At 59.7% G+C, this 112468-nt stretch carries 113 protein-coding genes, 1 pseudogene and 2 CRISPR repeat arrays (2 of these 116 only partly in view); of the genes and pseudogenes, 58 read left to right on the top strand and 56 right to left on the bottom strand.

The genetic code is table 11. The features are described from left to right. The 4 genes from ACR2TX_RS14760 to ACR2TX_RS14745 form a co-directional block, all read right to left on the bottom strand. On the bottom strand, window positions 1–844 hold the 5' portion of the coding sequence (locus ACR2TX_RS14760; RefSeq protein WP_077729251.1) for a dicarboxylate/amino acid:cation symporter. The gene continues 386 nt to the left of window position 1, outside the view; the window shows 844 of its 1230 coding nt (coding positions 1–844); it begins with the start codon at window positions 842–844; its stop codon lies beyond the left edge, outside the window. 762 nt (window positions 845–1606) lie between these two features. Next, complete coding sequence (locus ACR2TX_RS14755; RefSeq protein WP_434112143.1) at window positions 1607–4774, bottom strand: discoidin domain-containing protein; 3168 nt, start codon at window positions 4772–4774, stop codon at window positions 1607–1609. A 42-nt stretch (window positions 4775–4816) separates the two neighbouring features. Next, the gene (locus ACR2TX_RS14750) at window positions 4817–6532 is read right to left on the bottom strand and encodes an ABC transporter ATP-binding protein/permease (protein WP_077729254.1); all 1716 of its coding nucleotides are present in this window, start codon (window positions 6530–6532) and stop codon (window positions 4817–4819) included. A 412-nt stretch (window positions 6533–6944) separates the two neighbouring features. Further along, window positions 6945–7406 carry a hypothetical protein gene (locus ACR2TX_RS14745; RefSeq protein ID WP_077729255.1) on the bottom strand — a complete coding sequence of 154 codons (462 nt, stop codon included), beginning with the start codon at window positions 7404–7406 and terminating at the stop codon, window positions 6945–6947. A gap of 543 nt (window positions 7407–7949) precedes the next feature. On the opposite strand from ACR2TX_RS14745, the gene rpoD reads away from it, so the two are divergent. Beyond that, the gene (gene rpoD, locus ACR2TX_RS14740) at window positions 7950–9752 is read left to right on the top strand and encodes an RNA polymerase sigma factor RpoD (RefSeq protein ID WP_280858449.1); all 1803 of its coding nucleotides are present in this window, start codon (window positions 7950–7952) and stop codon (window positions 9750–9752) included. Between the two features lie 301 nt (window positions 9753–10053). Here the strand turns inward: rpoD and ACR2TX_RS14735 are convergent, their stop codons facing one another. Next, on the bottom strand, window positions 10054–10761 hold the full coding sequence (locus tag ACR2TX_RS14735) for a hypothetical protein (RefSeq protein WP_434129939.1): 708 nt from the start codon (window positions 10759–10761) through the stop codon (window positions 10054–10056). A gap of 76 nt (window positions 10762–10837) precedes the next feature. On the opposite strand from ACR2TX_RS14735, the gene ACR2TX_RS14730 reads away from it, so the two are divergent. The 21 genes and pseudogenes from ACR2TX_RS14730 to cas2 (ACR2TX_RS14630) all read left to right on the top strand — a co-directional run bounded on the left by ACR2TX_RS14730 (window position 10838) and on the right by cas2 (ACR2TX_RS14630) (window position 36416). After that, entirely contained in the window at window positions 10838–11293 is a 456-nt protein-coding gene (locus ACR2TX_RS14730) for an archease (RefSeq protein ID WP_156879349.1), read from the top strand. A 25-nt stretch (window positions 11294–11318) separates the two neighbouring features. Then, on the top strand, window positions 11319–12749 hold the full coding sequence (locus ACR2TX_RS14725) for an RtcB family protein (protein ID WP_434129938.1): 1431 nt from the start codon (window positions 11319–11321) through the stop codon (window positions 12747–12749). A gap of 445 nt (window positions 12750–13194) precedes the next feature. Then, window positions 13195–16020: an aconitate hydratase AcnA gene (acnA, locus tag ACR2TX_RS14720; RefSeq protein WP_434129936.1), complete on the top strand. Its 2826-nt coding sequence runs from the start codon at window positions 13195–13197 to the stop codon at window positions 16018–16020. Between the two features lie 380 nt (window positions 16021–16400). After that, window positions 16401–17363 (top strand): CRISPR system precrRNA processing endoribonuclease RAMP protein Cas6, encoded by a 963-nt coding sequence (gene cas6, locus ACR2TX_RS14715; RefSeq protein WP_434129934.1) that lies wholly within the window; start codon window positions 16401–16403, stop codon window positions 17361–17363. A 74-nt stretch (window positions 17364–17437) separates the two neighbouring features. Then, window positions 17438–18547 (top strand): CRISPR-associated ring nuclease Csm6, encoded by a 1110-nt coding sequence (gene csm6 / locus ACR2TX_RS14710; RefSeq protein ID WP_434129932.1) that lies wholly within the window; start codon window positions 17438–17440, stop codon window positions 18545–18547. A gap of 16 nt (window positions 18548–18563) precedes the next feature. Next, entirely contained in the window at window positions 18564–21227 is a 2664-nt protein-coding gene (cas10, locus tag ACR2TX_RS14705; RefSeq protein ID WP_347258502.1) for a type III-A CRISPR-associated protein Cas10/Csm1, read from the top strand. Window positions 21228–21239: 12 nt separating this feature from the next. Beyond that, the gene (csm2, locus tag ACR2TX_RS14700; RefSeq protein WP_077732660.1) at window positions 21240–21734 is read left to right on the top strand and encodes a type III-A CRISPR-associated protein Csm2; all 495 of its coding nucleotides are present in this window, start codon (window positions 21240–21242) and stop codon (window positions 21732–21734) included. A gap of 15 nt (window positions 21735–21749) precedes the next feature. Next, window positions 21750–22466: a type III-A CRISPR-associated RAMP protein Csm3 gene (csm3, locus tag ACR2TX_RS14695; RefSeq protein ID WP_077732661.1), complete on the top strand. Its 717-nt coding sequence runs from the start codon at window positions 21750–21752 to the stop codon at window positions 22464–22466. 16 nt (window positions 22467–22482) lie between these two features. Beyond that, entirely contained in the window at window positions 22483–22716 is a 234-nt protein-coding gene (locus tag ACR2TX_RS14690; protein ID WP_139841161.1) for a hypothetical protein, read from the top strand. Next, a complete protein-coding gene (locus ACR2TX_RS14685) occupies window positions 22716–23114 on the top strand; it encodes a type II toxin-antitoxin system VapC family toxin (protein WP_077732663.1) in 399 nt (132 codons plus the stop codon). The genes ACR2TX_RS14690 and ACR2TX_RS14685 overlap by 1 nt, the downstream gene beginning before the upstream one ends. Before the next feature lies 1 nt (window position 23115). Then, window positions 23116–24087 (top strand): type III-A CRISPR-associated RAMP protein Csm4, encoded by a 972-nt coding sequence (gene csm4, locus ACR2TX_RS14680; protein ID WP_168183899.1) that lies wholly within the window; start codon window positions 23116–23118, stop codon window positions 24085–24087. After that, the gene (gene csm5, locus ACR2TX_RS14675; protein ID WP_347258504.1) at window positions 24084–25715 is read left to right on the top strand and encodes a type III-A CRISPR-associated RAMP protein Csm5; all 1632 of its coding nucleotides are present in this window, start codon (window positions 24084–24086) and stop codon (window positions 25713–25715) included. The genes csm4 and csm5 overlap by 4 nt, the downstream gene beginning before the upstream one ends. Window positions 25716–25768: 53 nt before the next feature. Next, window positions 25769–26251 (top strand): Uma2 family endonuclease, encoded by a 483-nt coding sequence (locus ACR2TX_RS14670; protein WP_347258505.1) that lies wholly within the window; start codon window positions 25769–25771, stop codon window positions 26249–26251. Window positions 26252–26355: 104 nt separating this feature from the next. Further along, window positions 26356–27361: direct repeats of the CRISPR family, unit length 36 nt; unit sequence GTTTGAATCGAGACCTTATGAAGAAGGGATTAAGAC. Between the two features lie 65 nt (window positions 27362–27426). Beyond that, window positions 27427–27732, top strand: a complete 306-nt coding sequence (gene csx16, locus ACR2TX_RS14665; RefSeq protein ID WP_077732666.1) for a CRISPR-associated protein Csx16 — start codon at window positions 27427–27429, stop codon at window positions 27730–27732. Next, on the top strand, window positions 27729–28313 hold the full coding sequence (locus ACR2TX_RS14660; RefSeq protein WP_077732667.1) for a hypothetical protein: 585 nt from the start codon (window positions 27729–27731) through the stop codon (window positions 28311–28313). The genes csx16 and ACR2TX_RS14660 overlap by 4 nt, the downstream gene beginning before the upstream one ends. Then, complete coding sequence (locus ACR2TX_RS14655; RefSeq protein ID WP_434129927.1) at window positions 28310–30466, top strand: CRISPR-associated ring nuclease; 2157 nt, start codon at window positions 28310–28312, stop codon at window positions 30464–30466. Before ACR2TX_RS14660 ends, ACR2TX_RS14655 begins: the two co-directional genes overlap by 4 nt. Then, complete coding sequence (locus ACR2TX_RS14650; protein ID WP_077732669.1) at window positions 30463–31614, top strand: Card1-like endonuclease domain-containing protein; 1152 nt, start codon at window positions 30463–30465, stop codon at window positions 31612–31614. Before ACR2TX_RS14655 ends, ACR2TX_RS14650 begins: the two co-directional genes overlap by 4 nt. 95 nt (window positions 31615–31709) lie before the next feature. After that, a CRISPR array of direct repeats spans window positions 31710–33214; the repeat unit is 36 nt; unit sequence GTTTGAATCGAGACCTTATGAAGAAGGGATTAAGAC. Between the two features lie 890 nt (window positions 33215–34104). Beyond that, complete coding sequence (gene cas2, locus ACR2TX_RS14645; protein ID WP_156879344.1) at window positions 34105–34389, top strand: CRISPR-associated endonuclease Cas2; 285 nt, start codon at window positions 34105–34107, stop codon at window positions 34387–34389. Window positions 34390–34396: 7 nt separating this feature from the next. After that, a pseudogene (cas1, locus tag ACR2TX_RS14640) lies at window positions 34397–35248 on the top strand (CRISPR-associated endonuclease Cas1); the annotation flags it as partial. An 86-nt stretch (window positions 35249–35334) separates the two neighbouring features. Next, on the top strand, window positions 35335–36102 hold the full coding sequence (locus tag ACR2TX_RS14635; RefSeq protein ID WP_086135395.1) for a CRISPR-associated endonuclease Cas1: 768 nt from the start codon (window positions 35335–35337) through the stop codon (window positions 36100–36102). Beyond that, window positions 36102–36416: a CRISPR-associated endonuclease Cas2 gene (gene cas2 / locus ACR2TX_RS14630; protein WP_077732673.1), complete on the top strand. Its 315-nt coding sequence runs from the start codon at window positions 36102–36104 to the stop codon at window positions 36414–36416. The genes ACR2TX_RS14635 and cas2 (ACR2TX_RS14630) overlap by 1 nt, the downstream gene beginning before the upstream one ends. 802 nt (window positions 36417–37218) lie before the next feature. On the opposite strand, the gene ACR2TX_RS14625 is transcribed toward cas2 (ACR2TX_RS14630), so the two are convergent. Beyond that, the gene (locus ACR2TX_RS14625) at window positions 37219–37377 is read right to left on the bottom strand and encodes a hypothetical protein (RefSeq protein WP_156879342.1); all 159 of its coding nucleotides are present in this window, start codon (window positions 37375–37377) and stop codon (window positions 37219–37221) included. Window positions 37378–37856: 479 nt separating this feature from the next. Between ACR2TX_RS14625 and nifL the strand changes: the two genes are divergently transcribed. Further along, window positions 37857–39452 carry a nitrogen fixation negative regulator NifL gene (gene nifL / locus ACR2TX_RS14620; RefSeq protein WP_240502432.1) on the top strand — a complete coding sequence of 532 codons (1596 nt, stop codon included), beginning with the start codon at window positions 37857–37859 and terminating at the stop codon, window positions 39450–39452. Then, on the top strand, window positions 39445–40977 hold the full coding sequence (gene nifA, locus ACR2TX_RS14615; protein ID WP_077729108.1) for a nif-specific transcriptional activator NifA: 1533 nt from the start codon (window positions 39445–39447) through the stop codon (window positions 40975–40977). The genes nifL and nifA overlap by 8 nt, the downstream gene beginning before the upstream one ends. Window positions 40978–41214: 237 nt before the next feature. Here nifA and ACR2TX_RS14610 read toward each other — a convergent pair whose 3' ends face one another. The 6 genes from ACR2TX_RS14610 to ACR2TX_RS14585 all read right to left on the bottom strand — a co-directional run bounded on the left by ACR2TX_RS14610 (window position 41215) and on the right by ACR2TX_RS14585 (window position 49149). Continuing rightward, window positions 41215–41745, bottom strand: a complete 531-nt coding sequence (locus tag ACR2TX_RS14610) for a hypothetical protein (RefSeq protein WP_347258913.1) — start codon at window positions 41743–41745, stop codon at window positions 41215–41217. Window positions 41746–42269: 524 nt separating this feature from the next. Then, window positions 42270–43235, bottom strand: coding sequence for a DUF364 domain-containing protein (locus tag ACR2TX_RS14605; protein ID WP_156879341.1), 966 nt, complete (start codon window positions 43233–43235; stop codon window positions 42270–42272). A gap of 354 nt (window positions 43236–43589) precedes the next feature. After that, the gene (locus ACR2TX_RS14600; protein WP_077729105.1) at window positions 43590–43967 is read right to left on the bottom strand and encodes a hypothetical protein; all 378 of its coding nucleotides are present in this window, start codon (window positions 43965–43967) and stop codon (window positions 43590–43592) included. 322 nt (window positions 43968–44289) lie between these two features. Continuing rightward, the gene (locus ACR2TX_RS14595) at window positions 44290–44493 is read right to left on the bottom strand and encodes a hypothetical protein (protein ID WP_077729104.1); all 204 of its coding nucleotides are present in this window, start codon (window positions 44491–44493) and stop codon (window positions 44290–44292) included. A 618-nt stretch (window positions 44494–45111) separates the two neighbouring features. Then, complete coding sequence (locus ACR2TX_RS14590) at window positions 45112–45360, bottom strand: (2Fe-2S)-binding protein (protein WP_133716884.1); 249 nt, start codon at window positions 45358–45360, stop codon at window positions 45112–45114. A gap of 24 nt (window positions 45361–45384) precedes the next feature. Next, the gene (locus ACR2TX_RS14585; protein WP_077729102.1) at window positions 45385–49149 is read right to left on the bottom strand and encodes an FAD-dependent oxidoreductase; all 3765 of its coding nucleotides are present in this window, start codon (window positions 49147–49149) and stop codon (window positions 45385–45387) included. 535 nt (window positions 49150–49684) lie between these two features. On the opposite strand from ACR2TX_RS14585, the gene ACR2TX_RS14580 reads away from it, so the two are divergent. The 19 genes from ACR2TX_RS14580 to ACR2TX_RS14490 all read left to right on the top strand — a co-directional run bounded on the left by ACR2TX_RS14580 (window position 49685) and on the right by ACR2TX_RS14490 (window position 62298). Next, entirely contained in the window at window positions 49685–50896 is a 1212-nt protein-coding gene (locus ACR2TX_RS14580) for an IscS subfamily cysteine desulfurase (protein WP_434114304.1), read from the top strand. A 37-nt stretch (window positions 50897–50933) separates the two neighbouring features. Then, entirely contained in the window at window positions 50934–51353 is a 420-nt protein-coding gene (gene iscU / locus ACR2TX_RS14575; protein WP_077729100.1) for a Fe-S cluster assembly scaffold IscU, read from the top strand. A 15-nt stretch (window positions 51354–51368) separates the two neighbouring features. Next, entirely contained in the window at window positions 51369–51761 is a 393-nt protein-coding gene (gene erpA / locus ACR2TX_RS14570; RefSeq protein ID WP_077729099.1) for an iron-sulfur cluster insertion protein ErpA, read from the top strand. A 29-nt stretch (window positions 51762–51790) separates the two neighbouring features. Further along, window positions 51791–52114, top strand: coding sequence for an iron-sulfur cluster assembly protein IscA (gene iscA / locus ACR2TX_RS14565; RefSeq protein ID WP_077729098.1), 324 nt, complete (start codon window positions 51791–51793; stop codon window positions 52112–52114). Between the two features lie 13 nt (window positions 52115–52127). Beyond that, on the top strand, window positions 52128–52661 hold the full coding sequence (gene hscB, locus ACR2TX_RS14560) for a Fe-S protein assembly co-chaperone HscB (RefSeq protein WP_077729097.1): 534 nt from the start codon (window positions 52128–52130) through the stop codon (window positions 52659–52661). Next, on the top strand, window positions 52658–54520 hold the full coding sequence (gene hscA / locus ACR2TX_RS14555; protein ID WP_168175360.1) for a Fe-S protein assembly chaperone HscA: 1863 nt from the start codon (window positions 52658–52660) through the stop codon (window positions 54518–54520). Before hscB ends, hscA begins: the two co-directional genes overlap by 4 nt. A 278-nt stretch (window positions 54521–54798) precedes the next feature. Beyond that, window positions 54799–55140 (top strand): ISC system 2Fe-2S type ferredoxin, encoded by a 342-nt coding sequence (fdx, locus tag ACR2TX_RS14550; RefSeq protein WP_077729126.1) that lies wholly within the window; start codon window positions 54799–54801, stop codon window positions 55138–55140. A 2-nt stretch (window positions 55141–55142) separates the two neighbouring features. Then, window positions 55143–56327, top strand: coding sequence for a homocitrate synthase (gene nifV, locus ACR2TX_RS14545; RefSeq protein ID WP_077729095.1), 1185 nt, complete (start codon window positions 55143–55145; stop codon window positions 56325–56327). A 12-nt stretch (window positions 56328–56339) separates the two neighbouring features. Beyond that, the gene (nifW, locus tag ACR2TX_RS14540; protein WP_077729094.1) at window positions 56340–56702 is read left to right on the top strand and encodes a nitrogenase-stabilizing/protective protein NifW; all 363 of its coding nucleotides are present in this window, start codon (window positions 56340–56342) and stop codon (window positions 56700–56702) included. Window positions 56703–56739: 37 nt separating this feature from the next. After that, the gene (locus tag ACR2TX_RS14535; RefSeq protein WP_077729093.1) at window positions 56740–57066 is read left to right on the top strand and encodes a (2Fe-2S) ferredoxin domain-containing protein; all 327 of its coding nucleotides are present in this window, start codon (window positions 56740–56742) and stop codon (window positions 57064–57066) included. Between the two features lie 30 nt (window positions 57067–57096). Next, entirely contained in the window at window positions 57097–57561 is a 465-nt protein-coding gene (locus tag ACR2TX_RS14530) for a hypothetical protein (RefSeq protein ID WP_077729092.1), read from the top strand. Window positions 57562–57642: 81 nt separating this feature from the next. Then, a complete protein-coding gene (locus tag ACR2TX_RS14525; protein ID WP_077729091.1) occupies window positions 57643–57951 on the top strand; it encodes a 2Fe-2S iron-sulfur cluster-binding protein in 309 nt (102 codons plus the stop codon). A gap of 233 nt (window positions 57952–58184) precedes the next feature. Further along, on the top strand, window positions 58185–58529 hold the full coding sequence (grxD, locus tag ACR2TX_RS14520; protein WP_077729090.1) for a Grx4 family monothiol glutaredoxin: 345 nt from the start codon (window positions 58185–58187) through the stop codon (window positions 58527–58529). Between the two features lie 5 nt (window positions 58530–58534). After that, entirely contained in the window at window positions 58535–58816 is a 282-nt protein-coding gene (locus ACR2TX_RS14515) for a BolA/IbaG family iron-sulfur metabolism protein (protein WP_133716889.1), read from the top strand. 42 nt (window positions 58817–58858) lie between these two features. Continuing rightward, window positions 58859–59095, top strand: a complete 237-nt coding sequence (locus ACR2TX_RS14510; RefSeq protein ID WP_077729088.1) for an FmdB family zinc ribbon protein — start codon at window positions 58859–58861, stop codon at window positions 59093–59095. 47 nt (window positions 59096–59142) lie between these two features. Then, window positions 59143–59451 (top strand): hypothetical protein, encoded by a 309-nt coding sequence (locus ACR2TX_RS14505; RefSeq protein ID WP_077729087.1) that lies wholly within the window; start codon window positions 59143–59145, stop codon window positions 59449–59451. Window positions 59452–60081: 630 nt separating this feature from the next. Beyond that, window positions 60082–60540 carry a hypothetical protein gene (locus ACR2TX_RS14500; protein ID WP_434129923.1) on the top strand — a complete coding sequence of 153 codons (459 nt, stop codon included), beginning with the start codon at window positions 60082–60084 and terminating at the stop codon, window positions 60538–60540. Between the two features lie 66 nt (window positions 60541–60606). Then, window positions 60607–60807 carry a hypothetical protein gene (locus tag ACR2TX_RS14495; protein WP_434129921.1) on the top strand — a complete coding sequence of 67 codons (201 nt, stop codon included), beginning with the start codon at window positions 60607–60609 and terminating at the stop codon, window positions 60805–60807. Window positions 60808–60984: 177 nt separating this feature from the next. Continuing rightward, a complete protein-coding gene (locus ACR2TX_RS14490; RefSeq protein ID WP_133719256.1) occupies window positions 60985–62298 on the top strand; it encodes an IS1380 family transposase in 1314 nt (437 codons plus the stop codon). Between the two features lie 707 nt (window positions 62299–63005). Here ACR2TX_RS14490 and ACR2TX_RS14485 read toward each other — a convergent pair. The 27 genes from ACR2TX_RS14485 to nifH form a co-directional block, all read right to left on the bottom strand. Further along, on the bottom strand, window positions 63006–63173 hold the full coding sequence (locus ACR2TX_RS14485; protein WP_434129920.1) for a hypothetical protein: 168 nt from the start codon (window positions 63171–63173) through the stop codon (window positions 63006–63008). Window positions 63174–63443: 270 nt separating this feature from the next. Then, window positions 63444–63935, bottom strand: coding sequence for a cytochrome P460 family protein (locus tag ACR2TX_RS14480; RefSeq protein WP_143735089.1), 492 nt, complete (start codon window positions 63933–63935; stop codon window positions 63444–63446). Window positions 63936–64520: 585 nt separating this feature from the next. Continuing rightward, window positions 64521–66056: a choice-of-anchor Q domain-containing protein gene (locus tag ACR2TX_RS14475; protein ID WP_434129917.1), complete on the bottom strand. Its 1536-nt coding sequence runs from the start codon at window positions 66054–66056 to the stop codon at window positions 64521–64523. Between the two features lie 327 nt (window positions 66057–66383). Then, window positions 66384–66827 carry a CopD family protein gene (locus tag ACR2TX_RS14470; RefSeq protein ID WP_077729083.1) on the bottom strand — a complete coding sequence of 148 codons (444 nt, stop codon included), beginning with the start codon at window positions 66825–66827 and terminating at the stop codon, window positions 66384–66386. 107 nt (window positions 66828–66934) lie between these two features. Then, entirely contained in the window at window positions 66935–67816 is an 882-nt protein-coding gene (locus ACR2TX_RS14465) for a S1 family peptidase (RefSeq protein ID WP_077729082.1), read from the bottom strand. Between the two features lie 295 nt (window positions 67817–68111). Beyond that, window positions 68112–68420, bottom strand: coding sequence for a hypothetical protein (locus ACR2TX_RS14460; RefSeq protein ID WP_086135384.1), 309 nt, complete (start codon window positions 68418–68420; stop codon window positions 68112–68114). A 222-nt stretch (window positions 68421–68642) separates the two neighbouring features. Beyond that, window positions 68643–69041 carry a nuclear transport factor 2 family protein gene (locus ACR2TX_RS14455; protein ID WP_168175359.1) on the bottom strand — a complete coding sequence of 133 codons (399 nt, stop codon included), beginning with the start codon at window positions 69039–69041 and terminating at the stop codon, window positions 68643–68645. A 20-nt stretch (window positions 69042–69061) separates the two neighbouring features. Continuing rightward, window positions 69062–69226, bottom strand: a complete 165-nt coding sequence (locus ACR2TX_RS14450; RefSeq protein ID WP_166642633.1) for a hypothetical protein — start codon at window positions 69224–69226, stop codon at window positions 69062–69064. Further along, entirely contained in the window at window positions 69223–69705 is a 483-nt protein-coding gene (locus ACR2TX_RS14445; RefSeq protein ID WP_086135382.1) for a hypothetical protein, read from the bottom strand. Before ACR2TX_RS14445 ends, ACR2TX_RS14450 begins: the two co-directional genes overlap by 4 nt. 76 nt (window positions 69706–69781) lie before the next feature. Continuing rightward, window positions 69782–71347, bottom strand: coding sequence for a flavin monoamine oxidase family protein (locus tag ACR2TX_RS14440; protein WP_347259152.1), 1566 nt, complete (start codon window positions 71345–71347; stop codon window positions 69782–69784). 161 nt (window positions 71348–71508) lie between these two features. Continuing rightward, complete coding sequence (locus ACR2TX_RS14435; protein WP_434129913.1) at window positions 71509–72045, bottom strand: flavodoxin; 537 nt, start codon at window positions 72043–72045, stop codon at window positions 71509–71511. Between the two features lie 358 nt (window positions 72046–72403). Continuing rightward, on the bottom strand, window positions 72404–74830 hold the full coding sequence (gene lon, locus ACR2TX_RS14430) for an endopeptidase La (protein WP_434129911.1): 2427 nt from the start codon (window positions 74828–74830) through the stop codon (window positions 72404–72406). 144 nt (window positions 74831–74974) lie between these two features. Next, window positions 74975–76249: an ATP-dependent Clp protease ATP-binding subunit ClpX gene (gene clpX / locus ACR2TX_RS14425; RefSeq protein WP_156879333.1), complete on the bottom strand. Its 1275-nt coding sequence runs from the start codon at window positions 76247–76249 to the stop codon at window positions 74975–74977. A 69-nt stretch (window positions 76250–76318) separates the two neighbouring features. After that, complete coding sequence (clpP, locus tag ACR2TX_RS14420; RefSeq protein ID WP_077729074.1) at window positions 76319–76969, bottom strand: ATP-dependent Clp endopeptidase proteolytic subunit ClpP; 651 nt, start codon at window positions 76967–76969, stop codon at window positions 76319–76321. Between the two features lie 19 nt (window positions 76970–76988). Beyond that, complete coding sequence (apaG, locus tag ACR2TX_RS14415; RefSeq protein ID WP_077729073.1) at window positions 76989–77369, bottom strand: Co2+/Mg2+ efflux protein ApaG; 381 nt, start codon at window positions 77367–77369, stop codon at window positions 76989–76991. Window positions 77370–77611: 242 nt separating this feature from the next. After that, the gene (locus tag ACR2TX_RS14410; RefSeq protein WP_434129909.1) at window positions 77612–78712 is read right to left on the bottom strand and encodes a YgfZ/GcvT domain-containing protein; all 1101 of its coding nucleotides are present in this window, start codon (window positions 78710–78712) and stop codon (window positions 77612–77614) included. Next, window positions 78691–79341 (bottom strand): nitrogen fixation protein NifQ, encoded by a 651-nt coding sequence (locus ACR2TX_RS14405; protein ID WP_434129907.1) that lies wholly within the window; start codon window positions 79339–79341, stop codon window positions 78691–78693. The genes ACR2TX_RS14410 and ACR2TX_RS14405 overlap by 22 nt, the downstream gene beginning before the upstream one ends. Then, entirely contained in the window at window positions 79341–79646 is a 306-nt protein-coding gene (gene fdxB / locus ACR2TX_RS14400; RefSeq protein ID WP_077729070.1) for a ferredoxin III, nif-specific, read from the bottom strand. Before fdxB ends, ACR2TX_RS14405 begins: the two co-directional genes overlap by 1 nt. Window positions 79647–79655: 9 nt before the next feature. Next, a complete protein-coding gene (locus tag ACR2TX_RS14395) occupies window positions 79656–79844 on the bottom strand; it encodes a CCE_0567 family metalloprotein (RefSeq protein WP_077729069.1) in 189 nt (62 codons plus the stop codon). A gap of 115 nt (window positions 79845–79959) precedes the next feature. Further along, window positions 79960–80439 (bottom strand): NifX-associated nitrogen fixation protein, encoded by a 480-nt coding sequence (locus ACR2TX_RS14390; RefSeq protein ID WP_077729068.1) that lies wholly within the window; start codon window positions 80437–80439, stop codon window positions 79960–79962. After that, window positions 80432–80854, bottom strand: coding sequence for a nitrogen fixation protein NifX (gene nifX, locus ACR2TX_RS14385; RefSeq protein WP_077729124.1), 423 nt, complete (start codon window positions 80852–80854; stop codon window positions 80432–80434). The genes ACR2TX_RS14390 and nifX overlap by 8 nt, the downstream gene beginning before the upstream one ends. 43 nt (window positions 80855–80897) lie before the next feature. Then, window positions 80898–82271, bottom strand: a complete 1374-nt coding sequence (gene nifN, locus ACR2TX_RS14380) for a nitrogenase iron-molybdenum cofactor biosynthesis protein NifN (protein WP_077729067.1) — start codon at window positions 82269–82271, stop codon at window positions 80898–80900. 9 nt (window positions 82272–82280) lie between these two features. Beyond that, on the bottom strand, window positions 82281–83969 hold the full coding sequence (gene nifE / locus ACR2TX_RS14375; RefSeq protein WP_077729066.1) for a nitrogenase iron-molybdenum cofactor biosynthesis protein NifE: 1689 nt from the start codon (window positions 83967–83969) through the stop codon (window positions 82281–82283). Between the two features lie 288 nt (window positions 83970–84257). Beyond that, on the bottom strand, window positions 84258–84605 hold the full coding sequence (locus ACR2TX_RS14370) for a 2Fe-2S iron-sulfur cluster-binding protein (protein ID WP_077729065.1): 348 nt from the start codon (window positions 84603–84605) through the stop codon (window positions 84258–84260). Window positions 84606–84749: 144 nt separating this feature from the next. Continuing rightward, window positions 84750–86309, bottom strand: coding sequence for a nitrogenase molybdenum-iron protein subunit beta (nifK, locus tag ACR2TX_RS14365; RefSeq protein ID WP_077729064.1), 1560 nt, complete (start codon window positions 86307–86309; stop codon window positions 84750–84752). 93 nt (window positions 86310–86402) lie between these two features. Next, on the bottom strand, window positions 86403–87872 hold the full coding sequence (gene nifD, locus ACR2TX_RS14360; protein WP_077729063.1) for a nitrogenase molybdenum-iron protein alpha chain: 1470 nt from the start codon (window positions 87870–87872) through the stop codon (window positions 86403–86405). A gap of 99 nt (window positions 87873–87971) precedes the next feature. Beyond that, entirely contained in the window at window positions 87972–88853 is an 882-nt protein-coding gene (gene nifH, locus ACR2TX_RS14355; RefSeq protein ID WP_077729123.1) for a nitrogenase iron protein, read from the bottom strand. Window positions 88854–89387: 534 nt separating this feature from the next. Between nifH and ACR2TX_RS14350 the strand changes: the two genes are divergently transcribed. The 11 genes from ACR2TX_RS14350 (at window position 89388) to ACR2TX_RS14300 (ending at window position 96852) form a co-directional block, all read left to right on the top strand. Then, entirely contained in the window at window positions 89388–89813 is a 426-nt protein-coding gene (locus tag ACR2TX_RS14350) for a response regulator (RefSeq protein ID WP_077729062.1), read from the top strand. Further along, a complete protein-coding gene (locus tag ACR2TX_RS14345) occupies window positions 89810–90244 on the top strand; it encodes a group II truncated hemoglobin (protein WP_434129904.1) in 435 nt (144 codons plus the stop codon). Before ACR2TX_RS14350 ends, ACR2TX_RS14345 begins: the two co-directional genes overlap by 4 nt. Before the next feature lie 9 nt (window positions 90245–90253). Beyond that, window positions 90254–90838 carry a hypothetical protein gene (locus tag ACR2TX_RS14340; RefSeq protein ID WP_347258238.1) on the top strand — a complete coding sequence of 195 codons (585 nt, stop codon included), beginning with the start codon at window positions 90254–90256 and terminating at the stop codon, window positions 90836–90838. Window positions 90839–90860: 22 nt separating this feature from the next. Then, window positions 90861–91676 (top strand): NAD(+)--dinitrogen-reductase ADP-D-ribosyltransferase, encoded by an 816-nt coding sequence (locus ACR2TX_RS14335; protein WP_077729059.1) that lies wholly within the window; start codon window positions 90861–90863, stop codon window positions 91674–91676. Further along, on the top strand, window positions 91676–92596 hold the full coding sequence (draG, locus tag ACR2TX_RS14330) for an ADP-ribosyl-[dinitrogen reductase] hydrolase (protein ID WP_434112087.1): 921 nt from the start codon (window positions 91676–91678) through the stop codon (window positions 92594–92596). The genes ACR2TX_RS14335 and draG overlap by 1 nt, the downstream gene beginning before the upstream one ends. A gap of 19 nt (window positions 92597–92615) precedes the next feature. Further along, the gene (locus ACR2TX_RS14325; protein WP_077729057.1) at window positions 92616–93023 is read left to right on the top strand and encodes a GIY-YIG nuclease family protein; all 408 of its coding nucleotides are present in this window, start codon (window positions 92616–92618) and stop codon (window positions 93021–93023) included. Between the two features lie 11 nt (window positions 93024–93034). Next, complete coding sequence (locus ACR2TX_RS14320) at window positions 93035–93364, top strand: Rieske 2Fe-2S domain-containing protein (protein ID WP_077729056.1); 330 nt, start codon at window positions 93035–93037, stop codon at window positions 93362–93364. Window positions 93365–93499: 135 nt separating this feature from the next. After that, complete coding sequence (locus ACR2TX_RS14315; RefSeq protein ID WP_434129902.1) at window positions 93500–93934, top strand: ArsC/Spx/MgsR family protein; 435 nt, start codon at window positions 93500–93502, stop codon at window positions 93932–93934. 118 nt (window positions 93935–94052) lie between these two features. After that, complete coding sequence (locus tag ACR2TX_RS14310) at window positions 94053–95663, top strand: nitroreductase family protein (protein ID WP_077729054.1); 1611 nt, start codon at window positions 94053–94055, stop codon at window positions 95661–95663. Window positions 95664–95779: 116 nt separating this feature from the next. Then, window positions 95780–96043: a hypothetical protein gene (locus ACR2TX_RS14305; RefSeq protein WP_077729053.1), complete on the top strand. Its 264-nt coding sequence runs from the start codon at window positions 95780–95782 to the stop codon at window positions 96041–96043. 38 nt (window positions 96044–96081) lie between these two features. Beyond that, window positions 96082–96852 (top strand): ankyrin repeat domain-containing protein, encoded by a 771-nt coding sequence (locus ACR2TX_RS14300; protein WP_077729122.1) that lies wholly within the window; start codon window positions 96082–96084, stop codon window positions 96850–96852. Window positions 96853–96888: 36 nt separating this feature from the next. Here ACR2TX_RS14300 and ACR2TX_RS14295 read toward each other — a convergent pair whose 3' ends face one another. Next, window positions 96889–97200: a hypothetical protein gene (locus ACR2TX_RS14295; RefSeq protein WP_077729052.1), complete on the bottom strand. Its 312-nt coding sequence runs from the start codon at window positions 97198–97200 to the stop codon at window positions 96889–96891. Window positions 97201–97412: 212 nt separating this feature from the next. Between ACR2TX_RS14295 and ACR2TX_RS14290 the strand changes: the two genes are divergently transcribed. Genes ACR2TX_RS14290 through ACR2TX_RS14280 form a run of 3 tightly spaced genes read left to right on the top strand, consistent with a single transcriptional unit; the run spans window position 97413 to window position 99065 of the window. Further along, entirely contained in the window at window positions 97413–98099 is a 687-nt protein-coding gene (locus tag ACR2TX_RS14290) for a fumarylacetoacetate hydrolase family protein (RefSeq protein WP_077729051.1), read from the top strand. Beyond that, window positions 98096–98713, top strand: coding sequence for a glutathione S-transferase family protein (locus tag ACR2TX_RS14285; protein WP_077729050.1), 618 nt, complete (start codon window positions 98096–98098; stop codon window positions 98711–98713). Before ACR2TX_RS14290 ends, ACR2TX_RS14285 begins: the two co-directional genes overlap by 4 nt. A gap of 52 nt (window positions 98714–98765) precedes the next feature. After that, the gene (locus tag ACR2TX_RS14280; RefSeq protein ID WP_077729049.1) at window positions 98766–99065 is read left to right on the top strand and encodes a DUF6156 family protein; all 300 of its coding nucleotides are present in this window, start codon (window positions 98766–98768) and stop codon (window positions 99063–99065) included. Between the two features lie 459 nt (window positions 99066–99524). Here ACR2TX_RS14280 and ACR2TX_RS14275 read toward each other — a convergent pair whose 3' ends face one another. The 5 genes from ACR2TX_RS14275 to ACR2TX_RS14255 all read right to left on the bottom strand — a co-directional run bounded on the left by ACR2TX_RS14275 (window position 99525) and on the right by ACR2TX_RS14255 (window position 104169). Beyond that, window positions 99525–100070, bottom strand: coding sequence for a phage tail protein (locus ACR2TX_RS14275; protein WP_077729048.1), 546 nt, complete (start codon window positions 100068–100070; stop codon window positions 99525–99527). A 340-nt stretch (window positions 100071–100410) separates the two neighbouring features. After that, the gene (gene iscX, locus ACR2TX_RS14270) at window positions 100411–100605 is read right to left on the bottom strand and encodes a Fe-S cluster assembly protein IscX (protein WP_077729047.1); all 195 of its coding nucleotides are present in this window, start codon (window positions 100603–100605) and stop codon (window positions 100411–100413) included. 198 nt (window positions 100606–100803) lie between these two features. Beyond that, the gene (locus tag ACR2TX_RS14265; RefSeq protein ID WP_077729046.1) at window positions 100804–101679 is read right to left on the bottom strand and encodes a tRNA nucleotidyltransferase; all 876 of its coding nucleotides are present in this window, start codon (window positions 101677–101679) and stop codon (window positions 100804–100806) included. Next, on the bottom strand, window positions 101676–103283 hold the full coding sequence (locus ACR2TX_RS14260; protein WP_434129897.1) for a protein adenylyltransferase SelO: 1608 nt from the start codon (window positions 103281–103283) through the stop codon (window positions 101676–101678). The genes ACR2TX_RS14265 and ACR2TX_RS14260 overlap by 4 nt, the downstream gene beginning before the upstream one ends. Further along, window positions 103276–104169: an NRDE family protein gene (locus tag ACR2TX_RS14255; RefSeq protein ID WP_077729044.1), complete on the bottom strand. Its 894-nt coding sequence runs from the start codon at window positions 104167–104169 to the stop codon at window positions 103276–103278. Before ACR2TX_RS14255 ends, ACR2TX_RS14260 begins: the two co-directional genes overlap by 8 nt. A gap of 135 nt (window positions 104170–104304) precedes the next feature. Here ACR2TX_RS14255 and ACR2TX_RS14250 point away from each other — a divergent pair, with 135 nt between their 5' ends. Then, a complete protein-coding gene (locus ACR2TX_RS14250) occupies window positions 104305–105060 on the top strand; it encodes a YkgJ family cysteine cluster protein (protein ID WP_205780684.1) in 756 nt (251 codons plus the stop codon). Window positions 105061–105119: 59 nt separating this feature from the next. Here ACR2TX_RS14250 and ACR2TX_RS14245 read toward each other — a convergent pair whose 3' ends face one another. The 11 genes from ACR2TX_RS14245 to ACR2TX_RS14195 form a co-directional block, all read right to left on the bottom strand. Next, window positions 105120–106817, bottom strand: a complete 1698-nt coding sequence (locus ACR2TX_RS14245) for an AAA family ATPase (protein ID WP_077729043.1) — start codon at window positions 106815–106817, stop codon at window positions 105120–105122. Between the two features lie 39 nt (window positions 106818–106856). Next, on the bottom strand, window positions 106857–107129 hold the full coding sequence (locus ACR2TX_RS14240) for a BolA family protein (protein WP_077729042.1): 273 nt from the start codon (window positions 107127–107129) through the stop codon (window positions 106857–106859). A gap of 185 nt (window positions 107130–107314) precedes the next feature. After that, the gene (locus ACR2TX_RS14235) at window positions 107315–108169 is read right to left on the bottom strand and encodes an SIR2 family NAD-dependent protein deacylase (RefSeq protein WP_077729041.1); all 855 of its coding nucleotides are present in this window, start codon (window positions 108167–108169) and stop codon (window positions 107315–107317) included. After that, a complete protein-coding gene (locus ACR2TX_RS14230; protein ID WP_240502429.1) occupies window positions 108166–108471 on the bottom strand; it encodes a hypothetical protein in 306 nt (101 codons plus the stop codon). Before ACR2TX_RS14230 ends, ACR2TX_RS14235 begins: the two co-directional genes overlap by 4 nt. A 16-nt stretch (window positions 108472–108487) precedes the next feature. Then, window positions 108488–108823, bottom strand: a complete 336-nt coding sequence (locus tag ACR2TX_RS14225; RefSeq protein ID WP_077729040.1) for a 2Fe-2S iron-sulfur cluster-binding protein — start codon at window positions 108821–108823, stop codon at window positions 108488–108490. A 15-nt stretch (window positions 108824–108838) separates the two neighbouring features. Further along, window positions 108839–109993 carry a DegT/DnrJ/EryC1/StrS family aminotransferase gene (locus tag ACR2TX_RS14220; RefSeq protein ID WP_077729039.1) on the bottom strand — a complete coding sequence of 385 codons (1155 nt, stop codon included), beginning with the start codon at window positions 109991–109993 and terminating at the stop codon, window positions 108839–108841. Between the two features lie 9 nt (window positions 109994–110002). Further along, window positions 110003–110266, bottom strand: coding sequence for a hypothetical protein (locus ACR2TX_RS14215; RefSeq protein ID WP_077729038.1), 264 nt, complete (start codon window positions 110264–110266; stop codon window positions 110003–110005). 2 nt (window positions 110267–110268) lie between these two features. Further along, window positions 110269–110481 carry a putative nitrogen fixation protein NifT gene (gene nifT, locus ACR2TX_RS14210; protein ID WP_077729037.1) on the bottom strand — a complete coding sequence of 71 codons (213 nt, stop codon included), beginning with the start codon at window positions 110479–110481 and terminating at the stop codon, window positions 110269–110271. A gap of 241 nt (window positions 110482–110722) precedes the next feature. Further along, window positions 110723–111871 carry a cysteine desulfurase family protein gene (locus ACR2TX_RS14205; RefSeq protein ID WP_434129895.1) on the bottom strand — a complete coding sequence of 383 codons (1149 nt, stop codon included), beginning with the start codon at window positions 111869–111871 and terminating at the stop codon, window positions 110723–110725. Beyond that, on the bottom strand, window positions 111868–112227 hold the full coding sequence (locus ACR2TX_RS14200; protein ID WP_077729035.1) for a DUF3024 domain-containing protein: 360 nt from the start codon (window positions 112225–112227) through the stop codon (window positions 111868–111870). Before ACR2TX_RS14200 ends, ACR2TX_RS14205 begins: the two co-directional genes overlap by 4 nt. A 154-nt stretch (window positions 112228–112381) precedes the next feature. Beyond that, a protein-coding gene (locus ACR2TX_RS14195) for a nitrogen fixation protein NifZ (RefSeq protein ID WP_077729034.1) crosses the window boundary here: on the bottom strand, window positions 112382–112468 show its 3' end. Its footprint extends 183 nt past the window's final position; only the last 87 of its 270 coding nucleotides appear in the window; its start codon lies beyond the right edge, outside the window; the stop codon is at window positions 112382–112384.

The raw sequence follows: 112468 nt of genomic DNA, 5'->3' as shown, positions 1-112468 counted from the left end.
CCTGCAGCGTCTTCGGAAATGCGGCCTCGCTGCTGGCCGTACTGAAAGCCAGCAAGAACGGTCCGCCAAGCCGCGAAAGCAAGTTTTTTATCCGCGTCCCAATCACCAGAAATCCCACGCAAATCAGCATTCCCCAGAGCAGTACCAGCGCCAGATAGAACTCGATCATCAGCGTACCGTAGGTTGAGATAATACCTGTTCCCTTCTGGGCAATAATCCCCGCGGCCGCCCCGAACACGGCTAATGGCGCCAACAGCATGACGTAGCCGGTCACCCGCAGCATCACGTGCCCCAGGGCATCCAGCGCGGCGATAATGGGTTCGCCCCGATCTCCAGTTGTTGCCGCCGCCACCCCAAAAAACGATGCGAACACGACGATTTGCAAGATCTCGTTGTTCCCCATGGCTTCCACTACATTTTGCGGAATCACGTGGTGGAGGAGCGTCTTCAGGTCAAAGTGGTTTGCAGGCAGAGCAGCATGTACGGCGTCCTGAGAGACAGGCAGATGGAGCTGAACGCCCGGTTGTGCCAGATTGACCAGGACCATGCCGAGCGAGAGCGAAGCGAGGCTCGCAACGAAGAAATAGAACAGGGCTTTTCCGCCCAGTCGACCGATCGCCTTGACATCGCCCAGCTTGGCGATTCCGACCACCAGAGTCGAGAACACGAGCGGGGCGATGATCGCTTTGATGAGGCGCATGAAAACCTCGGTCAAGAGCGAAACATTACTGACGAACGTTTTGATTTCGTCCGGATCGGGAACGAAACGGCGGACCAGTTCTCCGCAGGCCACACCCAGCACGAGAGCGGCAAGAATGGAGATCGTCAGAATATTTTTTGGCATCTCGCTGAATCAAGCAATGTTCCGGCAAAGCCCGATGGCCGATCCATCTGGCCGAAAAGCATGTCAACCGGCGTTGAAAGTGGAAGAGGACGACGTTAAATGCTGATGTAAGGATCAGCCGCCTTCATTTTCATGGTATCGGCCGATCGATGAATATGAAAGGCGCCGCCCAATTCGGCTCGCCTTATTCGATGATGCGCTTAATTAGGCACCGTATCGGAACTTAGTATAACTATCAGCCGAGGTCCGAGGCTACTTGCAAACACTTCAAGTAGTAAATCGCGGCCATACCTGAACATGAGCGTGGCCGGAAGCAGAAATGCGAGGGGGGGTGCGCGCCTCAACCGGACAGGCTGGGGAAGAGCAGTCAACCGCTAACGGTTGCGTTCGGAATTATCCGACAACGGCACGCCAGCAGGATTTTCGAGCCTTACCATATTGCCAATCACTTACCAAGGAAAAAGCGGTCCGCGTAGGGTGGCGCTTCGCACTTCCTCGGGTACCAGAATGAACACTACGAAGGCAACGGTGGCCAGCAAAGACGTGGCGGATACCGCAAGGCCCACAAAGAAGAATCTGGCAAAGCAACTGATCTGTTGTTTAGACTCTAGAAGAAACATGCAAAAGACTCTTTTGTCAGTTACGTCGATGGTGATCATAGACCCGCTAGAGCACAAGAGTCGTCAGGAAACGGTCAGTTCTCGGTTACGATTCACCCGCAGTTCTTATCGGTGCAAGCGGCTCGCCGTGGAAAATCTCGGGTCAATAGCGGAAAACCACCTCGGCCGGAAGATCCCGAAGTAAGAATCGGCCATTGGTCAACGTCTGCGCCTTGCCGTTCACTTCGATCCGGCGCGGCGCCTGCGGCAGGGGCAGATCGATGATGATGTTTTCCGGCGGGATCGTCAGACCCTCATCGATCCGGATCCGGGTTTCGCCGGGGGCAGGCACTTCGGCATGATAACTCAGTATTCCATAGGACGTTTTCAGCCCCGCGACTCCCACGCCCCCCGCCGCTTCCACCCAATGGCGCGGCAAACCGGCACCGATCACCAGGCGCCGATCGGTCTCTTCGTAAGCAAACAGGGTCAGGAAAGCCTGGATGAATTCCGCCCCGATCCACGAATGAGGCATATCGCCGATGAAACGCGGCGCGAGGGGATCGCGCCAGACGATCTCGGCCCACTGATTCCACGCAGCCGGGCGTCTTCCTTGGAAAAGAAACTGTAGCGTCCTGAACGCCGCATCCCGTTTTCCGAGCCGAACCAGGGCGCCGACATTGCGGAATTCGTAAGGCGCATAGGCCTGCTCATCGAGCTCGCGTCTTATCCGGGCCTCGACATCGCCGGCATAACGACCGAAAGTCCGCTGAAAAACCGGAGCCAGGGGTCCCGTTGCCTCGCCGCCGATCGAAAGGGCGATCGCCGTGGAGGTCGGATCGTAGTCGCCGAGCTCCGCGGAACCGGGAACAAAGTCGATGCCGAACTTGCGTCGAGTCAAGCCGATCGAGCTGTGGACATCGGCGCGCAGAGCATCCCGCAATTCGGCATAGCGGGCCGCTCGTTCGCGATCGCCGACGGCGGCGGCCAATTGAGCGGCATCGTCGATGCCCCGGATTGCCCAGAAATCATCCCAGTAAGAATGGACCGGACGGGCCACATAGCCTTCGTGACTGGCCGATTCCGGTATGAGGCCGAAGAAACGAAAAGCTTCGCCTTTGGTGTAATCCTCGGTCAAACGCTGCCGCCGCAGGGCGGCTAGGTAGTCGATGGTCCGCGTTATGCGGGACCACAAGCTCTTCAGGAACTCGAGGTCGCCGGTATAGCGGTAGTAATTGGCGATTGTGTAAACGAATTGACCGGCACTGTCATGCTCGATCATGGCGTCCGGACCCCACGGGTCCAGGCAGCAGGGAATCGCTCCGTCCGCCGTCTGATAGCCAGCGTACCAGCGGATAAACTCGCGCACCTCCGCCGCATGGCCGAAGGCCAGAAGCGTAGCGGAGGTAATCGCCCCATCCCGAATCCAGGTGCGGCCGTAGCGTCGCGAACCGGGCCGCAAGGCCTGTCCGTCGCGATGAATCAGGATGTAGGCGAGATTGCTCTTCACGGTGCGGACGAAATCCTCCTCGGCCGGCGGCACCCGAAACGCGACCTGCCCCAGTTCCCTCTCCCACTTTCGAACGATCTCGGCGTATTGCCTTTCCCAGAATTGGCCGGCATCCGCGCCATGTAGAAGTCTTTTCGGGCTACCCGGATCGCCTTTTGCGGGAAGCGCAAGATAAACATCCCGCGTTTCGTCAGGCGCGAGAACGAGCGGATAACGAAGCACGCCGCTGGCCAATCCGTTCGCATCGGTTACGGCTTTCGCGGGCGGAACGGCGTCTCGAGCCAGATCCAGAGTGATCGGATAACCATCTAAGCTCGTGACGCCGGCTTGGGCGGCCGGCGTCAGCGGCACGACGAGACGGTCGTCGCCCCGGAGAACGGCATTTTCGCATCCAAGCCTGTAGATACGCGAAACGCCGCCCATGGTATGCAGGGATTGCCACGGCGGATTCGCCAGGAACGGGCGCACGGCGAGAAAAAGACTTGCTTTCACGGCCGCTCCAGTGTGGTTCTCGACTCGATAACGGGCAAGGATCGAACCTTTCGGATCATCGCTCGCCAGCGCGGTGACCGTGAGATAGAGCGGCCCTCGTTCCAAGCGCACCGAAGGAATCGGCAGATAGCCGCGTTCGAGAGAGGGCTTAGCGGTTCCGTCGGCCCAGCCATGGAGCCGTCCATCGACATAAAGAAAAGGCTCCACGGAAAACGCACCCTCGTCGACCTCGAGCATGCCGTCTTCGTTCAGAAGGGCTTCGCGTTCCGCACCTCGGCGTTCGGTTCCGGAACTGCCTATCACCGTCCAGTAGGTTTGCTCGCCTAAAAAATAACGGGGGTAAGCCCCCCTTTCGGAATCGCGGGCGATGCGTTCGAACATTCGGTTGGACGAAGAACTGAAGTCGATCGGCGCGACCTCGACGCGGCGAATTCCGAAACCCTTCCCGCGCCGGCTTTGCGCCAGGGAAAGCCGCACGAAACGGGACTCCGACTCAGGCATAGGAATGTAGTCGCGCCGGCCGTTGCCTTGGGTTACCGCATAAGCCCTGTGCCAATTTCGGCCGTCGTCGGAACGTTCGACCGAATACGCCGTGGCATAGTCCTCTGGGTGCCAATCGATGATCAATCCGCCGTACTCCCGGCGCTCGCGGAAGTCCAGAAGCAGCCACTGAGGTTCGCGGTTGCTCGCGCTATGCCATGCCGCTTCGGGGTGCTGATCCAGCAACCGCGCCGGTTCCAGCCCCGGAAGCGAACTCGACGCCGTCAAGAACGGCGATCCGGAATAAGCGCGCTGCGGCGGAAGCGGTTCGAGTCGCAGATCGTCGATCCAGAGCGTGCCGCGGCCTCCGGTTCCGCGCGCGATCACGAACTCGATAAGCCCTAGTTCCGCCAATTCTTTTTCGCCCGCCGGCCCCCAGGCAAACTCGAACCGGCGACGCTTGACGCGCAGCGTCTGCCAGGTTTTGGGGAAACGAAATTCGGGATCTCGGAAGCGCCAGACATTTTTGCCCGACCGGTCGACCAATCGGATCTCGAGAACGTTGGGCGGCGCGGTGCCGCGTAGGGCTAAAGTAACGGCGTAATTATCGGGCAGCGCAATCGGAAACGGCTTGTGGACGATGACTTCGCCGCCGCCCTTCCGGAAATCGAAGTCGATGCGTAAGGCCGATCCCTCCCGGCCCCGGTCCGGCGCCAATGATACTCGGGCTCCCTGCCCTGCGACGGTGCTCCAGCCCTCCCCCCGTCCGAACCTGTCCAACACCTGTGCGGAATCGGCCGGCGCGGTTCCGGCTGCCGCGACAAGCATCAGAAATGCAATGAGTGCCAATCCGAGTCGGAACATAGCCGCCGAGGACAAATCGCTTCCATATTATTCTTCATCCTGAATCAACCGCCATTTCCATCCACCGTCTCCGGCGAGTTCGAGGACGGCATCGTAGTTCTCCAGCTTCTCATCGGTGCCCCTTCGTCCAGTCGTCCATCGACTGAACGTGACATAAGTGATTTCGCTTTTCGAGAGCATCCTCAACAGCTGGCCGGCCTCGTCGGCCCGCATGGAAGTACTGATGCGATCCAGAAAGGCGAAACGCGGGGCGGCCAGCATGAGACGGGCAAAAGCCAATCGCTGTTGCTCCCGGAGCGAAAGCATGTGGTCCCAATCCCGCTCGACATCGAGCCCGCCGATACGCGCCAATATAGGCTCGAGATCCAAAGCGCGCAGCACGCCCAGTATTCGGTTTTCCGCGATCGATTCCTCTGTCCCGCTGCGAACGAGCAATTCCCGCAGCGTGCCCGGTGGAAGGTAGGGCCGTTCCGGAAGAAAGTAAATCTGATTGGACTCGGGTCGAACGATACGCCCCGTTCCGCTATCCCAGATACCGGCAGTGGCTCGGAACAATGCCACTTTGGCCTCCTCGCTCGGCCCGATGACCAAAACCCTGATTCCGGGCGAAATCGAGACGGTCAAATCCTTGATCAAGGGACGGCCATCGCTCGGCGACAGCACGTTCAGCCCCACATAAGCCACGTGCTCGCCTTCGCTAGTCTCGATGGCCGATCTTTCGGGCGCTCGAGCCCCGCTGATGGCCTCGGCCAACGAACCGAGCCGCGCGATCACCGCAGCGAACGAAGAAATCGATTGGAACTGCGTGACGATCAGCGAGAAGGCGCCCACCAAATGGGCGAAGGCTATCGCCGACTGAGTGATCACGCCGAACTCGACGCGCCCTTGAATGAAAAAAGGCGCCACGACGAGGGCGGGGATGATTTGGATCAGGTAGTTATAGCCCGTGGTAAAGAAATTAAGGTTCCGGTTCACCGTGATGATCCGCCGAAAATTTCCCGTCAAATCGTCAAGATGACGCAAGAGCCGGGCGCCAAGCCGCCGTTCGCGGTGCAGCAGCGCCACCGACGCGGCATTCTCCCGGACATGGATGAGATCGGCCCGGAAATTGGCTTCCTTATCGAGCTGGGCATAGTTCAATTCGACCAGCGTTCGGCCCAACACAATGGTCAGGTATGAACCGCCGGCGGCATACGCGATGGTAACGGCGAACAGGATCGGACTGATCGACCACATGACCCCTGAAAATGCCAATACGGTGAACGTGGCATTGAGGAGCATGAGTACGAAGGACAGCGTGGTTGCGGTAAATACCCTTATATCCTCGGCGATACGCTGGTCCGGATTGGTAATCTTCCCGGTTTCATCCAGACGGAAATAGGCCCTGCGCTCGAGGTAGTGGACGACCGCCAATCGCGTCAGCCACTCTCGCCACAGCAAACCGAGCCTTTCTTCGGTAAACCGGAAAATCGCCGCCACCGCCGAGGCCGCGACAAACACGCCGATCCAGAGAAGGGCCTGGCCAGTGAACGCGGACACGTTACGGTGTTCGATCGCCGTCATGAAATCCCGGCCGACGTAGCTGCTGACCACATTCAGGCCATTGACCGCGAACAGCAGGAGAATGAGCCCCGCGAACAGCCGCTTGGCCCGCCCGCCGACCTCGGAACCGGCGAAACTCTTGACCGAGCGGATAAATTGATCCCAAGTCTGCCGGTTGATCAGTACTTGTCGTCCATCCATCCGTTACGCTACCTGCTGGGGTTGGCCGCTGCCCCGGCGGCTCGAGCCGTGGGTGCCTAGTGGTTGCCGTTGAGTCGCCATGGTCATCCTTCCTTTGGTTCCGTTCGGTCCGAATCCATCCTGTCCAGGCCGGGTACCGCGACTGGCTTATCTATTAATCAGGCCCGTAAATACCCTCCTGGTCTTTCGGGCCGCCGCCCAGGCCGGTACACGCCCGGCCTGGGCTCACGCGGCTTGTCGCCGCGCCGGGGCATCCCTGCCCCGGATTAACCCGGCCTATATTTATAGGCCGGGTTAATAACGCCAGTGTGGAGCAAGGCCTTTTCCGTGGCAAGTTCGGACAAACGTGCTCCATGTTCTAGCACCGGGACCAAACGGGCGAAGATGGGGTATTCGACGATGCGCCCGCTATTCAATACGCCCAAGCTTCGATCTTGCCGTGTTTCGTGTAGACGGAGCCGGGCGACATCAGCCAGCCGGCGTGGTAAACGTGTCGGATTTCTTCCTCGGCCCCGTCTACCGTATTCTCACTCATCGGCATGCCCCATGAGGCATAAAGAGCGCATCGGCTCATGCCCTTTTGGATTCGCTTCTGCTCCACCAGTACCCATTCTTCCGGAGTAACCAAGTTTCGCCGCTCGATTTCATGCCTGTATTGATCTGCCCGGGAATTGGAAATGAACCAGGTAGCGTAAACCGCGTACCCGCGACAAACATCGAGATCGCTGAGACCGTTCAGACGGGCCGGATCGATCGCGCAACCGGAGACACCTATCATGGCCAGCACCAACGGGAGCCAACGAATGCCTATCGCATCGATCGGCCGGGCGCTCACTAGGGGCTCGCCTTCCGAGCTGAACGGTAAGGTAAGCATCTGGACGAATCTACGAGCATGGGTGCCTCGCCCGGAAAACTGAGGAAATTAAAACGACTGGCACTATTGTCTCCCCGATCGCGTCAAAGTTTATGTGTAGCCTTGTCGACGAGTCGCTATACCCGGCCACTGAACGCCCGATGAATTAGACCTTGTTTCAAATCCTCGGTTGCTGCGCGGCACTCGCGCCCCGCTCCGAACTCGCCCAATAGATACGGAACTTAAGCGCCCATGGGTAAGTCTATTGCATTGAAAAACCGACAGAACTTCTATAAAGACGGTCCTCTCCCACGGTACCGCGTTCATTCCGAAAGACTTCCCGGTCTATTGGAAAAGCAAGATCTAGCCTTATTTAAGGCCTAGCCGACCGAGCGAAGACGCTCACCCGTCGAGATAATCCGGAACGTCGGCAAGCGTGGAACCCGAATTCAATCCAACGGAACCTGTTTACAGATAGTGATCGATATTCGTCGGTTTTCTCAACGATTTCCATAAATAGACAAGTTTGAATTTTTTAGCAACATAGCTAGTACGACTACTCAGTTGATGAATCAAGAACAGCAGCAATTTCAGCTCGAAGAGCTCATCGCCAAGGGCAAAATCCAGGGCTATCTGACCTACACGGAGATCACCGACCATCTGCCCGACGACATGGCCGATCCGGATCAAATCGAAGATATCGTCGGCCTGATCGAGGATATCGGGATCGACGTGTACGAAGAGGCGCCTGACGCCGATCTGATTTCCGTGCCGGCGGTTGTCACCGAGGAGGATGAAGAGGAAACCGCAGCCGTCGCCGCAGTGCTGACCTCGGCGATCGATGCCGAACAAAAACGCACGTCCGATCCGGTACGCATATACATGCGTGAGATGGGGGCCGTGGATTTGCTCACCCGGAATGAGGAGTTGAGCATCGCCAAGCGGATCGAAGAGGGCCTGAACCAGGCGGCGCAGGAATTGGCGCGTTTTTTACCCGCCATGGACCATTTTCTCAAGGCTTTCGAAACCATCGAGCGGGGCGGCGTACGTCTGTCCGATCTGATTTCGGGTTTCGTCAGTCAGGTACCGCAGTCCGAAGAAGTTTCGCTCGACGCGGAATCGGACGCCGAGTTACCCGAGGAAACCGAAAGCAGTCCGGATTCCGTGCAAGTAAAGGAAAGACTGGCGGAATTCGCCAAGCGTTACGACACCGCGCTCAGCATGCTTCAAGAATTCGGCTACCGCCACGAGCACACGGAAAAAGCCTTCCAGGCTTTGACCGAGAGCTTCCTGGAATTCAAGAAAACGCCACAGTTTCTTAAGGAACTGACGGGAGTTTTACATAGCACCGTCGCCAAGATTCGCGAGCAGGAAAGATCGATCCAGGATATCTGCGTACACCAGGCAAAAATGCCTCGCGCGGAGTTTATCGATTCTTTCGTCGGAAACGAGACTTCTCCGGATTGGCTGCCGGAACAGTTGAAAAAGGACGCGCCTTTTGCCGAGCCGCTGGCGGCATTCGCCGACAGAATCGAACGAGCTCAAAACGAACTGGCCCGAATCGAACAAGCGACCGGACTTTCGATGGGTGACATCAAGGAGATGAACAGACGTGTCTCGATCGCTGAGAATCAGGCACAGCAAGCGAAAAAGGAGATGGTCGAGGCGAATCTGCGGCTGGTGATCTCCATTGCCAGGAAGTACACCAACCGGGGCCTACAATTTCCCGACCTGATCCAGGAAGGCAATATCGGCTTGATGAGAGCGGTGGACAAATTCGAATACCGACGCGGTTACAAGTTCTCCACTTATGCCACGTGGTGGATTCGCCAAGCGATCACGCGGGCCATCGCCGACCAGGCGCGTACCATTCGCATCCCGGTCCATATGATCGAAACGATCAACAAGCTGAACCGGATCTCGCGCCAAATGTTGCAAGAGCTGGGCCGCGACCCAACGGTGGAGGAACTGGCGGAGCGCATGGACCTGTCCGAGGACAAAGTGCGGGCGATACTCAAGATCACCCGAGAGCCCGTTTCGATGGCAACCCCCATCGGCGACGACGGGGACACCCATCTGAGCGATCTGATCGAAGACCCTTATGCCACGTCGCCGGTCGAGTCGGCGACGACTTCGGGCTTACGCGAAACAACCCGGAAAGCCCTGGCCGGTCTGCCCGAGCGGGAAGCCGAAGTCCTGCGCATGCGTTTCGGCATCGATATGAGCACCGACCATACCCTCGAGGAAGTCGGGAGACAGTTCGACATCACCCGCGAGCGCATCCGCCAGATCGAGGTGAAAGCACTGCGCAAGCTACGTCAATCCTCGGGTTCCGAACCGCTACGCAGCTTCCTCGATTTGGGCTGATAAGGATAGTTGTCGGCAAGGGACTGCCGCCCTGCCATCGCCCCTTTCATCGGCGAGCGGTGGATTTTATCCTCGTAGCGCCGGGTGCCGGTTACGGGGATCTCCTTACTTGACAGCGTCTCGGGGCTGGCGCATTTTCTATTTTTGCCGATAGAACTTACGCAAATCCGCTGCTTGTCTCCTCTCCTTCCGAGAGAGGGTTAAAGTGAGGGAGTTGAAAATCAGGGAAGGTTTTCTTTTTTCGATTCCGCCATGCTCGCCTTCTCTGAACGTCCCTCTTCTTCCAATCGCAAACGTCGCTTCAGTAGCGACTTTTCCCAAAGGGCGAAAGGTTCAAAGGTTCCGTTCTTCTTACGGAAGAAAGAGGCAGGAATCGAAAATGACGAGAGCGATCAAACTGCACAAGCTCTGATCGAAACGCTTTGGATTTTCCAATCTCCAGAGAAGGAGGTATACGATGGCCACTTATGTATTGCTGACCACCTTGACGTCCGAAGGCCGGCAAACCCTGCACAAGAATCCCGACCGGATAGTGGAAGTGAACAAAGAAATCGAGCAATTCGGGTGCAAAGTTCTTACCCAATATGCCCTCCTTGGGGCTCACGATTTCTTGACCATCATAGAGGCGCCAGACAATGAGACTGCCGCTCATCTTGCGGTCGATTTGGGTTCGCGCGGCTCGGTCATTCCCATGACCTTGCCAGCCATGCACATCGACGATTTCATCAAGAAGCTCAAAGGGCCGAAGCAAATGGGGCATGGTTAAGAGCCCACTGAGCAATTCGGACGGCCTGCGCACGTCGATCGGCCCCGCCGCGCCGCCGAAACCCGTTTTGAAGGAAGGACTTCCGAGTTGTCGTGGCGGCGGAGAACCGAATTTTTTCGGCGCCACGATCAACCGAAGATTTCCGGATATTTCCATCGTTCCTAAGGGTCCCAATATAAGTTGGGCACTGTGCAGATCGATCGGCCAATCAAGAACCAGCGAAACAGGCCATTCCGCGTTCATCCGCTTTCGCAAGGCCGATGAACCTACCGGAAAGCATTCAGGCGCGACGATTCCAAATCCCGTCAAGAGGCAAGTCATGAGCACCGAAACCGGCCAATTGCAACCCGCAACCGATGCGCCCAGTTGGGAGCATTTTCCGCACATGGCCGACATGGGCGTGCGCGGCCGAGGCGCTACGATCGAAAAAGCTTTCGCTCACGCCGCTGAAGCGCTGAACGCCGTCATCTGCGATCCCGTCCAGGTCGGAACCACGACGCCGGTCGAAATCCGTTGCGAGGCGCCCGACATAGAATCGCTGCTGGTGGACTGGCTGAATGCACTCGTTTATGAAATGGCGGTGCGCCAGATGGTATTCGGCCGCTTCGACGTCAGTATCGACGGTTCCGCCTTGCACGCCACCGCCTGGGGCGAACCCGTCGAACGGGAACGCCACCACCCCGCGGTTGAGGTCAAGGGCGCCACGTACACCGAGCTCAAAGTCTATCGGGATGAAAACGGCGTTTGGATAGCGCAATGTGTCGTAGACGTGTAAAGCATCAGTCAAGAGAGGGTCGACGATGGATATCAATCGCCTGACGCGGCTATCCGAATTCGCCTGGCGCATCGAGCCGGTGAACGGTATGCGGGTGCCGGTCATCATTTATGCCGATGAAACCTTGATCGGCGACATGGATGAAAAAGTCAGGGAGCAGGCTGTGAACGTTACCATGCTGCCGGGTATCGTCGGCGCGTGCTACGCCATGCCGGACGCCCATTGGGGTTACGGCTTTCCGATCGGCGGCGTGGCCGCGTTCGATGCCGAGCAGGGTGGCGTCGTCTCGGCCGGAGGCGTGGGTTTCGACATCTCATGCGGGGTTAGAACCCTGCATACCGGTCTTAAACGCGAACAAGTGGACCCGCTCAAAAAGGAACTCGTCGATGCTCTGTACGCCACCGTACCGGTCGGCGTCGGCAGCCGCGGCCATATCCGCCTCGATCACGCTCAAATGGACGAAATGCTGTCCGGCGGCGCCGAGTGGGCGGTTCGGCAAGGCTATGGCCGCCCCGAAGATCTGGAGAGGATCGAAGAGCGCGGCCGGATGGCGGGCGCCAAGCCGGACGCCGTGTCCGTTCACGCCAAGGAGCGACAGCGAGCGGAGATGGGGACGCTGGGTTCGGGCAACCACTATCTCGAAGTGCAGGAGGTCAGCGAGATTTACGATCCGGCCATCGCCGCATCGTTCGGCCTGGCGACAGGCGACGTGGTGGTCACCATCCACTGCGGTTCCAGAGGCTTGGGCCACCAGATCGGCACCGACTTTCTCAAACGCATGCAGACGGCCGCGGTGCAATACGGCATCGCCCTGCCCGACCGGGAATTGGCCTGCGCCCCGATCGAATCGCCGGTCGGGCAAGAATACCTCGGCGCGATGCGCGCCGCGATCAATTGCGCGCTGGCGAACCGGCAGATCATCACGCATCTGACCCGCAAGGTGTTTGCGGAAATCCTGCCGGAAGCCCGGCTCGATTTGCTTTACGACGTTTCGCACAACACCTGCAAAGTAGAAGAGCACCTGATACAAGGCCGGAAAAAGCGAGTCTACGTGCATCGCAAGGGCGCAACGCGGGCTTTCGGTCCGGGCCATCCGGATTTGCCGAAAGTGTTTCGCGAGACCGGACAGCCGGTTTTGATCGGCGGTTCGATGGGAACGGCGTCCTACATCCTGTCGGGCACTGCGAGCGGCGAAACCTTGTCGTTCGCCTCCGCCTGCCACGGCGCAGGGCGAGCCATGAGCCGCCACCAGGCCGTGCGCACCTGGGGCGGCCGAGAGGTGGTCGACGAACTGGCCGCGCGCGGCATCATCGTGCGCAGCCCCTCGTGGCGCGGAGTCGCCGAAGAAGCGCCGGGCGCCTACAAAGACGTGCATGACGTCGTGATAGCCGCGGATAGAGCCGGGCTCGCGCGCCTGGTGGCCAAGGTCACGCCGATGGCTTGCATCAAGGGGTAACCGGCGCTTCCCTTTTTGCAGCTGGACTAAGAGCCTATCTCAGTAGGCTCTTAGCGCGTTTTTCATCCCGGTGTACGGCTTCGTGTCGGGTGGGAGGAACGTAGGTCGGCAATCCCTTGCCGACTTATCGGCTCGGCAAAGGATTTTGTTGGAAGGGGCGTCCTGGCGCTCCCAGAACGGCCGTTTTGCGATTGGAAGGGTCGCGACTGAAGCGACCGTTTGCGATTGGAAGGGTCGCAACTGAAGCGACCGTTTGCGATTGGAAGGGTCATTCGGGCGCTCCAATCGCAAACGACCTGGCCGGGAGCGCCGGCCAGCCCCTTCCCCGGATGACCGTTTGCGATTGGGAAGGGATTGCCGACCTACCTATCGGGCCCTCTGACACCGAATCGGAAAATGCTCTAAGGCTCCACGGCTGGTAACGGCTTGAAAACGGGAGACTCGAATGAAAAACAGCTTCAGCGCCCGCTCGACGCTTCGTATCGGCGGCCGCGAATACGCGATATACCGGCTGGACGCCGCGGGCGACGTGAACCGCCTGCCGTACAGCCTCCGCATTCTGCTGGAAAACCTGCTGCGCAACGAGGACGGTGTGACCGTCACCCGCGAGGATATCGAAGCCCTAGCGGGGTGGAATCCCAAGAATCCGCCGGACCGCGAGATCGCCTTCTCGCCGGCGCGAGCCCTCCTCCAGGACTTCACCGGCGTGCCGGCCCTCGTGGACCTGGCCGCCATGCGCGACGCCATGGCCGAACTGGGCGGCGACCCGGCCAGGATCAATCCGCTCATCCCGGTCGAACTAGTCATCGACCACTCGGTCCAGGTGGACGCCTTCGGCACACCCGAGGCGTTCGAGAAAAACGTCGAGCTCGATTACCGCCGCAACGCCGAGCGCTACGCCTTTCTGCGCTGGGGCCAGCAGGCCTTCGACAACTTCAAGGTGGTACCGCCCAATACCGGCATTTGCCATCAGGTGAACCTCGAATATCTGGCGCGCGTCGTTTTCTCCACCGACGAGAATCCCGAACTCCCTCGCAACGGCGGACTCCCCCTGGCCTATCCCGACACCTGCGTCGGCACCGACTCCCACACGCCCATGGTTAACGGTTTGAGCGTGCTGGCCTGGGGCGTGGGCGGCATCGAAGCCGAGGCCGTCATGCTGGGGCAGCCCGTTTCCATGCTCATTCCCGAAGTGATCGGCTTTCGATTGGAGGGTGAGCTGCCGGCAGGCGTTACCGCGACCGACCTGGTGCTGACCATCGCCGAAATGCTCCGAAAGAAAGGCGTGGTCGGCAAATTCGTCGAATTCTACGGCCCCGGCGTCGCCTCCTTGAAACTGGAAGACCGCGCCACCATCGGCAACATGACGCCGGAGTACGGGGCGACCTGCGCCATTTTCCCGCCCGACGACCAAACCCTTCGCTATCTGCGCTTCACCGGCCGCCCCGAGGAGCGGATCGCGCTGGTGGAGGCCTACCTGAAAGAACAAGGGCTCTTCCATAACCCCGACGCGCCCGAACCCGTCTTCACCGATACCCTGGCGCTGGATCTCGGGAAGGTGCGGCCCAGCGTCGCGGGCCCCAAGCGTCCGCAGGACCGCATCGGCCTCCCCGACCTGAAGCGGGTCTTCCACGAAACCCTCCCTTCCCTGCTTCCTGCCGGAGCCAAATCCGCGGAGTCGCAGCCGAAGGCGCATGAACCCCGCATCGATCACGGCTCGGTGGTGATCGCCGCCATCACCAGTTGCACCAACACGTCCAATCCTTCGGTCATGATCGCTGCGGGGCTTCTGGCCAAAAAAGCCCGCGAGCATGGACTCGCGCAGAAACCCTGGGTGAAAACCTCGCTGGCTCCGGGCTCCAAGGTCGTGACTGAATATTTCCGCCAGGCCGGACTGGCGCAGTATCTGGACGAACTGGGCTTTCAGACCGTCGCCTACGGCTGCACCACCTGCATCGGCAATTCGGGGCCGCTGCCGCCGGAGATCTCGGAGCAGATCCGGGAGCGCGGGCTGGTGGCTTGTTCGGTGCTCTCGGGGAACCGCAACTTCGAGGGGCGCATCAACCCCGAAGTGCGCGCCAATTTCCTGATGTCGCCTCCGCTGGTCGTAGCGTTCGCGATCGCCGGCCGGATCGACTGGAACCCGGACCAGGAGCCCATCGGCACGGGCAAGGACGGCAACCCCGTGTTTCTCAAGGACATCTGGCCCACCGAGGAAGAGATCGAAAGTACCATCCGCACGGCCATCCGGTCCGACATGTACCGCGCCAGCTACGGTCAAGTCTATGAAGGCGACCGGCGCTGGACATCCATGCCCATTCCTTCGGCGGACCGCTTCGCCTGGGACGAGAACTCCACCTACGTCCGCCAGCCGCCGTACTTCCTTGGGATGCGGGCAGAGGCACCGAAGCGCGTGGAGGATATCCGCGGCGCGAGGGCAATAGCCCTGCTCGGCGATTCGATCACGACCGACCATATCTCGCCGGCCGGGAGCATCCAGAAGGAGTCGCCGGCCGGAAAGTACCTGATCGGGCACGGCGTGGAGCCGCAAGACTTCAACTCCTACGGCTCGCGGCGAGGCAACCACGAAGTCATGGTGCGCGGCACCTTCGCCAATGTCCGCATCAAGAACCGTCTCGCGCCGGGAACCGAGGGCGGCTACGCCACCTATTTCCCGGAAAATGCGGTCATGCCCCTCTACGACGCGGCGATGCGCTACCAGCATGACGGCACGCCGCTCTGCATCCTGGCGGGAAAGGAATACGGCTCGGGCTCCTCCCGCGACTGGGCGGCCAAGGGCCCCTATCTACAAGGGATTCGGTTCGTTCTCGCCGAGAGCTACGAGCGCATCCACCGATCCAATTTGGTCGGAATGGGCGTCCTTCCGCTCCAATTCCGGGACGGCGAAAACGTCGAATCGCTGGGCTTGAGCGGCCGCGAGACCTTCGCCGTGCTCGGGCTCGGAGAGGCCATAGCCACCCGCTTCGCCAACGGTCGCGACGTGACCGTAGAGGCCACGGACGAAAACGGACGGACTCGGGAGTTCCGCGCGACGATACGCATCGACACCCCACAGGAGGTGCTGTACTACCTGAACGGCGGCATCCTCCAGTATGTTCTCCGCCAACTCCTGGCCGGGAAAAAGGCCGAGTCCATCTTCGATGCGATGACCACCGCCCCCCGGCCGGCGCCGCAAACGCCGCGATCCGAGGGTATGGTCGACCAAGGTTCCAGAGACTCCTTCCCGGCCAGCGACCCGCCCGCTTATTGAACCGAATCCGCAGGATGTGGTGAGCGAAGCGAATCGCATCGTTCGAGGACGCGATTGGTGCGGCTCATGCCGGACCATCCTGGTCCGGCACCCTACGGGCGCCGTGCAAACCGGCTCTCCTGCCGGTTTGTCGTCCCTCACCGCACCCTACGATTGTAGGATGCGGTGACCGCAGGGAACCGCATCATTCGCGGCACATCGGTGCGGTTCGTGCTTCACCGCACCCTACACGTCGTAGGATGTGGTGAACGAAGCGAACCGCATCGTTCGAGAACGCGACCGGCGCGGTTCGTTCGGGAACTTCGCAAGCTTGCCGAATCTTTCCTAAACTAGGTGCTTGATATGTACTGAACGCCCCGCAACAAGAACAAGAAAACTTCATGTCCTCCGCCCGCCAACTCCCTTCGCTGCCCCTGGCGGTGTTCCGCTGCCATTTCGAAACCACCGAACCGCTCCGCCTCCCCGCCTACGCCGGGTCCGCCTGGCGCGGCGCACTCGGCCACGCGCTCAAGCGCACCGTGTGCGTGGTGCGGGGCACGGAATGTCCGTCCTGTCTTTTGTACCGAAGCTGCGTCTTCCCCTACGTGTTCGAAACCCCACCGCCGCCCGACAGCGAAAAAATGCGGCGCTACACCACCGCGCCCCATCCCTTCGCGCTGCGTATCGACCCGCGGCAAAACGGCTTGCTCTACCGCCTCGGGCTGACCCTGTTCGGACGCGCCGACCGCCATCTCCCCTACTTCATCCATGCCCTGGACCAAGCCGGCAAAACAGGCCTCGGCCGCGCATCGCAAACCTTCGAACTGATCAAGGTGGAACAGGCCGACGCACCGGAAAATCCGATCGTCTACGAGCCCGGCCAGCCCCTGCGGATGACATCCGCCCAGACGCCGGCCATACCCGCCCTCCCCGAGCGCTTCGAAATCCGCCTCGAAACCCCGATGCGACTGAAACGAGAGGACCACCTGGTCACGCCCGCGCAGTTCGGTTTCGGCGACCTGTTCGGCCATCTGCTGCGGCGGCTGTCCATGCTGAGCTACTTTCACACCGATACGCCGCTGGACGCCGATTTCGCCGCCCTTACCCAAGCGTCACGAAACGTGCCAGTGCATGAGCCCAAGCTTCACTGGCACGACTGGACGCGCTACTCCTCGCGCCAGCAAACCGCCATGCAAATGGGCGGACTGCTCGGCCGCTTCGAACTGCGCGGCGAGGAGATCGAGGCCTTCTGGCCCTACCTTTGGCTGGGCCAATGGACCCACGTGGGCAAGGGGGCCACCATGGGACTGGGCCGCTACCGGATTTGCGCCGCAAGCTTGCCGGAACCCCTGACAGACGACTAACGAAGGCACACTGTAGACCGAAGGACAGGAACGCCAGGGACGGCGGCTCAACCGTTCACCCAACCGAAACCCGAATGACCCACTCCCGCCGAATATTGCTCGTCATCACCGGCTTGACGCCCCAAGTCGTGACCGAAACCCTGTTTGCCCTATGGCAGGAAGCTCCCGAGTCGCTTCCGACCGAAATCCATGTGCTCTCCACTGCCGAAGGCGTGGAGCGGGCGCGCCTGACGCTGTTCAGCGATGAGCCGGGCTGGTTTCATCGATTGTGCAAGGACTACCGGCTGCCGCCGATCCGGTTCGGCGCGGATAGCTTGCACATCTTGACCGACGGCGACGGACATCCCCTGACCGATATCCGCAGCGGCGCGGACAACACCGCAGCCGCGGACGGCATCACCGAATGGGTGCGCCGCCTCACCGAGGACGACGACACCCAGTTGCACGTGTCGCTCGCCGGCGGCCGGAAAACCCTCGGGTTCTTCGCGGGCTATGCCCTCTCGCTGTACGGACGCCCGCAGGATCGTCTCTCCCACGTCCTGGTCGACGCGCCGTTCGAGTCGCACCCCGGCTTTTTCTATCCCACGCCGTATTCCCACGTGATCTATGCCTCGCCGCCCGACCAGAAGCCGCTCGACACCCAAAACGCCGCCGTCACCCTGGCCGACATCCCCTTCGTGCGTCTCCGCCACGGCCTGCCCGAGGCGCTGCTCAAAGGCCGCAGCAGCTTCTCGGCGACGGTGCGCGCCGCCCAAACCGCCCTGGGACCCGCGCGCCTCGACATCGATCTCTCGGCACGCACCGTAACCGCCGGCGGCATCGCCATCCCCTTTCCGCCCGCCGAACTAGCCTTCTATGCCTGGCTCGCCCGGCGCGCGCAGCGGGAACTGCCGCCCCTCCCCTGCCCGCCCGACGGCGCGCCGGACCGCGACTACGCCGAAGGTTTCCTGGCCGAATACCGCGCCATCATCGGCGAACTCGGCGACGCCGACCGCGTGGTGGAGGGACTCAAGTACGGGATGGAAAAGAACTACTTCGAGCGGCGCAAGAGCCGGGGCAACCGGATGCTGCGGGACGCCCTGGGGGCGGGTGCCACCGCTTATCAGATCAAAGGTTTCGGCCGACGCCCCAGAACGGCGTATGGCCTGAGCCTGTCGGCCCATCAGATCGGATTTTGTGATTGATTCAGAGGAGACCCGGATGAATTCCGAACGATTGGAAGCCTCGGCCCGCGTGGCCCTGGCAGCGTTTCTGCATGATTTGGGGAAGTTCGCGGAGCGTGCGTCACCGGATGTCGATGGCACCGTGCTGGAAACCCACCTGCAACTCTATTGCCCGCGTCACGAAAGGCCGGGCGGAGGATTCTGGTACAGCCACAAACATGCGGCCTATACCGCCCTCGCGGTCGACTGGCTGGAGAATGAAGGCTTGCCGCCGCTCAAGGGGTGGGCCATGGCGCCGTTCGCCGACTGGAAATCCCGCGACGTCGACGACTCGCTGGTCAACGCCGCCGCAAAGCATCACCAGCCGCAAACCTTCCTGCAATGGATCATCGCCACCGCCGACCGGGTGGCCTCGGGATTCGAGCGGGAGCAATTCGAGAACTACAACCGCGCCGAGGAAAAGACCTCCACCGGCAAGAACCATTACCAGGCGCGCCTGCTGAGCTTGTTCGAGCAGATCCGGCTGGAATCGGACTCCCCCGACCGATTCGCCTATCGCTATCCGTTGCGCCCCCTCAGTCCCGAAAGCCTGTTTCCGGAAAAGCGCGAGACTAGCGAACCGGACAACGATACCGCGGCGCAACGGGAATATGCCGCTCTCTGGGACGGCTTCAGGAAAAGTCTTGACGCCATACCCGAATCGCACCGCCATAGCCTGCCCTTGTGGCTGGATCATTTCGACACCCTTTGGCAGACCTACACCCACGCGATCCCGTCGGCCACGGCTTTCAACGTCAAGCCGGAAGTGCCGCTGTACGATCACTCCAAGACCACGGCAGCCCTGGCCGTGGCGCTATGGCGCTATCACGCCGATCAAGGCCACCCCCCCGCCGAACGCCTGGCGCGGCTGCGCGGCCGGGACGATTGGGACGAACCGAAATTCCTGCTGGTGCAGGGCGATTTCTTCGGCATCCAGAAATTCATCTTTGCCGGCGGCGGCGAGACCAAGAAGAACGCCGCCAAGTTGCTGCGCGGCCGTTCGTTCTATGTCTCGCTGATTACCGAATGCGCGGCGCTCAAGGTGCTGGACGAGTTGCAATTGCCCTCCACCAGCCAGATAACCAACGCTGCCGGAAAGTTCCTCATCGTCGCGCCCAATACCGATGAAACCAGAACCCGTCTCGCCGAAGTCCAGAAAACTTTCGACACGTGGTTCTTGAAACACAGCTACGGAGAAGCCGGACTCGGCCTGGCTTTCGAACCGGCCTGCTGCAACGACTTTCTCGGCGGGAAGGAAGGCGAAAGCCGCTTTACCGCGCTCATGAAGAAGCTGCATCGAAATCTGGAGCGGACGAAATACGAGCATTTCGGTTTATGCGGCGGGAACGCTCCGAAACCCGTGTTCGAAGACTATCTAGACGATTTCGATAACGAGCTTGGCGCTTGCGCCGTCAACGACCGCGCGCCGGCGAAAGTCGAGAGGAACGACGTTCCTCTTAGCCGGCTCGCGGCGGACCAGATCCGGGCCGGCGAATTGCTGGTGAAGTGCGAAAGGCTGATTCTCAGCATCGCGAAGCTGCAGGACAACCGCACGCTGGACCTGCCGATCTTCGGCTATTACGTACACTTCACCGGCAACGAGGAAGCGTCCGGGCGCTTTGGCGCGGAAGTCAAGAACGGCAATATCCGGCGACTGTTCGATTTTTCGCTGCCCGATCCGAACCCCGCCCGGCCGCTTTGGAACGGCTACGCGCGGCGCAACATTCGCGGCTACGTGCCGGTATTCGAAGACCTGGAATGGAAAGATCCGCGGTACGACCGGATTCAAAGCAACTTGAAAGACGAGGACGAGCCCGCCGCCGAGGATCTGAAAACCCTGCACCACATCGCCTGCGAAGACCTGGACGAACGCCGGGAATTTCGCGGCGTGACGGCTCTGCATACCCTAAAAGGCGACATCGACGACCTCGGCGCCATTTTCCAGCGAGGATTGAGGCAGCCGACCTTCGCCAAGATGGCGGCACTGTCGCGGCAGGTGAACAATTTCTTCGCCGTCTATCTGCCCTGGCTATGCCGGACGGAATACCGGAACAGCTATACAGTGTTCGCCGGCGGCGACGATTTCTTCCTGATCGGTCCTTGGAAAAGCCAGGTGGAGCTGGCCCATCGGATGCGCCGGGAATTCGGGCGCTACGTCGCGGAAAACCCGGAACTCCATTTCTCGGCCGGCCTCGCCATGACCAAGCCGGCGGTGCCTATCCATTACCTTGCCGAAGGCAGCGAGGATGCATTGGAAGACGCCAAGAAGCACCACCGCGGCGACGAAGAAATACCGGGCAAGAACGCCCTCACCTGCTTCGGACAAACCGTCGGATGGGACGAGATGGACGCTCTGTGGGCATGTTATGAACGGCTGGCCGGGTTGGCGGGGGAATACCGGCTTTCCACCGCCTATCTCTATGGCTTGCTCGGGCTAGCGGATATGGCCGAAGGCATGGCGACGGACCCGTCCAAAACCCGGTGGCGCTCTTATCTGTATTACCGGACGTGGCGCATGGTGAAAAGCGAAAGAAAGCAGAGTGTGGAAGAGCAAACGGCCGTGCACAACCGAATCGTCGCCGAAATCGAATCCGGCATTCGTCACTACGGGGCGGCTTACAAGATCGCCCTGCATTTGTATCTGTATCAACAACGTGACTAAAGGGGGGAACCCATGAACTATTACGACAGAAGCAGGCCGCAGCAAGGCGGCGGCAGACAAAATCAGGATACGGGGCCGTCAAGGGAACTGGAAGAAATCCTGAAGCAGATCGACGTCGCGAACCCGAGCGGAGACTTGTTCGACGCGATCGCCGAACGCGCGGCCGAGGAAATCGCGAAATCGGCAAAAGCGGGCAAGAGAGACAAGAACAAATCCACCCAGCTCCGCCGCTTCTACGACGAGATTGTCATGTGGGACCAGCGGATACGCCAGCTGAAGGAGGACGAGCGAACCAGGATTTACGGCACCCAATACCTTCCACTCATCAAGATGCTCAACGCCAAGGCGGCCTATGCGGAGTCCCGCGAACTGATAGACCAGAATTTTCTGACGCTACTGCGGCATGGCCTGCGTCAGCTCGAACCGGATAAGCCCGAAGCATTCAAGAACTTCAAATTGTTCATGGAAGCCTTCATGGGTTTCTACAAGCTATACGGTCCGAAATAACCAGGGGAAACGCTCATGCAACTCAAAGCCATCAACCAGATCAGCGGCGAAATCAAACTCCTGACCGGCCTACGCATCGGCGCCGGCAACGAAGAAATGCACATCGGCGGGATGGACAACCCCGTCATCAAGCATCCCTATACCCAGGAACCCTACATTCCCGGCTCCAGCCTCAAGGGCAAGATGCGCAGCCTGCTGGAATGGCGCGCGGGTATCGTCGCGCTTTGCAAGGACAAGAAAGGCAATCCGGGCAAGCCGGTTTCCGTGGAACATTTGAAGGACATGAACGAGCGTCAGCGCCGAGATGCCGAAGCCATCATCCGTCTTTTCGGCATTTCCGGCGACGCCGGAGACGCGGCGGAAAAATACGGCCCGACCCGCATGGCGTTCTGGGACTGCAATCTGACCGAGGAACATCGGCAATTCGTTCGTGACAATAACTATCTCTACACCGAAGCCAAGAGCGAAAACAGCATCAACCGCATCACCGGCGTGGCCGATAATCCCCGCCAAACGGAGCGTGTTCCGGCGGGAGCGAAATTCACCTTCAGGCTTAACCTGAAGGTGCTGGACGAAAACGATACCGACCTGCTGGACCTGGTGAAAATCGGCCTCAAAATGCTGACGCTCGACGGCATCGGCGGGTCCGGTTCGCGCGGATATGGCAAGATTGAGTTCGACGGTCTAACGCTTAACGGGCAGGCATTCGATTTGCCCGAAACGCTGTTTTGAATTGGAGGCGATCCGAATGAACACCGTACGCCAAATCATCGACGATGCACCGGAAACCGTCCCCGTGCCACCGGAATTTCGGCACAAGCGCGTAGAAATCACTTTTCGTCCATTGGAAGAAGGCCCTGTGGAAAAGGACACCCACGGCTGGCCCGTCGGCTTCTTCGAAGCCACGGCCGGAGCATGGGAAGGCGAACCGTTGACGCGCGAGCCCCAGGGAGAATATGAGAAGCGCCTGGAGTTGGACTAATGTGGCTGCCCGACACCAACGTTTGGATACGCTATCTCAATCCGGCGCCGTCCCCGGTCAAGCAGCGCTTCATCGAGCACCTGCCTCAGTCCATCGTGCTCTGCGATGTCGTCAAGGCGGAACTCTATTTCGGGGCCTACAAGAGTCAAAGGCGGGAAGCCAATTTGAGCCTGCTCGAAACGCTGTTCGTCCAGTTCGTTTCGCTGCCGTTCGACGGCAACGCCGCCCGTCTTTGCGGCGAACTCCGCGCCGATCTCGCCCGAAAAGGCAAGCCTATCGGTCCCTACGACCTGCAGATTGCCGCCGTCGCCCTGGCCAACGATTTGACACTGGTCACTCACAATACCGTCGAATTCGGCCGCATCGACGGTCTTCGACTCGAAGACTGGGAGACTTGACGTGAAGCTTTACCGCATTCTGATACATCCCGGAACCGCCTTCGCCACGCCGCTCAAGGGCGACACCCTGTTCGGCCAGTGCTGCTGGGCGATCCGTAATCTTTGGGGCGAAGCCAGGCTGATCGAACTCCTGCAAGGCTACACCGATAACCAACCGTTTCTGGTGATTTCGGACCCCGTGCCGGAGGGTTTCCTAGCTCGCCCCGCCGCGCCTCCGCATCTGCTTGGTCTCGATACGGAAAACCCCAGGGAACGCAAGCAGATCAAGGCTCGGCGCTGGCTGCCGGAGGACGTGTTGACGAAGCCGGTCGGCGCCTGGGGGCAGGAAGCACTGAGCGAAGCCGACATGATGGACCGGCTGCAACTGAAGGGGCCGTTTCTCCGCCACGAAAACCGCACTCACAACAGCCTGAACCGACTGACCGGCACCACCGGGGCCGGTGAAACCGGGTTCGCGCCGTACGATCGGGCGCTGACCTGGTATCACCCCGAGGTGCGTCTGTCGGTTTACGCGGCGCTGGATGACGACCGCTACTTCACGCTGAAGGACCTGAGCGAAGCTCTCGTGGCCATAGGCCAGCAGGGCTACGGCAAGGAAGCCTCCAGCGGACTCGGCAAGTTCGAGGTTCTGGACGCGGCGCCTTATGATGACCCGCCGCGTCCTGCCGCCCCGAACGCCTGGCTGACCCTGGCGCCCAGCGCTCCCCAAGGGCAGCAATGGAAAGCCGAGCGTTGTTACTACGAAACCTTCACCCGCTTCGGCCGCCACGGCGACCGCGCCGTGCTCGGCGGGAAGCCATTCAAGAACCCGGTGTTGATGGCCGACAGTTTCGCCATCCTCACACCCGCGATCTTCGAGCCCTCCGCCCGTATCACGGGACGGGGCATCGGCGGCGTTTCCAAAGCGATCGGCACCGCGGTTCATCAAGGCTACGCCCCAGTCTTCGGCGTGCAATGGGAGGAAGCACAGTGAGTTCTTTCTTAAACACCCAAACCGTTTACATCTCGACGCTCACCCCGGTGCATATCGGTAGCGGCGAAGATTATTACCCCACCAATTACGTCATCGACGAGGGTTACCTGCACTATTTCGGGGAGTTGCAGTTGCTGGAAGCCCTGGCGCCGGCGGAACTGCAAAAGCTTGCGGGTATTGCCGAGAAGGAGCGGGGCCAAGAGAGTCTGCGGCAGATTCAGGCTTTCATCCACCAAAAACGGGAACAGCTCTCCGTCTGGGCTCAGCATCGCGTGCCGGTGGCGGAAGGCGTGGCGCGTCTTTACCGGGACCGTATCGGCCAAACCGCGCAACACGAACGGGACGGACGCCGGATTTCCAACCAACTGATCATCCAGCGGAACAGCTTCAATCCGCACGGCGGGACCCCCTATATCCCCGGCAGCAGCTTCAAGGGGGCGATCAGAACCGCCTTGCTCGACGCGCTGAACAAAGGCGATTCACTCCCGCTGGTGACCGACCACAGCGGAAGAGAGCGGCGCGAGAATAACCAGGAACTCCAGCAGCGATTGCTGGCTTACGATTTCCGTCATCTCGAAAACGATCCTTTGCGCCTGCTCAAGATCGGCGACGCATCCTACCGCCACCCCGAGGGCTTAAACGGCTTAGAGATCCGCTTCGCCGTCAATCGCAAGCGCAAGCGTTCCGACAAGCCGAGCCGCGCCGACCAAGGTCCGCCGATTCTGCTCGAATGTCTGGCCGCCAACCGCAGCCGGAGCTTTACCGCGACTCTCGCCTTGCAAGACGATCCAATACTGCGCCAAGTGCGAAACAAACTGCCGTTCCGCGATTTCCGCGAACTGGCGGCGCGGGTCAATCGTTATGCGCTGCCGCAATTCAAGGCCGAACTGAAACGGCTGGAAGAACTCGGCTATGCGGATCAGCATTGGCTGGCGGATATGAGGGCATTGCTGCGGGACGAGCTGGAGCAGGCATTCCTGGCAAATCAAGCTTTCCTGCTCAGGCTCGGACGATATGGCGGCGCCGAAAGCAAGACCCTCGATGGGGTGCGCAGCATCAAGATCATGCAAGGACCGGGAAAGCCCCCGAAGTATCAGCACGAATCCACCACCGTCTGGCTGGCCGCCGACGATCGGACTCAGCAGGGAGGCATGTTGCCCTTCGGCTGGATACTGGTCGAACTCGACGATGCCGGCCTGCGCGAAACGCACGCCTTCCTCCGACGTAACGCGCAAGCGGCCTACGATCGACTGGAACAGGAACAAAAGCGGAAATCCGAGGCCGAGCGACTGCGGGCCGAACGATGCCGAGCCGAAGCCGACGCGCGGCGGCAAGCCGCCGAAGAGACCGCAAGAGCGGAAGCCCAAGCCGCCCGTTTCGCGGCCATGTCGGAAAACCAGCAGCGGACCGAAGCCCTGCGTGGCGAAATGACTGCGGCCAATAAGGGCAAAGGTCCCGGCAGCCAGTTGTACGACCGCTTACGGAATCTGATCCAGGAGGCGGCGAGTTGGGACGAATCCGACCGCCAGGCCCTGCACCCCGTAGCCGTCGAGATATTCGACTGGCTCGGCATCCGCAAGGACGACGGCAAGCGCAAGAAACTGTTGCGCAGTCTCATGGCGCCATGATGAGCTTGCACTGAATCCGTCTATCGGTTTCTTCCGTCAGCGGAGAACACGTTATGAACTGGCAAGACATCTGCGATAACCCGTTATTCAAGGACCTTCCCTTCAAATTCGAAACCGACCGCTGGGGGCATATCGTCATGAGTCCGGCCACCGACAAACGCTCCCGGCTCCAAGGCGAGATTTTGAACCTGCTGAGGCAACATCTTCCCCACGGACGGGTATTGTCCGAGTGCAGCGTACAAACCTCCGAGGGCGTGAAAGTGGCCGACGCGGTTTGGGCCAGCGCGGAGTTTTTCGCCCACCGCGGTTTGGCCAATCCTTCCCCGGAAGCCCCTGAAATCGTGGTCGAAGTGCTTTCGCCGTCAAACGGCCGGGCCGAAACGGAGGAAAAGAAGGAACTTTATTTCGCCCGTGGCGTGCGCGAATTCTGGGTGTGCCGGGAAGACGGCGAAATGCTGTTCTACAACAACCACGCCCGGCTCGAACACAGCACCCTGGCGCCCGAATTTCCGACCCGTGTCGAGTTGCCCGCATGACGCTCCGAAAATCGCCATCACTCGACGCTAACTTTTCGGTAAGCCGATTTTTCTGCAAACCCCTTTGTAAACCGTTGACTATGGAGGTGTTTTAGACACGAGCCGTTTGAATCGAGACCTTATGAAGAAGGGATTAAGACACAGCGCGAAGCAAAGGCATGATGAACCCTCAGGTTTGAATCGAGACCTTATGAAGAAGGGATTAAGACTAAACCTTGATAGGCTTTGTCTTCTTTTGATCCTGTTTGAATCGAGACCTTATGAAGAAGGGATTAAGACTACTCTCTTTAGTTAGTGTTGGTGAAGATATAAGTTTGAATCGAGACCTTATGAAGAAGGGATTAAGACGCGGTTAGCCTTACGGACTTTCGATAGACTCTATGTTTGAATCGAGACCTTATGAAGAAGGGATTAAGACGATCCTTGACTCGGCGAGTCAAGGTGTCGATCAGGTTTGAATCGAGACCTTATGAAGAAGGGATTAAGACATAAATAAAATAATGGTCTTAAGATCAACTATAGGTTTGAATCGAGACCTTATGAAGAAGGGATTAAGACGAAATTCTTCCAGCACGTAACAGAACGCTGCTAGTGTTTGAATCGAGACCTTATGAAGAAGGGATTAAGACGGTTATGTAGTCTCTGAATCCGTTCCAGAATGCGGTTTGAATCGAGACCTTATGAAGAAGGGATTAAGACTCCTTCTCCCTGTCGGCCTTAACCTTATTGGTCAAGTTTGAATCGAGACCTTATGAAGAAGGGATTAAGACAGTCCGACAAGTCCGCTTTCGGTGCGGTTGCGGTGTTTGAATCGAGACCTTATGAAGAAGGGATTAAGACAGCTGTTCTCAAACTGCCCAGCTAAACCCGCCCGCGTTTGAATCGAGACCTTATGAAGAAGGGATTAAGACCTACGTTCTTCCATGATGTCTCTTAACAGGCTTAAGTTTGAATCGAGACCTTATGAAGAAGGGATTAAGACGGGGTGTCCTTAGGGACATGTCGTTTGAATCGAGACCTTATGAAGAAGGGATTAAGACTCCGGATCCAGTCCGGCCTGCGTGAAAATGTCCCGTTTGAATCGAGACCTTATGAAGAAGGGATATATGCAAACGATTAAAACCACGATTAAAAGAGCAATCATAAGGTCTTTCCAATAACCATTCTTTTTAACCATGACAACTTACTTCGTTACCCGCCATGCGGGCGCCATCGAATGGGCGCGCGAAAGCGGCATCGCGGTGGATCGGCAATTGGCGCACATGGACATGGCCGTGGTGAAAGCCGGGGATCGGGTCATCGGCACCCTGCCCGTCCATTTGGCCGCGGAGGTATGTGCCCGAGGCGCCCGCTATCTTCATCTGGCGCTCGAAATACCCCCGGATTGGCGGGGACGCGAGTTGTCGGCTCAGGATCTTAGGCGTTTCGGCGCCCGCATCGTGGAATACCGCGTCATCGCGGCTGAAGGCGAAAACCCATGAGCGCACGTGTCCTGGTCATCCCGCGAGCCGAGTGTCCATCTTTACCGGAGGCTGATGCCTGGGCGCGAACCACCTGGACGTGGCCCCGGAACTGGTCATGGCGGCGTCGCTCGGAGGCCGAGGGCGACGAGCGGTTGTTGCAGATCATTCCTTACGCGCTGCTCCGGAACGCTCGCGGCGAGATCTGGTGTTATGCCCGGAACGGCGGCGATTCGCGGCTGCGGGACCGGCTGAGCGCCGGCGTCGGCGGGCATATCGAGGACATCGACGCGGCGGAATCGATCGAGCGGATGGCTGATCGCGCGCTTCGCCGCGAATTACGGGAAGAGCTGCTTTGGCAGCCGGACACGGCTATCCCGGAACCGGTCGCCTGGATCTACGAGGGTCTTTCGGCAATCGGCCGCGTGCACATCGGCTTGCTGTATCTCCTTTCCTGGCCGGAAGACGCGCCGCCAAAACCGGCCGAGGGCCAAGGCCTGAGCGGTATCGGCTTTATTCCGGCGGGGCGGATCGCGGATGACGCGCGCTTCGAATTGTGGAGCCGTCTCGCCGCCGGATTTTCGATCCGGAATTCCGTATGAAAGCGAATATTCTGCTATGTACGCTCGGCGCCTCCTGGGCAGTAATTCCGGAGGTTTACGGTTTTCTCGCGCCGGACCGTTTGCCGCTCTACCGTTATCATCCACGATGCGCTGATTTCACGCGGCAACGCGAGGACTATCGACTGGAGGCGCCCGACGAAATCTGGGTCTGTACCACGCTGGGAGACCTGCCGCGGCAAGGACTTGCGTATCTCCGCGATTGGCATGCGCGGCTGGAGCATCCGCCGATCCTCCGGATCTGGCAGGCGGCAGGAACCGACCAGCTCGCCAGCCAGCCCGAGTGCGACCGATTCCGCGAACTCCTGCTGCGCGCCTGCCTCCTGGCGCACGAGCGCGCCGGGGACGGTCAGGTGGTTCTGTCGCTGGCCGGCGGGCGGAAAACCATGAGCGCCGATCTCCAATGGGCGGGCTCCGTGCTCGGCTGTGACGCGCTGATCCATGTGGTCGGGCAAGACCCCCTGCCGGAGCTTTTGAAAACGGGAACAGCCGAGTTCTTCACCCGCGAATTGCCCGCCGAGGTTGCATCCGCGATCGTGCCGCTCATTGCGGGAGCGGGCCGGCGCAGCGAACTCCTGGATGTCGAGCTCGATGGACGGCGCGCCGTCGCCAGCCGCGATTTTCCGCTTCCCCTGGCCTCACACGGAGCCTCGTTGACATGGACGCCGGCCGCCGGCCACGGGCTTTGCGAGGAGATCCGGTCGCGCGAAAAGGCCGGGAGCCAACTGCTGGGAAATTACCTGAGAGCGCTCGGCGAGACGGAACACCACGAGAACTGGCGCAGCCTTTACCGCCTGCCGCCGCGCGTCATCGAGATTCTGCGGAAACAGCCGTTGCCCCCCGGATTGGCCGACTGGTTGCAAGGGCTGCCCAAGGCCGATTTGCACCGGCACATCGGCGGCTGTCTCGATCTCGATGCCCAGCGCGAGGTCGGCCGCTCGGTTTGGGAGGCATTGGGCCCTCCCGAGCGCGAGCGCGCCCTCGGCCATATTGCGCCGCTCCTGCGGCAAGCCATCTGGCCCTGGGATTGGCCGGACCGACTGAAGACCTCGGCCATTCCGAGGCCGCATTGGACCGCGGCGCTGCTCGTACACGCCGACGCCCCCCAATTGACCGGCAACCTGTTCGACGCCACCGAGCCGAGATTCGATCTGAAATCGGGACCCCGTGGCTTCAAGGCCTATGAACGGCCCGGCGAACTGTCCGGCTCGGCGATCCTGTCGCATCCCGCCGCCATTCAACCCTATGCGGCTCATCTCGTAGGCCAGGCGCACGACGAAGGACTGGCCTATGTCGAGCTGCGCGGCAGCCCGCACAAATACGGCGACGGGCTGGCCTTTCTTCATCGGCTGGCCGACGCCCTGCAAACCGCTGCGGCAAGCTTGCCGGCCGATTCGCGGGCCTTGTTCCGATTCATACTCATTGCCGACCGGCGCCAGCCCGAACGTCTTGCGGAGGTAATTGATCTGGCGGTACGAGCGAAGGAGCAATTGCCAAATTTCGTAGTTGGGCTCGACATGGCGGGCGATGAGACGCAACCGATTTCGGCGGATGTCGCACAGGCTTTTGCCCGTGCTTTCGAAATCTGCCTGCCGCTGACGATTCATGCCGGCGAGGGGGAGACCGCGGAAAAGATTTGGACCGCGGCCTATCACCTTCACGCCGACCGGATCGGGCATGGCCTGACGATCGGCGATCATCCGAAACTCGCCCAGCGCTTCCGCGACCGCGGCATCTGTATCGAGCTTTGTCCCAGCTCCAACCGGGAAGTCGTCGGCTATCGCGACGCCGCTTTCCCTGAAACGGCGCACTGCCCCGATTACCCGCTGTGGCGACTCTGGCAAGCCGGGCTCCCTTTGACGCTCTGCACGGATAATCCGGGCATTAGCCGCACCACCATGACCGGCGAATATTTGACCGCCGCGCGCATGGTCGGCGATTGCTTCAGCTGCTGGGATGCCTTGGCCATGATCAAGCAGGCATTCGTCCATGCGTTTCTGCCGAGCCAGGAAAAAGAAGCGTTGCTGAAACGGATGGATGCTTTGGTTTACCGGCACGTCCTTGCCCAATTTTCGCCTCGAGAAGGTTTCAACCCGCGCCATCTCAGTTTTTCGGAAGACCCGCTAACGCCATGAAGATACAAACCCATGTAATCCTAGTCTCCGGACAGCCGACGCCCAACATCACGCCGGCGCTCGATCCCGAGATCAAACCCAAGCACATCATCATGTTGGTAAGCCCCGACATGGCCCGGCGGGCCGACTGGCTCCGGGCCGTTCTGCAGCCGGCCGGCGTCACGGTGAGCCAGATCAGGATCGAGAATGCCTACGATATCGAGGCCATTCGGGAGCAGCTGCTGGCTTTGGTGTCGGAACACGAGCACGATAAGCTCGCCCTGAACGCCACCGGAGGCACCAAGCCCATGGCCATCGCCGCCTACGAGGTGTTCCGCGCGGCCGGTCAACCGATCTTCTACGTCCATCCCGAACAGGACCGGCTGATATGGATGCATCCCGCCGGCCGGCCGCCGAGGGAGCTCGCCAACCGCATCAAGCTCAAGGGATTCTTTCAGGCCCACGGGGCTCAATTGAGCGAACGGCCGGCGAACTTCGGCATGCCCGAGCGCTTGCGGACATTGGCCGAAGGGCTGGTCCGGCACATCGACAAATATCAGAACGCTCTCCGAATTTTGAACTGGGCGGCAATGTCTGCGGAACAGAACGAATCGCTGGTCTCCGACCAACTCAGACCGGGCCAGATCGAGCGCGAAGACTTCGAGGCCCTCCTCGGCTGGTTTGAGAACGCAGATGTCGTTATGGCGAGGCAAGGCCGCCTCCATTTCGCCGACGAGCCGGCCCGCTTCTTCGCCAACGGCGGATGGCTGGAACAGTACGCGTACAGTCTGGTCCAGAGCCTGAAAAGCGAACTCAAAGCGATACAGGACATCGGCCGAGGGCTGGAAGTCGAGCGGCAAAACGGCGCCGAGCGGATTCGCAATGAACTGGACGTTGCCTTTCTCGCGGAAAACCGGCTGTACATCGTCGAGTGCAAAACCCGCCAGTTCAGGGACGATATCGAGACCGGCGGTGCGGGCGCCGATGCAATCTATCGGCTCGACGCGCTTTCCAACCTCCTGGGCGGTCTCCAGGCAAAGGCCATGCTGGTCAGTTATCAGCCCCTGTCCACCGCCATTCAAGATCGCGCCCGCGCCTATGGGATACTGACCTGCGCCGGACCGGAATTGAAAACCTTGAAGGAAACCTTACGCCGATGGATAGGTTGAACCGCCCGGTACCGAATGCTAACTTTTCGGCAAGCCGATTTTTCTGCAACCCCCTTTGTAAACCATTGACTTTGGAGGTGTTTTAGACACGAGCGGTTTGAATCGAGACCTTATGAAGAAGGGATTAAGACGCACATTGTTGACAATATAACGACTCGCTTTGTGTTTGAATCGAGACCTTATGAAGAAGGGATTAAGACTTCTTTGCTTTCGCGTATGAGTGACGATGCAATCGGTTTGAATCGAGACCTTATGAAGAAGGGATTAAGACCGGGTAGCCTTACCACTGTAAAACCTATGGGATTGTTTGAATCGAGACCTTATGAAGAAGGGATTAAGACGCGGCGAGCCCGGCAAGTTCACGGACACCGTCCAGTTTGAATCGAGACCTTATGAAGAAGGGATTAAGACATAAAGCAAGTGACGTGTTTTATTTTCATTGTATGTTTGAATCGAGACCTTATGAAGAAGGGATTAAGACCCGTCTAGACGGTAGGCACAGCCTTCTTGATCAAGTGTTTGAATCGAGACCTTATGAAGAAGGGATTAAGACGGCAGAATGCCTAGCAGGATTGGACCGCTTGCTATGTTTGAATCGAGACCTTATGAAGAAGGGATTAAGACGCTTCCAAATCACCCTTTTTTGGCCAGTTTACAAGTTTGAATCGAGACCTTATGAAGAAGGGATTAAGACTTGCGTTGATATAGCCGCCGCCAAATTGGTCAGGTTTGAATCGAGACCTTATGAAGAAGGGATTAAGACATATCTACCGAAACGAATTTGTTTTTTGCGCGGCGTTTGAATCGAGACCTTATGAAGAAGGGATTAAGACGGAACGCTATTTTGTCTTCTGTGCTGCCGCGCGGTTTGAATCGAGACCTTATGAAGAAGGGATTAAGACTAATCTTTTCGAATGTTCCGGAGCGCTTGCTGTTTGAATCGAGACCTTATGAAGAAGGGATTAAGACCGTTCCCCAACCGCAATATTGGGTTGAGGAATTTGTTTGAATCGAGACCTTATGAAGAAGGGATTAAGACTCTTTTGCATAACCAATAGCAAATTTCTTAAACAGTTTGAATCGAGACCTTATGAAGAAGGGATTAAGACATGGGTCGAGCATGCGTTGCTCATAGACGACCAGAGTTTGAATCGAGACCTTATGAAGAAGGGATTAAGACTGGTCTCCACTTACGGTTGTTGTTGGGGTGGTGGGTTTGAATCGAGACCTTATGAAGAAGGGATTAAGACATATTGCGTTTGGGAATGTTCGCGTTCTTCTTTGGTTTGAATCGAGACCTTATGAAGAAGGGATTAAGACCCTTGGGCTATGCCCGTCCGTGGGCAGGAAAGTGGTTTGAATCGAGACCTTATGAAGAAGGGATTAAGACTTGGCTCCTTTGCGGTTTCTGGTAGCGGCATCCGTTTGAATCGAGACCTTATGAAGAAGGGATTAAGACCATCGTCATATCTCCGTAGGTTCTGCCCGTCCGTGGGGTTTGAATCGAGACCTTATGAAGAAGGGATTAAGACTTCCTGCTAGCGCTTGCGTTGGACATCCCTAAGTTTGAATCGAGACCTTATGAAGAAGGGATTAAGACTTTTGTCGGTTCCGGGACCGGGAAGCTCGGCATGAACGGCTAGGTTCGCGACAGATGCGCTTCCCTTCGGTCAGCACATCCTACAAACGGATGGGCCGGGCGAAGAGTTGTCGAGCTGCGGAGGGTCCTTCGCCCTTTTGGTGGATTGCGGAAACCGGGATGTCGTAGGGTGGGTTAGGCGCATTCCGGCGCCGGCTGGCCATCGATCGCCGCGCTTCACATGCGCCGTAACCCACCAACGCTCGGCAACCTTGCCGCTCGCTTCGGCGGGTTGCATGCCTTGAGCGGAAGCGCGCCTAATTCACCCAGCACGGATATATGGGCTTCTAACGGGTTGCGCTGGTCACCTCGCCTGCCGCAAACGATCGTTTTAACCTAAAAACGGCAGTTAGACCGTACAAAATCCCGTTCACCCTTCTATACATCAGAACGTAGGTCGGCAATCTCTTCCCAATCGCAAACGGTCGCTTTAGTCGCGACCCTTCCAACAAAGCCCTTCGCCGAGCCGATACGTCGGCAAGGGATTGCCGACCTACATATCCGAATCCTTTACACCGATTCGGAAAACGCTCTAACCGCAAACTCGGCCGATGCGCTTCGTGCCTCAGACTCACGAAGGCCGGATACGCTTCGATTAATCCGGCTTACATTCCGGTCGAGGAACCCGTGTGCGGGGCGACGCCCGGCTGCAAAATAGTCTCCCGCTCAAGAGCGCTTTTTAGCCGGCGCCCTCGCCCGTGCTGCCGCCACACGATGGGAAAAATGCCCTAGCCCCTCCCCTATTTTGATCAAGCCGCCTCGTCGCGGACTTTGGCGCGCGAAAACCGATCGATCAGCCCGCAAGCTTGTGAAATGCCCCGCCTTCGACATGCGGCATTACAGTAGCGGCCATGAGCAAACGGTCGCTTTACATCGCCGCCTACGACATCTCCGACGACGCCCGCCTGCGCAAGGCGCTTTTCGTGCTGCGCAACTATTCCACCGGCGGGCAGAAATCCGTGTTCGAGTGTTTCCTGACCGAGGCCGAGAAACGCCAATTGATCGACGAGGTCCGGGAGGTCATCGACGAGGAAGCCGACCGATTTCTGCTCTTGCGGCTGGATCCCCGGATGAAGGTTCGCGTGCTCGGCATCGCGGTTCCTCCGGCGGACCCGGAGTTCTTCTACGTCGGCTGAGGATCGAATGGGCACGCTTTACCTGGACAGAAAAGACATCGAATTACGCCGCGAGGGCCGGCATCTCTGCCTTTACGAGGGAGGCAACCGGAGCGCGACGATTCCCCTGAACGTGGTCGAGCGGGTGGTCGTCCGCGGACAGGCGACGCTCAGCACCGGCGTGCTGGGACTGCTCGCCGAGGAAGGCGTCGGCCTTCTGGTCCTGAGCGGCCGGCAGGGACGCACCGCGGCGATTCTGCACGGAAACCGACACGGCGACACCGCCCGGCGCATCGCGCAATACCGTTGGCACCACGATGACGAGTACCGGCTGCCCTGGGCGCGCCGATTGGTGGCGCTCAAATTGAAAGCCCAGGCCCGGCTGCTGCGCTCGGCGCTAAACGTCCGGCCCGATTGCCGCAAGCCGCTTACGGATGGCATCGCGCGAATTGATCGTGCCTTGGCAAACATTGAGGACGCGCCGCGGCTGGAACGGCTACAAGGGATCGAAGGCGCGGCCGCGGCGGCTTATTTCGCGGGGTTCACGCAACTGTTTCCGGCCAGTCTCGACTTTACCGGACGCAATCGCCGGCCGCCGAAGGACCCGGTCAACGCGGCCCTGTCGCTAGGATATACGCTGCTCCATTTCGAGGCCGTCAACGCCTGCCATGCCGCTGGGCTGGACCCTTACGTCGGCTTCTATCACGAACCGGCCTATTACCGCGAATCCTTGGGGGCCGACCTGATAGAGCCGCTGCGGCCGAGGGTGGATCGCTGGGTATGGCGGCTGTTCGCCGAGCGAACCCTGCGCGCCGATTCGTTCGCGACCGAAGCCGACCGCTGTCTCTTGAAAAAGAACGGCCGGGAAGTTTTCTATGCCCGCTACGAAAGCTTCGTCCGTCCCCTGCGTGGCCTGTTGCACCGCTACGGCCTGTTGATCGCGCACCGTCTGACCGAGGAGGCGCCGTGAGACCGCTGTATCTGCAAGGCGCGGGAACCACGATCAAGCGTGATGGCCCCGCTCTGCGCGTCATCCGCGCCGGCGCCGCGGAGCGCTGGTTTCCGTTGCGGCGGATCTCGCAAGTAGTCTCGGCGGCGCACATCGATTGGTCCGTCGACGCCTTGCTGGCCTGCGCGGAAAACCGCATCACCGTGAGCTTCATCGACGACGAGGGGGCGGTGCTGGCGAGATTGATAGGAAGGCCCGGAGAACGCTACGAGCTTCGACAGCGCCTGCTAGATTTTTTGCTGCGCCCGGATTGGCAGGATCTATATCTTCAATGGAACGGCGCTATGGAGCGCATGGCGGTGCGCAGCGTGATTCGCCGCACCGGCCTTGGCTTCGACCGTCCGCCCTCGGCGAAAGAGCTGCGCCAACTGTTCCAGGACGGTGCTCGGGGCATGGATCAACTCCCCGCCTACGAGCGTATCGGACGCGAGGTGTACGGGCTGCTGACCGGCCTGGTGACCAGGCATTTGGCCGACGCCGGGATTACCGCCGAATTGGAGCCCATGGGCGAGCTCAATCCTGTGATCGGCTTGAGTTCCATCCTGTTCTGGGATTTCCAGCTGGCACGGCTGGCCTGGCTCGAAGACCGGCTCCGCGAGAACCGGCTCGGCATCCCGGACCGTATCGAAATCGTCGGTTTTTTCGAGGCCCGTCGGAAACGCACGGAACATTTGACCCTCGGCCTGCTCAACCGGCTGCACCGCTGGCTGATCGAGCTTGTGTGATGCCGCTCAATCAAGCTCAAACCTACCTGGTGTGCTACGACATCGCCGATCCGAAGCGTCTGGGGCGGGTTCACCGCTTGCTCCGGGAGCAAGGCATCCCGGTGCAATACTCGGTGTTTACCGCCCAGCTGACGACCAAGGAACTGGGCCGAATCATTGCGGGCCTGGTCGAACGCATCGACGAGCGCGCCGACGACGTGCGGATCTATCCCTTGCCGAACCGTCCGGAAACCACCAGCCTGGGGCTTCAATACTTCCCGGACGGCGTGCTCTTGATCGAAAAAGGCAAGGACTTGTTGAGAGCGCTTCGTTAGAGCGTTTTCATCTCGCTCTACGGCAAAACAGGCCTGGCGGAAGTCGTTGGCGCCTTCGGCCAGGGTAGATCGACTCAAGCTTTCGTAGGTCGGCAATCCTTTGCCGACGAGCCCGCTCGCCCAACTGCACCGTCGGGAAGGGGGGCTTCGGCGCTCCAATCGCAAACGGCCATCCCAGGAGCGCTGGGATGACCCTTCCAATCGCAAACGGCCTGGCCGGGAGCGCCGGCCAGCTCCTTCCCGAAGACGCCGTTTGTGATTGGAAGGGGCCGATTAAAGGCCCGTTTGCGATTGGAAGGGTCGCGACTAAAGCGACCGTTTGCGATTGGAAAGGATTCCCGACCGACAGGGTGATACGGTCGTAGATCTGCAGTCCCTTGCCGACGGACCGGTTGGCTTAACTGCACCGTCGGCAAAGGATTGCCGACCTACGCGCTGCACTCGCGTTCCACACAATTTTATGGAATGTACTTAGAACGGCATCGCCATGGTTTAGGCAACTTGACAGGTGCGGCTCATGCCGGACCATCCTCGTCCGGCACCAATCCTCCGGGAGAGGATTGGGACGCGGAGCGCCCGCGAGGGTGAAAAACAAGGATGTTTTTCATCAATCCTGCCGGTTTGTCGTTCCTCATCGCACCCTACAGTTTGTCGGCCGTAGGATGTGGTGACCGGAGGGAACCGCCCTTCGACCGGGCTCAGGACAGGCATCATTCGGGGACGCGATCGGTGCGGTTCGTTCCTCACCGCACCCTACGGGCGTAGGATGCGGTAACCGAAGGGAACCGCGTCATTCGAGGTACTACGCGATGCTCCAGGCGGTTTTCCCCGGAATCGGCGGTCTCGGGACGATGTAGAACGGAAGCTCGGTGGATTCGAGCGTCTCTTCGGCGCGCTCGGCCTGGGAACGGGGCGTTTCCGGGGGATTGGACTCTGCTTTGGTAGTCGATTCGCTGTTCATGTTCGGCCTCTCTGCTTGGGTTTTAAGGCGGCCTGGCTTACCCGGTGTCGGTACGGACTCGGCGCGACATGGCCGAGAAACGCCTACTTCGGTAAGCGGTTGGTCTTCGCGAAATTTCTAGCAACCCTCGCGCCACCTCGACCATAAATACGTAACTAATTGATAGTTTAAGCCTTTGCCGCGAGCGAGTGCAGTCTTTCCTCAGCGGAATGCTTACAACGCTTATGCGCATCGTGAGTTTTCCGACAATAGGGATAGAGAGCCGGGAACGCTCCGAACGATCAGGACGCACCGAAAACGCCGCGCCAGCGGCACCCATGCCCACTTTTGTCGCGTTTGCGACAAAACAGTGCAAGAAAGCTTGAAGCGTCGGCCGAGCCGATCGCCTGTGTAAAAAAACGATAAGGGTCTCAGGAGCACTTCTTATCGATGGCATAAGCCTTGCTTAATCGATGAAAAATTGCACCGAAGAGGCGCTCGTGTCCAAACAATCTTCCAATAACCCGCCGCCCGAGCCGTTGGGGAAGTCCGTACTGGCCGACAATCGCATGCTGGCTCTGTTCGCGGAAACCGTGGAACAAGCGCCGGTGGCCATTTCGATCACGGACGACAAGGCCAATATTCTGTACGTGAATCAGGCGTTCACGCGTGTTACCGGGTATGCACCAGAAGAGAGCATCGGCCGAAACGAGTCCATGCTGTCCGACAAGAACACGCCGAAGGCTGTATACGACGAGCTTTGGAACCGCATCAAGTCGCAGCAGACCTGGCAAGGCTATCTGCTCAACCGTCACAAGGACGGCCGCCGCTATCTGGCCGATCTCACCATCGCCCCCATTCTGAACGACCGGCACGAGACCACCCACTACATCGGCATGCACCGAGACATCACGGAAATGTACCGGCTGGAGCAAAGGGTCAATCAGCAGAAAGTGCTCATCGAGACGGTGGTCGATTCGATTCCGGTCGCGACCGTGCTTTTGGACGAATCCGACCGTGTGGTGCTGGACAACAAGATGTACAAGACCCTGTCCAGCGATCTGGGCCTCAGCGACCCGGCCAGGACGTTCATCGATATCCTGCGGGAAGACATGGCGGAAGAATGGGAGCGGATGAAAAAGAAAAAATCCGGCTTTCATAACCGCGAAGTCCGTTTCGACCGCGGCGGGCATCACGCGCCCCGCTGGTATGCCTGCGCCGGCAGCTGGTTCTGCCAGGAAGACGACCGTGTCGAGGCGTTCTTTCACGAAAATAGCCACACTTATCTGCTGCTCACCCTGACCGACATCACCCAACAAAAAAAGCACGCCGAGGAAATCCGCATCAATGCGCTCAAGGCATTGATGGCGGAGGAAGAGAAAACCCAGCGTCTTCGCGAAACGCTGTCGGGAGCCATTCACCATATACAGGGCCCCATCAATCTGCTCAAAGCGGCCAAGACCATGCTGACGCGGCGTGGGCTCGATGACCGCAACATCGCGCTGGTCGACATTCTGGATCAGATCCGCTTGGCCGGCGAACAGTCCGTCGCCCACATGAAGCGATGCATACCGGAAAGCAACACCTCGGCCATGACGCCAGTCAATCTGAACCAGTTGCTGCACGAAACCATCGTGCTATTGACCGAACGGCTCCTCGCCAGCGGCATCGTCGTCGAGTGGAAGCCGACCCCGGTGCTGCCCGCGTTGATGGGCCAGGAGAGCCACCTCCGCACCATGTTCAAGCAGATTATCGAAAATGCCATCGAAGCAATGAACCAGAGCGGCATCGTCACCCGCGAACTGCGCATTTCCACGTGGTCCGACAAACATTTGCTGCATGTCTCCATCGAGGATACCGGCCCCGGCATTCCCGACGAACTGCGCATCAAGGTCTTCGAACCGTTTTTCTCCACCAAGAACGACGGCCATGGCGGGCATTCGGGCACCGGTTTGACCATGGCCCAGGAAGTTATCAATCAACACCTTGGACTGATCCGGATCGATCCCAGCTATCGGGACGGATGCCGAGTGCGTATCCAATTCAATATCCACAACATGATGTTCGTACCGGAGAAGGCTTCCGACCATGGATGAGCGTACTCAACTGATCGAGCGCGAACTGGACGCCCTTTACCAGGTCAGCCAAGTACTCAATCGACCTTTGGGGCTGAAGGAAAAACTGGAAGCCATTCTCGAGATATTGCAGGAGTGCGCCGACATGCGCTCCGGAATGCTGGCTCTTAGGGAACAGGAAAGCGACGCGTTCGAGGTCTGCTCGGTGCTGCGCAGCGACGGCGTCGAAACCCGAAAGCCGGTCCGCTACGAACCGGGGGAAGGACTCATCGGCACGATCCTGGATGCGGGGCGCACCATCGTGGTGGAACGCATCGCCGACGAGCCGCGTTTCCTGGGCAAGCTGGGCCTGTACGATCCGACGCTGCCGTTTATCGGATCGCCTATCCGCGTCGGCGACGACGAGGTCGTCGGCGTGTTGGCGGCACAGCCGGTGGACGCGAAATTGCTCGACGCCCGCGCACGGTTCCTGGAAATGGTCGCCAATCTGATCGCGCAAAGCGTGGGCCTTTTGCGCAGCATGGAGCAAAAGCAGCTCGATCTGGTCGCGGAGCGCGATCAGTTGAAACAGAGCCTCCGCAGGAATTACGGCTTCGACAACATCGTCGGCCGCACTCCGGCCATGCTGCGGGTTTTCGAACTGGTCCGGCAGGTCGCGAAATGGAACACCACCGTCTTGATTCGCGGCGAATCCGGCACCGGCAAGGAGGCGATCGCCAACGCCATTCACTACAACTCGGCCTGCGCCGGCGGCCCTTTCGTCAAACTCAATTGCGCCGCTCTTCCGGACAACCTGCTGGAATCGGAACTGTTCGGCCACGAGAAGGGCGCGTTCTCCGGCGCCATCAGCCAGCGCAAGGGACGTTTCGAACTGGCCAACCACGGCACGATCTTCCTGGACGAGATCGGCGAAACTTCCCCCACCTTCCAAGCCAAGCTGCTGCGCATCATTCAGGAAGGCGAGTTCGACCGCGTCGGCGGTACCCAGACGCTCAAGGTGCAGGTTCGCATCATCGCCGCCACCAACCGCAATCTCGAGGAAGAAGTCGAGGCCGGCCGTTTTCGGGAAGACCTCTACTATCGCCTCAACGTCATGCCGATTTTCATGCCGGCGCTGCGGGAACGGCTCGAGGACATTCCGGACCTTGCCGATTTCCTGCTCAAGCGAATCTCCCAGCAACAGGGCGGAAGACCGTTGATCATCAAGGAAAGCGCCATCCGGCTCCTGATGCGTCACGACTGGCCGGGCAACGTCAGAGAATTGGAAAACTGTCTGGAGCGGGCCGCCATCATGAGCCCGGACGGGATCATCGACCGCGACGTCATTGCCATGACCGGTCTGGAGGACGATGAAATCTCGGTTACCGGACCGGCTGCCAGAACGCCGGAGTTCAACCTAGAGGGGATGGACGAAAGAGAACAAGTCATCGCCGCGCTGGAGCAAACCGGCTGGGTGCAAGCCAAGGCCGCCCGCCTGCTGAACATGACTCCGCGCCAGATCGCCTATCGGGTAAGAACCCTGAACATCAAGATGAAGCGGATTTAGGATTCGCCGGCAAAAGGATTGCCGCCCTATGTTCGAAAGATGCCTGTCCTGAGCCGAGTCGCAGGGCGGCTCCCTTCGGTCACCGCATCCTACGTTTCTTATTCAGCCCATGCCGGCTCGGCAGGTTGGGAATCCCTTCCCGACGCAAAGGATTTTCCGACACGACGAATCGTCGGCAAAAGGATTGCCGAATACGGCGCATTCCGCGCGGAATACTGTTAATGCGGATGAAATGCTCTAGCTTCGCGCGTTCCGCCTGTGTTCCTCGTAACGCGAAATCAACCTGTCCATGAGAGCCTCGTTGCCTAGGCAAGCTTCCAGCTCGCTCGCGATCAAATGGTCGTAATGGCGGCGCAGCACGCTATCGGTCGGACGTGGAAAGGTGGTCGTCTCGATCATGTATTTAATATGGTTTATATGATGTCGCCTGAGCACCGAATCCTCCGGAATACTATGGCGAGGCCGCCTGGCTACCGATGCTCTCGGCGCATCCATCCGCATCGCGTTCGCCGGCGTTTTCGGCGAATCGACCCGCATTTCTCTTGCCGGTGCTTTCGGCGAGTCAGCCCGCGTTTCGCTCTCCGGCGCTTTCCGTAAATCCACCGGCATTTTGTCCACAACGATGGCGCGTTTACTTCGGCTACGCACGAGCAAATACACGATAAGCAGAATGATTAATAAAATGGCGATCGCCGCGATGATTAATACAGGTCGAAACTCGTCGTTCGCCAAATTTTGGAAAAGATCTTTAAGTTCAAATTGATCCACAATTACCTCCTCCCGCTCTATGAGTTGATTATGTCGTTTCCAAGGCGATACGTTTCGGCATCCGCCATCGCCGAGAAATAACGCAGTCGCCCGGCACCAATCTGTTATTGTGTTTTATACCTTTATTTACCCGGATACCATTGCGTCTAGAGCGTTTTCCGAATCAGTGTAAGGGATTCGGATATGTAGGTCGGCAATCCCTTGCCGACGTATCGGCTCGGCGAAGGGCTTTGTCGGCAAGGGATTGCCGACCTACGTTCTCCCCTCCTGCCACGAACCCGTACACCGGGATGGAAAACGCTCTAGCCGTTCGTGTCCAGGTACCCACACTCGTACTGAAATGTCCAGGGCGGTAACAGATTAAACGCTAAGTAGAAAATGGCCCAGTCCCCTTTTCATGGGCCATCGGCCGAAGGCCATCCCTCGTCCCCAAATAAAGTTAACTTACTGTTTGTGAGGAAAATAAAACGAAATCCTTACCTCGGCAAGTAAGGGTTTGACTAAAGCCCCGTCTGCGGTTCGGCCTATCGATCGCGATGCTCGTCCCACAGCCGCTTGAAACAGGTGTCGAGCCGGGATAATCGGGTGTTGGAGGCTTCGAGACGATCGTAATCGGGGAAGCGCTGGGAATTTCCAGCGTCATACCACGCGGTCATATCCCGTTTCAGACTTTCCTTCTCCTGTACGGTGCGGGCGATGAGCTGGCGCGTCCATTCCTGGGTGGCGGCGGGCGTGAGCGGCGCTACGCGGTAGCGCAAGCCTGTTTCGAAGATCCTCACGCCGCCGCCTTCCGCCACGGTTCGGCGCAGGGATTCATGGTCGGACATTTCGACGCCGGCCAGATAATCGATGCCGAAATGGTAGAACTCCGGCAGCCACGGCGTAGTCGGCCCCATCAGCACGCTGACGGCGTTGCGGGACAGCTCGGCCAAGCGCGGGAAAGTCTTGTTGGGAATCGAACTCGCCGTGATGAATACCCATTCCGCCTCGGGTAGCAGGTACTCGCAGGCTGCATCGGGCAGGTCGCCCGGCACCGGCTGGCGCTCCAGTACGGTGAGGTCCAGCCCGTGCTCGGCGGCAAATCGATCCAGCCCCGGATAGCGGCCGATCACGACGACGCGCCGTCCTTTCATTTCGGACAAGAAGTGTTCGAAAACCGCTAGATTGTTCCCGCCTTCCGGGTGGGGCGCCAGCGTAACGCCGGGCGGCGGAAGTTGCAGGCGATTGATGCCGGCATTAACGGCCGCCATGCCGATCGTCGCCCGATAGGGATCGAAGTCGCGAACCCACGCTACCAGTCCGGAGAGGGATTTTCCGCTCAGGGTCCCGGCCCAGGGCAGCGTCCGGGTGGGGATGCCGGGACTCATTGCCAATCCGACGGCGTCGGCCTCGCAATAGGTCCATACCAGCCCGATCAATACCTCCCGAACCGGCGATGGACTGGAGGCGTAATCCTGTAACAGATCGTAGATTTCGTAAGGATTGTTCATGGTCTGCCTGATGGGCGTTGGAGGATCTTTCGACGAGGACGCTGCACTTTACTGGCCCAGCGGCCGGGCTTCGCTTGATCAAACGGTTTGATCAGGACCATCCGCGCCTCGGCTCGACGGCAAACGGGGTTTGTCCGATTCCAGTTCCGGCCGAATGGCCGCTGTCATCGATCCGGTACCCATCCTACAACGCAGCGGTAAAAATCCGAGGATGCGGTTTCGGTGGTTTGTGCTGTGCGAATCACCCTACGCACTGAGTTTCAACGGTAGCCTGTATGGGATGAGCCGCGCCTGCGAAGCCTTTTTTGATCGGGAACCGCGTATATCAAAATGGCTCTTTGCGACGAGGCGTAATCAATCCCCTAGCGCAGGCAACAGCTTAGGTTCCGATTTGATGACATCATCACGCCCCCAGGCGACCACGCCCTCTACGAACCAGCGCGGGTCTTTAGGGTGTGGCAAAACGACATCGTATTCGGCGAAGAAGGTGCCATCGGCATGAAACTTCATCTCGCCGACCCGGTGTCCGTTCGGATGGTGCCAATAGGCACAAAGGGTATCCTTGCCGCTGAAAGGATCGCGGCTGGTTTCGAAGCGGGCCTCGCTGAAAACCGGTTTCATCGTGATCTGTTCCGGCAGAAACCCCAATCCGTGAATTTCCGTGATCAGCCGCGCGCAAATAGCTTCGCCCAAAAGCTGATGGGCTTTCATCATCGGCTCGGTAGTATTCATGTCAGGGCCCCGGCGATTCAACCAAGGCTCGGTTCGGCGGTTCCGCGAAGCGGAGTCCCGGGTTTCGGCTCCTTGCTAGGCTCGGAAACCGTTTTGTGAAGCAGTCGGGTGAAGTTTATGGTCGATTTCATGCCTGATCCCATCGGCTTTGGTCCGCCAGGAATCAAGCAATGGCAATGCCACTTCTAGCTTGTTGATTTCTAAAAGGCTACTCGCCTTTCACCTGTCGGAAAGGCTACAAGAAACGATTTTCAGGTCGCTAAAACAACAAATCCCAGCCGAAGGGACTGGGATTTGGTCGACGTTGATAAGAACCAAGGCATTACATCTGCTCGCATAGCGTGTTCGGCTTTTTGCTCAGATTCGGCAGGACTTTGCGACTTAAACCGAGCCCCACGGCGATCAGCAAGAGCACGATCAGCGGGAATTCAACTACGGCAGCGGCCACCGCCATCAAAACAAAAAAACTTACCGCCACGAACAGCAATACGAATGGGACGATCCCAATAAGCAACAAAATATGCATAACCACCTCCATCATTTAAATTACGGAAATAATCATAACCAAAACTTCGGGGCTGTGCTGGCTATTTTCGTACCTAAATAGGAAATAATCGCTTTTTTCTTTTAGCATAATGCCATCCTATGGAAACAATATAGATCGGCTTATGCTGCGACGGATTCGATACAGGACGGTCCGTTATCCACTGCCAGAATGTAACAATCTCGTCGTGCGCCGGTTTCTGCCGACATGCCGATCCTAAGCCTTTGATTCAAGGTCAGGTCGCTGACGCGCCCGAACAATCAATGACATAGCAATTTGTCATCAAACTTGAACAGAACCTGACCAAGCTGACGAATACCCCGAAGGAATGGGCGACCGCGCTGTCCATCCCCAAGCTTATCCACAGGGTTGTCCACGGGAATTGTGGATAGTCGAGCACGAACTTAGATCTGGAACTTACGGCCGCAAACCCGAAAACCAAATGAAAAAAAGACCGCGAAACGGCGACCTAACAACCGTTCCGCGGCAAAACATGGCGAATACCAAAACGTTCTCTAAGCTGGGACGACTTTGCTTCCCGCTGCAAACGGCCGTCCCCGAATACCGAACCAACCTGCCGAACGCTAAAGCCGGCGGTTCTTACAAGCGGAGCTCCTGACCGCCGCTTGCCCGGCTTCCGTAACCCGCCGCCTCGCCCGCCCGCACCCTCGGGATGCCGCCGCTCTCCGATTGGGCGAGGCGCAATAGATCTCGAATCTCGCGATTGCACTTGCCGCAGGCGGTGCCGACGTTGAGGCAGTCGGTGATCTCCTTGCGCGTGCACGCCCCCGAGCGTATCGCCTCGCAGATTTGGCTTTCGGTAACCGCTTTGCAGATACAGATATACATGGAGATGCCTCAAATCATCGTCGTTCAATCGCGCGGCATCGGATTGGCCTCGAAGAGATAGTCGAGCCATAAATTGGACACTTTCTCCAGAGTCGTGTTCTGCCGCAAACGGGCGTTCAGGTGCGGGAAATCGACCTGGTCCAGATCCTGGTCCTGATTGAAACAGGTGTAGACGAAACGCTCCTTGCCGGTCTCCGGGTCCGTCTGCTTGCACATGCACTGGGCGCACACGCCTTTCATCATGCATTGCATGGGCGAGTTGATGGACCCTATGGCGACGTGGTTTTCCTTGAGATAGGGCTGCAATACTCCGAACCGAGCCGCTTTGACCGCCGCCATCATGCGGTCCGAACCGATCGCGATGATGCGGTCGGCGGCATCGAGCGGAATGGGAATCTCCCCCAAGGCTCCGCTGGCGTAGGCGACCATAGCCTCCACGATGTTGCCGACGAAGGATTTGTCCTGCGGACGGGTGGTGGAGATCGGAGTACCGCCCTTGCCCTTGTCGACGGACCACACGATCACGTCGGAAGCGTCCTCGATTTCCTTGACCTTGAAGACATCCTGGGCGCTCCGGTAGCCGGCGAAATACAGAACCCGGTTGCCGTTCTCGCGGAGCGCCTTGCCGATGGAGAACAGCACGGCATTGCCGAGGCCGCCGCCGAGCAGGAGCACGGTTTCGCCCTCGGGTATCTCGGTGGGCGCGCCGGTCGGTCCCATCAGCACGACCGGGTCGCCGGGTTTCCAGGTGGCGCAGAGGCGCGAGGAGGTGCCCATTTCCAGGGCGATGACGCCGACCATGCCTTTCTCCCGGTCCACCCAGGCGCCGGTGAGAGCGATGCCTTCCGTTGCCAGCGAGGTGCCGTTCAGCCGAGGCGCGTAGAATTCGAAGTTCTGCACCCGGTAGAACTGCCCCGGCTGAAATTTGCGGGCGGCCATGGGCGCCTCGATGACGATCTCGACGATGGTGGGCGTCAGCCGCTTGACCTCCACGACCCTGGCCGTCAGCAGTTCGTCCAATTGCGCCTGAAACGCCGCGAGTTCCGCGTCCCGCTCGGATTGCGCCGCGGCATCGAGGCGGCTGAGTTCTTCCGCGAACAGCTTGACCACGTAAGGGTACCCGTCCTTGGCGCTGGCCATGGCCTTGACCACGTTGCCGGCGTATACCGGGTGATTGTCGCCGTAATAGGTGATGTACTTTCCGTCCTTTCCATAGGAGGTGAAGGGGGCCGGGACCAATTCTTTCGGCATGCCCCAGCCGTTCTTGGCTTCCATTTGCGGCGAGCCGTTCTCGCTCCACGCAGGTTCGAAGCGCTGGAAGAAATTGCCGTCGAGCTGGAACGTGCCGGGGAATTCGTTTTCGTAGATGGTGTTCGGCGAGGTGCCGGCGGCGACCAGGAGGGTACGCATGGGCACCACTGGCTGTTCGCCCGAATCGACCCAGCGTCCGTCGTCGCGCTTGACGAGCTTTTCGAAACGCACGGCCTGCAAATAACCGTACTCGTCGGTGATCGCCTCTTGCGGGTTCATGCCTTCGGCGAACACCAAACCCTCTTCCATCGCCTTGATGATTTCCTCGTGGTTCTGGCGATAGGCCGGCGAATCGTTCATGCCCTTGCGGTAGAACAGCGTCACGCCGCCCCATTGCCGGATGAGCGGCTCGAAATCGGGCGTTTCCCCGGTTGCTTCGGCGCGCCAGCGCTCGGCGCGAACGGCGCGGCCATGGTCCAGGAATTCATCCAAAATGGCCAACTCTTCACCGTCGAAACGCGAACGAACCTGGGTGTCTCCGTACCGGGCGACGAGGCGCTCGTAACGGTCGAGCGTCTTTTCCACCTGCACCGGGTAATATGCCAGGAGCTCGGTTACGGCGTCGGTCGCGGTGAGGCCGCCGCCGATCACGCCGGCCGGCAGCCGCACTTGAAGATTGGAGAGCGAAGACTGTTTCGCCGCCCCGGAGAGTTGCAATGCCATGAGAAAATCCGAAGCCTTGCGGATGCCGCGGGCGAGATTGTTCTTGAGGCCGATCATGGTCGGCTTGCCCGCCCCGCTGGCGATGGCGATATGGTCGAAGCCCAGTTCCCAGGCGTCGTCTATGGACAGCGTGCTGCCCAGGCGTACCCCGCCGTAGATGCTGAAGTTTCGGCGCCGGGCCAGGGTCAGATAAACCACCTTGAGGAAGTTCTTGTCCCAGCGCACGGTGATGCCGTATTCGGCGACGCCGCCGAAGCCCATCAGGACGCGCTCGTCAAGGTTCTCGTACAGCATGTGGAAATCGTCCACCGCCTCGGGAATCCCCGCATCCTTTCCGGTCAGCTCTTCCGGCAAAGGCTCGATCTTCAGGGCATCGATGGCCACTACCCCGAAACCTTCGTTGAGTAGATAGTGGGACAGCGTATAGCCGGCCGGTCCCAAGCCCACCACCAGGACCTTCTTCCCGTTGTAAGGCAGGGCGTAAGGCCGCTTCAGATTCAGCGGATTCCAGCGGGTCAGGAGGCTGTAGATCTCGAAGCCGTACGGCATGAACAGCACGTCCGTGAGGATATTGGTTTCAACTTGCGGGATATTGACCGGCTCGGTGACGCGCTGGAACACGCAGGCCTTCATGCATTCGTTGCAGATGCGATGGCCGGTGCCGGGGGCCATGGGGTTGTCCGCCACGATCATGGCCAGGGCGGCGATGTTGTCTCCCTGCCGCTTCAGGGCGAAGGCTTCCGAAATGCGTTCCTCCAAAGGACAGCCGATCTGCGTCACATCCAGCGGATTGTGGCGGAACTCGCCCTCTTTGGTGCGCTGCCCCTTGGAGCAGTAATCGTTGTTGCGCTCGTGACAGATGACGCAGCGATCCACTTCGTAATTCGCTTCGCGCGCCGAGGCGCGTAGGTCGGTCAAGGCGAACCCGTCGCGCCGGCGACGTTTATCCAGAGGACCCGCCAGCACCTCGAAGCCCTTGCGCGGTTCGGCATGGCATTCGACCAGATGCTCGTAATCGATGCGCTCCGGCTGTTTCAGGGAGACCCAATCCGTGACCTTCGCGCGGATGGTGGGATGGTGCAGGGCCGCGTAGCTCCAGCGTTCCACCCAATCGAGCAGCCGCTGGACGAAAGCCGGGTGCTCGGCCTCCGCTAGCGCCGCGGCGAAACGTAGGCGGGCGCCGTCGTCGGCTTTGAGACTTTGGCGCAACTCGGCTGCATCGGCGTCGGCATCACCTTGATACGATGCCGTTTCTCCCTTGGCCTGCGCCTGATAATGCTTCGCCAGCGCATCCAGCCGCATCGCGACCACAGCGAGCGCCTGCTCGGGATCGAGATCCGGCGCGCCATCCTCGAGGCTTATCCGCTTCAAGTCTTCGATCGCGGAATCGAGTTCATCGAGATCGAAGCCGGCCAGCGCTTCGGCGTCGAACTTTTGCGCGGCGCGTTTGACCACCGAATTCTTGTAGGCGAAAACGGTTTCGAACTCACGGGCCGCAGCGGCGCATTGAGTCTCGCGCTCTCCTTCCACGTTGAACAGGCGCGCGACGAAGCGCCCGAGGTAAGGCGCCGTGCTGAGCAACGCGTTCGCGACCTCGGCGGGAGGCAGCTTGCCGTCCTTATCCTCGCGGCAAGCAATGTAGGCGCGATGAACCTCCGGGTCTTCCGCCGCCAGAGTCTCATCGAAGACATCGTAAAGTTCCTTAAGACGCTCCGGGTCGTACAAGTCCCGGTAGTCGAAACCCGGAACGCCCAAGGTAAAGTCGCGTCGGGCGAATGGCTCGCCGACCGTGGCGCAGCGCTGCGTAAGATTCATGATCGAATTTACCCCTTGACTCGTACGGTATTTGGGTCCGTCTCAAGCAGAAGGCATGCCATCGATCGTTTTTCATCTAAAGCCTACCAAGAATAGGGTTTTTTGACCGATATTCGGATCGAAGCCGCTTGTTATCTTTGTTACGAAATCCGGCCGGTTTGAATGTTTTTGTAGTGAACGTGACAAACAGGCGAGCCTCCGCTCGAACCGATGCCTCGGAATCGGGAGAGCCGCCGAGCGAAAGTCCAGACAAGGCTTGGATTTCATTGGCCTCGATACTGCGTTTCGGTACCGAAGAAGAACCTGCGAATGTCGGGCAAGCCCCTTGCATCGAACCATTCGGGCCGACTTTGTTGAAAACCCGACAAATCCCTCCGCCACGCTCGGCGAAATTTTAATTTATAACTCAAAGCCTTACGAACATTCATTGCATTGGTACGGGCCTTGCTTGGTCCTAGGTAACCCGGCAAAACCGACCGCTCGGGGCGAGCGGCCCGGCTTTTTGTTGAAAGCGAACCCGGAGAAACCAATGTCCATGAAACTACCGATTTATCTCGACTATTCGGCGACGACCCCGGTTGATCCGCGCGTGGCGGAAAAAATGATTCCCTTTCTGACCGAAGAGTTCGGCAATCCGGCCAGCCGCTCCCATAGCTTCGGCTGGACCGCCGAAAAGGCGGTGGAAGACGCCCGGGCCGAGGTAGCGAAGCTGGTCAACGCCGATCCCAAGGAAATCGTTTGGACCTCCGGCGCGACCGAGTCGGACAACCTGGCGATCAAAGGCGCGGCTTATTTTTACCAGACCAAGGGCCGCCATCTCATCACCGTCAAGACCGAACACAAGGCGGTGCTCGATACCATGCGGGAACTGGAAGCCCAGGGTTTCGAGGTAACCTACCTCGACCCCATGCCCAACGGCCTCCTCGATCTGGACGCATTCCGAGCGGCGATACGTCCCGACACCATCGTCGCCTCGGTGATGCACGTCAACAACGAGATCGGCGTGATTCAGGACATCGCCGCCATCGGCGCCATCTGCCGCGAGAAGGGCGTGATCTTCCACGTCGACGCGGCGCAATCCACCGGCAAGGTCGAAATCGACCTCTCCAAGCTGCCGGTCGACCTGATGTCGTTTTCCGCTCACAAGACCTACGGCCCCAAGGGGATCGGCGCGCTCTACGTGCGGCGCCAGCCGCGGGTGCGCCTGAAGGCGATGATGCACGGCGGCGGCCACGAGCGGGGTCTGCGTTCCGGCACCCTGGCCACCCACCAGATCGTCGGCATGGGCGAAGCGTTCCGTCTGGCCCGCGAGGATATGGCGGAGGAAACGAAGCGCATAGGCCGCCTTCGGGACAAGCTGCTCGCTGCCGTAAAGAATATCGAGGAGGTTTATATCAACGGCGACCTCGAACAGCGGATACCGCATAACCTCAACATCAGCTTCAACTACGTGGAAGGCGAATCCCTGATGATGGCGCTCAAGGATCTCGCCGTATCCAGCGGTTCCGCCTGCACCTCCGCCAGCCTCGAACCCTCCTACGTTCTCCGGGCGCTCGGACGCAGCGACGAGCTGGCGCACAGTTCCATCCGGTTCACCCTTGGCCGCTACACCACCGAGGAGGAAGTGGATTTCGCGATCTCCCTGATCAAGGAAAAAGTCGATCGACTGCGCGACCTGTCTCCGTTGTGGGAGATGTACAAGGAAGGCATCGATCTCAACTCGGTTCAATGGGCCGCCGCGCATTAAGCGGATATCGTCAATCATTCACCAATTGGAGACCACCATGGCGTACAACGAAAAAGTTATCGATCACTACGAAAATCCCCGCAACGTCGGCTCCTTCGGCAAAGAGGAAGAAGGCGTAGGCACCGGCGTGGTCGGCGCGCCCGCTTGCGGCGACGTGATGAAACTGCAAATCAAGGTCAACGACGAAGGCGTGATCGAAGACGCGAAGTTCAAAACCTACGGCTGCGGCTCGGCAATCGCCTCCAGCTCATTGGTGACCGAGTGGGTCAAGGGCAAGACCGTCGAGGAGGCGCTGGCCATCAAGAATACCGAGATCGCCGAGGCCCTGGCCCTGCCGCCGGTAAAAATCCACTGCTCGGTTCTCGCCGAGGATGCGATCAAGGCCGCCGTCAACGATTACCGGGCGAAAAGCGGCACGGACGAAGCCGGCTACGACGTCTGCAAATCCGCTGCGTAAAACGAGGAGAGCATTATGAGTGCCATGGTTGACATTCAGGACCTGACCCCTCCCCCTTCTCCCGTCATCTTCAGCAGCAACGCGGCCGCCAAGGTCAGCGAACTGATCGCCGAAGAAGGCAATCCCGACCTGAAGCTTAGGGTCTATGTCTCCGGGGGCGGCTGTTCCGGCTTTCAGTACGGTTTTTCCTTCGAGGAAGTCATCGCCGATGACGACACCACGGTCGAAACCGACGGGGTGATCCTCATGGTCGACCCCGCCAGCCTGCAATATCTGGCCGGCGCCGAGATCGATTATCAGGAAGGGCTGGAAGGATCGCGCTTCGTGATCAAGAACCCCAACGCCGCTTCGACGTGCAGCTGCGGCAGCTCGTTCTCGGTCGGCGGCTCCGGCTGCTCGTCCCAGTAAATCTTCGGCGACAAACGGGAGTTCAGATTATGGCAGTAACCTTGACCGAAAAAGCGGCGCGCCAGGTGCAGAAACACCTGGCCGCCCGCGGCACGGGTCTGGGGCTTAGGGTGGCCGTCAAAACCTCCGGGTGTTCCGGCCTCGCTTACGCCCTGGAGTTCGTCGACGAATCCGCTCCGGAAGATTGCACTTTTGAAAGTTTCGGCGTCACTTTGCTGGTCGACCCGAAAAGCTTGGCCTATCTCGACGGAACCGAGCTGGATTACGTGCGCGAAGGCCTGAACGAAGGTTTCAAGTTCAACAATCCCAACGTTAAGGCCGAGTGCGGTTGCGGCGAGAGTTTCAACGTTTGATCAAGGTGTGACCATGACCCCGGAGGCGACCCGCAATTATTTCGAGTTGTTCCAACTGCCGCCCCTGTTCCAGCTCGATCTGGACCAGCTCGATCGTCAGTATCGGGAGATGCAGGCCCGCGTGCATCCCGACAAGGCGGCGCACCTGAGCGACACGGAAAAGCGTCTGTTCCTGCAATGGGCGACGCTCGCCAACGAGGCCTACAGCACCTTGAAACGCCCCTTGGACCGGGCGCGCTATCTGCTCCGGATTCACGGCGTCGACACGCGGGAAGAAGACAATACGGCAATGCCGGCGGAGTTTCTGCTGGAACAAATCGAGTGGCGCGAGGAGCTGCATGCCGCGATGGCCCTCAAGAGCCTTACGGCACTCGATAGCCTGGCAGCGCGCCTGAGAACGGAGATGAACAGCTTGCTGGGCTCGCTCGCCACTCTGCTCGATGTGGAACGGCGTCATCCGGCGGCGGCGGACGTGGTCCGCCAGCTCGCCTTTCTCGAGAAGCTCGGTCGCGATATCGATCAAGCCCAAACCGAATTGGAGGAATGATGCTGCTGCAAATTTCCGAACCCGGCATCAAAGCCCCTAAACCGCGGCGTATTGCGGTGGGGATCGACCTCGGCACCACCCATTCTCTGGTCGCCACGGTCAACGATCAGGGCCCGCAGGTACTCGAAGACGGACAGGGCCGCGTCCTGCTGCCTTCGGTGGTGCACTACCGTGCCGATCGCGCGGTGGATGTCGGCCATGACGCCATGGCGTGGCAGAACGATGATCCCGAGAACACTTTCGTATCGGTGAAACGCTTTATGGGCCGCGGCCGCGACGATCTGCCGGAACGGCACGGCGCCCCTTATCGATTTGCCGATACGCCCGGCATGGTGCAGTTCGAAACTCAGGCAGGAACGGTGAGTCCGGTCCAGGTTTCGGCGGAAATTCTCAAAGCCCTGCGCGAGCGGGCAATCCAGGCCCTGGGCGACGAAATCGCCGGCGCGGTGATCACGGTCCCCGCCTATTTCGACGATGCCCAGCGCCAAGCGACCAAGGATGCCGCGAAACTCGCCGGCCTCGAAGTGTTCCGCCTGTTGAACGAGCCCACCGCGGCCGCCGTGGCGTATGGACTCGATCAGGCCGCCGAAGGCGTCTACGCGGTTTATGATCTCGGCGGCGGCACCTTCGATATTTCAATACTCAAACTCACCCGGGGCGTCTTCGAAGTGCTGGCGACCAACGGCGATCCGGCGCTGGGCGGGGACGATTTCGACCGGGCCGTTTATGACTGGCTGCTCAGGGAAACCGCCACCCCGGCCCCGACTGCCGGCGACGCGCGCAGGCTGCTGACCGCGGCACGTGCGGCCAAGGAACGCCTCTCCGAACAATCCACAGCGCAAATTTCCACGCCGCTGTCCAACGGCTCCGTGGTGAAGTGCAGCCTGTCGCGGGAAACCTTCGATGCGCTGACCGAAGATCTGGTAAAGCGAAGCATGGCGCCGGTCCGCAAGGCGCTCCGCGATGCCGGCCTGTCGATCGGCGACATCAAGGGCGTCGTCCTGGTGGGCGGAGCCACCCGCATGCCCTGCATCCGCAAGGCCGTGGCGGATTTCTTTCAGCAGCAGCCGCTCGTAGATCTGGACCCGGACAAGGTGGTAGCCATCGGCGCCGCCCTGCAGGCCAACGCCCTGGCGGGGAACCGCGGCGACGACGACTGGCTGTTGCTCGACGTGATTCCGCTCTCGCTGGGCATCGAGACCATGGGCGGACTGACCGAAAAGATCATTCCCAGGAACTCCACCCTGCCGCTGGCGCGCGCCCAGGAATTCACCACCTGGAAGGACGGGCAGACCGCCATGAGCATCCATGTGGTACAGGGCGAACGCGAACTGGTCAGCGAATGCCGCTCGCTGGCGCGCTTCGAGCTGCGCGGCATCCCTCCGATGGTGGCGGGCGCGGCCCGGGTCCGGGTGACATTCCAGGTGGACGCCGACGGTCTCTTGAGCGTATCGGCCGCCGAGCAGACCAGCGGGGTCGAGGCCAAGATCGAGGTCAAGCCGTCCTATGGTCTGAACGATGCCGATATCACCCGTATGATCGAGGACTCTTACAAACACGCTCAGGACGACATCGAGGCGCGGCGCCTGCGCGAACAGAAAGTCGAGGCGCTCCGCCTGCTCGAGGCGACCGAAGCGGCCTTGGCCGAAGATTCCGAACTTCTGTCCGCGGACGAGCTCGCGATCATTACCGAGGGGATGCAGGTCCTAAAACAAGCCGTCGACGGCACCGATTGGGAGGCAATCAAGAAAGCCGCCGATGCACTCAACGAGGCGAGCACCGAGTTCGCCGGACGGCGCATGGACCACAGCATCAAGAAGGCATTGGCCGGACAGAAACTCGAAGAATTGGACGCATGACTATGAACACGCGGCAATTCTCATTTTTCCTAAAAACCCGCGTTTTCGTAGGGTGGGTTAGACGCGCATCACCTCGGAGCCGATCGATGTCCAAGAAGCCTCACGCGCGTCGTAACCCACCGTTCGAGGTGCGACGCCGGCATGGAGGGTTAGGGCGCGCGGGGAGGTCGGTGCGAAATGGAAACGCCGCGTCTGTGCGCGCCTAATTTACTCTACATAAAGGAAGAAGAGATGAGCACACGCACCGACAACTGCCACGTCAGAGGTAGTACATGACCATGCCGAACATCACCATCCTCCCTCATTCCGAACTCTGCCCGGAAGGTGCGGTCGTACCTGCCCGCAGAGGACAGACCATCTGCGAAGCGCTGCTCGACGCCGGCATCGAAATCGAGCACGCCTGCGAACACGCCTGCGCCTGCTCGACCTGCCACGTCATCGTGCGGGAAGGCTACTCGACGCTGGATAGCGCCGACGAGAACGAGGAAGACATGCTGGACCGCGCCTGGGGTCTTGAACCTCATTCCCGGCTGGCTTGCCAGGCTTTCGTCAACGGCGCCGATCTGACCATCGAGATTCCGCGCTACAGCCGCAATCTGGCGAAGGAAAAGAAGGCCTGACGATGGAATCCAGGAAGGTCGTCATCAACGATACCACTCTGCGCGACGGCGAACAGACCGCCGGGGTCGCCTTCAACTGGGAGGAGAAGCTCGCCATCGCTAGCGCCCTGGCCGCCGCCGGTGTTCCCGAAATGGAAGTCGGCATCCCGACGATGGGACCGGAAGAACGCGAGATCATCGCCGCCATTGCGGCGCTCGACCTGCCCTCGCGGCTGATGGTCTGGGGCCGGATGTGCGAGGCCGATCTGGAAGCGGCTACCGGCTGCGGGGCGCATCTGGTCAATTTGTCGATTCCGGTATCGGATATCCAGTTGCGCCATAAGGTCGGCCGCGATCGCGACTGGGCTATCGCGACGATAAGCCGTGTCGTGCCACGCGCGCTGGCTACCGGCATGGATGTTTGCGTGGGCGCCGAGGACGCCTCGCGCGCCGACCCCGAATTTCTGCTGCGGGTCGCGGAAACCGCCCAGCGGGCGGGTGCGAGGCGCATCCGCTTTGCCGACACCCTGGGGATACTCGACCCGATTGCCACCTTCGAACGTATCCGGCGGCTGGTCGACGCCGTGGATCTCGAAGTCGAGATGCATGCCCACAACGATTTCGGCCTCGCCACCGCCAATACCCTGGTTGCGATCCAGGCGGGCGCCAGCCATGTCAACACCACGGTCAACGGCCTCGGCGAACGCGCCGGCAATGCCGCCCTCGAAGAGACGGTCATGGCCCTGCACCAGTTGTATCAGTTGCCCACCGGCATCGATGTCAGCCGATTCGGAGCGATTTCCGAGCTCGTCGCCAAAGCGTCGGGACGTCCGGTAGCGCCCAACAAGAGCATCGTCGGCGAGGCCGTGTTTACCCACGAGGCGGGCATACACGTCGATGGCATCCTCAAGAACGTACTCAATTATCAGGGCGTAAATCCCAAGGATCTCGGGCGCGAACACCGCCTGGTGCTTGGCAAGCATTCGGGAACGCACGGCGTCATCCAGCGCTTTCGCGACCTCGGGATAGAGCTGACCGAAATCGCCGCCGCTCAGCTTCTGCGCAGAATCCGCCTGCATGCGAATCAAACCAAGCGCGCGCCGAGCACGGCCGAGCTCATGAGTTTTTATCGGGAAACGGCGGCGTCGGAACCCATCCCCGCCCTGCCCGGCCTGCCCGATGCGCTTACGATCCGAAATCAACCTTAGAAAGGCATCTCCATGAATCCGGTACTGCAACGCATAGAAGGTTTCTCCGCGGCCGAGGAGTTCTTCGATTTTTTCGGCATTCCGTATCAAGCCGACGTCGTGAACGTCAACCGCCTGCACATCCTGAAGCGCTTCAACCAATACCTTGCCAGATCGCCGATCCCGGACGACCTGGACGAAGCTTCGGCCTGGAACATCTGCAAGGAATATCTGACCCGCGCACATGATGATTTCGTGACCTCGAACGCGGCCCAGGAAAAAGTGTTCAAGGTCTTTCAGGATCAGGACGGCAAGAGCATTTCGCTGGAGAGCATGAAGGCCAGCCTTTCGACCCGGAAACGAGAGGCTAGCGACGGCAAGCCCGGCACCATCTAAAAACGAATCCGTTTGATCTTGCTACGAGGAATAAAGAATGGCTAAACCCGAAAAACACGTGTTCGTCTGCGCCCAATCGAGACCTCCCGGACATCCGCGCGGATCTTGCGCGCAATTGGGCTGCGCGGCGGTGCTCCAGACCTTCGCCCAGCAATTCGAGGCCGGCCAGCTCCACGGAAAATTCCAGCTGACCAGCACCGGCTGTCTCGGCGCGTGCGACTTGGGGCCCACCGTCATCGTTTACCCCGATGCCGTGATGTACACCAAGGTCAAGCCGGAAGACGTGGGCGAGATCGTCAGCGAGCACCTGCAAAAAGGCGAACCCGTGGAACGCCTGTTAGCACCCGCGGCGGTTTGGTCTTGAGGAATCCCGATCGTGGAGCGCGGAACAGCCATGCGTGAAGTCTTTTATGCCGGCGACGTGCCGCCCAAGGTCGGCGGCCTGCTCGAGGAAGCCATGAGCGCCTATGCCGACACGGCGCGAGCCGAAGCGCTGTTGCAGCAGGCGCGGCAAGAGGCGCCCGAAGCTCTGCCGGTGTATTTCTCGCTCTACAAATTCTATTTCTACAAGGGCCGGCTGGCGGACGCCGAGGAAGCGGCGCGCTCGGCCTTGAAAACCGCCGCGCGTCAAGGCGGCTTTCCGGAAAGCTATGCGAGCCTGACCCCGGAAACTGCGGACTGGACCCTGCACAACAGTCCCCAGCATTTCTACCTTTTTTCGCTCAAGGCGCTGGCCTTCATCCGCTTGCGCCAGGGCGATGCTCGCGGCTGCGAGGAAATACTCGGTAAATTGAGGGAACTGGACTCCGCCGACACGGTCGGCGGCTCGGTGATCGGCTCCCTCGCCGCGGGATTGTAATCCGTCATGGAAGATCCGACCCACTCAATCTCCGTGACGTATTGAATTTTCAATCCACAAAAAACAAGACGAGGTAATCACATGTCGACTCTGACCATAATGCCATCCGGAAAAACCGTCGAGGTCCAGGAAGGGATGAGCCTTTTGGAGGCGATACTGGCGGCCGGCGAAGAAATCATGCACAAGTGCGGCGGCAACGCCGAGTGCGGCAGCTGCCACATCTTCGTGCAAGCCGGCAAAAAGGGGGTATCCAGGACCGCTGCTCCGGAGCACGCGAAACTGGACACGATCGTGGGCGTGGGCTCCAAATCCCGCCTGGCGTGCCAAGCCAAGGTTCTGGGGACGGAAGACATCACCGTCGAGTTGCTGGGCTTTGCGTCCGGATTTTGAGATCCGGCCGTCATAATCGTGGCAGGTGCGACAAATTCGCACCTGCCGGCAGACCTAATTCCAAATTCCAAATCGCTTTCAATTAAGGAATTCATTTTTGTAGGGTGGGTTAGGCCGCAAGGCCGTAACCCACCGAGCAACCTCGAATCGGTGGGTTACGGCCTTGCGGCCTAACCCACCCTACGATTAATGTTCACTCGAATGCCGAATGGAATAAGCCGATTGATTAACTAATGAGAGGATCAGCAATGAGCATCGAAAATACCATCCGCGAACAGATCGCGACCCATCCGGTCCTCCTCTACATGAAAGGGGTACCCGATATGCCGCAATGCGGTTTTTCCGCCAAGGCCGTTGCGGCACTTCAGTCCACCGGCGTTCCCTTCGCTTACGTCAATGTGCTCCAGGCGCCTTCGATCCGGGAGAAGCTGCCCAGCATCTCGGAGTGGCCCACCTTTCCCCAATTGTTCGTGAACGGCGAACTCGTCGGCGGCAGCGATATCGTTGCGGAAATCGCGCAGAAGGGCGAGCTCAAGCCCATGCTGGAAAAAGCCGTCGCCGGCAAAAAAGCGGACTGATCGCCATGGAGATCGCGGAAGTCCGTAGCCTGATCGAAACCGGCCTGCCCGATTGCCAACTCTCGGTTGAAGGCGAAGGCTGTAATTTCTCGATCGTGATCATCGGGGAGGCTTTCGAAGGCTTATCGCCGGTCCGGCGTCAGCAAAAAGTTCTGGCAACCGTCAAAGAACCCCTGGCAAGCGGCGCGTTGCACGCCATCAGCATGAAGGTCTATACGCCTTCCGAATGGCAGCGGGAACAGCAAGGCGGAACGGGCGCCGCGCCTAACGCTCCGTCTACGGAGTGAGGCTGCGGGATGGTTTTTGATTGACTGACGAGAGATCGATCTATGCCGATTTACGACTTTCATTGCAAGCAATGTGACAAAACCTTCGAATTACTGGTGAGCCTGTCCGCCGTTCCGTCCTGTCCGGAGTGCGGGGCACAGACCTTGGAAAAACTACCTTCACTGACGGCCCCTCAAGGCAAAACGGCCGGCCTGGTGTCGAAGGCCCGAGCGCAAGCCGCGCGGGAAGGCCATTTCAGCAACTACTCCGCTTCCGAGCGTCCGCGCATCAAGTCGTAGCAATAAGTCATCGATACAGAAATTCCGAATCTCAGGATAAAACCGCCATGGCTACTTATATCAAAACCACAGAAGACGGCCGCAAAGTTGAGGTCATCGGCATGGCCATCTGTCTCGAAGGCAAGAAGGAGGCCGACCGACTGATTCCGATCCACGAGCACCCGAACTGGGCAGCCATACTAAAGGCCGTGCCAGACGCCACCCATATCGCAGGCCGCTTGCCGCTGACGGCGGAAGAAGCCGCCACCGCCCAAGCCGCGCTGGACGAGGCGAAGGCCGCTTACGAATCCAGCCCGCTAGGAATCGCGGAACGCATACGCATGGCACAAAGAAACGCTATCGCAAACCGGGACTGAGATTTTGTAGGTCAGCAATTCCTTGCCGACGAATGCGCTCGATGGGCACGCTATGCTTTGTCCATCCTGCGGCTATAAATCATCTAACCCGCATAGGATGCGGGCTCCAACGATGTGATAGAAGAGTCGCGGAAGATATAAGGGAATCACTCCATTACGGCGGATTGTTTGGCTGGATTCTCAGTCTTGCGGCCGGTTCCTTTCGGTTGATCGGAAAAGCGCCAGACGGGAAAATGGCCGAACGCTCATGCCGGCACATCATGCGAACACGTCGCGGCAGCGACGAACGGGTGTTGGCGGGCAGGCTGACGCGGGAAACCGCCTAAACTTTGTTCCAAAACTTAAGGAAGCTCTGATTAAGTCCTTCGACAGGCTCAGGACGAACGGTAACGTAAGGATTCGGTTCGTGGTGAGCCCTTCGACTCGGCTCAGGACAGGCTTGTCGAACGCTCTCCTGAGCCTGCCCTGAGCCTGTCGAAGGGGCATGAACGGAATCCACTTGTTCAGAGCTTCCTTAAACGAATGTATTCGGACTCCGTAAGTTCGTCCGCGGTGTCCGTTTGCTTTCATGCCCCTCGCCGCTCGGCAGGGCGCTAGGCGATACAGTGGGGACAACAGGGGGAAGATGTGATGAACAACATTGGTCGAGCTGAGCTTCTAGTAGTTTCTTTGGCCCTTTCCCTAGGAATCGCTGTTAGCGGCTACTTTGTCAGCCAAACGTTGTATAACGCCAAGGTCGGCATTAACACCGCGGAGGTGAAGGGCCTAGCCGAGAGGCGGGTCGAGGCGGATCGGGCCTATTGGAAGATCCAGTACACCGTATCCGGAAGCGGAACGACCCCGGTGTCAAAACTCTATGAACAGTCGGAAGCTGATCAGTCGCGGATCGTGTCGCTGCTCCTGGAAAGCGGTTTTGAGAAGTCGGAAGTTTCGCCCGGTGTCATTGACTACGAGAAAAAAGAGTTCCGGGACGACAAGCAACAGCTTGTCGAAGAGAAACATGTGCTTGTCGGATCGATTGACGTCGAAACCGGCAAAGTTCGTTTGGTTTCGGAAGCGAGATCGAAGCTAAACAGGCTAATAGCCTAGGGCATTGATATACAGAACAACGCGCCAGCCTATCACTTCACGAAGCTAAACGAGATAAAGCCAGCCATGGTAAAGGAAGCGACTACAAACGCTCGTATTGCCGCGAACGAGTTCGCGGCCGATGCCGGAGTCAAGGTTGGCGGCATAAGGGACGCGCAGCAGGGTGGCTTCATTATTCGTGATGTCGGTGAGGAGTACGGCGACACCAAGAGCATTGAGAAAGAGGTCCGGCTCGTTACGACCATCACCTTCTATCTCACGGATTAGCTCGCGTAGGGCGCATTCGGTGGAATGGCGGCTCCGCCGGTGCGCCTGGAGGGTCGTTCTGGTGCTCCCAATCGCAAACGTCGCTTTAGCCTGGATATTTCATGAAAGGAGGGGTGGCGGAATCGAAAAGCCCTTAAAATTCAACTGCTGACATCGAATTTGTGAGGAGATTCCGCCGTGACACATTGTACCGGACAAATCGAGCTGTTTGCGCCCGTGGCACGCCGCCGCATCGATGTGGCCTTCGACGGGGGCGCTGTGACCAGCGATGCCGGAGTGCTGCTGTTGCGGCAGGTCGATCGCAAGCTGGGTTTGCTGGACAGCGTGGCCCAACGCTTGAAGGACCCGCGTGATCCCAGCCGGTGTGCCCACGCCGTGCTCCACCTGCTGCGACAGCGGGTTTATGGCCTGTGCCAAGGCTATGAAGACCTCAACGATCACGACACCTGGCGCCATGACCTGGCGTTGCAGACGGCCTGTGAACGGCTGTCGCCCGGTGCCTCCAGCCCCACCTTGTGCCGCTTGGAAAACCGGATGGATCGGGCGGCGGCCCTGGCGATCCATGAGGTGTTTGTCGAGCAGTTCATCGCTTCATTTCCGACGCCGCCGGATCAGCTCATCCTGGATTTCGACGCGACCGATGATCCGGTCCATGGGCATCAGGAAGGCCGGTTCTTCCATGGCTACTATGACCACTATTGCTTCCTGCCGCTTTACGTCTTTTGCGGCGATCAGTTGTTGGTCAGCTATCTCAGGCCCTCGAAGATCGACGCGGCCAAGCACGCCGGGGCGATCCTGAAAGCTCTGGTGCAACGGCTGCGTGCCGTCTGGCCCGAGGTGAAAATCATCTTCCGGGCCGATTCGGGCTTCTGCCGACGGCGGATTCTGGCCTGGTGCGAACGCCACGGCGTCGGTTATCTCGTGGGCCTGGCCAAGAACAACCGCCTTTTGAAGCTTGCGGCGCCTTGGCGCCAGGCAGCGCAAACCCAATTTGCCGCCACCTCGGAAAAACAGCGGGTCTTCGGTGAGTTTGCCTATACCGCCGGCACCTGGAAACACCCCCGCCAGGTGATCCTCAAAGCCGAGCATGGACCCCAAGGCGAAAATCCAAGGTTCCTGGTCACCAACCTGGCGGGCGACTCCCAAGCGCTGTACGAAGACGTCTATTGTGCGCGGGGCGACATGGAAAACCGGATCAAGGAACAGCAACTCGGCTTGTTCGCGGACCGCACCAGTTGTCACGTCTGGTGGGCCAACCAATTCCGGCTGCTGCTCGCCTCGCTCGGCTACCTCTTGTTGGAAGCCCTTCGTCGCCTCGGCCTCGCCGGTACCGAACTCGCTCGGGCGCAGTGTTCCACTCTCAGGGGCAAGCTCCTCAAAATCGGTGGCGTGATCCTTCGAAATACCCGTCGCATTCGCTTCCTGTTGCCGAATGCTTACCCCTGGCAGGCGCTGTTCTGGCACATCGCCGAGCGCTTTGCCCCCGGCTGAGCCGGGCCGAGTGGGTTCCCCGGCACGTTGATTCTCTGGGGGTAAGGGGGACGTTTGCCTGAAATTCAGACTTTCACCCCAAACGAGCACTCAACACGCCTTTTTCTGGTCCCGAACCCAGAACGCGACCGGCCTCCTACCTTCACTGAGGTCCTGATGAAATATTCAGGTTAGAGCGTTTTCATCGCGCTCGTACGGCAAAACCAGCTTGGCGGACGTCGTTGGCGCCTTCGGCTCGGGTGAATGGATTCAAGCATTCGTAGGTCGGCAACCCTTTGCCGACGAAGACGCTCGGCGGGGACGTGGCGTCGGGAAAGGATTCCCGACCTACGCGCGAGTGCCCGTACAGTAGATATGAAAATGCTCTAAGTACATTCAGGGAATGTCTTGCGGCATAGGCAACCTGCAGGACAACCCCGCCAATCAAGCCAAACAGTCGAGATTCCGCAAGTATTTGCGGAATGTACTTAGCGACCTTCCAATCGCAAACGGCCTGGCCGGGAGCGCCGGCCAGCCCCTCCCCGGACAACCGTTTGTGATTGGAATACGGGAGTACCCTACTCCGCTCTACGCGGGCTGTTCACGCCATCGCTCAGGCAGCCCGCTGATCCCGTCCAGCACGCCGGGGGCGCCGTCGGCGGAACGGATCTTCCTCGGGATCGTGGCGACGGGATCGCATTTCCAGTCGATTTGCCGCTACTCGGCCTTCACGACACGAACAAGCGGCTTTCGAAGCGCCTCACCGCGACCAACATGGCCTTGACCGCTGCGCGCGCCACCTCATCTCGGTACAGGCTGCTCTTGCTCGCCGACCGCATCTTGAATTCGTAGGTCGCCCAGATCGCACCGGAATCAACCTGGTCCGCGGCCTCCACCGCGGTGAGGCCCCTTATGCGTTTCCTCGTTCAGAATCGCCCAATCGAGCGAATTGCCGCCACGGTCACCGACGATTCCGGGATGGAGGATGATGCACGTGTACCGTTTCCAAATGTCGCGGGGAATGACCGACCTGGGCGAGCATCGGACATAGCACCAGGTCGGGCTGGAACTGATGAACCGCCTGGCGCATCGCCTCCGCTGTCGTCGCGGCCGCAATGCCGTAACCCACCAGGCAACCGACTGGATACCCGATCGATATCGGATGACTACTTGCGGTAAGTGCTGTATACGTAATCCGACTGCTTCTGGGGTACATGGCAAGAAAAACATTCGTTCTTCGCGTCCTTGACCACTCTTTCCTGGGTATCTCCTTTGAATCCCTCGAAACCCCATCCTCCGGTTTCCTTGAACTTCTCGGAATCCTTCTCCATTACCCCAAGAACTTTTCGGTCACCCTCCACGATGGCATTGTTCTCGCTCTTCGCCTCGAGGAGATCGAAAATCAGCACTGAACCATCGGGATAGATATCGCCCTTGGTCATGGCCTTCAGTGCCTCGTCATTGGCATAGATATGATGAATTCCGCCGAAGGAATCATAGAGAGGATGCCCTTGCTGGATCACCATTGACTTTACGCGAGTCCAGTCTCGATAAGCTTCGGGATACTTGACCTTAGCCTCCTCCGACCATGTAGTGCCCGCCAGGAACAGGTTAAGGGTGATTCCGATGGACACGATCCTGACTATACGTTTCTTCATCGCTTTACCTCCCAGTAAGTTAATGCCCGTCTAATGCAAGATCTAAGTACATTCCGTAAACTTTTACGGAATCTCGACAGATTAGTTTGATTGGCGGGTTTCTCCTGTAGTGGTGCCTATGCCGCAAGACTTCCCTGAATGTACTTAGAGCGTTTTCCGTCCCGGTGTACGGATTCGTTCCTGGAGGGGAGAGCGTAGGTCGGCAATCCCTTCCCAATCGCAAACGGTCGCTTTAGTCGCGACCCTTCCAATCGCAAACGGCATCTCTGGGAGCGCCAGAGCTGCCCTTCCGACAAAGCCCTTCGCCGAGCCGATACGTCGGCAAGGGATTGCCGACCTACATATCCGAATCCCTTACACCGACTCGGAAAACGCTCTAGCCGCAGGGGAAGCCGTCGTTCAGATAAGCTGCTGCGCGGCGGTTTCTCTTCGGCCGGTACCCACCGGGCCATCTCCGCCGTCAGCAGGCCCGCCGACAAACTCCCATTTCGTCATCGTTCGTGCTCCTGCCGGGGGTCGCGTCCTGCGGCTTTTTCAACCCGAACAGAAGACTTCTCATTCCCGTTAGCCTGACGCAAAAACGCTCTAATGCGACTGCGTTTTCCGCTGGGTCAGGTACCGGAGACACTGTCCAAGCCTATCGAAGCCGAATTTCCTGTAGCCGCCGTTCTTGCATTCGCCCGCGGCGGATGGGAAGGCGCGTTCGAAAGCGCCGATGTCGCAAAAGTCGTCACCGGGCCGCGCCCGGCTGACCCCGCGCTGATCGGTGACGACTCCGGCGGTAACGCCGTCGGTCGTACCTTCGCAGCCGAGAGGATTGCCGTTCACGTCGTGAATGAAGGCAATCCGATTCAGCGCTATGCTGTCCCTTTGAAGCGCGTGGGTCAGCGTCGGCCCGCCATTGTCCTCAAGGGGACCGAGCTTGGGATCGCCGATCAGCGGGGGATTCGAATAGCTCGGGTCGAAACACCCGCCGTCCTCGATCAGATTTTGCCCGCTGAAGGCGATGCGCGTGGTGCCGGGGGCGCTCATGCAGTCACCGCCGGTGTTATCGGCAAGAATCGAATTGATCACGGTGCTTCTGTCGATAAAGATCCGGTGCTCTCCGCTGTCGCGGTATACGCCTCCGCCAAGCTCAGCGACGTTATCGGAAACGGTGGTGTTGATGAGCGTTAATTCGGTTACCGGCTGCTCATCGCTGCTATCGCTGGGTATCACGTGAATGCCGCCTCCCGTAGTCTTGGTATTTCCGTTTCCGGACACGGTACTGTTCACGAGCGTGGCGTGTAGACCGGCGAGTTCGACGCCACCGCCGGTATTGCCGGCGAGGGTGCTGCGGGTCACGGAGAGCACCCCTCGTCTCTCATAAAATGGAAGGCCGCCAAGGGCCGAGACACCACGATCCGCATTATGAGCGACGGTGCTGTCCGTCAAATGAATGTCGGTAGCGTATCCTCCGATGCCGCGGCCGCCATTGCTTTCGATCACGCTGTTCGTAAGCCGCATCGAGGCAAAGCGCGCCGAGATGCCATCGCCGCTATTGTCGGTAATACGGCTATTCACCAGCTCAAGCTCCGGCGGACACTCGATGCCGAGGGTCGCAACCTTCAACGAAATGCCGGTTTGGCCATGTTTCAGCACAACGTCATTCAGCATGACGATCGGCGGGGGCATAAAGATGCCCTCGCCACAGAGCGCAAAAAGCGTGAGCAGGTCGAATTCCGGGGTATCCGGATCGCGCGAGCGTGCGATCGAATGACCGTGGCCGTTGATCGTGATGCGGGTTTGAACACTCTCAGCACAAGGATCGGGCTCCGGACTGCAGTAGCTCCTCACCTCGGGCAAGGCTTCCGCCAGGATGACGTCGCCGGTGAGTTCAATGATGTCGGTATCGTCCTCGGAACCCGCGGGGCAGCCGCCGGTGCTGATATTGTTATCGGCCGCGACGATGGCATCGGCCAAGGTGCAAGCCATGCCGTTGGCGTCAATCGCACCCACCGTGAGGGTGGTCGCCTCGGCGGACTCTACTGTCGAACCGAACAGCGCCGCGAAAAGCAGCAAATGTCTACGAGGAACTCTGCTGAAGCCGAAAGCAGTCATGTATTGATCCTCCTTGTTCATACGGAAATCCTGCACGCCGGATAGCCGAAATCTGTTTCTCGAAACAAAAACCGGGCACTTGTCGCATCAGAGACAAACGGTATCCGGAACGTGACACCCTGGACTAAGAGACGTAACCGGAAGGAACCCGAAAAGGGTTTTACAAAAGTCGCCGGCGTACAGGACAGACCGGCTCGAAACCAGGCGCCGTAAACGGCCGCTACGAACTTAGACTATACATCGGAACCCAAAATGCTCCAGTCCGCAATTTTCCCCATGCTGCCGCAACTTTGTAGACCGAAATAAGCCCGCGTAGGATGCGCTGAGGCACGAAGCGCATCGTTCGAGTTAAGCGAACCACCCAAATCTGTACAAAACGCCGGATATCACAAACAGCACTGAAACCACCGTTACAGGAATGATACGGAACGCAAGAGAATTTAAATTTGAAGCGCTCAGATTCGGTATTACTCGCAGCCTAGCGTCGGCTGCCAACAGGGCTGTAATCAGCAACAAAGATAATTTTACCCATAGCAACTTAACCGCAGGATTCGCCCAATCAAAGATCTGCGAAACCTCTGGTATGAGAAAGCTTGCCAGATATAAACCGGATACTATTTGGACGATTAAGGCTGGAATCCCTATCTTTTCGTAACCGGATTCAAACCGGCGAATGTAGTTTAAATCCTTATGTTTCAACACATCAGGCAATACTGCAACCAAAAGGACTATATGACCTCCGGTCCAAACCGTTGCGCCGATAACATGAATCAATATTGCCAGTTCGTACATAATGGTCTTATTGATAGCTTAACGTGGTATTAACCGGCGCTTGACGGTGACCGACCGGAGCTGTGGCGAAGGAAGGTTGCGGCCAAGTATCCGTATTGAACACTATGTTAGGGATGGTTACGTGTAGAAAGAAATGTCGGGAGATCCATATTTGAAAAAATCTCAGACTTATGATCTTTATAAATTGAGAATGGCCTGAATATCCCATAATGGAGCACTTCCTTTGATTCTACCAGCGTGATTTTTTCAACTGAGTTATATATTTCTGATATTTCTTCAGAACTAGTTAGCAGTTTCTCTGACGTGACATTACCGATCATAAAGCCAATGCACTTTGTCCCGGATATGACAGGACCACCGCTCATGCCGCTAGGAATCGGGAAGCTGACCTCACCAACTCCAGACACGATTGGCATAGTCATGTGGCCCTTTAGTAGCCGTAGTTCTTTACCTTGTCCGTGAATATCGTGATCTGAATACCCATAAGCATTTACATCTGTTCCTATCCCAGGCTCAGAAAAGTCTATTTCGAAGAATCGGCAATCTTGAAGGTCGAACCTTAGTAAGGAAAAATCTGAGGTTTCGAATCTCGCTGCGGCAACCAACTTATATACGTTTGTTTGACCACGTTTAACCGTAATCCCATAGACCTGCTCATTTCCTTCTAGAACCTTCTTTGGAAGAACATGATTGGCGGTTACCGCATCCCCTTTTCTTGAAACAAAGAAGGCCGTCCCGAGAAATCTTAGAGAATCGCCAATTACAACATCTTTCTTGGTTTCTTCTCCAAGGAAAATTCCAAATACGTATTCCCTTAAATCTTCTATGATCAACATTTCTGTGTTGCTCTCACTTAAAGTCGACCTCAAAAATAAAACCCAATACAGAATCGGATCATATATAACACCTTGTATTGCGTCTTTATCGAAATCTAATAAAATCGGGAGTTCCCCCGGCTCTTCCGGAGAGGCAGCCCACGTAGGGCGCATTAGCGTTAGCGTAATGCGCCGAATGGAACATTCTCATTCGGCGGAATACGCGAGTACGCTATTCCGCCCTACGAACTAATAACGCCTTAACTTCACAGCTTCGAGTTGAGGTGAGAAGGGTTGGTGTTAGGCGGATCATACCGCATGCGCGACAAACGTCGTTCGTCGGAAGCGACAGGGGCGCTGAAAGAGCGAAGTACGACTGCCGAGCTCAGCCGCGTCGGGAAAGGATTCCCGACCTACTTGACGATGTTGATCCGTCGGCAATCCCTTGCCGACAGTTCTGTTCTATCGCTCAGGAAACCGCGATCCGAATGTCCACGGCGCGGCTTAGCCAACCCACGGTAACGGCTCTGAAGGCTGCTTCCTCGGCCTGATCCCAGATGACGCAGAGCAAGGCTTCGTCACGGTTGAGCAACTCATCCTTTTCGAGCTTTTCGATCGCCGCGGCGCAATCCAGCGGATCGACGCCGTTGCGCTCGAACACCTCCACGGCCGCCCGAATGCCATCGGCAATCTCTTCCGGGGACGCCAGTTTCGCGTGCTCGCCTTCTATCGTGATGGTTCGTTGGGGTATCGTTTCTTGTCTGATCGTGCTTTGCATTTGACCACCTAACTTAATTAGCCGAAATAATTCCAAATCGTTTTCAATGAAGGAATTCATTTTTGTAGGGTGGGTTAGCCGAGCGTAACCCACCGCCCCTTCGACTTGGCTCAGGACAGGTCCGAGGCCGCTCGGTGCGTTGCGGTCTGGCGGCCTAACCCATCCTACGATCAATGTCCACTCGAATGCCGAATTGAATAAAACCTCAACTATCCCGGCGCACTACTGCACCGCCGGTGCGGCCTTAGGTTCCGGCGGCGGCGGATTGGCGCAATGGGATGCGTGGTGATGGACGATGCGGATCTCGTCCCTCTCGATCGCGAACGTATTGTTGGCGACCAGCAGCGCTCCCTGAATTTCTTCGTAGCACACCACCGTGGCGACGGTGCCGTAGACAAAGGCTCTGGCGTAATGCGGAGTTACCGTGCCGGTCGCCGGATTCTGGAAAATACGCCGCCAGCTTTCGATGATGGCGGCATGTTCGGTCAGCACCGGCCAGCCGGGATGAATGCAGAGCACCGGCCACTCCCGCGCCCACAACCGCTCCATGGCGTCGAAATCGCGCTGGGAAAACGCGTGATAGAAGGCTTCGTTGGCAAACAGCACAGCCGTGGCATCCATCGAGCCTGGTATCCCCAGCCTCATTCGTTCATATCGGGAAACAGGATAACCTCATCCGGCAGCTCGTTTCCGTTTTCCTGCAAATGCAGGCCGCCGACAAGAGCGTAGCCGGCATCGCCTTCGTAAAGCACGACCGCGTTTTTCGGCATTTCCAGCAAGGCAGTTATCAGTTGTTCGACCGTCATAAATCGTCCGAAATGGCTTCCATGGCGATGAGCTGCTCGCGCAGGGCCATGTGTGCGTAAAACCCGTCCCGTCCGTCATAGAGCGGGTCTCCATACAGCGCCGCTACCGCGGCGTTATCGGACAGATACACGCGGCAGGCTTTCCGTTCGTGGGCGACGGCGGCGGCGCAAGCCTCGAGTTCCGATACCGGCTCGGCCTGCCAGAGACCGGGGCTCAGAAGAAAATCGGCCCGGTACAGAACGGTGTCCCAGCCGTGGCGGTCCGCATCGTCGAAAACGGCCGGCTGCGCCGCCCGGGCGCCGGGTGAGTCGGGCGCAAGGCTTGCCGCTTCGAGACGCTGGCGCGGGCTCAGCGCGGCGAAGACCGTGGTGTCTCCGGATTCTTTCGCGGCCCGGACCTTGCGGACGAAATCGTCCCGGTCGAATGCGAACCACGCGGACGCCCGGCCTTCATGGGGAATTTCGACGATATAGATCATGGCTTTCTGAACCTTGAAAAGCGTTTTGTTCCGAGCACGCCTCGCTGCCCTTTCGCCTGAAATTAAACCAACGCACTCATGCGCAGTCGGCCAGCTCCGGAGCCGCGGTGCGTGCCACGATTCGGGCGTTGACCGTAAGCGCGAATTCGCGCCAAGCGGCGGCCAGATCCCTGCGGATGGTCTGCACGTAATCGGGCGACGGATCGTGCTCTACCGGAAAGTTGGACAGGGCGCACGAGCTGCGATTGAAGCGCAGCGCCTCGTCGATCAGCGCATCGTTGAATCCCGTGAACGGCGCAAGAATCGGAGGGGTGAGGTCCGACCGGCCGGCGACGACAGCCACCGAGCCCCCTTCGAGAGGCAGTTCATCGAGTTGCCGCAAGGCTTCGCGGTAAATGTCCTCCACCGTCTCCAACAGTGAGAGTTGAGTCAATTGATCCCGTTGCTGGGTGGAGAGATGGCGGTGCAGGCTCCGCTGGTAATGCTCGAGGGCGGCGGGCCTTTGACCGCTCACCCATTCGCGGAAGCGCGCGAGGCTGTTGGAGTTGGTCGAGTTGACCGGAACTTCCGCCAACTGCCGCTGAATCCGCGCGGCGGCCTCCAGTGCGCCTTCCATATAGCCGCCGCCGTAGCGGGCGGTTTCCGAAGCGCCGAACAAAAGCTTTCCGTCCCAGTACGCCCGGCTCAGGACAGGATTATCGTATTCCGGGTGCTGATCCGGCGGCACGAGGTCCAGTCGGCTACAGGTGAACGGTTCCGTCGCCCAATCCTGATAATGCTGTTCGCCCAGCTCCGCCTCCGAGCCGAAGAATTGGACCAACTGGCTCCGGATCAGCATCGGCATGCCCACTCTAAACGCCTCGCGCTGCTCCGGCGACAGCGCGACGAAGCCTCCCAGGGCGGCCTTCTCTCCGGTGGCGTCGCAGGCGTCGAAAATCTCGCCGAGTACCGCCTGCTCATGCCGGGCGAAACCGTTGCCGGACAAGCCCGCCTCGCGCCAAAAGGGGCGAGCGAAGGCCGCCATGGCCTTGGCCTCTCCGGCCATCCAGGTGGGCGTTTCCCGCATCGCCCGGCGCAGTTCGTCGTCGAGCGCGGGTTCCATCCGGACCTGCTCCTCCAGCACACGGGGCGGAATGGCGAGTACGGCCCGGCGAGCTTCGACTACCGATAAGGCATTGCCGCAGCGAAAATGGAGAGCGACGCGATCGCCCCGCTCTTCCACGGCAATAAGCGCCTGTTCCAGGCGCAGCCGGCTTTCGGGAATCCGGTCCACGAGGGCATGCACCAAAGCCGCCATGCCGCCTTCCAATCGCATGGCGCCGTTATGGACCGGAGCACTGCCCAGGGATTCGAGCTTGCCGTCCGCGTTCTTGAGGCCGAGGACATCGTCCTGGTCGTGCTGGGCGAAGGAGGCGAGTCCCAGATCGGCCACCAGGCGCGAGATGCGCGGATGGATGTCCGGCCAGAACCAGGTCGGACCTAAGTCCAGCGCCATCCCGGATGTCGTCGAGGGCACCGAGAGAATGCGCCCGCCCAGGCGAGAGCGAGCCTCGAACAGGAGATAGGATCGCCCTTGGCGCTCCAGATCGGCGGCCAGCGCCAAGCCGCACAATCCGCCTCCGACTATGACCGTATCCAGCATGACATCACCTCTCTCTTCAATCCGTACATCGGCAAGATCGCCGACTTATGAGCCCTCGTAACGTAGGTCGGGAATCCTTTCCCGACGCAGAGGGCCGACCAACCGTTTCCGTCGGCAAGGGATTGCCGACCTACGCCGCCGCCACTGTAGCGAAAAGCGCTTTAACCCAGCAGAGCCGGCTTGATCTCGGCCAGCCAGGTATCGATGCGCTCTTCGGTCTCGTCGCTCTGGTTTTCGTGGTCGATGACCAAACCGACGAACTTATCGTCGATGATCGAATTGGATTTCTCGAACGTGTATCCGTCGGTGGACCAGAAACCGACCACCTTGGCGCCGGCTTTGACGACGAAGTTGTACAGAAGGATCAGAGCGTCGACGAACTCGTGACCATAGGCTTCCTGATCGCCCAGTCCGAACAGGGCCACGACCTTTCCGTTCAGATCCTTGCCCTCCAGTTTCGGCAGAAACTCTTCCCAGCTTTCGTCGCTACAGCCCGCGGAAAGGCCCGGCAGCTCGCCGTCGCCCAGGGTCGGGGTGCCGAGGATCAGCGCATCGTATTTGAGCAGGTCGTCGGGGCTGGCTTTCTTCACGTCGACGGGTGCATCCGCGGCATCGCCCAGTTTCTTGGCGATCGATTTCGCGACGCGCCGCGTGTTACCCGTGTCCGAGCCGAAAAATATACCGATCTTGTTGGCCATAAGGTTCCTCTATAAAAAACGCTGAAGCGCGTAACTGTTTGAGCAGAGCTCGTTGGCAAGAGATTGCCGACCTATGACTAAACGGTCCTCACCCACCCCCTCCAAAGTTGCACAGGTATCTACGCAAGTTCCTACAGCCGTCATTCCGGCATGGATTGCCGGAATCCAGGACACATGGATGTGACCAGCCGTTGCCGTCCTTGGCTTCTGGCCCCCGGCACAAATTCGCGGGGAGCGAATTTGGACGTGTGGAGCACGGTCCGAAGGACAAGCCCCAAGGAAGGGGCGAGTACTCCCTGCCGGGGTGGCGCCTTGTGTAGATATCTCTGCCCTAAGGGCAAAGGCTTGTTTAGGATTCTTAATGAGCAATCGCCACCCCGCTTTCGACGCCATGGGCAGCGCGGTCCTGTTCGATAGGCAGGGATGGCGCGTCCTGGGATTCGGGCTGGCGCAGCAGCGCGGCGCCGAGCACTTCGTCGATCCGGCGAACCGGAAGAATGCTGAGATCCTTTTTGACGTTTTTGGGAATCTCGGCCAGATCTTTCTCGTTTTCGTAAGGGATCACCACCGTCTTGATGCCTGCGCGATGGGCGGCCAGGAGCTTTTCCTTCAAGCCGCCGATAGGCAGTACCTCGCCGCGAAGGGTGATCTCGCCGGTCATCGCGACATCGGCCCGCACCGGAATATCGGTCAAGGCCGAGACCAGGGCGGTACACATGCCGATCCCGGCGCTGGGGCCGTCCTTGGGCGTGGCCCCTTCCGGCACGTGAATATGCATATCGCTGGCTTGATAGAAACCGGGAGAAATACCCAGCTCGACGGCGCGGGAACGGGCCACGGTCATCGCGGCGCGGATCGACTCCTGCATGACTTCGCCCAGCCTCCCGGTATAGATCTGCTGGCCCGTGCCCGGCATGACGGCGGATTCGATGGTGAGCAATTCGCCGCCCACTTCGGTCCACGCGAGCCCGGTCACCTGGCCGACCCGGTCGGTCTCCTCGGCGCGGCCGTAACGGTAGCGCTGCACGCCCAGAAAATCTTCCAGGTTATGGTGCGTCACCACGCATTTCTTGGTTCCGGGTTTGAGCAGCAGATTCTTGACGACCTTGCGGCAAATCGTGGCGATTTCCCGTTCGAGGCTCCGCACCCCGGCTTCCCGGGTGTAATGGCGGATCATGGACTGCAAGGCCGAATCGGTGATCTGGATTTCGTTTTCCCTAAGACCGTTCCGCCCGACTTGCCGGGGAACGAGATAGCGAGCGGCGATATTGATCTTCTCGTCGTCGGTATATCCGGCGATGCGGATCACTTCCATCCGGTCCAGGAGAGGACCGGGAATGTTCAAGGTATTGGCGGTGGCGACGAACATCACCTCCGACAAATCGAAATCGACCTCGAGAAAATGATCGTTGAACGCGCGGTTCTGTTCGGGGTCCAGCACTTCGAGCAGGGCCGAGGCGGGATCGCCGCGCGAATCCATCGCCATCTTGTCGATCTCGTCGAGGAGAAACAAGGGATTGCGGGTCTTCGCCTTGGCCAGGTGCTGAAGGATCCTGCCGGGCCGTGCGCCGATATAGGTGCGCCGGTGCCCGCGGATTTCGGCTTCGTCCCGCACCCCGCCCAGGGCCATGCGGACATATTTGCGGTTGGTGGTGCGGGCGATGGATTGGCCCAATGATGTCTTGCCTACGCCGGGCGGCCCGACCAGGCACAAGATCGGCCCCTTCGCGTTCCCGGCGCGCTGTTGCACCGCCAGGTACTCCAAGATGCGTTCCTTGACCTTGTCGAGGCCGTAATGCTCGGCCTCGAGCAGCGCTTCCGCCTGCTTCAGATCGAAGCGGGCCCTGCTGCGTTTTTTCCAGGGCAGGTCAATCATCCAATCGAGGTAATTCCGAACCACCGTCGATTCCGACGACATCGGAGGCATCCGCCTGAGCTTGTCCAGCTCGGATTCGGCCTTGGCGCGAGCGGCTTTGGGCATTCTCGCCTTGACGATCTTTTCCGCCAGCGCGTCGAACTCGTCGGGCGTCTCGCCCAATTCCCCCAGTTCCTTCCGGATCGCTTTCATCTGTTCGTTCAGATAATACTCGCGCTGGTTGTCTTCCACCTGCTGCTTGACTCGTCCGCGGATGCGCTTTTCCACCTCCAGGCGGTCGACCGTACTTTCCATCGCCATGATCAGTCTTTCGAAGCGGGCGGCGATATCGACCGTTTCCAGTAGCGCCTGCTTGTCTTCGATCTTGAGAGCCATGTGCGCGGCGATGGTATCGGCCAGCCGGCCTGGCTCTGAGATATCCGGAAGAGCGTTTACGATTTCCCGCGGAATCTGATGATCGAGTTTGACGTACTGGTCGAGAGCGCCGGTGACGATACGCATGAGGGCGTCCATCTCCGCGACGCTTAAATTGACTTGATCGTCCAGTGGCGCGACGAGAGCCATGTCATGGCTGTCGGCCACCTGATACTCCTTAATTCGGCAGCGTTTTGCGCCTTTGATCGACGCCTTCACGGTACCGTCCGGCAGCTTGAATAGCTGATCGACCGTACACAGGGTGCCGGTTTCGTATAAGTCCGCGAACTCCGGCTCGTCGCATTTGGGGTCCTTCTGCGTCACGGCCAGGATTTTCTGGCCGGATTGCACGGCATCGTCCAGCGCCGCGATGGATTTCTCCCGCCCGACGAACAGGGTGACGACCATCTGCGGATAGACCACCACATCGCGCAAAGGCAGCACCGGAACGCGGTTCTCCGCAGGATGAACGTTGTCGGTCGATTCAGTTTCCACGATAAAAGCCCTCCAAACTATTAATCAGGCCCGCAAATACCCTCCTGGTCTTTCGGGTCGCCGCCCAAGCCGGTACGCGCTTAGGCCTAACTCACGCGGCTTGTCGCCGCGCCGGGTTGATAAGCCAAGACTCCGCTGGGCGGCTCACGCCGACGCGCATTGCTTTTCTTCGGTTCGATAGACCAGATAGGGCGGGTTATTGCCGCGCACCACGCTTTCGTCGACGACGGCCTTGGTCACCGACTCGTCGGACGGCAGTTCGTACATCGTGTCGAGCAGAACGTTCTCGAGTATGGTTCTGAGGCCACGCGCGCCGGTCTTGCGCTCGATGGCGCGCTGGGCGATCAGCTTCAGGGCGTCGGGATGGATGTCGAGGTCGCAGCCTTCCATCTCGAACAGTTTTTGGTACTGCTTGACCAGAGCGTTTTTCGGCTCGGTCAGGATCTTGACCAGCGCCTCCTCGTCCAGCTCTTCGAGCGTCGCCACCACCGGCAGCCGTCCGACGAACTCGGGGATCAGGCCGTAACGGATCAAATCTTCCGCTTCGACTCCGGCTAAGATCTCGCCCACATTGCGGCGGTCCTCCTTGCTTTTCACCTCGGCGGAAAAACCGATGCCGCCTTTTTCGGAACGCGCCCGGATGGTCCTGTCGAGACCCGCGAACGCACCTCCGCAGATGAACAGAATGTTCGCCGTGTTGACTTGCAGGAATTCCTGCTGCGGATGCTTGCGCCCGCCCTGGGGCGGGATCAATGCGACGGTGCCCTCGATCAGCTTGAGCAAGGCCTGCTGCACGCCCTCGCCGGACACGTCGCGGGTAATCGAGGGATTGGCCGATTTGCGCGAGATCTTGTCGATCTCGTCGATATAGACGATGCCCGACTCGGCTTTTTGGACATCGTAATCGCATTTCTGCAAGAGCTTTTGGATGATGTTTTCCACGTCCTCGCCGACATAGCCGGCTTCCGTCAGGGTGGTGGCGTCGGCGATGGTGAAGGGCACGTTGAGGATACGCGCCAGGGTTTCCGCCAGCAGGGTTTTGCCGGAACCGGTAGGCCCTATCAGAAGGATATTGCTCTTGGCCAGTTCGACGTCGTTTTTCCCGGCGTGGGCTTTGACGCGCAGCCTCTTGTAGTGGTTGTAAACCGCGACCGCGAGAATCCGCTTGGGTCTTTCCTGGCCGATGACATAGTCGTCCAATATGGCCTTGATTTCCTTGGGCGTGGGAAGCTTATCCCCACCATCGGAAGTACTTTCCAACTCCTCGCGCAGGATGTCGTTGCATAATTCGATGCATTCGTCGCAGACGAATACCGCCGGACCTGCAATAAGCTTTCTGACCTCATGCTGGGTTTTTCCGCAAAATGAACAGTAGAGAAGCTTTCCGCCTCTTTCCTTGCCGTTTTTTTCGTCGCTCATTGCTTTTACCCTCTTAGCTGGATGTTGATTCGGTCATGCCCGTGTCCGGCCGGCATGCCGCCTTTCGCGTCAAAGCTCGTCGCCAGGTCGATTCCGCTGGCTGAGTACGTTATCGATGAGGCCATATCTTTTGGCGTCGTCCCCGCTCATGAAATTGTCGCGGTCGGTATCGGTCCGGATTTTTTCGATGGGCTGCCCGGTGTGCCTGGCGAGTATCCCGTTCAGGCGATCGCGGAGCGACAGGATCTCCCGTGCGTGGATGTCGATATCGCTGGCCTGTCCCCTAAACCCGCCCAGAGGCTGATGGATCATGATCCTGGAATGGGGTAGAGAAAAACGTTTCCCCGCTGCGCCGCCCGCCAGCAGCAAGGCGCCCATGCTGGCGGCCTGGCCTATGCACAGGGTGCTGACATCGGGTTTGATGAACTGCATGGTGTCGTAAATGGCGAGGCCCGCGGTGACCAATCCGCCCGGAGAATTGATGTAAAGGTGAATGTCCTTGTCGGGGTTTTCCGATTCCAGAAACAGCAATTGGGCGATGATCAGGTTGGCCATATAGTCTTCGACCTGGCCGACCAGAAAGATGACCCGCTCCTTCAGCAGCCTCGAATAGATATCGAACGCTCTTTCGCCACGCGGGGACTGCTCGACGACGATGGGCACCAAGCCGGCGGCGGCTGAAGGGGCATAGGTTTGGTTGGGCGAATGGTTCAAGGTCATGCTCTTGTCAGGTTGCCGGTCAATGGAGAGTACGCGGAATCGCCAGTCGGAAGGGCGCGATGGGCGCTTCGAAAGGCACCCCATCGTCGGCCAGCAGCTGATAGCTGCCCTGCATGCTGCCCACCGGGGTTTCGATCATTGCCGAGCTGGTGTACTGAAACGCTTCGCCGGGGCGCAAATACGGATGCTCCCCCACCACGCCCTCACCGACGACTTCGATCGTCTTGCCGTTGGCGTCGGTAATCACCCAGCGTCGGCCGAGCAGCCTCGCCGGAACGGTGCCGGTGTTTTCCATGGTCACGGTGTAGGCGAATACGTAACGCTCTCCGTCGCGATGGGTTTCTTCTCCGAGATAAACGGTTTTAACGTCGACTTTGAGTTCGCGGATTCTGCTGGTCATAACGTCTCCATTTGTTCTTGGATCGATTGTCTTTCGGTGGCTTGTAGCGTTGTTGGGCGGATTAGGCGGCGGCCGTAACCCGCCGGGCACCGCGATAAGGCGATTTCGCCTACCGTCCAACTCGCCCGTTTTTCGATTCCCTCTCCCTTTCGCGGAGAGAGGGGACTCCTGATTTTTCTAAATCCTAAGTACTTGCAGCCGGCATTCGGCGGGTTACGGCTAGCGCCTAACCCGCCCTACGACTATTCCACGAAGCGAAGCCCAGGTCCTTGAGCATCCGCTAACCGAACTTCCCCTTGATCCTTTTCTTCGATCTTCACCACCGCAAGAAGAGCCGTCCGCCCATCCGGATGGCGCGTGGCGGAGACCACTGTTCCGACGCTTTCGGCAATGCCTTCGATATGAAGCGTGGTACCGGGCGGCGGAACCGAATCGCCGGCGACGTAGGCCAGGTATAGGCGACGCTTGAGTTGCCCGCGGTAATGCAGCCGCGCGATGACTTCCTGTCCCGGATAACAGCCTTTGGTGAAACACAGGCCGCCCAGGGCCTCCATGTTCAGCATCTGCGGAATGAACTCGCCGGCCGTTTCCGGCAGCAGCAGCGGTATGCCGGCCAAAATGTCCAGCAGAGACCAGGCGTCCCGCCCTACGGGCGAAACACTGGACAGAAGGCTTTTCCACGTTTCGGCAACCGCCGCCGCGCTGCCGACAAGAACCCAGCGGGGGTGCGGTTGTCCGGTGATCGCCATCAGGGTGCAAGCCCCGTAGCTGCGGGTATCCCCGGCCTGTTCGGGCGGCGGCGCGCCGAACAAGGCGGCGAGCCGGGATTCCATGCTCGGACCGGATAAACCTACGCGGACCAGGTCGTTGCCGGCATCAGTGAGAGTCGCCTTGACCCTGAGAAGGTATAGTTTCAATCCGGTTAAAACCGACTTCACGAGACCTTTCGGCAGAAGAAGGTGAAAGGCACCGTCGTGCACGAACAGCCAGAACGTCGCCTGCGCCCTTCCCTTGGCGTCGCACCAGGCGGTGAACAGTCCCTTTTCCGCCGACACCAGGCGCACGTCGCCGGTGAATAGACTCGCCAGAAATTTCTGGGCGTCGTCGCCACGCGCTTCGATCAGGCCGTGGTGGGACAGATCCGCCATCACATCCGCGCTCAGCGCCTGCCGCCGCTCGGCTTCGACATGCCCGAAGTCGATGACTCCGGAATCGTCGAACCGCGCGCCGCTTTGTTCCAAAACCGCCCGCCATAATTCGGGGGGCAGTTCCGCCGCGGTGCAACAGCCCGCGCGAAGCGCTTTGCCGAGTCCCGTTGTGGTCATCGCTTCGCCGGTTGCCATGCGCTTTCCTCCTCGGGTCCGAAACAATTGGAATATTCGACGCACTCCGCGCAGCTGGGGGAGCGGCAGACGAAGGCGCCGTCGCGTTCGCAGAGCTGCTTATAGAAAAACTTCTTCCAGCGCATGCCGCCGGTATTCCGGGCGGACAAGGTGGAGAAATGGCGCGCCAGAAGATCCGACAGGGCCTTTCGGTCGGGCAGGCCCATGTCCTGCCACAGATGGTCGTCCCCCATGCAGCAGGCGGCGACGGCATAAGCCAGCCAGCGGCTCTCCCGGCTATCGTCGCTGCGGTGTTCCAAAAGCAGCGCCACGAGATCTTCGAATTCGTCCGTCTCGATCCGGCGGCTATTGGTACCCGCGAGCGATGCTTTCAATGTCGGCGTGAGATAAATGCCCGCGGCACCGGGAAAATACCGGTCGAGCAGCCCCTCGAACTCCTCCGCATCGAGACCGAAGGCCGCCCGCCCCGTCAGCCTGGACGAGCTCCGCGCCATCTCGATCGCCGAAACGAATGTGCGGGTCACGGAGTCCTGCGGGTCGCGGGCGTAGCCCATCAGCGGATCGTAATGGACCGCCGAGGGAACGGGCGCCGAAGCGTTCGGGATGGGCTGGCGCATGGGGGCTGGCATCAGGCTGCCGCCGCTTCGTGGGTATAGCACTGCTTGGGGCATATCTTGGCGCAAGCCTCACACCCCACGCAGTTCGCGACGTTGGCGATCGACATCACTTTCTTGTCGTATTCGTCGTCCTCGTCCTCGTCCTGGCTGAGCGTGACTATTTCGCCGTCCTCGTTGACTCCGACCATCTCCAGGACTTCGCGTCCGCAGACCTTATAGCAGCGTCCGCAGCCGATACATTTCTCCTGGTCGATGATCTCGACAAATTTGGGGGTCCATACCTTGCCCCCGGGTAGGGTGACCGTAAATTCGCTCATCGTAGACTCCTAACCAGCGCTGGTTTTGCGGAATTCGTCCAGTTCACGATAGGCCTGATAGGTTTTCTCCGCGACTTCCAGGATTCGCTCCCAGCCGGTGGGCAAATCCTCGGCCAAGTCGTGGAGATCCATTTTCAGCGCGGTCGCCTGGGCGTTCAGTTTTTTCAGTTTGGCTTTCGTATCTTCTGCGTCTGTCATGGGTGCCTCGTTGGTTTGCCGGTTCGGGCGGGGTTCCGTCGATGACTGTGCCCCGCCTTCTCGCGGTTTCCGGCGGGTTACGGCCGGATCCGGCCTGACCCACCCTACGTTGTTCTCAACTGTACCGGGCCACTTCGGAATATTTGTTGATCATGTCCACTCCTGCGGCCACGAGTTTCTCGCCTTCCTCCGCGAGTTTTTCCATGGACGGAAATCCGAACCGGTGAACGTCGCGCAACTGCTTGTTCACCACGATCAGCCGGCCGGCGATCAGTACCATGCGGCCGAAGCCTTCGTGCGACATCTTCATCATGGGCGTCACCATGACCCCGCTGGCCCGCTCGATGGAAAGGCCGACGGCGTTATAGAACAGTTCCAGACGCCACAAAATCTCGGGGTCGGGATCGCCGACGATGGGAATCGCCTGCCGCTTCTCCTTGGTGAGGATGTAAGGTTCGAGCAGCATTTCGTCGCTCTTGCCGTCCCAGGTGCCGTAGGAATCCTGCGCGCGCCATTGCTTGACCAATTCCTTGATGAACGCCGACTCCATGGGCGATGCCGCGCCTTCGGTTTTTACTGCCAATGCTTCAGCCATGTTCCACCTCTTCTTCTTCAAAATCGAATTCACGGTCCTGCCCCTTGCCTTCCTTCGCCAGCACCTTGCGGAGCCAGGGCGGCGGAGTGCCTTTGAGGACCTGCTGGAGTTTGTCCAAGAGATCGGTGATAGGCTCGGGCTGCGGAACCTTCATGGGATGTATGCCCTGGGCCACCACCCGCGCCGCGCCGGAACCGCCGATGGCGGCGACGTAAAGAATTGCGCAGTCCTTGATGGCTTCGAGCTTCGGAGCCAGCTTGTCTTCGTTGCCGTCTTCCTGCAGGTCGCCCTCGAATTGCACGGCTTCGAGGAAGCGATAGCCCTCCGCCGACAATTCATAGATGGCGATGTTCTTGGCCCATCCGAAATGGGCGTCGACCCGTTGTAGGTCTTGGGTAGAGAATGCGACCTTCATGCTTCCTCCGCGATAAAAGGATTCGTTTGATTGAGCTTCCGGCTTAATGAGCCGCAACCGCCGCCGTGCCAGCACGTTCGTTCTCCTCGGATCGATACCAGGTTTCAGGCGTGGGCTCATGGCCGTTGGCGATGAACATATTGGCAATCTCGAAAATGAGGTTGCGGGTCCCGCGATAACCGACGATGGTCTGATGCGCGGCGCCTAGTCGATCGAACATGGGGATGCCGATGCGGTAGAACGGAATCTTCAGTCTTTCCGCCGCTTGCCTCCCGTGAGAGTGAGTCATCAGAAGATCGCAGCCGGCAGCGCGAGCTTCCAGGTCTTCCAAGTCGCCGATCAGGACTTCCTCTGTGGAGATTCGCTCCAGCAGCGGAGAGGCCGTGGTCGTCACCGCCGCGGCGGTTTCGGCGCCGAGTTCCCTGGCCCATTCGCTCAGGGTCCAGAGCAAGTCGGGCTCGGCGCCTATGGCGATTTTCTTGCCGCCGAAATGGAAATGGCCGTCGAGCATGGCGTCGACCAGCTGGCCGCGCTGGCGGCGGATCTTGGTCGGAACCAGCCGTCCGCTGATTCGGGCACACAGGCTGATTAGCGCATCGTTCGGCTCGAGCCCCGTGAGCCGATCGAACAGGGTGTAGGGAACCCCGGTCTTGGCTTCCAGGGCGACCGCGGCCTCGCGCATCTGTTCGCCGACCGCGATGGTATGCGCGGATCGTCCGAGGCTAGCGATTTCTTCCAGGGAAATGCCGCCCAGGGTGGTCGGCGTGAAATCGTCAGGGATGTGGCCGTCCAGGGAGCCCGAGAGGTCCGGCAGGACCAGGACCTCAAGGCCGAAGGCTTCGAGCACGTCGCGGAGTTCGTCGATGTCTCCGGGCGTAAGATGGGCGCCCGGCAAAAGATTCACCCGGTTGGGAAGGCGCGCGGCGCCGACCGGAACCGGTTCGACCAGTTGCTCGACCAGCTTGGTCACGGTCTTGGCCCAGCCGTCCTGAAACGCGTCCTTGAAATCGGGCGTCGACACATAAACAAGAGCGATGTGGTCCAGCTCGGGATGCTTCTCCCGGATCAGCTTGATATAGGCGTCCACGTCGTCGCCCTTGGTCTCGGTCACGCCGGTGGACGAAATGCCGATAATGGAAGGCTTTTGCCGGTTGGCGATCGTGATGACCGCCTGCTCCACGTTTTCGAGTCCGCCGAGCACGGTCGCCACTTCGCTCATGGCGGTAGTCTGCAACGGAATCGCTTCCTTGAAATGCCGCACGAACAGGACCAGTCCGAACGAGGTGCAGCCCTGCGAGCCGTGGAAAAGCGGCATGCAGTTCTTGATCCCCATGAAAGCGAGCGCGCTGCCGATCGGCTGGCTCATCTTCAAGGGGTTGACCGAGCAGGATTTCTTCGGGGTGATCACGGTGGCCATGGCGTTACCTCATGCGGCCTGCTGAGCTTGCGACGCGGCTTTCCCTGCGTCCGGGTGCCAGTGGTCCATCGTTTCGAGAATCTTTTCCAGCTTGCCTTTGCAACTGCCGCAGCCCGTTCCCGCCTGGGTCTTTTCCGACACCGCGTCCGCCGAGCTCAATCCATGCTCGACGATGGCGTCCTCGATAGCGCCGCGAGCGACCGATTTGCAATTGCAAACCGGAGTGGAACGGCGTTTTTCGCGAGCCAGTTCAGGATTCGCGGCCAAGACAGCCGCCTCGGCAGCGATGGCTGAATCCGCCACCTCTTCCCACGTCGCTTCTTCCCAGGGCGCGCGCTTCCGCACCTGTTCCCAGACCGGGTTGTACAGCGCCTTGTCGATTTCCTTGACCAGTTCGACCATGCCGACGTAACCCATATAGGCGTGATGGCGTTCCTGGTTGATGTCCAGCCACGGCATCTTGGCCTTGAGGGCGACGAACTGCGAACGGCCCCCGGACAGCATGATGTCGGCCTTGGCATCCTTGAGCATCTTGTACATTTCGCGCGGCGTCATGTCGTCGATCATGTGGGCGTCTTCGCCCATGATCTCCTTGATCCGCTCCTTGTCTTCCTTGGTCGACTTCTTGACGCTGGTCCCGACGATCTCCATGCCGGCTTCCTGAAGCGCGGCCACCACCGACCAGGATTTCACGCCGCCGGTGATGAGCAGCACCTTTTTGCCGGTCAGGCGCTTCTTGTAAGGCTCGATGGCGGCCCACGCCCGCGCTTCCTCCCGGGCGATCAGGGCTTCGGTGCGTTCCATGAGTTCGGCGGGCGCGCCGCGCTCGATCAGCAGGCGCGAGATTTCCCGAAGCGCCTCGCTGGTATCCTCGATGCCGTAGAAGGAGCCTTCGAAGAACGGAATTTCGTAGCGTTCCTCCATCTTGCGGGCGATGTTGATCATGGATTTCGAGCACACCATCATGGCCGCCCTGGCGCGGTGGGAGCTGGCCACGTCCTTGTATTTGGCGTCGCCGGAGATGCAGCACAGGATGCGGATGCCGAGCTCGTCCAGCAGCGGCTTGACCTGCCACAGCTCGCCGGAAAGGTTGTATTCGCCGATGATGTTGATGTCGTAAGGCGTGGTGTATTCGGGCTCCTCGGTGCCGATGACGTGATCGAGGATGGCCTCGCCCGCCAGTTTGTTGCCGAGGTTCTTGGGACCCACGAAGCCGGGCGAATTGACCGGTACGACCGGCTTCCCGAATTTTTTCGAGGCCGCTTTGCACACGGCTTCGATATCGTCGCCGATCATGGCCGGCACGCAGGTCTGGTAGACGAAGACCGCCGGCGGATCGTATTTGTCGATGATTTCCTTGATCGATTTGAACAGTCGCTTCTCGCCGCCGAAAACCACGTCGGTTTCGTTGATGTCGGTGGTGAAGCCAGTACGCCAGAGATTGGAGCCGGAGGATTTGGAGCCGCGGTTGTCCCAGGAGTTGCCCTCGCAGGCGATGGGCCCGTGAACCAGGTGAGCCACGTCGGTGATGGGCTGCAACGCGATCTTGGCGCCGTCGAAAGCGCAACCGCCGGCCGCTCCGCCAGGCTGCAACTGCTTCGTGCAGCCTTTCTTGCGCTCCTTTTCCGACTTGCCCTGGTTTTTTCCGCAACCGGGCTCGTTGAAAACGTCTTGAATCTTGTTGGATAAGCTGCTCATGGGTTACTCCGCTCTCCAGGGCGCTGCGACAGTAGGGGCACCTCGAAAAACCGTCGCGAGCGCCCCGAGTGCAAGGCGCCCGGAGCACAGGAACCGGAGTGTACATGGAGTACATGAGGATTCCGAGCACCGCGCAACGCAGCACATGGGGGCGCGCAGTAGGTTTTTCGAGGTGCCCTAGAGTAGGTCGGGAATCTCTTCCCGACGCCTTCGTCGGCAAAGGATTGCCGACCTACGACCATATCGTTCAAGCTGCTCATAACCCCTCCGGCTTAGGCTATCGGCCCTTTAGAATCGCACTACGATGTCCTCGTCACGGACGATGTACTGGCAGGCCAGCCGCCAGGGCGGCGGTTCGTCCGTCAGTTCCGCCTGCTCGATCTGCTCTCGGGTGATTTTTCCGGCCAGCCGGAGCACGGTCTTTTCCTTTTCGGTCAAGTGCATGCCCATGGGCAGCTTGTCGGAAAGAACCGTAACTTCCACGGCGCAGGAACCGCATTCCCCGTTTTCGCACTCGAAATGGATGGGAATCTTGTTCTTCTGCGCCACCGCGAGCAGCGTATGGCAGTCGCCGGCGGTGGCATACACCGTGACGTCCTTGCGCATCGCGGGCGAACTGAAAGTCACATTAGCCATTAATAATCCTCTGCTTGGTTAAAAAGTGCCGTAGGGCGGGTTAGCCGGTAATCCGGCGTAACCCGCCGATTCCGCGATAGGCGGGTTACGCTCCGCTAACCCGCCCTACGACTCTGGATGTGTCCGACCTGATAGCTTCCAACCCTACCGAATGATGTCGTAGCTGTAGTCGGTTTTGGCCGGCACGATGGTGTTCTTGTCCATCTCGTCGAAGATCTTGTCCAGAATCCAGACGAGAACGTTCATCGCGCCTTGGTAGCCCCATACCGGATAGCGGTGATGGTGATGCCGATCGAATACCGGGAAGCCGATGCGGATCAGCGGGGTTCCGGTGTCGCGCTCCAGGTACTTGCCATAGGTGTTGCCGATCAGGAAGTCGACCGGCTCGGTGAACAGCAGCGAGCGCATGTGCCACAGATCCTTGCCGGCGTACACGTGGCAGTTCTTGCCGAAGGGCGAGGAATCGAACAGCTCCTGCACCTTCTTTTCCCAGGCTTTACCGCCGTTGGTGGCCAGCACGTGGGTCGGTTCGGCCCCCAGTTCGAGCAAGAAGGCGGCCAACCCCAGGCAGAGGTCGGGGTCGCCGTAGATGGCGAACTTCTGACCGTGAATGTGCGCGGTCGAATCGGCGATCGCATCCACCAGGCGTCCGCGTTCCTTCTCCAGGGCTTCCGGAATCGGCTTGCCGGTGATGCGCGAGATCTCCATCAGGAATGCGTCGGTCGCCTTTACGCCGATGGGATGATTGAACGCGACCGTTTCCTGGCCGTGCTCCGCGATGAACGGCAGGGTCTTTTCCGTGCTGAATTCCTGCATGGAGATGGTTGCCTTGGCGTGCAGAGCGTTAGCGGTTTCTTCCAGAGTGGTGCCGCCGTCGTACATGCGGAAGGTGCCGTCGGTGGGCGTATCCCAGACATCGCTGTTATCCGCGAGAATGGTGTATTCGACGCCCATCAGATCGAAGATGCGTTTGACTTCACGCAGATTGCCGACCGTGTAGCCGTCGAAACCGCCGATGAAGTTGATCTTCTCGTTGGGCACGCGCGTCAAGGGAGCCGTGGTACCCGCCTTGCCGTCCCAGAAGTGCCACAAAATACCCTTGAGCACGTTGTCGTAGCCGGTGATATGGCTGCCGACGAAGGCCGGGGTATGGGCGAAAGGCACATCGAATTCCGCCGGCAGGCTGCCCTTTTCCTTGGCGGTCTTTATGAAGGCGTTGAGGTCGTCGCCGATCACTTCAGCCATGCAGGTGGTCGATACCGAGATCATCTTCGGCTGGTACATGTTGTACGTGTTGGCCAAGCCGTCGACCATGTTGCTCAAGCCCCCGAATACTGCGGCATCTTCGGTCATGGACGAAGACACGCACGACGACGGTTCCTTGAAATGGCGGCTGAAGTGGCTGCGGTAGTAGGCGACGCAACCTTGCGAACCGTGCACGAAGGGAATGGTCCCCTCGAATCCCACGGCGGCGAACACCGCACCCAACGGTTGGCAGGCCTTGGCCGGATTGACCGTCAGGGCTTCGCGGGCAAAGTTCTTCTCCCGGTATTCCCAGGTCTTGGCCCATTCCCTCACCTCCTCGACTTTATCGTCCGATTCGGCGAATTCGAATTCTTTCTTTTTGTTCTCGAACAATTCCACATATTCCGGTTGGCGGAACAGGTTGAAGTGATCGAGCACCTTCTCTGCATTCTGGCTCATGATGTAACTCCAAAGTAGCGGTTGTAGGGTGCGACGTGCGCACCGGGTCGGTCTGGATGGTGCGCGCGGCGCACCCTACTCTCCCTCACCGGACTAGGCGTGGGCCCCGTTCCGTTTCCAGGGTGTCTTGGCCAAACTCCAGACCGGATTGTTGATGGCCATGTCCATGTCGCGGGCGAAGATGGCGAAGCCGTCATAGCCGTGGTAAGGACCCGAATAATCCCAGGAGTGCATCTGACGGAACGGCACGCCCATCTTCTGGAAGACGTACTTTTCCTTGATACCCGAACCGACCAGGTCGGGCTGGATCGCTTCGACGAACTTCTCGAACTCAAAGCCAGTCACGTCGTCGTAGATCAGGGTGCCGTCCTTGACGTAGTGAGTGGTACGCTGGTAGTCGTCGTTGTGGCCGAACTCGTAGCCGGTACCGACGATTTCCATGCCGAGATCCTCGTAAGCGCCGATCACGTGACGCGGGCGCAGGCCGCCGACGAACAGCATGACTTTCTTGCCTTCCAGACGCGGACGGTACTTGGCGATCACCGCATCCATCAGCGGACGGTACTTCGCGATGACGCGCTCGGCACCTTCCTTGATCTTGTCGTCGAAGTGGCTGGCGATATTGCGCAACGACTCCTCGATCTTGGTCGGGCCGAAGAAGTTGTATTCCACCCACGGAATCCCGTACTTCTCTTCCATGTGACGCGAGATGTAGTTCATCGAGCGGTAGCAGTGGAGCACGTTCAGCTTGGCCTTCGGAGTGTTCTCCAATTCGGCCAAAGAACCGTCGCCGGACCATTGGGCGATCACGCGGAGACCCATTTCCTCGAGCAGGATGCGGGACGCCCAGGCATCACCGCCGATGTTGTAGTCGCCGATGATGGATACGTCGTAAGGCGTGGTCTTGAACTCGGGATGCTTGTCGCCCGACTTGTCGAATACCCAGTCGCGGATCGAGTCGTTTGCGATGTGGTGGCCCAAGGACTGCGAAACGCCGCGGAAACCTTCGCAGCGCACCGGCACTATGGTCTTGCCGTCGTATTCCTTGGATTTTTTCTTGGAGACCGCTTCGATGTCGTCGCCGATGAGACCGATCGGGCACTCCGACTGCACGGTGATGCCGTGGTTCAGCGGGAACAGATCCTGGATCTCGTCGATGATTTTCTCCAGCTTCTTGTCGCCGCCGAAGACGATGTCCTTCTCCTGGAAGTCGGAGGTGAACTGCATCGTGACGAAGGTGTCGATGCCGGTGGTGCCGATGTAGTAATTGCGGCGCGATGCCCAGGAGTACTGGCCGCAACCGACCGGACCGTGGCTGATGTGGATCATGTCCTTGATGGGACCCCAGACCACACCCTTGGAGCCGGCGTAAGCGCAGCCGCGGATGGTCATGACCCCGGGGATCGACTTGACATTGGATTTCACCCCGCAGTCGGGCTTGCCTTCCTCAAATGTGCCGAGGTGCTTGGCACGCCTTTTCGCGGTCTTCTCCGGGTAGACCGACAGGACCTCGCTAATGAGTTCCTTGTTTCTCTGTTTGGTTTGCTCAACTGTGAGGCTCATGTTGCTCTCCAGATTCAGTTGTTGGATGGATGACGCTTGAAGGAGAGGAGCGGGCCGGGCGGATCGTTTGCCGTGAGGTCCCGCTCCCCAACCAACTTCTTACGCCGCGATTTCCGCCGCGGTCTTGCCGACCTGCGACTCGTCGATCTGCTTCATGATGCCGTGGGCCATCAAGAGATCCTCGAGCTCGTCCATGGTGATCGGGGTCGGGATGATGCCGTTGCCGGAATTGTTGTGGATCTTCTGAGCCAACTGACGGTACTCGTTGGCCTGCTTCGAATCCGGAGCATATTCCATGACGGTCATGCGGCGGAGTTCCGCGTGCTGCACGATGTTGTCGCGCGGCACGAAGTGGATCAGCTTGGTGCCGAGCTTACCGGCCAAAGCTTCTGCCAATTCCAGCTCCTTATCGGTCTGACGTTCGTTGCAGACCAAGCCGCCCAAACGTACGCCGCCCGAGTTGGCGTATTTCAGAATGCCCTTGGAAATGTTGTTGGCCGCGTACATGGCCATCATTTCGCCGGACATGACGATGTAGATTTCCTGCGCCTTGTTTTCGCGGATGGGCATCGCGAAACCGCCGCACACGACGTCGCCGAGTACGTCATAGGAGACGTAGTCGATGTCCTCGTAGGCGCCTTCTTCCTCCAGGAAGTTGATGGAGGTGATAACGCCGCGACCTGCGCAGCCGACACCCGGCTCCGGACCACCCGATTCAACGCAACGGATGTCGCGGTAGCCGACCTTCATTACGTCCTCGAGCTCGAGGTCTTCTACGCTGCCGGCAGCAGCGGCCAGGCTGAGGATGGTATCCTGCGCCTTTGCGTGAAGGATCAGACGGGTGGAGTCGGCTTTCGGATCGCAGCCGACGATAAGGATGCGCTGCCCCATTTCGGCCAGAGCCGCCAGGGTGTTTTGGGAAGTGGTGGATTTGCCGATGCCGCCTTTCCCGTAAAAAGCGATTTGTCTCAAATCTGACATGATCAATCTCCAGTCAATAAACACGTTGATCGATAAAACCTCTGTGGCCAGCAAATCCGCCGAAAGAAAAAATGTCTGGCTCAAACACGGCGAGCTTTTCTTTTTTTTCTTCTGCCGCTCACCGTTTCTTTCGGTGAATGGACGAGTACTGGTCGACAGCTACCGAGCAACGACTGTGCCACACGCAAAACACAACACTTAAGCCCTTGTTTCTTCAGCTGAAAATTTCCCATTCCTCGCCGTTTTTGTAGCTTTTCGAGCAGCGATCAGGTGTTACTAACCGGACAAAACCATACGGTTTGTAAGGAACGATACAAACGATCCGGACTGCTCCGAATCGAGGGTCGATCGCCCGATAAACGGAAAATCAGGCACTTCGGCCGCCGTCAGCTCCCGCCGAGCTAATGGAACGAAGATTGCTAAAGGTTAGGCGTCACTCGTGAGCGTGCGCGGGTCGTCTCCTATGCCTTATGGCAGTCCGAGAATATTTCCCGCCGCTTGCGCGATCGCTTCAATACACTCGAGGAGTAGCCCATGCAGATCGGTGTAGACACAGAAAGGGCCGTGGACAACAGACGGGTGTTCGTCGTCGACAGCGACGAAATCACCAGCGCCGCCCTACAGTTCATGCTTCACGACGAAATCGAAACGCACGAGTTGTCCAGCCTGGACGCCGCCTATGCCAAGGCGAAGGACTGGAAACCGGACGTGCTGCTTTTAGGGATAGGCATCGTGCAGGAAAAAGGCATCGAAGTCCTGGCGGATATCCGGTCGAAGATTGCCGACCTCAAGATCATCCTGGTCGCGGACTCCGCAACCGATCCCCTGGCCAAGGAATGTCTCAAGAACGGCGTGAATTCCATCCTGCCGAAACCCCTGACCATCGAAAAGACCCGGCAAAAGGTCGATGCGCAGTTGGGACGCAAGGTGAAACTGAGCATACCGGTTCAAGTGGTGTGAAACAGTCGCCCACGCTTCCACTCGCCACGGCGGTCACGCTTCCGGCGTCGGTCGACAATCCTCACTACCGCCAGATCGGGGGTGAGCAAGCCGTACGCCGCTTGGTCGAGCGTTTCTACCAGTTGATGGACGAGCTGCCCGAAGCGCGGGCCATTCGGGCGATGCATCCTCCGGATCTCGCTCCGGCCAAGGAGAAGCTGTTCCTGTTTCTGTCCGGCTGGCTCGGCGGCCCGCCGCTGTATGCCGAGCGCCATGGACCGCCACGGCTTCGGCAGAAGCATCTGCCCTTCCCCATCGACACCGCCGCGCGGGATGCCTGGATGGCTTGCATGAACCGGGCGCTGGAGGAGCAAGTTTCCAACGCCGATCTGCGAGCCCAACTCGCCGCTTCTTTTTTCAAAACCGCAGATTTTCTTCGCAACCAACCCTGAAGGAGTGTTATGACCACTATCACCGAAACACCTCTCGCCAGCCTGGACGCCGAAAAGCGTCTCATCTCTCCGGTTTTCAAGGGAGAGACCAAACCGGGATATTTCGGTTTCCGGGGCGAGATCGCCTTGAAGTTCGCGCAACAATTCAGCGATGAGGCGCGGCCCCCTGAGATCCGCTTCGATCAGGTCATGATCGTCGCCAAGGCCGGCGAGCCGACCATCCCGTTTCTGGCGGGCGTGGCGCTGTCCCTGGAGCACCTCAAGCTGTTGTGCGAGGTCGTGGGGGACAAGCTGTCGCCCACCGGAAAATATTTCTTCTTCGCCGGCAACCTGGATATCTCGAGCCGCTATCAGATCGCTTACGGCGGGACCACCTTCTGGGTGCTGCCGCTGGAGGAAGCGACCGTGTACAACGAACTCCGCGACTTGTTCAACATCGATCGCGGCGATCTGAAAAAGCTCGACACCGCCGGCAAGCTGCAGATCATCGCCGACGCCGCCGCCGAGTTCACCGAGAAGTTTCCGGAAATCACCTTCGAGGAAGGCCTGAAGATCATGGGTCCGATAAAGATCCCCGAGAATCGGCCCGTTTAGACGGAATGGGATTCGCCCTTGCATGGCGCAAGACATCGCCCGCATCGGTCACAGCACCAATCTGGTAGGCGTCCCGACCGGGCTCTTGGCCAGCACGGCATTCAACGAGCACCCGCTGCCGCTGCATATCAGCGGCGTGCGGGAAGCGAATTACGGATTGTTCGATCGGCTCAGGGAAGCCGAGGACGCTCAAACGGCGGCGGAGATCTTTCAGGAATACATGTACGTCCTGTTCGGCCTCAACGGCGAACCGCCGGCCGGGCAGGACGGTACCGGTCCGCGCCGCTTCCGTTCCAGCTATCTGAAGCTCTTGAGCGGCTGGGGGTTCGATTCCAACAATCCCCAGGGCGCGGTTCTCAAGGGCTGGGTGGAAAGCCGCTTCGGCCTGTTTCCGACCTTCCACAAGGAGCCCTTGACGCGCTTCACCTCTCCGGCCTGGATCGCCTATATCGAGGAAAAGATGTCGAGCCGTTTCCACAACAACAGCATCAATCTCCAGCTCGACCTGATGTATGAATTCTGCCAATGGGCCATCGCCCGTTTCGGCTTGTGGGGTCGACGCCATGTCACCCTGTACCGGGGCGAGAATCACTTCGACGAACAGCGTCAGATCGGTCCCCGCGAGGGCCGCTGGCTCAATGTGCGGCTCAACAACCTGGTGTCGTTCACGGCAAACCGGGAGACCGCCTGCGAGTTCGGCGACTTCATCCTGGAGGTACAGGTGCCCGTGGTGAAAATCTTCTTCTTCAATAACCTTTTGCCGCGCCATCCGCTCAAAGGCGAATGGGAATACCTGGTCATCGGCGGCGAGTATCGGGTCAAGGCCTCCTACTACTGATGGACACGCAACTACTCCATGACCGCGCCCTCGGTGCCTATTTGGGACTCGCCGTCGGCGACGCTCTGGGCGCCACCGTGGAGTTCATGACGCCGCGGGAAATCCGGCATCAATACGGCGTCCACGACAAGATCGTCGGCGGCGGCTGGCTCAAACTCAAAGCCGGACAGGTGACCGACGATACCGAAATGTCCCTGGCACTGGGCGGGGCGATCATCGAAAGCGGCGGCTGGGACCTCAAGGCCGTGGCGGAAGCCTTCGCCGCGTGGCTCAAGCGAAAACCGCCGGACGTGGGCAACACCTGCCGCCGCGGCATTCGCCGCTATCTGCTGGACGGAAGCCTTTCCGGACCTCCGAACCCCGGCGACGCAGGCAACGGCGCCTGCATGCGCAACCTGCCGGTGGCCCTCGCCACCTTGGGGGATGCGGACGCCTTCTCCCTGTGGACGCTGGAGCAGTGCCATTTCACCCACCACCATCCGCTCTCCGACGCGGCCACGCTGACTCTGGGCCGCATGGTGCAGCGCCTGGTTTGCGGCGGCTCGCCGGAAGACTGCCGTCCGCTCGTCGCGGCGCTGGTCGAGACCCATCCGGAATTCTGCTTCGATCCCTATCCCGGACGCGCCAGCGGCTACATCGTCGACACCGTACAAACCGTGCTGCATTTTTTCCTCGGCACGGACTCCTTCGCCGGCTGCGTCGTGGGCGTCGTCAATCAAGGCGATGACGCCGACACCACGGGCGCGCTCGCCGGCATGCTGGCGGGTGCGGCTTACGGCGTCTCCGCCATCCCCGCGCGCTGGCTGAAAAGCCTGGACACCGAGGTGGTACGGCACATCGAGCGGCAGACCGCCGCCTTGCTTGGAATCGCGGACGAACACGCGCAATCGCCGGGCTGGGTCCCGCCAACCGGTACTTGACTTCGAGAGGACGGAAATCATGGGCAATTTTTCGATCGCGTTCGAAGGCTATTGGAGAGAAAAGAAAAAGAGAGGGATACCCGCTAAATCCGGGGTCTATTGCGTTTACACCTGCATCTACAGCGGCAAGAAGCAGACCTGCTCGCCGCAGAAGCTCATCTATATCGGCGCCTCGGAAAACGTTCGCGACTGCCTTGAGGATCACGTCAAACAGGCCGATTGGGAATCCCACATCGACACCGGCGAAGAACTCTGCTTCAACTTCGCCCCGATGGATGCCGAAACGCTCGAACGCTGCGCGGCGGCGCTGATCTTCAAGCACAAACCGCCGGAAAACAGCGAATACGTCCGCGACTTTCCGTTCGATACCACCAGTCTCACCCTGTCCGGTACCGCCGGATTTCTGTCCAAATCATTTACCGTGTGAGGATTTTCAACATGTTTACGAAAGCCTGCGACTTGAACGAACTCCGGGAGGGAAAATACGAAGTGGTGGCGGTCAACCGCACCCTGATGCTGGTGGTTTGGCCACAAGGCGACCAGCCCCGTGCGTTTCAGGGGCTGTGTCCGCATTTCAAGGAGCCGCTGGCCGATGCCCGATTCGATGGCAAAACCCTGACCTGCGCGCACCACGATTGGGCATTCGAAGGCGCTACCGGGGCCTGTGTCAAGGGCAAGCCCTGCACGCTCGCCGAATATCCCCTGAAGATCGAGGGCGAGGAGGTGCTGATCGATACCGACGGGATTACGCCCGTGTTCGTCGGCTAGCCCGAGCAGAGGCGTAGGATGTGCTGAACGCAGTGAAGCGCATCGTTCGCGAGTGATGCCTGTCCTGAGCCTAGTCCAAGGGCGCTTCGTACCTCAGCGCATCCTATGAATTCTCCTACAAAGCGGATCGAATCCATGGCAACCATTCTTTTTTACGAAAAACCCGGCTGCGCCAACAACGCCCGGCAGAAGCACCTCTTATTGGAAGCCGGACACGAGCTCATCGTTCGCAATCTTCTCGAAACCCGCTGGACCGCCGAAGATCTGCGCGCGTTCTTTGGCGATAAGCCGGTGTCCGAATGGTTCAACCGGGCGGCGCCCAGAGTGAAATCCGGAGAGGTGGTGCCGGAAGCGCTCGGTGAACAGGAAGCGCTGGCTCTCATGCTCGAAGATCCCCTGCTGATAAGACGGCCTTTGATGCAAGTGGGCGAGCGCCGGGAAGCGGGTTTCGACACGCAGCGCGTCCACGACTGGATCGGTCTGGCTCCGAGCACGGGCGAAACCGCGAACCTCGAACAGTGCCGGCGCGCCGAACACTGTCCGACGCCGGCCGTGAAGCATTCAGTCTGATGAATTCTGATAAGGCCTGCGTCGGGAAAGGATTCCCGACCTACCAACCCACCACCGAGGAACGCCGGGTAGGTCGGCAATCCTTTGCCGACGCCATGAAGCTACCGGGGGCGCAACCATGAATACCGTATCGGACGCTCTGGCGCGGGTACTGGCCTATCACGAGCGGACCAAGCATCGGCTGGAGCGTTATGCCGCGGGGCCGGAAACGCTCGATTGGGACAGCCAGCCCGACCCGTTCCGCCGTTTCGAGGGCGCCCCCGCGATCCGACTGCCCTTGGCCGCGGATCGGCTGGCGACGCCCTTCGGCGCTTTGTCGCTGCCCGAAACCGTGACGCCGCAAGCGCTTTCGCTCGAAACCGTCGGTATTTTGCTGGAATTGTCCCTGGGACTCTCGGCCTGGAAAGAGTACGGCCCGGATCGCTGGGCCCTGCGCTGCAATCCGTCTAGCGGCAATCTGCATCCTACCGAGGGCTATGTCGTCTGCCTATCGGTTCCCGAGGTTCCCGACGGCGTGTACCACTATGTCAGCCGCGATCATGTACTGGAGCAGCGCTGCCGGTTTGCCGAGCCCTCCACGGCCCCGCGACTGTTCGTCGCCTTGAGTTCGATCCACTGGAGGGAAGCCTGGAAATACGGCGAACGGGCCTTCCGCTATTGCCAACTGGATACCGGCCATGCCATCGGCGCATTGCGCTACGCCGCAGCAACCCTGGGCTGGCGCCTTAGGTGGGTGAGCGGTATCGGCTTTGCCGAATTGGCCGCCGGTCTCGGGCTCGATCGGAACGAGGACTTTTCCGGAGCCGAGCGGGAGGAAGCGGAGCTTCTGCTCGAAGTGATCGCCGATCCCGAGGACGCGAATTCCGGGAAGTTCGATCCCTCGGAACTGGTTCCGCCCGGAAGCGCGTGGAGCGGTCAAGCCAACGTGCTCGATCCCCATCCCATGTACCGCTGGCCGATAATCGAAGAGGTCGCGGAAGCAACCCGAGCGCTCGCCACTCCGCCCGAACCCGGCGTGATCGAAACCTACCCGCCGAGGCGGACCGATTGCCCGGAGCCGGCTGCCGCGCTCATCCGGCAAAGGCGCAGCGCGCAACATTTCGACCGGCGAGAAGTACTGAGCACTGCGGGCTTTTACCATCTGCTGGATGCCCTGCTGCCCCGCCGGATTACGCCCTGGGACGTGTGGAACCTCACCCCGCGCGTGCACCCGGTGTTCTTCGTGCATCGCGTCGAGGGGTTGGAGCCGGGACTCTATGCCCTTCCGCGCCGGACCGCGATCGAACCCGAACTGAGAGCCGCCTTCCGTAGCGATTTCTCCTGGACCAAGCCGGCGGGTTGCCCGGAACATCTGCCCTTGTTCAGGATCGCGGAGGCCGACTGCGGCAAGCTGTCCAGAGCCCTCCATTGCCACCAGGCGATCGGCTCTGACTGCGCTTTCGCCTTGGGGATGCTGACGGAATTCGAGCCGATCGTCGCCGCGCAGCCGTGGCGCTATCGGGAATTATTCTGGGAGGCGGGGCTATTGGGCCAGGTGCTCTATCTGGAGGCGGAAGCCGTCGGCATCCGCGGGACCGGCATCGGCTGCTATTTCGACGATGTCTTTCACGACCTCCTCGGACTTTCCGGCCGGGCCTTTCAGTCCCTGTACCACTTCACGGTGGGTTTCCCGCTGACCGACACGCGGATACTCACCCTGCCGCCCTATGCGGGGCGCGATCCGGACTGATCCGCGCATCACAGTACGACTTTTTACGAATCCCGAGAACAGTTCATTGAGCATTACGGTGGATAGATACATGAGCAAGATCACTGATGGTACGACTGCGGAAGGAGAATCAAGCGATGCCTGACACACAGGAACCTGTAATCGTCGTGGCGGAAGGCGAACAGTATGCGCTCTTGTCCAGCGGAAACGGCGCCACCTACATACTCCGCTCAAAGGAAGACCGGGCATCGACTTACATCGAGGGGGACGATGTCGCGGCGTTTCTCACGGAATTCGACACAGTGAAGGCGCAGTACCCGAACTACGACACCGATCGGCTGCTGGCCCAGCTTTGGGACCAAGGCGGCTATAGCTGGATGGCGACTCCGGACGAGGAATGAACGAACCGGGCAAGTACTTTGAATATCGAGGAGACGTTATGACCGCGGAAACCGCGTGGCGACGGCTGAACGTCGCCGAAACCCAAGCTTTGCTGGAACAGCCGGAGCTGTTGATTTTCGATGTGCGAGACGCGGATTCGTTCGCGGCGGGACGCATAGGAGCCGCTCGGCATCTGTCGGGTGCCAATCTGGAGCAGGTGCTCATGCGGACGCCCAAATCGCAGCCGGTGCTGATCTACTGCTATCACGGCAATGCCAGCCAGACCTATGCGCAAATGTTCCGGGACTTCGGCTTCAAGACGATCTACGATCTGATCGACGGCTACGAGGCCTGGCGCGCCACCGTGCCCGCGCCGGGTTCCGCGGACTTGAGCCCTGCCCTTCGCGACTGGCTGAGCGAGCACGGGTTTCCGCCCGACGACATCGAGGCAACCCGCGACAACCGGATGACGCCCCTGATGCACGCCTGCCGGCTCGGCGACGAAGCCATCGTGGAGGCGCTGCTCGAAGCCGGCGCCTCGCTGGAACCCCTCAACAGCGACGGCAACAATGCACTGTGGCTGGCCTGTTACGGGGAAAACCTCGGCGTCATAGGTCGCTTGATCGAGCGGGGAATCGCCGTAGACCATCAAAACGAGAACGGTGCGACTTGTCTTATGTACGCCGCATCCACCGGCAAAACAGCGGTCGTCGCTCGCTTGCTGGCGGCCGGCGCCGATACCGGCATCAAGACCCTGGACGATTTCACCGCCCTGGACATGGCCGCCAATCTGGATTGCTTGAACTTGCTGCGCGCAGCGGCACGGTAGCGATCCGTGCCGCTGCGCGCAGATTTGTCGACCGGCCTAGGCTTCCATGGCGTGGTGTTGAACCCCGCTATGCACCTTCACTCCGGTCTTGGGCTCCGCCCAGGCGAATCCCGCGTCCGGGTCCATCGGCGCCAGCCCATGCTCCTGCATGAGCTGGTCAGCCAGATCCGCGAGCTTACTTTCCAGGCTTTGAGCCGGATCATTATTGGGGTCTTCGAACCGGTCCAGAGAAATCTCCGGGCCTTCTTCACCGTCGATCATGTGGATGAGGAAAAGCTCTTCGATGCCGGGGCGTCCGTGTACCGTGGCCCTGAAGGTTTCTCCCCGATACGAGAATTCACGCACCATGTTACCTCCTGATCTTGGATTATTTTTGGTTAATAAAAATAAGAACTTATCTAAGTGCGCGCGAGGCACTTCGGGGCCAAATTCTACCACAAAAAGTATGGTTATTTTGCAACCCGATACGGTCTCTTTGCTGAACGAACAATCGCCGGTTTGTCGATACACGGCGTCAAAGAAGCCGCCAGCCTATCCGTTATTCGAAGAGGTTTAAAACCATGAAATACGCTTTTGCCCCTCCTCAGATCGTTACGCTTCCAGCCATGTCGTGCAATCCGTTTCCGGTGCGGCGCATCTTCTGCGTCGGGCGCAATTATCCGGAGCATGCGCGGGAAATGGGCGCCGACCCGGAGTGCGAGCCGCCGTTCTTCTTCATGAAACCAACCGATGCCATCCTGCCCAACAACTCGGTCCTGCCCTATCCTCCCGGAACCGAGAATCTGCAACCGGAAGTGGAACTGGTCGTCGCCATGCAGCTCGGAGGCAGGCAAATCCCCATCGAGATTGCCAATGATTACATCTTCGGCTACGCGGTCGGCCTGGACATGACACTGAGGGATGTGCAAAAGACCGCGCGCGAAAAGGGACTGCCCTGGGATATGGCCAAGGGATTCGATCACTCGGCGCCCTGTTCGGCGATCACTCCGGAGTTCTATACGGGCGTGATCGCCCAGGGCAAGATCGAGCTCAAGGTCAACGGGGAGGTCCGTCAGAGCGCCGACGTTTCGGACATGATCTGGAAGATACCCGAGACCATCAGCTATCTGTCCACCCTGGTGGAAATCTGTCCCGGCGACCTGATCTTTACCGGCACGCCGGCCGGGACCGCTCCCGTGGTCAAGGGCGATGTCATCGAAGCGACGGTTGCGGGGCTCGAACCCTTAATCATCACCATAGGATCATGAAACTCTATATGACGCCCGGTTCGTGCTCGACCGGCATACACATTTTGTTGGAAGAATTGGACCTGCCTTTCGAGGCGTATCTGGTCAATCTCCTGGCGGGCGATCAGAACCGGCCCGATTATCTGGCCCTGAATCCGAAAGGCACGATTCCCACCCTGGTACGCGATGACGGCTCGGCGCTGACCGAGTTTCAGGCTATCGCCTGGTGGCTGGCCCGCGCCTACCCCAAGGCGAAACTGCTGCCGGACGATCCGGACGGCGAAGCGCGGGTGATCGAGGCCATGGCCTATGCCGTGGGCACGATCCACATGCAGGGTTTCGCGCGCATATTTACCACCGATCAATTCACGTCCAACGAAGCCGACCAAGACGCGGTCAAACGGCGTGGCATAGAGATCGTCGCCAAGGGTTACGCGGTGCTGGATACGCTGCTGAGCGGGCGGGAATACGTGGCGGGGCGGTTTTCCATCGCCGATGCGGCGCTGTTCTACGTGGAATTCTGGGGCGACAAGCTCAAGCTCGAACTGCCGGAAAACTGCCGGACGCATTATCGGCGCATGCTGGCCCGACCGGCCGTGCAGAGGGTATTGCGGGAAGAAGGCTATCGTGTTTGAGCGTCTATTAGCTCGTGTTCCATCTTTTCATTTCCAAGGAAACCAACACACCATGACCGATGCGATCGAAGGTCGTTGCCGCTATTTCCTCACCTACACCGGCGTGAAACTGCCGCTCAAGCTGATGACCGAACTGGAACCCGCCCAACTGGAAAACCGCAACACCTATTTCCGGGGATATTTCGACGATGAGGGCCGGCTGGTCGGCCTGCAAAAGCTGGTCTACGGGGAAGTGGAAATGGAACACCGCTATGCCTACCACGCCAACGGCGCCCTCAAGTCGGTCGAAATCGTCGACGCCGACGGCGAGTTGAACGGGATGGCGTTCGACGAGAACGGCGAACCGATCTAAAGCCGCTGACTACGAGCGGCACCCTAAAGTAGGTCGGCAATCCCTTGCCGACGCAGAACTCGTCGGGAACGGATTCCCGATCTACTGGCCCGGAACGCGCATGTCCATGGTAGGGTGAGTTAGGTACGCCCTCACACAAGGTGCGGTTGGGCCAACGGGTTCGTCGGCAAGGGATTGCCGACCTACGAATGCTTGAGTCGATCTACCCTGGCCGAAGGCGCTAGCGACTTCCGCCAAGCCTGTTTTGCCGTACGAGCGGGATGAAAACGCTCTAACTTTGGCGCGCACGGTAACCCACCAACACAAGGCTACCGAACATCGGTGGGTTACGGCGCACTCGAAGTACGGTGATCGACCATCAGCGCATACCGGAGTGCGCCTAACCCACCCCACTAAATCCCGGTTATCGTTTGTATATTCAAGAGAGCGGAGCTGTGGTATTCGGCACATCCCGAGGACCTACCGGTCACGCCGGATGCCATCCACAGCCAATACCACGATCTCGACCAGTTTGTGATCCTTATTGCCGAGGCTGACCGAAGAAGGCCATCCATTGAAAAACGACCACGTTGCTATGGGCGCCATGGTGTAGTCGTAAGCAATCAGTGACCCACTCTTGCGCGCTTCCCTCAACTTCCCTTCAATGATCATCTGTCGCCAAGCCCAAAGGTCGGCACCGGAATCCAGAGCTTTCATGCACACCACGCTATTCATTTTCAATCGACCGGGAATCTTTTGCACAATATCCTCCCGGCCTTTCTGACTTACAACTTTATGCTCCGTCACCTCGGTCTCCGAACCGAGTGTGCAATTGCTGAAGTAAACGTGGAACTCACCGGCCTGCAATTCAAAGACCATTCCGGAAGCCGGATCGCTGGAACTATCGATATTCGCAGAGTAGCTGGAACTCCCCGGCGAACTATTGACCGGCAGTCCGCCAGCCGCCGCGGTTGAAGTGATCGAGACAAGTCCGAGAGCCAGAGTCAAACCAGCAATGTGTTTCATGACCGTAATCTCCTTTCGAGTGGAAGTGAAATAACGCAGGGGAATAATTCCTGTCGCGTGACTTCTCTGTCTCAAAAGCGATGCCAGGTCGTGAGAGAAACGGGAACAACGCTCCAAGGCTTTGTTTTAGCATCAAATTATTGAACAAGGAGGAAAAGCGGCGGGTTCTCGGCTCGACCCAGCCGAGGCCGTTTTTTACGTCAATTCGTATCTAATACGATATGTCGTAAATTTGGTCATGACCTACTTCCATGCGAATACGAAAACGGCACATATCCAACAAAAAACGACCAAACCCGATTGGCAGGGCGGATCGCGTGCTGCAATCCTTTCTGCGGGGTTAGCTCACCTCGTCTATCCAGGCCATCTGCACGGCTTCGAGCACTTTCTCGTTGCATTTCTCGGCGCTGTCGTCGAAGCCGTCCAGGCGCATGATCCAATCGAGCAGATCGGTGAACCGCACATACTTGGGATCGACGTCGGGATGGCTCTCGGCCAGCGCGATGGCGATGTCGAAGGTATCGCTCCATTTCATGGGCTTGCTCCTCAAGAGAAGGTTGGTGATGAAGTCTGGACTGGAAAACCCGTGTTATTCCAAATTGCTTTCAATAAGGAATTAATTTTTGTAGGGTGGGTTAGGCCGCGAGGCCGTAACCCACCGAGCGGCCTCGAATCGGTGGGTTACGCTTCGCTAACCCACCCTACGTAATATTCACTCGAATGCCGAATGGAATTACGCGTCGGCCCAGCGTTCGCTGCGCAATGCTTCGGCAATGGCCCGAGCTCGCTTTTCGAACGCCTGCGCCGAAACTTCCGGGTCGGTTTCGGTCGGCTCGGAGGCGGGCGCCATCTGTCCGGCGAAAGCCTTAAAAGCTAGCCGAAGCAACTCGGCCTTGGGATACTCCGCACCGGCCCGCCCCGGATAGGCTCGATAGTCGCAGGCGCATACCGCCAACAACTGCTCGAAACGCTCGGGGTAATGGACCGCTTCCGCCCGTTCCAGCATGGCGGCGATCGCCGCGGCCCGCATGTCTACCGCACGGTGGACTCGATCGCATTCGCGCAGCACCAAGAGCGCCAGGTCGCGGCATTCGGCGGGAACCTTGAAGCGTTCGCAAACCGCTTCGACCAGGGGTTCGCCGCGTGCTTCGTGACGGTAGTGGGCGGGCCAGAATTCGCGCGGCGACGCCGCTTTCCCCACCTTGTGCAGCAGCGCCGCCCAGCGCGTGGCGAGCGGGGCGTCTATCCGCGCGGTTTCGTCGATCAGAAGCAGCTGGTGTTCGCCCACGTCAACTTCCGGCGGATCGTCCGCGCTCTGCGGAATTCCGAACAGCGCGTTCAGTTCCGGCAGCAATCGAGCCAGAGCGCCGCAACCGCGCAGGACTTCCAGCATCCGCGACGGACGCCCGCCCATCAGGCCTTGGGACAATTCCGGCCAGGCCGCCTCGGGATTCACCGCGTCGAGAGCGCCGTCCGCCACCAGGGCGACGAGCCTGACCATGGATTCGGGTGGCACCACGAAATCCGGGATGTGCGCGGCGCACGCCGCCAGTCGCAGGATGTCCAGCGGATCCTCGCCTAGAGCGGGTGGGATGGCATAGGTAATCATGACGAGCAGCTCACTTCGATGTGCCGCAGTTCTTCCGGAGGCGAGGCGGCATAGGCGTCCATCTCCGGCTGCTCGTCGTAAGGCCGGGCGAACAGACGAACGAGCTTGGCGACCTCGGTATCGTCCCCGGCTTCGGCCCTTTCGATGGCGGCCTGGGCCAGATGGTTGCGCAGCACGTACTTGGGGTTGACGCGGTTCATGTCCCAGGCACGGGCCTCGTCGTCGGTGTTTCCTTCGGCGCGCAATCGTGCCCGGTAATCGGCGATCCAGGCGTCGTAGGCTTCCAGGTCCACGATCTCCTCGCGGGCCCCGACCGCCGGCTCGTCGCTGTCGGTACGCACCTTGGAAAGATGACGGAAGCTCCGCGTGAAATCGCTCTTGCCGCGCTGAAGGATGGCCAGGAATCGGTTGACCAGATCGACATCGCCGTCACGCACCTCGTAAAGGCCCAGCTTGTCGGCCCAGCGGCGCATGATCGCCTGGGTATACACCGGGGCGTAGCGCTCGAAAATGCCGGTCGCGATTTCCAGGGCCTCCTCCTCGCTGTCCGAGAGCAGCGGCAAGGTCGCCCGCAGCAGCCTCGAGCAATTCCACTGGCCGATTTCGGGCTGTGCGTAATAGGCGTAGCGGCCCTCGAAATCGGAATGGTTGCAGATATGGTATTGCCGGAACGCGTCCATGAAGCCGAAGGGACCGTAATCCAGGGTCAAGCCCAGAACCGAGAAATTGTCGGTGTTCATGACGCCGTGGCAGAACCCGAAGGTCTGCCACTGCGTCATCAGCCGGGCGGTGCGCTCGACCACCTCGCCGAGCCAGGCGGCATGACGGTCGGAACGGTCTTTCAGATGCGGGAAATGCTCGTCGATCACATGGTCGGCCAAGGGAGCAAGGTGCTGGCCCTGTCCGTTGTGATAGAAAAACTCGAACTGTCCGAAGCGGACGAAACTGGGGGACACCCGGCAGACCACGGCCGCGGTTTCCACCGTTTCGCGGTACACCGGCTCCGGCGACGCCACCAGGCTCAGGCAGCGGGTGGTCGGTACGCCGAGGGCGTGCATCGCCTCCGAACAGAGATATTCCCGTATCGAGGAACGCAGCACCGCGCGCCCGTCGAGCCCGCGCGAATACGGCGTCGGCCCGGAACCCTTGAGTTGAAGCTCCATCCTCGCCCCGGCGGGCGTCCGAACTTCGGCGATCAGGAGGGCACGCCCGTCCCCGAGCTGAGGAACCCATGCCCCGAACTGATGCCCGGCGTAGACCGATGCCGAAGGCTCGTATTTCGGCCACGGCCGGTTGCCCGCGAGAATCTCCAAGAGTTTCGGAGAATCGGCTTCGCTGACGTCGAGCCCCAGTTCCAGGGCCAGAGACCCGTTGAAATGGACCATCCTCGGCTCCGGCAAGAGTGCTGCCGACACCGGGACATGATAGGGCTCGCCCAATTCCTTGTAGCGCGGAGCCAAGGGGAGCTCCCGATGAGAATGGCGCGGAGAAAACCCGTGCATCATTTCGGATCGCAACGGCGCACGGTCCGCCTGACCCCGCCTCGTTGAAGCTTTCCGACGTGCGGGCATGGCGCCGGTGTGGGCGTTACGAGTCTCAGTCATCGCCGGCGCTCCCGGAAAAGACTTGAGGGTCGATGCTCCATTCTTCGACCACACGCCCGGATTCGGCGCCTTCCGGATCGAAGCTGCGTTCCTCGAAGTAAACCCGGCCGTCCCGAGCCATGACCAAGGCGGTGCTGGAGCGGGTTCCGGATTCCACCCCCACAACGAAACAGGCGGACAGGCGTTCTTCTTCCGCGCGGCCGATGCCGGTATCGGGCAGCCCTTCGTTTGTGGTTTCGCGATCCGCCAGCATGGCGAAACCCGCTTTCGCGAAGTCGGCCGGCGCGACCGGCTTGGCGGTGCAGATCGGATCGTCGGCGCCCCGAACGCCGGCCTTGGACAGATCCGAATAGGCGCCCAGCAGCATCGCGAAGCCGCCGTGCGTTCTCAGATAAGAACCCAGCAGCGTGTCCAGGCGCACGCACTTGGGCCAGGGTTCGTCCAGCAACCCGTCGGACAAGGTGTGAATGCCGGGAGTCAGCGCCAACGGCAAGCGGGCGCGGGTGGCGGCGTAGTACATGTGACGCGGCGACCCGATCAGCAGATTGAAGGGCGAATGTCCGCCCCGGCTGCGAGCGAAGCGGCGGGCGTGGACGACCGGCTCCTCGCCGGAAGAGAGATAGTCCAGCGGCAGCTGGCCGCGCGACGGCGCGTCCGGGTCCGAAGGCGCGCCGTCGCGAAACGGCGTGACCAGCGCGAAGCGTCCGTCGCGGGCCACGCCGAACCAGGTTCCGCCCCGCGCCAGGTCGCGACCGCCGAGACAGGAGGGCTCCTCCGACCACCATGCCGCCTGTGCGGTCGCGCGTGCATGCCTTTCGTCCCGGTTGGCAATCAGAATCAAGGGAAAATCGGGGTGGGCACCCCAGGCAAGTGCCACCGTGCTCATAGGAAAACCCGATCCTTAGTCGAATACCCCATCCCGTACGCCGAGGCGCCGAAAAGCTCGAAAGCTGGACAGGTGCATTGACCCGGATACGTCGAGATCGCAATATGCGCACTTTCACACATGACAAAATCACCCATGTCGGAAGAAACGATGCCGGATGAATCCGGTCCTCTGGCCTTCTTCAAGGCGCAGCACCAAGCCTTTACCGAAACCCTCGCCGCCCGGCGCGGTCGCGAAGACCTGATCGACGGACTCTTGGAACAGGCCTTCAGCAGTTTCGAAGGCAATGTCGAAATTCAGTCCGAGGGACTGCCCCCCTTGGCCTGCCACAAGGGATGCTCCACCTGCTGCACGCTCCGCGTCACGGCGACGGCGCCCGAAATTCTGCTGATCGCGCGTTACGTTCGTTGGGCCTCCGACGCCCTGAAACGCGCCGAAGTCGATCTCGAGCAGCGCCTAGCCGATGCCGATCGCGTAACCCGAGGCTTGAGCGAAGAGCAACGGGTGGCTCTCAGGCGCCGGTGTCCCTTCATTGCCAACGGCGTCTGCGTCATTTACCCGGTACGGCCACTCGCCTGCCGAGGCCATGCCTCCTACGACAAGCGCGCTTGTGTCGAGGCCGCGGCCGGACGCGCCGGCGACATCCCCTTCTCCGCCCCGCACATGACCGTCCGCAGCCTGGTTCAGCACGCAATGCAATCGGCGCTTCGGGATGCCGGCTACGCGTTCGGCGCCTACGAGCTCAACCAGGCGGTCTCCATGGCCTTGGCCGACGGCAAGCTCCAGGAACGCTGGACGGCGGGCGACGACGTCTTCGCCGACGCTTTGGCGACCGAAATCAGCCTCGACGAAATGGCGAGCACCTTCGAGGCCATCAAGGCTCATCCGTAGGGCGGAATAGCGAAGCGTATTCCGCCGAATGGCTTCCGTGTACCGCTCTGCGGGAAACGCTATGCAGCCAGACCCAAGTCCATCCCCCGGAAAATCGAGCAGCGCTTGAAAACTTCCAGGGACGGCGGCACCCGCTTCTGCTGACAGTATTTCGCCACCAGCTTGGCCAGTCCCTTGATGTCACGCCCGGTGGCTGCCGGAAACAGATCCGCCAGCTCGTCGATCAGCGGCGGGGCGACCTCCAACGCGAACTGCTCGGTCATTACTTTCCAGATCTTGATCCGATTTTCCCGATCCGGCGGGTAGAACTTGATCAGCGCGATACAGCGCGACACGATGGCCTCGTCGATGTCGTCCACCCGGTTGGTGGTGAGAAACAACAGGCCGTTGAAATATTCGAGCACCCTCAGAAACACCCCGACCACGGCATTCATGGTGATGTTGTCGTCGCGCCGCTTGATGTAGACGTCCGCCTCGTCGATCAGCATCACCGCGCCCCAGCGCTGGGCGCGGGTCAGAACGTCCTTGAGCGCGGTCTCCATGGCCGCGACGTTCAGCCCCAATTGCCCCGAATGCACGCGGTACAGCGGCCGCTGGATGATTTCGGAATAGACCTCCGCGGTCAAAGTCTTGCCGACGCCGGGAGGACCGGCGCACAGCACGGTCGTGCCTCCGGACTTGCCGGCGACGATATCGTCCATCAGGACATCCATCTCGGCGGTCAGGATGTCGATGAGATCGGTCTGTTCCTCCGGCAGAATCAGCTTTTGCTTCAGGGCCGGCTGATACTCGTAGGGTGTGATGTCGTCCACGTGCACCCAGAGATAATGGTGCAGGTCAAGGTGGAACATGAGGATGTAGAAATGCACCGGCAACTGGGTGAACAGTCCCTTGGGCATGGCGTCCTGAGACTCCCGGACCTCGTCCTCGGCCTCATAGTGATTGCTCTTGGCCGCCTTGCGCAGATAAGGCCCCAGAATATCCCCGGGCGCATCCAGGGTCAGCGCGCGCGAGCTCAGGATGCCCTCATCGTTGACCAGGCGCGCGCTGCCGCCGCCGGACGAGAGCACCACAACGTCCTTGCGGGACCAATCGGTATCCCGGTGCGAAGCCGTCGGGTCCTCCGCGTAGAAACCGGTGCCTTTTCCGGAAAACTGAGCGCCGTAACGGGCACGCCAATCGAAGTAACGCTCCGCGGTCTCGTCGTAATTGCGGATGAGTTCGGGCGTTTCCTTGAGGAACCCCTTGGCGGCGAAAATCTCGGCCACCGTCTTGCCGGCGATGTCGCTCGGCATGATTCGGATGGTTTGGGTGGCGATTGCCCCTTTGGCATTGGCTTTCAGCTCGATGAAGACTTTCCCGATCTCGTCGTTCGAGGTCGGGGTGTAGTCGAGCCGCGTGATGACGTAAGGCAGGGGTCGGCCGGCCACGCTCGCGGTGAACAGCCAGCCGCGGATGGCATCCGCCGCCAAGTAGCGGGCAATCGCAGGCAGCACCATCTCGAGGTCTTCGGCTTCGAAGCGCACTCCGTCGTCGTTCATGGCCTGCTGCAAGGTGGCGAGTTGCGCGGCCTTGGCCTGCATCTCCGGCCCCGCCTGCCGGTAAAGATTCCCTAAAAACGCGAGCGCAGGGCTCGACAGTTGCCTGAACGGCACCTCGACGCGATTGCCGAAACGCAATTGTTCCTTCAAGTGCGCCAAATCCGGGAACTCTTCGACCATCGCTTCGATGTAAGGCCGCTCGATCTGAAGCTTCATTCTCTGCTTATCCCCAAAAAGCCGTTTATGAACCTCGTGCTAAGCCGCCTGCTCCGTTGGCGTCAAGGCAGTGATGCTCAGGGCATGGATGTCGCCCGGCATCATTTCGCTCACCGCCGAATAAACCAGTCGATGGCGCTCCAGCGTCGAACGGCCCTCGAAACGGCGGGAACACACGGTCACGAAAAAGTGGCCGCCACCCTCATGGGCATGGCCGGCGTGGGACCGGCTGTCGTCGACGATTTCCAGGTGAACCGGCTCGAAGGCCTGTTCCAAAAGCGCCCGAAGACGGGCGCCGCGATTCGTAGTCATGAGCCGTTGCCTCCGCGATTCATCTCAAAGGTATAAACGATCTCTCCCGAGCCATGCGGTTCGTAGGTCGGCAATCCCTTGCCGACGAAACGGTCGATCCGCGCCTTGCGTCGGAAAGGATTTCCGACCTACGGAACCGCCGACGCCTCCCTAACCTCCGTACGCCGCTGCCTACGAGATTCGGATTAGGCCACGGCCCTGCGGGACTCCGCCGGCGTTCCGGTGAGCCCGGCGACGAACTCGGCCAAGGGCATGTCGATCCGTTCGATGCCCTGTTCCGCGAGGAACCGCGCCTCATTGCGGGTGAGATCGCCTTCCAGGACCGCGAAATGCCGGTCGCTGGAACGCTTCATGATCTGCCGCGCATAATTGCGCTCCAGCTGGTTGCGGAAACGGCAGCCCAGGAACAGGAAGCTGCGGCCCGTCCTAATTTCCTTTACCCGGTCCGGAATCGGCGTCTGGATATCGATTTCGGTGAGAACTTCCACGTAGTCGGAATCCGAGATGATGAAGTTGGACGCAGGCGCGATGGAACCCAGCGGCTTGTAGAGCAGGGTCGCCCATCCCGCGGCTTCCCCCGGCTCCGCCTTTGTGTCGTCGGCATGGAAATAGTGAACCCAGTCTCCCAGGTGCTCCGCGCGGCTCACGCCCTGCACTTGCCCGAAATCGCGGCGCGAAGCCAGGGCCGCCGCCATGCTGGCGTCGTACCAGACGTCGACGATCAAGGGCAGCGGGTTCGGGAGATTCGCCAGGAAACCGTGCAGAACGGTCGGTTCCGGCGGGCTCCGAAAGGCTTCCTGCAAAAGTCCGACCAGCGTCTTCCGATGCTTGAAATTCTCGATGTATTGACTGGCGGCGGTAAGATTCTTCCGGATCTTGTGGGGCACGGTGACCTTGGCCGTAATCAGTTCCACCAAGGCCTCCGGCGAACTCGGAATCGCGCCGCCGGGCGCCAGACTCAGAATCTCCGGGCCGAGATACGGAATGACCCGTCCCGCCGCCAAATCTTCTGCCAATTGACTCGGAAACGGCGTGCTCATGATGTCATCCCCGCGGCGCAAGAGGCCTTCAAGGCGTCCACCTCGGTGCGCAGCAGGCGGAACAGCCCGCGTCCGCCGGACAAGGCCTGGTAACTGTTCTGGGTGTTGTTGCACAGGTATTTGTACCAGTCGTGCGGCTCCACCCCTGACGGACGCTCGCCGATTTCGGCCACGGTGCCGTCCGGAAAGAAACGCAGGTGAATGACGCATTCCGTCCGCTGCTCGGCATTGAGCGTCGCGCCGGACGCGACGACGGCCGATTGGGGTTCAGAAGGAGTAGCGACAGCTTCTTTGGTATCCATAACAATGATCCTCTGGTTAATGGTTTATAAGTTCAATTATTACTTTGTTATGAACGCCCAGGGCGGCCTGACAAGCCAGCCTGGACAGCGATTCGGCTCCGCAAAGCTGCGTGAGCCGATCGCGTTCTGCCTGGCGCACCTTGGATAAGCCGCGCCAGCCCTGCCGCACGAGCACATGGCACTCGCCGCAGCGGGCCCGTCCACCGCAACGGTGGGCGACAGCCTCGCCCGCCGCCGCGATGGCCTCGAGCAAATTGGCGCCTCTCGCCACCTGCACCGTCTTGCCCGAAGGCAGTACGGTCACCCAGGCTTTTGCATTCCGCCTCTTTTCGGTCCGCAAAAAGCCCGACATGGTTTCGGAGCGGCGTCAGAGGTAAATGGCCGATCCCGCCCCGATATTGATCGAGGCGTCCTTGGCGGTCTTGACGATGAAGCCCACCTGGTCCTCCGTGATATGGTTGTGGAAAGGCAGCGCAACGGCGCGGTCCGCCAGCTTCTCGGTGACGAAGAAATCGCCCTTGCGATAGCCCAGGTTTCCGTAAAAACGCTGCTGATGCAGTGGCCGGCAATAGGCCACGGCCTCGATCTGCTCGGTTGCCAAATCGTGAATGATGGCGTCCCGGCTGGAACGGGAAAAACGGGTGCCGAGATGGACCAGGTAGAGAAACCAGTGCGCCTCGTCCACGTCCGGAGCGAGATACGGCGGCTTGATGCCCTCGAAGGATTGCATGTGGGCGTTGTAATAGGCTTCGATCTCTTTCCGGCGCTCCAGGATTCCCGGAAGACGCTTGAGCTGCACCAGCCCGAGAGCGGCGCCGAGTTCGCTGAGTTCCGCCCGATACGGCGGCGTTTCGCCCAGTACCACCGAATGCCGTTCGTCGAGGCGGCGGCCTCGGAAGCTCCGCAGCCGAGCGGCCAAATCGCCGTCGTCGGTCACCACCATGCCGCCCTCGCCGCAGGTCAGCGGCGACGGCTGGGACAAATCGAACACCGAACAGTCCCCGAAGCTGCCCACCAGCTTCCCCTGGTAACGCGAACCGATCGCCTCGCTGGAATCTTCGATGAGCAGCAGGCCGTGTTTCGTGGCCAATTCACGGAACGCCGGCCACATCGCCGGATGGCCGTTGGTATTGCCGGCGACTATGGCGCGGGTTTTCGACGTGATTCCCGCCGCGGCCTTTTCGGGAACCAGCGTCCCCGACCAATAATCGATGTCGGCAAAGATCGGCGTCGCCCCGGCCAGCGCGATGCCGTGAACGGTTTCGCGGAAACCGAACGCGGACGCGATGACTTCGTCCCCCGGACCTATGCCGTAGGCCTTGAGCGCCAGCATCAGGCCGATGGTGGCGCTGCTCACCGCCACGGCGTGTTTGCGCCCGAGATATTGGGCGAAAGCCTCTTCGAAAGCTTCGACCGTGGGCCCCGCGCTCAGCCGCGGCGATTTCAGGACCTCTTCCACGGCTTCGAGTTCGGACAGGCTGATGTCGGGGTCCGAGAGCAAGATGGTAGGTGAGTTTTTCATGGTCGATAACTACCGTTTCTGGGCAACGATCAGACCGGTTGCCGCGGCCGGATCGCCGGTAATGCGTACGCAGTGTTCCGAGGTGTCTATCAGGTAAACGCAGAACTCGGGAGTTTCGAATGTCGGAGTTTCGGAACTCATGTCGCTGGCGTCGCAACGTGTCAGCGACAGCCCCGGAAAATTCTTGCGCACGCTCGCACAGCGTTCGGCGGCGGGCGCCTCGCCTTCCAGAAGCATCCGGATTTCCCCGAGCGCCTCGTTACTGAGCGCCATGGTCAGTCCCCGCTCACCCGACGCGCGTCGACCGTGATCGGCAGCGCGGTATCGGCGGCCATGGCCGGCAGCGACAGCTCCCAGCCGTTCGCCAGCGTCACCATTCCGCCCCATAGTTCCGGCTTTTCCTGGGAAACGATGGGTTCCTCCAGGTCTTTTTTCGGAACGTAAACGGACAGCTCGCCGGCGGAATTTCTTCTGATCATGACCTTCATGCGGTACTCCAGTTGGTTTCAAAAAATCAATGTTTTGTCGTTTCGGGGCATCTGCGACGTCCTCCAGCTAGTAGGATGTGCTGAACGAAGTGAACCGCATCGTTCGCGATTGATGCCTGTCCTGAGCTCAGTCGAAGGGCCTGTCCTGAGCCTAGTCGAAGGGCGCTTCGTACCTCAGCGCATCCTACGTCTTGCCCTTTCTCACGCTGTGAGGGGAGACAAAGGCCGGTGCTCTTAGGAGTCATGCGGCCTCCGCCTCGAACATTCGGACGATTTCCGGAAGCACCGCTATGATCCGGTCGATTTCCTCTGCCGTGGTATAGCGGCTCAAGGAGAAGCGGATCGTGGCCAGCGAGGCTTCCGGGGCCAAGCCCATGGCGGTCAACACGTGCGAGGGTTCGGTCCCGGAGGCGGTGCAGGCCGCTCCGGCCGAGGCGCAGATTCCAGCCCGGTCGAGCTTGTCGAGAACCGGCTCGGCCTCGATCGTTCCCAGGCACAGGCTGGTGGTGTTCGCCACCCGCTCGGCGCCGCCGCCGTTAACGAAGGCACCGGGAATACGCGCCAGCAGTTCCGCCTCGAGACGATCGCGCAAAGCCCCGATCCGGGACCCGGAGTTTGCCGGAGCGGCTGCGGCCAATTCGGCCGCCACCCCGAGGGCGACGATCCCCGGCACGTTCTCGGTGCTGCCGCGGCGCCCGCGCTCCTGGTGTCCGAACAAAAGCGGCGGAAGCTTTCGGCCCTTGCGCACGAACAGCACGCCAATGCCTTTGGGTGCATGAATCTTGTGGCCCGAAAAGGACAGGAAATCCACCGGAACTCGGGCTAAATCGATGGGCGTCTTGCCGACCGCCTGAACCGCGTCGGTATGAAACAGCGCGCCCCTGGCCTGGGCTATCGCCACGGCTTCCTCGACGGGGAACAGGACGCCTGTCTCGTTATTGGCCCACATCAGCGAAACCAGGGCCGTATCCTCGGTCAGGGCGCGTTCGAGTTCTCCGAGATCGAGCCGCCCCTGTCCGTCCACCGGCAAATAGGTCACCCGCACGCCCTGGGATTCGAGATGGCGCAATAGGGCCAGCGTTGACGGATGTTCCACCCGGCTGGTGACGATGTGGCGCCGCCCCGGCGACAGGGCGAGCGCTCCCAGAACAGCCTGGTGATTGGCCTCGGTGCCGCCGCTGGTAAAGACGATTTCCGGCTGCGTGGCGCCCAGGAGCGCCGCCACTTTGGCGCGGCCGGCGATGCTCTCGACCTTGGCCGCTTCGCCGGCCCGGTGCTTGCTGGACGGATTGCCGTAATTTTCCCTGAGACAGCGGGCCATCGCGTCGGCGCACTCCGGCGCTACCGCCGTGGTGGCGTTGTTGTCCAGATAAATGATTGGGTCGCTCATTGCCAGAACTGCCTATCCGGGTCTTCGTTCAAAAGTTCGAGAATCTGAGACAAGGCGTGGTATTCGCCGTGCTCGATCCATAGGCCCGCCTTGTGATCCTTGCGGTACAGCCTCCAGCACCGCGAACTATCCTGAAATTCCAGCCGGGCGATATCGATCACCCCGCCATCGGGATCGATGTTCCGCGAGCAGCACGGGCTGACGATTTCATATCCGGCCTCGATCGGACGGACCACCGGAGTCACGTAGCGGTAGCGCTTGCGCTTCCCGAGCGCGCGGTCGATACGCTTCCGATCCACCTCGTTGGGATGAGGACACACGGACATCAAATTGGATACCGCAAGATTGCCGTTCATCGGATCAAGACCTCCGCACAACTCTTTCCGTCCATGTTCCGTCCGTTCGCTCTCGCTCGTTCCCAAGCTCCCGCTTCGCGACACTGGAAGCCGGAGCTTCCTAAAGATCCGGTTCCCAACCAGAAGTCGGGAACCAACGCAATGCGTATGCCTTCTACAGAATCCCGGCCACCTGCCCTCTGGCTTGGTCGGATCGAAGCTCCTCTTCTAAGCAGCCCACGACGCAGCCGTTCGGAAACTC

Source organism: Methylocaldum sp. GT1BB (assembly GCF_051027545.1).
Lineage (GTDB): Bacteria > Pseudomonadota > Gammaproteobacteria > Methylococcales > Methylococcaceae > Methylocaldum.
This window is presented reverse-complemented; position numbering and strand designations above follow the sequence as displayed.

Excerpts from the sequence above, each read along its gene's own strand:
- ACR2TX_RS14285 (WP_077729050.1), top strand. The coding sequence starts at position 98,096 with ATGAAACTCTATATGACGCCCGGTTCGTGCTCGACCGGCATACACATT.
- ACR2TX_RS14245 (WP_077729043.1), bottom strand. The coding sequence starts at position 106,817 with ATGAAGCTTCAGATCGAGCGGCCTTACATCGAAGCGATGGTCGAAGAG.
- nifH (WP_077729123.1), bottom strand. The coding sequence starts at position 88,853 with ATGTCAGATTTGAGACAAATCGCTTTTTACGGGAAAGGCGGCATCGGC.
- ACR2TX_RS14655 (WP_434129927.1), top strand. The coding sequence starts at position 28,310 with ATGAAAGCGAATATTCTGCTATGTACGCTCGGCGCCTCCTGGGCAGTA.
- ACR2TX_RS14240 (WP_077729042.1), bottom strand. The coding sequence starts at position 107,129 with ATGACTACGAATCGCGGCGCCCGTCTTCGGGCGCTTTTGGAACAGGCC.
- ACR2TX_RS14225 (WP_077729040.1), bottom strand. The coding sequence starts at position 108,823 with ATGTCGGGCTTTTTGCGGACCGAAAAGAGGCGGAATGCAAAAGCCTGG.
- ACR2TX_RS14455 (WP_168175359.1), bottom strand. The coding sequence starts at position 69,041 with ATGGATGCCACGGCTGTGCTGTTTGCCAACGAAGCCTTCTATCACGCG.
- ACR2TX_RS14395 (WP_077729069.1), bottom strand. The coding sequence starts at position 79,844 with ATGACAGACGCAGAAGATACGAAAGCCAAACTGAAAAAACTGAACGCC.
- ACR2TX_RS14725 (WP_434129938.1), top strand. The coding sequence starts at position 11,319 with ATGGATATCAATCGCCTGACGCGGCTATCCGAATTCGCCTGGCGCATC.
- ACR2TX_RS14590 (WP_133716884.1), bottom strand. The coding sequence starts at position 45,360 with ATGTATATCTGTATCTGCAAAGCGGTTACCGAAAGCCAAATCTGCGAG.
- iscU (WP_077729100.1), top strand. The coding sequence starts at position 50,934 with ATGGCGTACAACGAAAAAGTTATCGATCACTACGAAAATCCCCGCAAC.
- ACR2TX_RS14445 (WP_086135382.1), bottom strand. The coding sequence starts at position 69,705 with ATGATCTATATCGTCGAAATTCCCCATGAAGGCCGGGCGTCCGCGTGG.
- ACR2TX_RS14220 (WP_077729039.1), bottom strand. The coding sequence starts at position 109,993 with ATGAAAAACTCACCTACCATCTTGCTCTCGGACCCCGACATCAGCCTG.
- ACR2TX_RS14295 (WP_077729052.1), bottom strand. The coding sequence starts at position 97,200 with ATGGTGCGTGAATTCTCGTATCGGGGAGAAACCTTCAGGGCCACGGTA.
- ACR2TX_RS14500 (WP_434129923.1), top strand. The coding sequence starts at position 60,082 with ATGAACAACATTGGTCGAGCTGAGCTTCTAGTAGTTTCTTTGGCCCTT.
- fdx (WP_077729126.1), top strand. The coding sequence starts at position 54,799 with ATGCCGAACATCACCATCCTCCCTCATTCCGAACTCTGCCCGGAAGGT.
- ACR2TX_RS14300 (WP_077729122.1), top strand. The coding sequence starts at position 96,082 with ATGACCGCGGAAACCGCGTGGCGACGGCTGAACGTCGCCGAAACCCAA.
- ACR2TX_RS14650 (WP_077732669.1), top strand. The coding sequence starts at position 30,463 with ATGAAGATACAAACCCATGTAATCCTAGTCTCCGGACAGCCGACGCCC.
- csm6 (WP_434129932.1), top strand. The coding sequence starts at position 17,438 with ATGACCCACTCCCGCCGAATATTGCTCGTCATCACCGGCTTGACGCCC.
- ACR2TX_RS14510 (WP_077729088.1), top strand. The coding sequence starts at position 58,859 with ATGCCGATTTACGACTTTCATTGCAAGCAATGTGACAAAACCTTCGAA.
- ACR2TX_RS14325 (WP_077729057.1), top strand. The coding sequence starts at position 92,616 with ATGGGCAATTTTTCGATCGCGTTCGAAGGCTATTGGAGAGAAAAGAAA.
- ACR2TX_RS14690 (WP_139841161.1), top strand. The coding sequence starts at position 22,483 with ATGAACACCGTACGCCAAATCATCGACGATGCACCGGAAACCGTCCCC.
- ACR2TX_RS14585 (WP_077729102.1), bottom strand. The coding sequence starts at position 49,149 with ATGAATCTTACGCAGCGCTGCGCCACGGTCGGCGAGCCATTCGCCCGA.
- ACR2TX_RS14215 (WP_077729038.1), bottom strand. The coding sequence starts at position 110,266 with ATGGCGCTCAGTAACGAGGCGCTCGGGGAAATCCGGATGCTTCTGGAA.
- ACR2TX_RS14410 (WP_434129909.1), bottom strand. The coding sequence starts at position 78,712 with ATGGCAACCGGCGAAGCGATGACCACAACGGGACTCGGCAAAGCGCTT.
- nifD (WP_077729063.1), bottom strand. The coding sequence starts at position 87,872 with ATGAGCCTCACAGTTGAGCAAACCAAACAGAGAAACAAGGAACTCATT.
- ACR2TX_RS14750 (WP_077729254.1), bottom strand. The coding sequence starts at position 6,532 with ATGGATGGACGACAAGTACTGATCAACCGGCAGACTTGGGATCAATTT.
- ACR2TX_RS14235 (WP_077729041.1), bottom strand. The coding sequence starts at position 108,169 with ATGAGCACGCCGTTTCCGAGTCAATTGGCAGAAGATTTGGCGGCGGGA.
- ACR2TX_RS14535 (WP_077729093.1), top strand. The coding sequence starts at position 56,740 with ATGGCTAAACCCGAAAAACACGTGTTCGTCTGCGCCCAATCGAGACCT.
- csm2 (WP_077732660.1), top strand. The coding sequence starts at position 21,240 with ATGAACTATTACGACAGAAGCAGGCCGCAGCAAGGCGGCGGCAGACAA.
- ACR2TX_RS14595 (WP_077729104.1), bottom strand. The coding sequence starts at position 44,493 with ATGCATATTTTGTTGCTTATTGGGATCGTCCCATTCGTATTGCTGTTC.
- cas2 (WP_156879344.1), top strand. The coding sequence starts at position 34,105 with ATGAGCAAACGGTCGCTTTACATCGCCGCCTACGACATCTCCGACGAC.
- ACR2TX_RS14250 (WP_205780684.1), top strand. The coding sequence starts at position 104,305 with ATGTCGGAAGAAACGATGCCGGATGAATCCGGTCCTCTGGCCTTCTTC.
- ACR2TX_RS14315 (WP_434129902.1), top strand. The coding sequence starts at position 93,500 with ATGGCAACCATTCTTTTTTACGAAAAACCCGGCTGCGCCAACAACGCC.
- nifX (WP_077729124.1), bottom strand. The coding sequence starts at position 80,854 with ATGAAGGTCGCATTCTCTACCCAAGACCTACAACGGGTCGACGCCCAT.
- nifV (WP_077729095.1), top strand. The coding sequence starts at position 55,143 with ATGGAATCCAGGAAGGTCGTCATCAACGATACCACTCTGCGCGACGGC.
- ACR2TX_RS14670 (WP_347258505.1), top strand. The coding sequence starts at position 25,769 with ATGAACTGGCAAGACATCTGCGATAACCCGTTATTCAAGGACCTTCCC.
- ACR2TX_RS14735 (WP_434129939.1), bottom strand. The coding sequence starts at position 10,761 with ATGAACGCGGAATGGCCTGTTTCGCTGGTTCTTGATTGGCCGATCGAT.
- clpP (WP_077729074.1), bottom strand. The coding sequence starts at position 76,969 with ATGACCTTGAACCATTCGCCCAACCAAACCTATGCCCCTTCAGCCGCC.
- ACR2TX_RS14625 (WP_156879342.1), bottom strand. The coding sequence starts at position 37,377 with ATGAACAGCGAATCGACTACCAAAGCAGAGTCCAATCCCCCGGAAACG.
- ACR2TX_RS14580 (WP_434114304.1), top strand. The coding sequence starts at position 49,685 with ATGAAACTACCGATTTATCTCGACTATTCGGCGACGACCCCGGTTGAT.
- cas10 (WP_347258502.1), top strand. The coding sequence starts at position 18,564 with ATGAATTCCGAACGATTGGAAGCCTCGGCCCGCGTGGCCCTGGCAGCG.
- fdxB (WP_077729070.1), bottom strand. The coding sequence starts at position 79,646 with ATGAGCGAATTTACGGTCACCCTACCCGGGGGCAAGGTATGGACCCCC.
- ACR2TX_RS14340 (WP_347258238.1), top strand. The coding sequence starts at position 90,254 with ATGACCACTATCACCGAAACACCTCTCGCCAGCCTGGACGCCGAAAAG.
- ACR2TX_RS14275 (WP_077729048.1), bottom strand. The coding sequence starts at position 100,070 with ATGAAACACATTGCTGGTTTGACTCTGGCTCTCGGACTTGTCTCGATC.
- ACR2TX_RS14255 (WP_077729044.1), bottom strand. The coding sequence starts at position 104,169 with ATGAGCACGGTGGCACTTGCCTGGGGTGCCCACCCCGATTTTCCCTTG.
- ACR2TX_RS14200 (WP_077729035.1), bottom strand. The coding sequence starts at position 112,227 with ATGAACGGCAATCTTGCGGTATCCAATTTGATGTCCGTGTGTCCTCAT.
- ACR2TX_RS14230 (WP_240502429.1), bottom strand. The coding sequence starts at position 108,471 with ATGGATACCAAAGAAGCTGTCGCTACTCCTTCTGAACCCCAATCGGCC.
- ACR2TX_RS14305 (WP_077729053.1), top strand. The coding sequence starts at position 95,780 with ATGCCTGACACACAGGAACCTGTAATCGTCGTGGCGGAAGGCGAACAG.
- ACR2TX_RS14470 (WP_077729083.1), bottom strand. The coding sequence starts at position 66,827 with ATGTACGAACTGGCAATATTGATTCATGTTATCGGCGCAACGGTTTGG.
- ACR2TX_RS14265 (WP_077729046.1), bottom strand. The coding sequence starts at position 101,679 with ATGATTACCTATGCCATCCCACCCGCTCTAGGCGAGGATCCGCTGGAC.
- ACR2TX_RS14480 (WP_143735089.1), bottom strand. The coding sequence starts at position 63,935 with ATGAAGAAACGTATAGTCAGGATCGTGTCCATCGGAATCACCCTTAAC.
- ACR2TX_RS14685 (WP_077732663.1), top strand. The coding sequence starts at position 22,716 with ATGTGGCTGCCCGACACCAACGTTTGGATACGCTATCTCAATCCGGCG.
- ACR2TX_RS14525 (WP_077729091.1), top strand. The coding sequence starts at position 57,643 with ATGTCGACTCTGACCATAATGCCATCCGGAAAAACCGTCGAGGTCCAG.
- ACR2TX_RS14460 (WP_086135384.1), bottom strand. The coding sequence starts at position 68,420 with ATGCAAAGCACGATCAGACAAGAAACGATACCCCAACGAACCATCACG.
- grxD (WP_077729090.1), top strand. The coding sequence starts at position 58,185 with ATGAGAGGATCAGCAATGAGCATCGAAAATACCATCCGCGAACAGATC.
- draG (WP_434112087.1), top strand. The coding sequence starts at position 91,676 with ATGGACACGCAACTACTCCATGACCGCGCCCTCGGTGCCTATTTGGGA.
- nifA (WP_077729108.1), top strand. The coding sequence starts at position 39,445 with ATGGATGAGCGTACTCAACTGATCGAGCGCGAACTGGACGCCCTTTAC.
- ACR2TX_RS14290 (WP_077729051.1), top strand. The coding sequence starts at position 97,413 with ATGAAATACGCTTTTGCCCCTCCTCAGATCGTTACGCTTCCAGCCATG.
- ACR2TX_RS14600 (WP_077729105.1), bottom strand. The coding sequence starts at position 43,967 with ATGAATACTACCGAGCCGATGATGAAAGCCCATCAGCTTTTGGGCGAA.
- ACR2TX_RS14405 (WP_434129907.1), bottom strand. The coding sequence starts at position 79,341 with ATGCCAGCCCCCATGCGCCAGCCCATCCCGAACGCTTCGGCGCCCGTT.
- ACR2TX_RS14280 (WP_077729049.1), top strand. The coding sequence starts at position 98,766 with ATGACCGATGCGATCGAAGGTCGTTGCCGCTATTTCCTCACCTACACC.
- nifE (WP_077729066.1), bottom strand. The coding sequence starts at position 83,969 with ATGAGCAGCTTATCCAACAAGATTCAAGACGTTTTCAACGAGCCCGGT.
- csx16 (WP_077732666.1), top strand. The coding sequence starts at position 27,427 with ATGACAACTTACTTCGTTACCCGCCATGCGGGCGCCATCGAATGGGCG.
- csm3 (WP_077732661.1), top strand. The coding sequence starts at position 21,750 with ATGCAACTCAAAGCCATCAACCAGATCAGCGGCGAAATCAAACTCCTG.
- ACR2TX_RS14530 (WP_077729092.1), top strand. The coding sequence starts at position 57,097 with ATGCGTGAAGTCTTTTATGCCGGCGACGTGCCGCCCAAGGTCGGCGGC.
- ACR2TX_RS14450 (WP_166642633.1), bottom strand. The coding sequence starts at position 69,226 with ATGACGGTCGAACAACTGATAACTGCCTTGCTGGAAATGCCGAAAAAC.
- ACR2TX_RS14730 (WP_156879349.1), top strand. The coding sequence starts at position 10,838 with ATGAGCACCGAAACCGGCCAATTGCAACCCGCAACCGATGCGCCCAGT.
- iscA (WP_077729098.1), top strand. The coding sequence starts at position 51,791 with ATGGCAGTAACCTTGACCGAAAAAGCGGCGCGCCAGGTGCAGAAACAC.
- ACR2TX_RS14390 (WP_077729068.1), bottom strand. The coding sequence starts at position 80,439 with ATGGCTGAAGCATTGGCAGTAAAAACCGAAGGCGCGGCATCGCCCATG.
- nifN (WP_077729067.1), bottom strand. The coding sequence starts at position 82,271 with ATGGCCACCGTGATCACCCCGAAGAAATCCTGCTCGGTCAACCCCTTG.
- ACR2TX_RS14660 (WP_077732667.1), top strand. The coding sequence starts at position 27,729 with ATGAGCGCACGTGTCCTGGTCATCCCGCGAGCCGAGTGTCCATCTTTA.
- nifW (WP_077729094.1), top strand. The coding sequence starts at position 56,340 with ATGAATCCGGTACTGCAACGCATAGAAGGTTTCTCCGCGGCCGAGGAG.
- ACR2TX_RS14475 (WP_434129917.1), bottom strand. The coding sequence starts at position 66,056 with ATGAACAAGGAGGATCAATACATGACTGCTTTCGGCTTCAGCAGAGTT.
- erpA (WP_077729099.1), top strand. The coding sequence starts at position 51,369 with ATGAGTGCCATGGTTGACATTCAGGACCTGACCCCTCCCCCTTCTCCC.
- ACR2TX_RS14320 (WP_077729056.1), top strand. The coding sequence starts at position 93,035 with ATGTTTACGAAAGCCTGCGACTTGAACGAACTCCGGGAGGGAAAATAC.
- cas6 (WP_434129934.1), top strand. The coding sequence starts at position 16,401 with ATGTCCTCCGCCCGCCAACTCCCTTCGCTGCCCCTGGCGGTGTTCCGC.
- nifT (WP_077729037.1), bottom strand. The coding sequence starts at position 110,481 with ATGAAGGTCATGATCAGAAGAAATTCCGCCGGCGAGCTGTCCGTTTAC.
- acnA (WP_434129936.1), top strand. The coding sequence starts at position 13,195 with ATGAAAAACAGCTTCAGCGCCCGCTCGACGCTTCGTATCGGCGGCCGC.
- apaG (WP_077729073.1), bottom strand. The coding sequence starts at position 77,369 with ATGACCAGCAGAATCCGCGAACTCAAAGTCGACGTTAAAACCGTTTAT.
- ACR2TX_RS14465 (WP_077729082.1), bottom strand. The coding sequence starts at position 67,816 with ATGCGCCCTACGTGGGCTGCCTCTCCGGAAGAGCCGGGGGAACTCCCG.
- ACR2TX_RS14440 (WP_347259152.1), bottom strand. The coding sequence starts at position 71,347 with ATGCTGGATACGGTCATAGTCGGAGGCGGATTGTGCGGCTTGGCGCTG.
- ACR2TX_RS14605 (WP_156879341.1), bottom strand. The coding sequence starts at position 43,235 with ATGAACAATCCTTACGAAATCTACGATCTGTTACAGGATTACGCCTCC.
- ACR2TX_RS14435 (WP_434129913.1), bottom strand. The coding sequence starts at position 72,045 with ATGGCCAACAAGATCGGTATATTTTTCGGCTCGGACACGGGTAACACG.
- ACR2TX_RS14310 (WP_077729054.1), top strand. The coding sequence starts at position 94,053 with ATGAATACCGTATCGGACGCTCTGGCGCGGGTACTGGCCTATCACGAG.
- hscA (WP_168175360.1), top strand. The coding sequence starts at position 52,658 with ATGATGCTGCTGCAAATTTCCGAACCCGGCATCAAAGCCCCTAAACCG.
- ACR2TX_RS14205 (WP_434129895.1), bottom strand. The coding sequence starts at position 111,871 with ATGAGCGACCCAATCATTTATCTGGACAACAACGCCACCACGGCGGTA.
- iscX (WP_077729047.1), bottom strand. The coding sequence starts at position 100,605 with ATGAAATGGAGCGATACCTTCGACATCGCCATCGCGCTGGCCGAGAGC.
- clpX (WP_156879333.1), bottom strand. The coding sequence starts at position 76,249 with ATGAGCGACGAAAAAAACGGCAAGGAAAGAGGCGGAAAGCTTCTCTAC.
- ACR2TX_RS14370 (WP_077729065.1), bottom strand. The coding sequence starts at position 84,605 with ATGGCTAATGTGACTTTCAGTTCGCCCGCGATGCGCAAGGACGTCACG.
- hscB (WP_077729097.1), top strand. The coding sequence starts at position 52,128 with ATGACCCCGGAGGCGACCCGCAATTATTTCGAGTTGTTCCAACTGCCG.
- ACR2TX_RS14260 (WP_434129897.1), bottom strand. The coding sequence starts at position 103,283 with ATGACTGAGACTCGTAACGCCCACACCGGCGCCATGCCCGCACGTCGG.
- ACR2TX_RS14505 (WP_077729087.1), top strand. The coding sequence starts at position 59,143 with ATGGCTACTTATATCAAAACCACAGAAGACGGCCGCAAAGTTGAGGTC.
- ACR2TX_RS14515 (WP_133716889.1), top strand. The coding sequence starts at position 58,535 with ATGGAGATCGCGGAAGTCCGTAGCCTGATCGAAACCGGCCTGCCCGAT.
- ACR2TX_RS14745 (WP_077729255.1), bottom strand. The coding sequence starts at position 7,406 with ATGCTTACCTTACCGTTCAGCTCGGAAGGCGAGCCCCTAGTGAGCGCC.
- ACR2TX_RS14335 (WP_077729059.1), top strand. The coding sequence starts at position 90,861 with ATGGCGCAAGACATCGCCCGCATCGGTCACAGCACCAATCTGGTAGGC.
- ACR2TX_RS14350 (WP_077729062.1), top strand. The coding sequence starts at position 89,388 with ATGCAGATCGGTGTAGACACAGAAAGGGCCGTGGACAACAGACGGGTG.
- ACR2TX_RS14495 (WP_434129921.1), top strand. The coding sequence starts at position 60,607 with ATGGTAAAGGAAGCGACTACAAACGCTCGTATTGCCGCGAACGAGTTC.
- cas2 (WP_077732673.1), top strand. The coding sequence starts at position 36,102 with ATGCCGCTCAATCAAGCTCAAACCTACCTGGTGTGCTACGACATCGCC.
- nifK (WP_077729064.1), bottom strand. The coding sequence starts at position 86,309 with ATGAGCCAGAATGCAGAGAAGGTGCTCGATCACTTCAACCTGTTCCGC.